The sequence below is a fragment of the Micromonospora sp. NPDC005686 genome (genome assembly GCF_042871665.1).
GTDB lineage: Bacteria > Actinomycetota > Actinomycetes > Mycobacteriales > Micromonosporaceae > Micromonospora.
The window spans coordinates 111457-222984 of record NZ_JBIAIY010000006.1; the positions used below are offsets into that span (position 1 = coordinate 111457).

The following is a 111528-nucleotide window of genomic DNA, read 5'->3' on the forward strand; positions in this document are numbered from 1 at the left end:
GGTCGCCCAGCACCAGCGTGCCCGCCGCGCCCGCGCCGGTGGCGACGCCGGTGAGCAGGATCAGCGGGAGCAGGAACGCGATGAAGCTCGTCCCGTCCAGGTAGGCGCTGCCGACGGAGTCGAGCTGGCCGGCGTAGACGAGCAGGAAGAACAGGGACTGCGCGACCGGGGCGATCAGCAGCGCGGGCGTACGGAGCACGGCCCGGGTCGAGCGTCTGATCGCCGCGAGGACGACAGGGGCCGGCGAGCGGCGAGGCGGGGTGACTGCGAGCGGGAGCACGGATTCGGGCCTTTCGGGGTTCCGGTGGGGCACGCCTCAGCGGGCGGCGAGGGCGACGAAGACGTCGTCGAGGGAGGGCTCGGCGAGGTGGAGCCGGGTGATGTCGGCGGCGGCGTCGCCGGCCTCGGCCAGGGCCTTCGCCAGGGCCCGCGGATCGTCGGGCACGCTGAGGCGTACCCGGTCCGGGTGATCGGGGTCGGCGCGGAACCCGGCCTCGGACGCGGCGGCCAGCGCGTTCGCGGCGTCCGCGCCGGACATGTCGAGCGTCAGCGTACGAGCGCCGACGCGCTGCTTGAGCGACGCCGGTGACCCCTGGGCGACCACCCGGCCGTCCCGGAGCACAGCGATCTCGGTGGCCAGCACGTCCGCCTCGTGCAGGTCCTGGGTCGAGATGAGCAGCGACGTTCCGCCCTGGTTGAGACGGGTCAGCTCGGTCCAGAAGTCGATGCGCGCGAGCGGGTCCAGGCCGGTGGTCGGCTCGTCCAGGATCACCACGGCGGGCTCGGCGACGAGCGCCACGGCCAGGTCCAGCTTGCGGCGGGTGCCGCCGGAGAGCTTGGCGACCCGGGTCGAGCGGTGCTCGCCCAGGCCGAACAGGTCGACCAGCTCCCGGGTACGGCGGGCCCGGTCGCGGCGTCCCAGCCCGAGCGCGACGCCGTGGAAGTCGAGCACCTCCGTCGGGGAGGCGAGCGGGTCCAGGGCGTTCGTCTGCGGCGTGAGACCGATCAGGCGCCGCGCCTCCCGTGCCTGCGTCACGGTGTCGAACCCGCCGACGCGTACCGAGCCGGACGTCGGGGTGCGCAGCGTCGCGACGATCTCCAGCAGCGTGGACTTGCCCGCGCCGTTGTGGCCGAGCACGACGAACCGGCTGCCGGGCGCGACGGTCAGGTCGAGCGCGCGCAGGGCGTCCCGGTTCCCATAGGTCTTGGTCAGGGCGGTGGCGAGCACGAGCGGGGTCATGGCCGCCACCCTACCGACCGGTCGGTAGGCACGCCAAATCCGGTTGTCGGCCCCTCCACCGGCCGTTAGCGTCGCGGCATGTTCGCCACCGACCGGGTCCGCCTGCGCCCGCCCACTCCCGACGACGCGCCGGACCTGTTCCGCCTGCACGCCGATCCGGAACTGCACCTCCTGACCGACGACGACCCGTTCCTGCCGCACCACGTCGACCAGGTCCGGACTCGGCTGGAGAAGCGCGCCGCCGAGCAGCCGGACGTCGGCGCTCCGGTGTCGCTGCTGGCCGAGACCGTGTCCGACGGCACGTTCCTCGGCACCGGCGTGCTGTGGGGCATCAACACCTTCAACGGATACGCCCACCTCGGCATCATGCTGCTGTCGGAGGCGCGTGGCCAGGGCTACGGGACCGAGGTGATCCGGCTGCTCTGCCGGTACGGCTTCCGCAACCGCAACCTGCGGCGCCTGGAGATCGAGACGCTCGCCGGCAACACGGCCATGCGGCGTACCGCCGAGAAGTGCGGTTTCGTCCACGAGGGCACCCAGCGGGAGCGCGGGTACGACGGCGACGGCTTCGGAGACATGGTGATCTACGGCCTGCTGCGGCGCGACTGGACGCCGTAGCCGGCGCGGCGGGGTCATTCACCTAACCGCCTGCCTGTCGGTCGGCCGGGAGCGCTGCCGGGCGCGGCTGGGTGTTAATCGGTAACACATTTTCGTGAATATCTCCCGGCGCGAATCAGGAGAACGTCCTATTGAAACGATCTCTCCTTGATTGATGCAAGGAATTGCGCTCGGAGTGTGCCCGATTCCTTGCACGTCGATCCACCTGCGGCTCCGATCCCCCCTGGTGGGAGGTGGAGGGGGACGCGGGAAGGCTTCTCGTACGCGAGTCGCGATTTCGTGCACAGTCTTCAATGGGCGTCAATGCCACACAACGTCTGTCAAGGCATTGAACGGCGTTTATTTCGTGCTAGCGTGCCGTGCGATGTCGCGATTCGCGAACCCCTTCCCGGAACCGCACCGCCGGATCGGAGTTGCCAAATGGCCCCACACCAAGCGACGTTCCTTCTGCTCGATCTGGCCCTGATCCTGCTCATCAGCCGGGTCTTCGGCACCCTGGCCGGCCGGTTCGGGCAACCAGCAGTCATCGGTGAGGTGATCGGCGGCATCCTGGCGGGCCCGACCCTGCTCGGCAGCGACCTGTCCACCGCGCTGTTCCCCACGGACGTCCGGCCCTTCCTCACCGGCCTGGCGAACATCGGCGTCGCCATCTTCATGTTCATGGTCGGTCTCGAGGTGAACCGCAAGGCCATGCGGGGGCAGGGGCCGATCGCGGTGACGGTGTCCCTGAGCTCCATCCTGTTGCCGCTGGGCCTGGGCGTCGCGCTCGCCACGTTCCTCTGGACCCGGCATCCCGGCGAGCACCGGCTCGGCTTCCTGCTCTTCGTCGGAGCGGCCATGTCGGTGACCGCATTCCCCGTGCTGGCCCGGATCCTCACCGACCGCGGACTGAGCCGGACGCCCCTCGGCGGGCTCGCCCTCGCCTGCGCGGCGGTGGACGACGTCCTGGCCTGGACGCTGCTGGCCGGCGTCATCGCCATCGCCGGGACCGGCTCGTCCGATCAGCTGCTGCTGTTGATGGTCGTGCCGTACCTCGGGGTGATGCTCGGCGTGGTGCGCCCGCTCCTGCGGCGGATCCTCTCACCGTCGGCCGTGCTCACGCCCGGGTTGCTCGCCACCGTCTTCATCGGCGCGCTCCTGTCGGGCGCCGCGACCGAGTGGATGGGCCTGCACTTCCTCTTCGGCGCCTTCCTCTTCGGCGTACTGGTGCCGAGGGAGGGCACGGAACGCCTGCGCGGCGACATCCTCGGCAGCGTCGAGCGGTTCAACGGGACGCTGCTGCTCCCGGTCTTCTTCGTCGTCGCGGGCTTCAAGGTGAACCTGTCCGGCATCGGCGCCGGAGGGCTGGTGGAGTTCGCACTCATCCTGCTCGTCGCCATCACCGGGAAGTTCGGCGGCGCGTACGCGGCGGCCCGCCTGCACGGCCTGCCCGCGCGCAGGTCGGCCATGCTGGCGACGCTGCTGAACACGCGCGGGCTCACCGAACTCATCATCCTGAGTGTGGGGCTGCAACTGGCCCTGCTGGATCAGGAGCTCTACTCGATGATGGTGGCCATGGCGGTGATCACGACGGCGATGGCGGGACCGCTGCTGCGGATCTGGCACCGCGACGCCGACAACGCCCCGGACCCGCTGCCCGAACCACTCACCGCCGCCGGCCGGCCCGCCTGAGCGGGGACGGACTCAACCGGTCCGGTAGAACCGCTGCGCACCCGGGTGCAACGGGATCGGCCGGGTCGCCGCGGCGCTCGCCCGGTTGAAGTTCGCCGCCTCCGGGTGCACCTGGATCAGCTCCCCCTGCCAGGTGAACAGCACCCGGGTCAGGTCGTACGCGAGTTGCTCCGGCATGTCCGCCGCCACCAGGATCACGTTCGCCACGGTGATGGTCGGTGTCGGCTCGGGTGTGCCGTAGACGTCCTTCGGCAGCGTGGCGGTGGTGTAGACCGCGCCGAAGCGGGCGCTCAACGGCTCGATCAGCTCGTCCAGCGGCAGCAGCCGGAACGTGCCCGGCGAGGAGGAGAGCAGGTCCTTGACGCCCGGCGTGGGCAGGCCGCCGGAGAAGAACATCGCGTCCAGGCCCTTGGACCGCATCCGCTTGACCGTCTCCGGCAGCGACAGGTTGAACCGCTGGATGTCCCGGGTCGGATCGATGCCACCGGCGGTGAGCAGGCGCCCGGCGATGATGTCGGTGCCGGACTTCGGTGAACCGGTGGAGATGCGCTTGCCGCGCAGGTCGGCGAAGCTGCCGATCTTGCCGTCGGCGCGGACGATCACGTGGGTGTAGTTGCTGTACACCCGGGCCAGCGCCCGCACCGGCTGCGGCTGCTTGTCGAACGCCCCGCGCCCGTCGACCGCGTCCGCCGCCGTGTCGGCAAGGCTGAACGCGATCTCCATGTCCCCGCCGGCCACCCGGGTGATGTTCTCCACCGACGCGCCGGTCGGCTCCGCCCGCGCCTCGTACCCGGGCAGGTGGCGGCTGATCAGGTCGGCGTACCCGCCGCCGAGCTGGTAGTAGACGCCTGTGGTGTTGCCGGTGGCCAGGAAGATCCGGCCGCCGTGCCACGACTCCGGAGCGGAGTCCTCTGCCGCGCAGCCGGCGGTCACCAGCACCGCCGTCATCAACGCGGCCAGCAACCGCAGCGGGCGGCCGGTCATCGGCGGGCCGCCGGTTCCAGCGCCTCCGCGACCCGCTGCACCAGCGTCGCCGTCTCGTAGCCGATCTGGCCCAGGTCGCAGCCGGGTGCGGCCAGCACGCCCAGCAGCGCCCGCTCGCCCACCGCCATCACCAGCATCACGCCGCCGTCCATGTCCACGATCTGCTGGCGTACCCGGCCGGCGGACATCAGCCGGGCCGCGCCCACGGTCAGGCTCGCCAGCCCGCTGATCACCGCCGAGAGCTGGTCGACCTGATCGGGTGCGAGGTCCGGCGAGGACGCCAGCCGCAGCCCGTCCTCGGAGACCGCGAGCGCGTGCGAGACGTCCGGCACCTGCTCGGCGAAGTTCGCCAGCAGCCAGTCCAGTCCGGTGGACGGTGAGGTCATGGTCTTCTCCCGTTGGGTGTGGTGTTCGGGGCACGGCGCGTGGCGCTGGCCACCCCCTCGGCGAGGGCGGACAGCCGGGCGCGTACCACTTCGGGGTCGAGCAGGTCGGTCGCCGGCGGCGGCGCGGGGGCATCCGGCATCTGCTCGGGCAGGTGCCCGCCCACCGGCCGCCGGGGCAGCCCGGCGGCGGTGGTCGGTACGGGCGTCGGCGGCGTGCTCATCGGCCGGATCCGGGCCGCGCTCGGCGCCAGCAACGCGGCACCGGGCGTGCGGACGGCGGCGACCCCGCGCACCGGGCCGACAGCGGCCGTGGCGGTGGTGACCAGCTCACGGGAGCCGGGCGCCGACCGAGCGGCGGGCCCGGCCTTGAACCAGGCCGCGGCGCGCGGTCGCCGTTCCACGGCCGGCCGGGAGGCCACCGACTCCACCCGGGTCAGCACCGACTCCGGTACGTCGACCTGCGCCACCGTCCCGCTGCCCGGGTTGTGCAACTGCACCCGGATCCCGTGCCGCGCGGCCAGGTGGGCCACCACGTGCAGGCCCATGCTGCCCGCCGCGGCGCTGGAGAGCGTGGCCGGCGCGGCCAGCCGCTCGTTGATCTCGGCGAGCCGGCTCTCGCTGACGCCGATGCCCTGGTCACGTACGCGCAACACCAGGCCGTCGACGGTGCGCCGGCCGTCGACGAACACCCGGGCGTCGGGCGGCGAGTAGACGGTGGCGTTCTCCAGCAGCTCGGCCAGCAGGTGCACCAGGTTTCCGGCCGCCACGCCGTGCACCGCCGCGGTCGGCACGTCGATCTCCACCCGCAGGTAGTCCTCGATCTCGGAGGCCGCCGCTCGCACCACGTCGTCGAGCAGCAACGCGCCCTCGTGGCCCCGGCCGGGCTCGCCACCGGCGAGCACCAGCAGGTTCTCCCCGTTACGCCGCAGCCGGGCGGCGAGGTGGTCGAGCGCGAACAGCCGGGCCAGCGCGTCCGGGTCGGTCTCCTCACGCTCGAAGTCGTCGAGCAGCCGCAGTTGCCGGGTGATGAGCGTACGGATGCGCCGGGCCAGCGCCTCCGCCATCCGCGTCACGTCCAGCCGCAGCTCGGCCTGCTGCCCGGCCAGCCGCAACGCCGCCCGGTTCACCGTGTCGAACGCCTCGGCGACCTGCGCCACCTCGTCCTGGCCCCGCCGGATCCCGTCGGTCATCCGGGTCGCCGGACCATCGGCGGGTGTCCGCTCGCCCGCCGCGATCGCGGTGATCCGTTCCGGCAGCTCCCGGTTCGCCATGGTCAGCGCGGCCACCCGCAGCCGGCGCAGCCGCCGGCTGGTGCGTACCGCCAGCAGCACGGCGGTGACCAGCGAGCCGAGCGCGACCGTGCTCGTCGCGCCCGCGGTCAGCACCGCGCGCACCCGCGCCTCGCTGGCCAGGTCCGCCGCGTCCCGGTCCAGCACGTCGGTCAGATCCCGGCCGAGCAGGTTGTACCGGCGGATCGCGCCGCTCTGCGCCACGTACCAGGCGTCACCGTCGGTCTTCACCGTGCCCTGCGCGCCGTCGGAGTCGAGGACGGCGTCACGCATCCGCCGAGCCGTGGTCACGTCGGCGCCGTCGACCAGGCGGTACCAGGCCCTGTTCGCCGGGGCGGAGGCGATCCGCAGGAACTCGGCCTGACGCTGCTCCCGGGCGCCCCGCAGCCGGCCCAGCCGGGCCAGTTCGCCACTTTGCAGTCCACCCCGGACGAACACCGCCCGTAGCAGGTCGCGTTCCAGCGCGGACAGGTGCTCCTGGGTGGCCACCGAAGCCACCTCGCGCGCCTGGTTGGCCAGTTCGGCGTCGCGGAGCTGGCTCGGCAGCGCGTCCGCGACAGCGAGCAGCGACTCCACAAGCGACACGTACGCCGGGTCGGCGCGCTCGCCGGTCAGGGCCAGATCCCGGGTGGGCGCGAGCTGTTCCAGGCGCCCGCGCGCGTCGTCCAGCACTCCGGCCAGATTCGGGGCGGCTCGGCGCGCGTCTCCCTGGGCCGAGCGGTAGCGGTCCACGGCCGTGTCCACCCGGCGGCGCTGCGCGTCCACGAGCGGGCGGCCGGACGTGCCGCCGCGCTGGCGCAACGCGGCCGTCTCGCCCAGTTCGCGTTCCAGCTCGTGCACCAGCCGTACGGTGGCGGTGGCGGTGCCGGCCAGCACGCGTGCCCGGTCGGCGTCGACGGACGCGTCGAGCGCGGCGTCGGTCTGCGCCGCCCCCAGCACGACCAGGCCGGCGGTGGCCACCAGGATCGGGGCCAGCAGTTGGACGCGGACCGAGCGGAGGCGTCCGGTGCGGTCCGCGGAGCGGTGATGCCGGCGTACGCGGGCCGGGTGGGGCAGCGGCACGGGGGTCTCCGGATCGGGTCGGTGGGCCGGGCCCGGACGCGAGTCCGGGCCCGGCCCGTTCGGGTCAGCTCGCGCCGAGGTCGCTCAGCGCCCGCTCCGCGCCGCGGTGCAGCGGCACCGGGTCGGTCTTGCGCGCGTTGCCCAGCTCGATGCCCTTCGCCGCCGGGTTCGCCTGGGCCAGGGCGTCCTTCTTCTCGAAGACCGTCCGGGTGATCGCGCAGGCCACGTCGGCGTCCAGGTTGTCCCGAACCAGCAGCACGTTCGGCACCACGATGGTGGGCACGTCGGCCGGGGTCCGGTAGACGTCCTTGCCGATGGTGCCGGCCTGGTACGCCGGGTTCAGCTCGGCCATCTTCGGCAGCAGCGGGCTGATGTCGAGGAACTTCACCTTGTCGCCGGACGTGGTGAACAGGTCGGTGACCCCGCCGGTCGGCACGCCGCCGGACCAGAAGAAGCCGTCGATGCTGCCGTCCTTCATGCCGTCGACGGTCTTGGTGAGGTCCAGCCGCTGCGCCTGGACGTCCTTGGCCGGGTCCAGTCCGGCGGCGGTGAGCAGCCGGTTGGCGATGACCTCGGTGCCGGACTTGGGCGAGCCGGTGGAGATCTTCTTGCCCTTCATGTCGGCCACCGACGTGATCCCCGCGTCGGCGCGGACCACCACCTGGGTGTAGTTGTCGTAGATCCGGGCCAGCGCCTTGACCGGCTGCGGCGAGCTGAAGCTCCCCTTGCCCTGCACCGCGTTGACGGCGGTGTCGAACAGCGAGAACGCCACGTCGTACTGGCCGGCGACGAGCTGTTCGACGTTCTGTACCGAGGCGCCGGTCTCGGCGGCCGTCCCGGTGAGCTTGCCGTCGGTGGCCTTGCTCAGCTCACCGGCGAGCGCGTTGCCGACCACGTAGTACACGCCGGTGGCGTTGCCGGTGGCGATGCCGACCCGGGTGTCCTTGGTGACCTTGCAACTGACCTCGCGGGCGGCGTCGTCCTTCGCCGCGCCGTCCTGACGGCCCCCGCAGCCGGCGGCGCCGGCGGCGACCAGGACGAGCGTCCCGACACCCGCCACTATCCTCGCGTCGATCCGTCCCACTCTCTCTCCTCCCCATGGTCCACGGATTTCTCGACCGCCGGGCGGCCGGGGTGCCCGGCGGCGCCACGTCGGACGTACACGCCCGCGACCGCGAGCGCGGTGAGCGCCGCTCCGATCGCCATGGGCAGCGGTTCCAGCCAGAGCAGCACCAGCCCGGCGATCGCGCCGACGACCCGCTCCGGCACGCCGGCCCGGCCCACGCCGGGCAGCCAGCCGCCGGCGGCGACCGCGAGCACGGCCACGCCCAGCGCCGACACCAGGCCGGCCGTCATGATCCGCCCGGCCCCGCCGATGCCGAGGAGCCCGAGGCCGGTCGGTGTCATCACGAAGGCCAGCGGGATCAGGTACGCGGGCAGCGCGTAGCGCAGGGTCTGCCACATGGTCGGGACCAGCCGGCCGCCGGTGACGGCGGCGGCGGCGACCGCTGCCAGCGCGGTCGGCGGCGAGACTTCGGACAGCACCGCGAAGTAGAAGACGAACATGGCCGCGGCGGGCGCTTCCACGCCCAGGTTCAGCAGCGCCGGGCCGATGATCACCCAGCCGATGACGAACGAGGCGGTGACCGGCACGGCGAGGCCGAGGAGGCTCAGCGCGACCGCGGCGAGCACGGCGGTCAGCGCCAGCACCACGGCCGGCTCCGAGCTGACCGCCTGCGCGCCGCTGATCAGCAGCGAGGCGGCCTGCGGCCCGAGGCCGGTCTTCGTGGTGGTGGCGGTGATGATGCCGGCCGCGGCGCACACAGCACTCACCGCGAGCACTCCGCGTACGCCGTCGCGCAGCGCCGCCACCAGCCGGGCCGGCGTGAGCCGGTGCCGCCGGTCCAGGAAGGACAGCACCGCCGCGACCACGGTGGCGATGACGACCGCCCGCATCGCCGACGCGCCGAGCGCCAGCACCACGATGATCACGAGGAGCGAGAGGAAGTGGTAGCCGAAACGGGCCAGCAGCCGCCACGCCGAGCCGGTGTCGATGACCACCGGCCGGACGCCGGAGCGCCGGGCGTCGATCTCGACGGAGAGCAGGATGCCCAGGTAGTAGAGGATCGTCGGTACCGTCGCCCAGCCGAGCACCTGCAGGTAGGACACGCCCAGGTATTCGGCGATGATGAACGCCGCGGCGCCCAGCGTGGGCGGCGACAGGATCGCCCCGACACCGGCGGCGGCGAGCATGCCACCCGCGCGCTCGGCCGGGTAGCCGGCGCGGCGCAGGATCGGCCAGGTCACCGCGCCGATGCTGACTGTGGTGGCGGCGCCGGAGCCGGAGACCGTGCCGAGCAGGAAGCCCGAGGCCACGGCGGTGCGCCCGGCGGCCGTGCGGGAGCGGCGGAACGCGGCGGCGGACAGCTCCACGAAGAACCGGCCCGCGCCGGACAGGTCGAGCACCGCGCCGTAGATGGTGAACAGCACGATGTACGACGCGGCCACGTCCAGCGGCGTGCCGTAGAAGCCGCTGTCGGAGTTGTAGAACGCGTCGACGAGCTGTCCGAAGTCGAGTCCCGCGTGTGCCACCGGCATGGACTGCGGCAGCAGCCCGCCGTAGTAGCCGTACCCGAGGAACAGCACGCAGACCGCCGGCAGGATCCACCCGGTGGTACGCCGGCACGCCTCCAGCAGCAGGAGCAGCAGCCCGGTGCCGAACGCGATGTCCAGCGGGTCCAGCAGGCCCTGCCGGTCGAGGAAGGCGTCGTATCCGCCGCCACCGGCGCCGATGGTGACCGGCAGCACCGGGTAGAGGCAGACCACGAGCGCCGCGGCGGCCAGCAGCCAGTCCACCGGTGTCGGTCCGTGCCGGTCGTCCACCTCGACCGCCGTGCGGCGCAGCCGCACCCCTGAGGGGTACGCGAGGAAAACCATCGGCAGGATGCCGGCCAGGAAGAAGATGAGGTAGTACTTGCTGCCCTGGGCCAGCGGGAAGAACACCTGCCACAGTGTCAGCAGCCCGACCGCGACGGTGACACCGGTGAAGAGGACCCCGACCGGCCCGGCGAGCACCCGTCCCGGCTTCTCCTCCTCGAACCGGGCCGCCAGTTCACGGGCGTCCTGGGTCTGTTCCGGGGTCTGGCCAGGGGTGTAGGTGTCGCTTCCGCCGGGGCTGTGCTGCTCGGCCGCGGTGTGGTGTTCGGTCCGGCTGTGGTGGTGCGTCTCGCCCGGCCCGTCGTCGGCCCACTCGGGGCCGGCCACGCTTCCGTCGTCCGGTGGCAGCGACACCACCTCGGCGTCCACGTCGGACCCCGGTCGTCCGTCGGACGGCGGCCGGGGTTGGGGGGAAGTCGCGTCGGGGGGGCGAACGGACGGCACGAGGGGGCACGATACGCGAATAGCGCGCATGGTGGGAACATTGCCGATCATCATTGCAATGAGTGACGGAATGGAGTTCCACTCACTCGTGGTACCCATTTCCTGAAACTGTTTCGCATCGACTGGGGGTGGTCTCCCGCGGCTGACTTCCGAGGGTGGGCGGGTGGCTTCTGCAACGATGAAAACGCGGTCCTCTGGGACGGTTGCCGTCACGGAAAGTGTTCGGCAGGGCCCGGTGTCACCTCGCGTGGAGCGGTACCCGCCGTACCGGCCCGAGCCGGGCTCTCCCGCCCTCGCGCCGACCGCGTCCGCCGCGCGTGGAGCGCCGGGTGAGTCGCGCGCGGTACCGTGCGCGGCGCCGACCAACGCGACTTCGCCGAGGTGGTGGCATCGGGCCGGCCGCTTACACCGCCGCTTCGCCGAACCGGCGGTGTCGTCGTGCGCGCCCCGGCCCGCCCGCTCACCCGACCGCGCCGCCGGCCCCGCCGAGTGGAGCGCCATGGTGTCTCCGCCCGCCGTTGACACCCATGCGGTTCCACTCGTCGTGACGATCGTCGAGATCTCGCGCGAGTGGATATCTGCGGCTGCCGACAAGTTGCCGAGATCGCGAGAGGGCGCGGCGGGGCGTCGACGAGGGTGGCGCGCCCGTCCTTCCTGCTCTGCAGCCGCCGTCGCACATGATTACGGAGCGTGTCTGTTGCGCGAGTGGCCGAGGGTAGTTGTGGAGCAGCGGACAGCGACGGACCGCGCACCGGCGAGGAGAGAGCGGGCGGCGTGCGGGGCGTCGGCATGACGCGCTGGAAGCCCGGGTGTGGGGCGCGAACCGGCAGAGGGCGGGCGACGGGCGGCTGTCGGGTGGCCGGTTTTGCGGGCGCGGGTGGTTATCGCCGCCGCCGCCAGGGCATGTCGTCCGGGACGACATGACGATCAGGAGGTGCCATGGCCGCCCGCGACGTCCACGACGACGCCCGCGACGGGCGCGACGACGACGCCCTCGCTTCGCACGACCGGGTGGGGCCGGTGGGGCCGGACGACGGGCCGGACAGCCCGGCCGACCTGTCGGCCACGCGCTGGATGGCGACGCTCAAGCGGACCGTTCGGGAGTTCCAGGACGACAGCCTGACCGACTGGGCCGCCGCGCTGACCTACTACGGCGTGCTCTCCATCTTCCCGGGCGTCCTGGTGCTGATCTCGCTGCTCGGCCTGCTCGGCGAGCGGGCCACCGAGGGGGTACGGGACACCGTCGGGCAGGCGGTACCGGAGGAGAACATCCGCCGCATCATCGAGAGCGCGATCGACCAGGCAGGCCAGTCCGGCGGGCTGGCGAGCATCGCGGCGATCGTCGGTCTGGTGGCGGCCTTCTGGTCGGCCTCCGGCTACGTCGCCGCGTTCATGCGCGCCTCGAACAGCATCTACGACGTGCCGGAGGGGCGGCCGATCTGGAAGACCCTGCCGGTACGCCTCGGTGTGACCGCGGTGATCGGTGTGATGCTGCTGATCAGCGCCGTGATCGTGGTGTTCACCGGTGGCCTGGCCGAGCAGGTGGGAGACGCGATCGGGCTCGGCGGGACCGCCGTCACGGTGTGGAACATCGTCAAGTGGCCGGTGCTGCTGGTGATCGTGAGTCTGATGTTCGCGATCCTCTACTGGGCTTCGCCGAACGCCCGGCACGGCGGCTTCCGCTGGGTGAGTCCGGGTGGCGTGCTCGCGGTGGTGCTCTGGCTGGTGGTGTCCGGCCTGTTCGCGCTCTACGTCAGCAACTTCGGCTCGTACAACAAGACGTACGGCGCGGTGGCCGGCGTGATCATCTTCCTGGTGTGGCTGTGGTTGAGCAACGTCGCCATCCTGCTCGGTGCGGAGTTCGACGCCGAGTTGGAGCGCAGCCGCGCCATCGCGGCCGGGCACCCGGCCGACGAGGAGCCCTACGTCGAACTGCGCGACGACCGCAAGCTGCGCAAGAAGGGCCGGACGAACTCCCGCTGACCCGAAAACGCGCCGCCCCGCCCGGAACGAACACGGGCGGGGCGGCGCGTTTTCATGATTCGAATCCTTCTTTTGTTCTTCTAGACAAAAGTTTGCGTCGTGCGTGCCGAAGCTATGGACATGCCACCCGGAAGACTCCTACTGTGTCGGGCACGACACACATCGTCATCATCGATGTGGCGGGCTCCGATGCGGAGGTGACTGCCGGTGCGGACGGTCGACCCCCTGCACGTACGGCTTCTACGGCTGCTCCGGGACGAGGGCCCCGTGTCCCGCGCCGAACTCGGCGGCCGGCTCCAGATGCCCCGCCCACGCCTGGTCGCCGAGCTGGAACGGCTCGTCTCCCTCGGGTACGTGGCCGAGGCCGGACTGGCCGCCTCCCGGGGCGGGCGACGCTCCACACTCGTCGAGCTGAGCCCGCACCTGCGCTTCGCCGCCGTCGACCTGGGCGCCAGCTCGATCGACGTGGAGGTGGTCAACGGCCGGCTGGAGACGGTGGCCGCCTACACCGAGGCCGCCGACATCCGCTCCGGCCCGAAGGTGACGCTCCAGCGGGTCAACGAACTGCTGCACAAGGCCAGGGTGGAGGGCGCGTACGAGCGGCTCGACGCGGTGGGCATCGGCGTACCGGGGCCGGTGAGCTTCCGCGACGGCGTGCCGGTCTCCCCGCCGATCATGCCGGGCTGGGACCGGTTCCCGGTCCGCGAGGTGCTCACCCGGGAGCACGGCTGCCCGGCGGTGGTGGACAACGACGTCAACATCATGGCGATCGGGGAGCGGCACGGCGGCGTGGCCCACTCGGTCGACGACTTCCTGTTCATCAAGATCGGCACCGGCATCGGTTGCGGCATCTACCTGCACGGCGAGGTCTACCGGGGCACCGACGGCTGCGCCGGGGACATCGGCCACATCCAGGCCGACCCGAACGGTCCGATGTGCTCCTGCGGCAACGTCGGCTGCCTGGAGGCGGTGTTCGGCGGCGCCGCGCTGGCCCGGGAGGCGACCGTCGCGGCCCGCGCCGAGGTGTCCCCGGCGCTGGCCGAGCGGCTGGCCGCCCGGGGCGTGGTGACCGCGCTCGACGTGGCGCAGGGGGCGATCGAGGGGGACGCCACCTGCATCCGGCTCATCCGCGACGGCGGCCGACGGGTCGGCAGCGTGCTGGCCGGGCTGGTCAGCTTCACCAACCCGTCGATGATCGTCATCGGCGGTGGGCTCGCCCAGGTCGGCCACATCCTGCTCGCCGAGATCCGCAGCGTGGTCTACCGCCGCTCACTGCCGCTCGCCACCGGCAACCTGCCCGTCGTCCTGTCCGAGCTGGGCCCGCGCGCCGGCGTCGCCGGCGCCGCCGTGCTCGCCAGCGACCTCGCGTTCGGGGAGGCAGCGTGAGCGACGCCGTCGCGGGCGAGGTGGTGCTGCGCCTCACCGACGTGGTCAAGACGTTCCCGGGGGTACGTGCGCTCGACGGCGTGCAGCTGGAGGTGCGGGCCGGCGAGGTGCACTGCCTGCTGGGGCAGAACGGCGCCGGCAAGTCCACACTCATCAAGGTGCTGGCCGGGGTGCACCGGCCGGACTCGGGCGAGGTGCTGTGGCGGGGCGAGCCGGCCTCGTTCGCCGCCCCGCAGGCCGCCATGCGCGCCGGCATCGCCACCATCTACCAGGAACTCGATCTGGTCGACGACCTGTCGGTGGCGGAGAACGCGTTCCTCGGCCACGAGCCGCGCCGGTTCGGGTTCGTCCGGCGGGGGCACACGGCCCGGCGTACCCGGGAGATCCTGGCCCGCCTCGGCCATCCGGAGATCCCGCCGGGACGGCTGGTGCGGCACCTGCCCGCTGCGGGCAAGCAGATCGTCAGCATGGCCCGGGCGCTGTCCCACGAGGCCCGGCTGATCATCATGGACGAGCCGAGCGCCGTGCTGGCCCACGACGAGGTGGCGAACCTGTTCCGGATCATCCGGGAACTCACCGCGCAGGGCATCGCGGTCATCTACATCTCGCACCGGCTGGAGGAGATCCGCGAGATCGGCGACCGGGTCACCGTACTCAAGGACGGCCGGACCACGGCGGCGAGCCTGCCGGCCCGCGAGACACCGACCCGCGATCTGGTCGCCCGGATGACCGGACGGACCATCGAGTACGTCTTCCCGCAGCGCCCGCCCGGCCAAGGGGGCGGCGCGGAACTGCTGCGGGTGGACGGGCTGACCCGCCACGGCGAGTTCGCCGACGTCTCGCTCCGGGTCCGGGCGGGGGAGATCGTCGGCATCGCCGGGCTCGTCGGCTCCGGCCGATCGGAGTTGCTGGAGACCATCTTCGGCGCGCGCCGGGCGCAGGCCGGCACGGTCCGGGTCGACGGCCGGGCGCTGCGTCCCGGAAGTGTGGGCGCTGCGGTACGGGCCGGGATGGGCATGGCGCCGGAGGAGCGCAAGAGCCAGGCGCTGCTGCTCGGCGAGCCGATCTACCGCAACGTCACGCTCGCCACCTTCAGCCGGTACGCCCGCCTCGGCTTCACCGACACCGCCCGGGAACGCGCCGAGGCGGACCGGATCGCCGCGTCGCTGGAGCTGCGCCCCGCGGACGTACGCCGGCCGGTGCGGACGCTCTCCGGCGGCAACCAGCAGAAGGTGGTGGTCGGCCGGTGGCTGCTCGGTGACACCCGGCTGCTGCTGCTCGACGAGCCGACCCGGGGCGTGGACGTGGGCGCCCGGGCCGAGCTGTACCAGGTGATCCGCGATCTGGCCGCCCGCGGTGTGGGGGTGCTGCTGGTCTCCAGCGAGGTCCCCGAGGTGCTGGGGCTGGCCGACCGGGTGCTGGTGATGCGGGAGGGCCGCGTGGTCCGCGAGGCCCCGGCCGGCGAACTGGACGAGAACACAGTGCTCGACCTCGTCATGGCGGGGTCCCTCATGGAAGGCGCGCCGGCATGAGCGAGCGGCAGCGAGCGAATCATCGATACAGCGCCGGAGAGTCTCGTGCCGGCGCCGCGCGGAGCGGGGCGCCGGCATGAGCGACGTCGCCGAATCCGCCCTGCCTGCGCAGTCGCCTCCGGTGGAGCGGGCGGAGACCGCCAAGGTCGGCGCGTCGGCGAAGCTCTCCTGGTGGCGCGGCGACGGCGGGGAGGGCGCCAAGCGCAACCTCGGCCTGCTCGCCACGCTCGTCGTGCTGGTGGTCATCGGCATCCTGACCCGCCCCGACCTCTACGGCGACCCGAACTGGGTGTGGGGCAACACGCTCACCATCCTCAAGCTCGCCTCGGTGGTCGGCGTGGTCACGGTGGGCATGACATTCGTGATCATCGGCGGCGGCATCGACCTGTCGGTCGGCGCGATCGTCGCGCTGGCCGGGGTGTGGTGCACCACACTGGCCACGCAGAGCTACGGCGCGGGCGGCATGATCTTCACCGCGCTTACCGTCGGGCTCGCCGTCGGCGTGGTCAACGGGCTGCTCGTCTCGTACGGACGGCTGGTGCCGTTCATCGCCACGCTCGCCATGCTCGTCGCCGCCCGAGGGCTGGCGGCGGAGATCTCCGACAAGCAGACCCAGGTGTCGGGCAACACCTTCATCAACGGCATCGCCAGCACGAACGTGCTCGGCATCCCGCTGCTGGTCTACATCCTGGTGGCGGTGGTGGCGGCCGGCTGGGTGCTGTTGAACCGGACCACGTTCGGCCGCCGTACGGTGGCGGTCGGCGGCAACCCGGAGGCGGCCCGGCTCGCCGGCATCAACGTCCGCCGGCACACGGTTCTCCTCTACGCGCTGTCCGGCCTGTGCTGCGGCATCGCCGCGGTCATGCTCACCGCGCAGGCCACCTCCGCGCAGGCGGCCATGGCCAACCTCTACGAGCTGGACGCCATCGCCGCCGCGATCATCGGCGGCACGCTGCTCAGCGGCGGGCGGGGCACGATCATCGGCTCCCTGCTCGGGGTGATCATCTTTTCCACCATCACCAACCTGTTCGCCATCAACAACCTCTCCACCGAGGCCCAGAACATGGTCAAGGGCGGCATCATCGTCGCCGCCGTCCTGGTCCAGCAGGTGCAGTTCGGCAGCCTCACGCAGTTCCTCGCCCGCAACCGGGCCACCACCACCTGACCCCACCGCGCACATCCAGGCCGCCGTCGCGCCGACTGTGGTCCGGCCCGCCACACCCGGAACCACCCCACCACCTCATCCCAGGAGGCGTCATGAGAACACCGCGCCAGGACCTGTCCCGCCGCCGGCTGCTCCTCGGCGGGGCCGCCGTCTCCGCCGGGGTGCTGCTCGCCGGCTGCACCAGCAACGAGCAGAGCCCGACCGAGGCGCAGACCAAGGCGGCCGGCTCCGGCGCCGACACCGAGCCGGGCAAGAGGGTGAGCATCGGCTTCTCCGCCCCGGCCGCCGACCACGGCTGGATCGCCGCCATCACGAACAACGCCAAGGCGCAGGCCGGGGCGTACCAGGACGTGGAGCTGAAGTCGGTCGAGGCCGGCGCGGACGCGGCGGCCCAGCGCGCGGCGCTGTCCACGCTGATCTCGCAGAAGCCGGACGTGATCGTGCTGCTGCCGCACGACGGCAAGGAACTCAACGCGTTCGGCCTGGAGGCGATGAAGGCCGGCATTCCGGTGGTCAACCTGGACCGGGCCTTCCCGGACGCGCGTGCCTACCGCTGCCAGATCAAGGGCGACAACTACGGCATGGGGGTGGCCGCCGCCACCTACATCGCCGAGCAGCTGAAGGCCAAGGGCGTGAGCAACCCGGTGATCGGCGAGATCCCCGGCATCGAGTCGCTGGAGCTGACCCAGGAACGCTCGAAGGGGTTCGCCGACACGCTCGCCTCGTACGGGCTGAAGGTCGCCAACCGGCGGCCGGCCGAGTTCACGGTGGACTCCGGCCAGCAGGCCGCGACCGGCCTGTTCCAGGCGCTGCCGAAGATCGACGCGATCTGGAACCACGACGACGACCAGGGCATCGGCGTGCTCGCGGCGGTCAACCAGGCCAACCGCAAGGAGTTCCTCATGGTCGGTGGCGCCGGCTCGAAGAAGGCCATGGAGGACATCGCCGCCGACAACACGGTCCTCAAGGCCACAGTCACCTACAGCCCGTCGATGGCCTCCTCGGCCATCTCCCTGGCCCGCCTGATCGGCCAGGGGAAGGGCATGTCCGACCTGGTCGAACTCCAGGTACCGAAGGAGATCGTGCTCGCCTCCGAGACGATCACCAAGGAGAACGCGAGCGACTACCTGAAGCTCGGGTTCTGACACACGGGGGGAGACCCACCTTGTCCAGTCACGACAGCATCCTGCGCGTCGGCATGGTCGGCTACGCGTTCATGGGCGCCGCGCACTCCCAGGCGTGGCGCACCGTGAACCGGGTGTTCGACCTGCCGGCGCGGGTGCGGATGGCGCTCGTCTGCGGCCGTGACGAACCGAAGGTGGCCGAGGCCGCCGACCGGCTCGGCTGGGACGGCTACACCACCGACTGGCGGCGGCTCGTCGAGTCCGACGACATCGACGTGGTCGACATCTGCACGCCGGGGGACAGCCACCGCGAGATCGCGCTCGCCGCGCTCGCCGCGGGCAAGCACGTGCTGTGCGAGAAGCCGCTTGCCAACAGCGTCGCCGAGGCCCGCGACATGACCGAGGCCGCGGCCCGGGCACGCGAGTCCGGGGTACGCGCCATGTGCGGCTTCAACTACCGGCGGGTGCCGGCGGTCGCCCTGATGCGGCAACTGGTGGCCGACGGGCGGATCGGCGAGATCCGGCACGTCCGGGCGGTCTACCTCCAGGACTGGATCGTCGATCCGCAGTTCCCGCTGGTGTGGCGGTTGCAGAAGGACAGGGCGGGCTCCGGCGCGCTCGGTGACATCGGCGCGCACATCATCGACCTGACCCAGTACGTCACCGGTCAGCTCGTCACGGGGGTCAGCGCGCTGACCGAGACGTTCGTCCGCCAGCGGCCACTGGTCGCCGGGTCGAGCGGACTGGCCGCGCGGGCCGACGGCAACGGCACCGCGACGGGGCAGGTGACGGTGGACGACGCGGCGGTGTTCGTGGCCCGGCTCGACGGGGGAGCGCTGGCCACGTACGAGGCGACCCGGTTCGCCACCGGCCGCAAGAACGCGCTGCGGGTCGAGATCAACGGGTCACGCGGCAGTGTCGTGTTCGACCTGGAACGCCTCAACGAACTGGAGTTCCTGGACGCCAGCCGGCCCGCCGCCGAACAGGGCTTCAGCCGGATCCTGGTGACCGAGCCGGAGCATCCGTACCTGGGTGCGTGGTGGCCGCCCGGCCACATCATCGGCTACGAGCACTCCTTCACCCACCAGGCGCGCGACTTCGTCGAGGCGGTCGCCACCGGCGCCGACCCGGCCCCGTCGTTCGCCGACGCGCTTCAGGTCCAGCTCGTGCTCGACGCGGTCACCCGCTCGGCCGAGCGGGCCGCCTGGACGGAGGTGGAGCCCGCGCTGGCCGAAGCCTCCGCCTGACCCGAGGCGACCCCTCGGGGTCCGCCGACACTCACCGGCGCCGGCCGGCGAGGGCCCGCCGCGGTTGCGCCCCGCGGCGGGGACGAGGCCGGCGGCGGGGAGCGTGCCGCCGGGAATCCGCCGGCACGACCAGCACGGCCCTCCGGTGCGGCCGGACCGGGATTCCCCGGCCGCACCGGTGGACCGGCTCGATCCCGGCTGTCTCGCGAAATCGGCGGGACAAATACGCGAGGCACTCTCGGCCGGGGGTGCGTCGACCGGCGCGAATGACTGCTGGACCCTGCCGTGACGGCTGCCATAGAGTGGAGGCGGCGACCGCGAGGTGGCCGGTGACCGGCGGGAGGCGCAACCCGTCCGGGAGCAGACGCCCCGGCGTCCACCGGTGCCCACGCGCCGCCGTCTCCGGTCGTCCTCGCCCCGGTCCGCGACGGAATCCCCCATCACCACAGGGGAGAAGGACAATGGCGCGACCCATCACGCTCTTCACCGGCCAGTGGGCCGATCTGCCGTTCGACGAGGTCTGCCGGCTCGCCGCCGAGTGGGGCTACGACGGGCTGGAGATCGCCTGCTGGGGCGACCACTTCGAGGTGGGCAGGGCGCTCGCCGACGACTCGTACGTGGAGCGCAAGCTGGCCACCCTCGCCAAGCACAACCTCCAGGTGTTCGCCGTCTCCAACCATTTGGTCGGGCAGGCCGTCTGCGACCACCCGATCGACGAGCGGCACCGGGACATCCTCCCGGCCCGGATCTGGGGCGACGGCGAGCCGGAGGGGGTGCGCCGCCGCGCCGCCGAGGAGATCAAGGACACCGCGCGGGCGGCGGCGAAGCTGGGCGTACGCACCGTCGTCGGCTTCACCGGCTCGTCCATCTGGCACACGGTGGCGATGTTCCCGCCGGTGCCGCCGGCCATGATCGAGCGCGGCTACCAGGACTTCGCCGACAGGTGGAACCCGATCCTGGACGTCTTCGACGAGGTGGGCGTGCGGTTCGCGCACGAGGTGCACCCCAGCGAGATCGCCTACGACTACTGGACCACGAAGCGCACGCTGGAGGCGATCGGGCACCGGGAGGCGTTCGGCCTCAACTGGGATCCGTCGCACTTCGTGTGGCAGGAGCTGGACCCGGTGAACTTCATCTTCGACTTCGCCGACCGGATCTACCACGTCGACTGCAAGGACGCGAAGGTCCGTACCGGCGATGGGCGGCGCGGCCGGCTCTCCTCCCACCTGCCCTGGGCCGACCTGCGGCGCGGCTGGGACTTCGTCTCCACCGGCCACGGCGACGTGCCGTGGGAGGACTGCTTCCGCGCGCTGAACGCGATCGGCTACGACGGTCCGATCTCGGTCGAGTGGGAGGACGCCGGCATGGACCGCCTGGTCGGCGCGCCGGAGGCACTCCAGTTCGTCCGCCGCCTGGCGTTCGACGCCCCGTCGGCGGCCTTCGACGCCGCGTTCAGCAGCAGCCGCGAGTGACCTCGGCCGGGCACGCCCTTTCAGGCGGCTCCCGACCTGATCACGTAGGTGGATCGCCGGCGGCCTGCACCGGGCAGCGTGGCCGCCACGATCCGTCTGCGCCATCAGGTCGTCGGTGGGCCGCCGCGCCCCGGTAGCGGGAGCCGGGCCTGCGCAGCCTCGTTCGCACGAAAGCGGGCCGGTCACCCGGAGGTGACCGGCCCGCTGTCCGCTGTTGTCAGAGCGTGTTGCCGGTGCTGGACGGCTTGGTGCTCGTGCCGGTCGAGGTCGAGCCGGACGTGCTGTTCGAGGCCGTGCCGTTGGCGCTGCGGCTGCCGACCGCGGCCGGCGTGCCGGCGAACGGCTTGTCGGCTTCGGTCATGCCCTGCTTGCCGCCGTTGCCGGTGGCGAGCTTCTCACCGATCTTGGTCTGCCCCAGCTTGTCCTTGCCCTCCGAGTAGAGCCGGTTCGCCTGGGCCTGCGCGACCCCGGCCGCCTCCTGGACGGTCGGGTGGTCGAGCACCTTGCGCCCGCGGACCACCAGCTCCTCGTACTTCTCCCGGCCGGCACGGGCGCCCAGGACGAATCCCGCAGCCAGCCCGCCAAGAAACATGATCTTTCCGCGCATGGCGGCTCCTTCCGTACCTGACGCTCTCGCCGGTTTCCCGCCAGTTCGGCGGAACCACCGTCTCGCGCCTGCGTTCTCTGTCGACGGCTAACTACCCATCCTGCTCTTCGCTCATACCTCCCTGTGCCGAGATGGCGATTTGTCCGTAATTCTGGCGCGTCCGCCGGTCGGGTCCGGTCCGGTAACCCCCTGGCGCGCCACCCCCCGATGTCCTGTACTCTTGTGCCCGTCGCACGGAGCGGAGAGATCCGAACCGAGCGGTGCACGGTCCCCTGTAGCTCAATTGGCAGAGCAGCCGGCTGTTAACCGGCAGGTTATTGGTTCGAGTCCAATCGGGGGAGCCTCGCTCCACGTCACGCCCGTCGGCCCCGCCGGCGGGCGTTCGTCGTTGCTGCATCCCCTCACGGTGCCCCGGCTGCCGGGTTTCCGCCCCCGAGTCCCCGTTCGCCCGGCAGGATGGTCGGCGTCGACTTAGACTCCCGCTGCGTCGATTGATGCGTCGATTCGAGGACGGTGGAGATGGCCGCAGGACGCAGCCGCTGGACCGCGACGCTGATCGCGGTGGCGGTGGTGCTCGGCTGGCTGATCGTCGGCGGCGTCGCCGGCCCCTACTCCGGCAGGCTCGGCGAGGTCTCCACCAACGACAACGCCTCCTTCCTGCCGGCGGACGCCGAGGCCACCCGGGCGCAGGACCTGGCCGGCGGATTCGTCGACCGGGAGACCACCCCGGCACTCGTGGTCTACGAACGACCCGGCGGCCTCACCCCCGCCGACCAGCAGCGCATCCAGGCCGACGCGGCCCGCTTCGCCGAGGTACCGGGCGTGGTCGGCCCGCTGCCGCCGCCGGTCGTCAGCCAGGACAAGCAGGCCGCCCAGGTGATCGTGCCGATCGACAGCGGCGAGGGTGAACAGATCCGGTCCGTGGTGGAACGCCTGCGTGACATCGCCGGCCCGGACCGCGACGGGCTCACCGTCGACGTGGCCGGACCGGCCGGGCTGCTCGGCGACCTGATCGAGGTGTTCAGCGCGATCGACGGGCCGCTGCTGCTGGTCACGCTCACGGTGGTGCTGGTCATCCTGTTGATCGTCTACCGCAGCCCGGTCCTCTGGGTCTTCCCGCTGCTGGCCGCCGGGATGTCGTACTCGCTCGCCGCCGTCTTCGTCTACCTGCTCGCCGACCACGACATCGTCAAACTCAACGGGCAGGCGCAGGGCATCCTCACCGTGCTCGTCTTCGGCGCCGGCACCGACTACGCGCTGCTGCTCATCGCCCGCTACCGGGAGGAACTGCACCGCCACGAGCGGCCCTGGGACGCGATGCGGACCGCCTGGAAGGGCGCCGCCCCGGCCATCGTCGCCTCCGGGGCCACCGTCATCGTCAGCCTGCTCTGCCTGCTGCTGTCCAGCCTCAACTCCAACCGGGCGCTCGGCCCGGTCAGCGCCGTCGGCATCGCCGCCACGCTGCTGGTGATGCTCACCTTCCTGCCCGCGCTGCTGGTCCTCGGCGGCCGGTGGGCGTTCTGGCCCCGGCGGCCCCGATACGACCAGGCCGACCCGCGTACCGAACACGGTGTCTGGGGGCGGATCGCCGGCTTCGTGGCACGCCGCGCGCGCACCGTCTGGATCGTCACCGCCGTGGTGCTCGCCGCCCTCGCGATCGGGGTGACCCAGCTCGGCGCCACCACGCTCGGCCAGACCCAGCTGTTCACCCAGCGCACCGACTCGGTGGCCGGGCAGGAGGTCATCGACAGGCACTTCCCGGCCGGCACCGGCAGCCCCGCCACCATCTTCACCACCCAGGCCACCGCCCGGCAGGTCGCCCAGGTGGCGCAGGGCGTACCGGGAGTCGCCTCGGTGCTGCCGCTCGGCGAGCGGGGCGCGAACGCGCCGCCGGACCCGAACGCGCCCCCGAAGGTGGTCGACGGGCGGGTGCAGCTCGACGTCACGCTCGCCGACCCGCCGGACAGCAACGGCGCCGAACGCACCATCCGCGACCTGCGCGAGGCGGTGCACCGGGTACCCGGCGCCGACGCCGTCGTCGGCGGCTTCACCGCGATCAACGTGGACACCGCCGACGCCTCGGTACGCGACCGCGACGTGATCATCCCGGTGGTGCTGCTGGTCATCGCGGTCATCCTGGCCCTGCTGCTGCGTGCCCTGGTCGCCCCGCTGCTGCTGATCGCCACAGTGGTGCTGTCGTTCCTGGCCACGCTGGGCCTGTGCGCGCTGCTGTTCCGGTACGTCTTCGACTTCCCCGGCGTCGACCAGTCGTTCCCGCTGTTCGCGTTCGTGTTCCTGGTCGCGCTCGGCATCGACTACAACATCTTCCTGATGAGCCGGGTCCGCGAGGAGTCGGTGCGGCGCGGCACCCGCGCCGGTGTGCTCGCCGGACTGGCCGTCACCGGCGGCGTCATCACCTCCGCCGGCATCGTGCTCGCCGCCACGTTCTCCGCGCTCGCCGTGCTGCCGCTCGTGGTGCTCGTCGAGCTGGGCGTGGCGGTCGCCGTCGGCGTACTGCTCGACACCATCGTGGTCCGCTCGCTGCTGGTGCCCGCGCTCGCGTACGACATCGGGCCGAAGGTCTGGTGGCCGGGCCGGTTGTCGCGGTCGCACCGTGAGGGCGACCGCGCCGGGGCGGGGGTGGACCGTGCCTGACACGGACGTGGTGGTCGTCGGCGGTGGCCTGGCCGGTCTCGCCGCCGCCCGGCGGCTGCACCGCGCCGGGGTGCCGTGGCGGCTGCTGGAGGCGGGCGACCGGCTCGGCGGGCGGGTAGCCACCGACCGCGTCGACGGGTTCCTGCTGGACCGGGGCTTCCAGGTGCTCAACACCGCGTACCCGCGGCTCGGCGGCCTGGTCGACCTCGGCGCGCTCGACCTGGGCTGGTTCACCTCCGGCGTGCTGGTGCGTCGCGGCGACCGGCTGGAACGCCTCGTCAACCCGCTGCGCGAACCGACCGGAGCGCCCGGCACGCTCACCGCGGGCATCGGGTCGCTGACCGACCGGTTGCGGTTCGCCGCGCTCGCCGCCGGCTACGCCACCGTGCCGGTCGGGCGGCTGCTGGACACACCCGAGACCAGCGCCGAGAAGGCACTGCGCCGGGCCGGGCTCTCCGACGCGATCATCGAGGAACTGCTCCGGCCGTTCCTGTCCGGCGTGCTGCTCGACCGCGAGCTGGCCACCTCCAGCCACGTCCTCGCGGTCATCATGCGCTCCTTCGCCCGGGGCCGGATCGGCCTGCCCGCGGACGGCATGGCGGCGCTGCCCCGGGCGCTCGCCGCGCCGCTGCCCGCCGAGCTGATCGACCTGAACACCCCGGTCACCGAGGTCGCGCCCGGCCGCGTCCGCACCCCGTCCGGCGAGATCACCTGCCGCGCCGTCGTGGTCGCTGTCGACCCGCCGGCGGCGGCCACGCTGCTGCCCGGTCTTACCCGGGTACGCATGCACGCCTACACCACCTACTACCACAGCACCGACACGGCGCCCCTTGACGAGCCGATCCTGCTGCTCGACGGCGACCGGCGCGAACTCGTCGCCAACACGGCGGTGGTGAGCCGGGCCGCGCCCACGTACGCGCCGGACGGCCGGCACCTCGTCGCCACCTCGGTGGTCGGCCCGCAGGCACCGCCCGAACCGGTGATCCGGCGTGAGCTGGACCGCCTCTACGGCCGCTCCACCGCCGACTGGACCCACCTCACCACCGTCGCGGTGCCGGACGCGCTACCGGCCGCCCCGCCACCACAGGGCCGGCTGCGCAAGCCGGTGGCGCTCGGCGAGGGCCAGTACGTGGCCGGGGACCACCGGGACAGCCCATCCATCCAGGGCGCGCTCGCCAGCGGGTGGCGTACGGCCGGCGCCGTGGTGGCCGATCTGCGGGGCGCGTGACGCGTTGGTGGGCGGGTTGCGCGTTGTTATCCTCGCGTTGCCCATCGTGCTGTCACGGCAGAGTTTCCGCCCGGTGGGTGGTGGTCCGGGCAACGATCGGCGGGTTACGATCCGGCGCGGTCACGGGGCGGTAGCTCAGCCGGTTAGAGCAGGGGACTCATAATCCCTCGGTCGCGGGTTCGAACCCCGCCCGCCCCACCACGCAAAATCCCTGGTCAGGCATGGTGCCGGCGACCCGGGCGGACCGCATCAAGGTTCGGACGGACGCCCTCCGCCAGCGCGAGACCGACCGCCGCTGGTGCGTCTTCGGCGTGTGTGGGACTCACGGCGGAGATGGCCCTGAGGCCCAGCCGTGCGTGGCCAGGTCATGTCGAGGATCCGCCACGTCCACTGTCACGTGGCCGATATCTGATGAGAGCGAGTACGAGGACCACGAGCGCCAGGCCTACAAGCGTCAATGCTGTTGCGGGTCCGATCGCGCCGATGAGCCGTCCGAGGTACCCCGCCGCGAGTGACAAGAAGGCGAGCCCACTGCATAGGAACCACATCCCTGCGTCGACTGGCCGCCGCCACCTTTCCTGAGCAAAGGGCGGCATGCGGCCGGTCAGCAGGAGACGAACACCGTAGCTGGCTGAAGCCAAACCGCCGACGCCCAACAGGATCTGGAACACGTCTCGGGGATCCATAGACGCACCTCTACCCGAAGGGCTTGGCCGGCAACCAGTACCTGCCGCAGGCCGGCTCAAGCTTGTCGACCGCGCTCTCCAGGCCGGCGAGGGTTCCGGCGCGCGGTTCGGTGTGGCCGTCGGCGTCGTGGTCCTGCGCTACTCATCCCGTACGTCGTGGCGAACCTGATCGCGGTGAAGGACGAGACCCGCAACGGAGGGCTGCTGACGATCTGAACCGGATTGACACGCGGGGTGGTCCGCGGGGGAGAGTCGGGCATGCGCTTTCCGGTGTCCACACCACCCGCCGTTCCCGCCGGTTCGTTGACCACCGGCCCGCAACCGACGTTGCCCGCCGAGGGCGGCCTGGTCCTGCGCCCCTGGGCGGACGAGGACGCACCGGCTGTCCTGGCCGCGTACCAGGATCCGGAGATCCGCCGCTGGCACAGCCGCCGGCCCGCGTCGCCGGAGCAGGTTCTCCAGTGGTTCGCCCACCTCCGCCGTTCGTGGCAGGAGGAGACGGGCGCGAGCTGGGCGGTGACGCGCGACGGCGCGGTGGTGGGCCGCATGGCGTTGGGCGGCTTCAACCTCGACGACGGCGAGGCCGGGTGCGCGTACTGGGTGGTTCCGGCCGCCCGTGGCGCGGGCGTGGCCTCCCGCGCGTTGCGGGCGGCGAGCGCGTGGGCGCTCGGCGACGGCCGGCTGCACCGGCTCTGGCTGGACCACTCGACCGGCAACGTCGCGTCGTGCCGGGTGGCGGTCAAGGCCGGGTTCCGGCTGGAGGGCACCAAGCGCAGCGCGGCGGTGCACGACGACGGGCGGCACGACATGCACCTGCACGCCCGTGTCCGCGGGGACGCCTGACCGCCCCCAGCGTGTGCCGGGACGAGGAGAGCGCGCCGAGCAGCACCGCCGTACCGCTGGCGTTGCCCACGATCCCGCCCCGCACCCCTCGCCGACCCTCGGCGGGAAGCGGGCCCGGGGCGGGCCCGGTACGCTGCCGCGAATGCCGGTACGACCGCACCCCGACGCCCCTGACGACTCGCTGCTGTTCGGTGCCGACGACGCGCCGCTGGCCCGGTTGCGGCTGCGGGATGACGATGGCACGCGGGTCGCGGCCGACGTCCGGCCGCTGCCCGAGGCGCCGCTCACCCGGCTCGTCGCGCAGGTACGGCATGACCTCGCCGGGCACCGGCTGGAGACGCCGGACGAGGCGCTGGCGGCGGCGCTGGTGGCCGACGGGCTGGAGTTGAGCCGGGCCGCCACTGACATGCGGCACGACCTCACCGACGTACCCGAGCCGGTGACGCTGCCGGCCGGCTGGTCGCTCGGCGCCCCCGGCTGGGACGACGACCTCGCCGCAGGGCTGGACGCGGCGTACGGCCCGGACCACCCGGACGGCCGCTGGCAGCCCAGCGACACCGAACAGGTGCGGGCGATGTTCGACACCGGCGACCCGGTGCCGCCACTGGTGCCCGCCTCGGCCCGGCTGATCGACCCGGACGGCCGCAGCGCCGGGCACGTGCTGTGCGCCGGACCGGTGCCGTGGACCGACGACGACTGCGTCTGGATCCTCAACCTCGGCGTCGCGCCCCGCGCGCAGCGCCGCGGGTTCGGCCGGGCGCTGCTCGTCCACGCGTTGCGCGGCGCACGGGAGGCGGGACTGCCGTCCGTCGGCCTGTCGGTGGTCGACGGCAACCCGGCCCGCCGCATGTACGACGCCGCCGGCTTCCGCATCCTCACCCGGGTGCTCACGGTCCGGATCCCCGACGCGTAGCCCGCCGGCCCGACGCGCTCCTCTGGCGGTGAACCTTCAGGCGCCGGTGAGCAGGGGACGGTGCTCGGACCAGAGCCAGCGCAGGTAGTCGCGTAGCCGCTCCGGGGTGGCGATCCAGCCCTCGCCCGAATAGCGGAGCAGCCGGCTGACCTCGCCGGCTACCAGGTCGTATCCGGCCGCGCCGGTCTCCGGCACCGGGGCGTCCGGCGCGACAGCCACGGGCAGCGGAACCAGCGGGATCCGCAGGCCGGCGTCGTCGCAGGCCCGCAGCACTGTGAGATAGACCCGGACCAGGTGGTACGGCGAGACGACGAGCGCGACGCTGCCGACGCCCAGCGCCCGTACCTGCTCCACGACCCACGCGGCCTGCCGTCCGGTGCCGGTGACCGGCTCGGCCTGGAGCACGACCCCGTCGGTCCGGCGCAGGCCGAGCCCGCGCAGCCGGTCCAGTGTGAGCGGGCGGTAGGTCCGCTCGGCCGGGTCGGTGTTCGCCACCAGCAGGTGCCGCAGCGCCGGGCCGTTCTCCCAGGCGTGGATCGCGTCGGTGAGACGCCAGTCCTCGCCCTGGCCGGTGGGCACCACGAGCGCGTCCACCCGCTCGGCGGCGTGCTGGGGGAGCGTGAGGACCATCGTGACCGCCTCCAGCACCGCCAGGAGCCGGTCCGCGGGGACGTCCGCGAACGCCTCGGCCGGCACGAGCCGTGGCAGCGGGCGGGACACACTCGTCACCCCCGCGATCTTGCCACCGTCGGCTCGGCGGGGGATGAGAGAGTGGCATGGTGCGGGTGGGGATCCTCGGGCCGCTTGAGGTCCGCGACGGCGATCGGCTCGTCGACGTCGCCGGGGCGCGGCTGCGGGCGCTGCTGATCCGCCTCGCCCTGGACCCGGGCCGGCCGGTGAGCGTGCCCGCGCTGGCCGAGGCGCTCTGGGGCGACGAACCGCCGACCGACACCGCCAACGCGGTGCAGACGCTCGTGTCCCGGCTGCGCCGGGCGGTGCCCGGGCTCGGCGTCCTCAGCGGCCCGGCCGGCTACCGGCTGGATCTCGACCCGGACGACGTGGACGCCGGGCGGTTCGAGCGGCTGACCCGGCAGGGGCGGGCGGCGCTGCGCGACGGGGATCCGGCGACGGCGCGTACGACGTTGGGCGACGCGCTCGCCCTGTGGCGAGGGGCGGCGCTGGCCGAGGTCGCCGACGTCCGGTACGCGGCGGCAGCGGTGGCGCGGCTGGCGGAGCTGCGGCTCACCGCGCAGGAGGACCGGATCGAGGCGGAGCTGCGGACCGGGCGGCCGGAGCTGATCGTCGCCGAGCTGGAGGAGCTGACCGCCGCGCATCCGCTGCGGGAGCGGCTGGCCGAACTGCACCTGCGCACGCTCGCCGCCGCCGGGCGGCCCGCCGAGGCACTGGCCGCTTACGAGCGGATCCGGCAGCGGCTCGCCGACGAGCTGGGCGTGGACCCGTCGCCGCAGTTGCGGGCGGCGCACCTGGAACTGCTGCGCGGCGAGGCGGCCCCGCCACAACCGGCGCCCGTGGCACGGCGGGGCAACCTGCGGGCCGCGCTCACCACGTTCGTCGGGCGCGACGAGGACCTGCGCCGGCTCAGCGGGCTGCTCGCCGGCAACCGGCTCGTCACCCTGCTCGGGCCGGGCGGAGCGGGCAAGACCCGGCTGGCGAGCGTGGCGGCGGGCCGGCTCGCCGACGGCGTACCCGGCGGGGCCTGGCTGGTCGAGCTGGCGCCGATCACCGATCCGGCGGACGTGCCCCGGGCCGTGCTCGACACGCTCGGCCGGCGGGACCTGACGCTGGAACCGGCACGCCCGCCGTCCCGCGACACGCTCGGCCGCCTGGTCGAGACGATCGCCGCCGACGAGACGCTGATCGTGCTGGACAACTGCGAACACGTCGTCGAGGCCGCCGCCCGGCTCGCCGAGGAACTGCTCGGGCACTGCCCGGGACTGCGCGTGCTGGCCACCTCGCGGGAGCCGCTGGGCATCGTCGGTGAGGCGCTGGAGCCCGTACCCCCGTTGCGGCTGCCACCGGCGGACGCGGCGCCGGGCGACGCGCTCGCGTACCCGTCGGTGCAGTTGCTGCGCGACCGGGCCGCGGCCGTGCGGGCCGGGTTCGCGGTGACCGGCGACAACGTGGCGGACGTGGTGGAGATCTGCCGCCGGCTCGACGGCCTGCCGCTGGCCATCGAACTCGCCGCGGCGCGGCTGCGGACGCTGTCGCCGCGGCAGGTCGCGGCCGGCCTGGACGACCGGTTCCGGCTGCTGACCGGCGGCAGCCGCACCGCGCTGCCCCGGCACCGCACGCTCCGGGCGGTGGTGGACTGGAGCTGGGGGCTGCTCACCGACGACGAGCGCCGGCTCGCCGAACGGCTCGCGGTCTTCCCGGCGTCGGTCACCGCCGAATCGGCGGCCGGCGTCGACGGCCCGGCCGCCGCCGCGCTGCTGGACGCGCTCGTCGACAAGTCGCTGCTCCAGGTGGTCGGCGACGGGCGGTTCCGGATGCTGGAGACCATCCGGGAGTACGGGCTGGAACGGCTCGCCGCCGCCGGGGCGACGGCCGGGGCGCGGGCCGCCCACGCGGCGTACTTCCGGGACCTGGTCCGGACCGCGGAGCCGCACCTGCGGACCGCCGGTCAACTGCCATGGCTGCGCCTGCTGGAGGCGGAACGGGAGAACATCGTCGGCGCGCTGCACTACGCCTGCGATGCCGGTGACGCCGACACCGCGCTGCGGATCGGCGCGGGGCTCGCGTTGCCGCTGGTGATCTGGGGCGACACCGGCGGCATCGGCGGTGACGTGCTGGCCCGTGCGCTGGCGCTGCCCGGCCCCGCTCCGGCGGAGGAGCGCGCGGTGGTGCTCGCCATCCGCATCGGCGCGGGCCTGGCACGCGGCGAGCACGGGCCGGCACCGGAGCAGATGGCCGAGCTGACCGCGGCCCTGCGGGCGGCGGAGGGGACCAAACACCCGCTCGTGGGGCTGCTGGCGCCGATGCTGTCGATCTTCGACCAGGACACTGCGGCCGGGATCGCGGCGATCGGCCGGGCGCGCGGTCACCCCGATCCGTGGACCGACGGCACGCTGCTGGCGATACGCGGCAAGTTCAAGGAGAACGACGGCGACGCCGAGGGCATGCTGCGCGACCTGACCGACGCCGCCGCGGAGCTGCGCGCGGTCGGCGAGCGGATGAGCCTGTCGCACGTGCTCAGCGAGTATGCCGACGCGCTCACCAAACGCGGCGACTTCGACGCGGCGACCGCGGCTCTGGAGGAGTCGGTGCGGCTGGCCCGGGAACTCAACCCGGCCTCGGAGCCGGGCTTCCAGTTGATCTGGCTCGCGGCCATCCGGGCCCGCTCCGGCGACGTGGCCGGCGCCAAGGCCGAACTGCGCCGGTTCGTGACCGACCGGGACGGCCGGGACGGGACGTTCGGGCTGATGATGCTCGGCAGCATCGCCCGCTCCGACGGCTCGTTCGACGAAGCCGAGGAGTGCCTGGCCGAGGCGATGCGCCGCCAGGCCGAGACGCCGCTGGTCGCCCTGCAGTTCCGCGGCCTGATGCTGGCCGAGATGGGCCACCTGGCCCTGGCCCGCGGCGACCTGCCGGGTGCGCGCCGGTACCTCGACGAGGCGACCACGCGCAGCCTCACCGCCCGGGACATGCCGGTGGTCGCGATCATCACGGTCGGCTGGGTGGCGCTGGCCGTGGCCGAGGGCCGGTACGAGCAGGCCGCCGAACTGCTCGGCGTCTCCGACTCGCTGCGCGGCCGGCCGGACCGGTCCAACCCCGATGCGCGGCTGCTCGCCGAGCGGCTGCGCGCCGAGCTGGGCGAGGACGGCTACGCCGCCGCGTACGCCCGGGGTCACGGCCTGAGCCGGGCCGACGCCCTCGCGTTCGTGGGCGGCGACCCGGCTCGGTGATCGTCGCGCCGCCCGTCCGGGGCGGCGCGGCCGGCTCAGGCGCGGCGGCGGTAGGCGCGCACGGCGAGCGGCGCGAACACCGCGATGATCGCCACGGTCCAGAGCAGCGTCCGGGTCACCGGCCCGGCCACCGGGCCGCCGATCATCAGGCCCCGGGCCGCCTCCATCACGTCGGCCACCGGGTTGACCCCGACCCACCACTGCAGCCAGCCGGGCAGCGTGTCCGTCGGCACCATCATGTTGGTGCCGAAGGTCAGCGGGAACAGCAGCAGGAACGCGGTGCCCTGCACGGCGCCCGGGCTGCGCATCACCACGCCGAGCAGCACACCGATCCAACTGACCGCGAACGCGAACCCGATGGTCAGCAGGCAGGCGGCGAGCGCGGACAGCGGATCGGTGCCGACCCGGAAGCCGAGCGCGTACCCGAAGCCCAGCAGCACCACGATGGAGACCACGAACCGGACCAGGTCGCCGACCACGGAGCCGACGAGCGGCGCGGACCGGGCGATGGGCAGGCTGCGGAACCTGTCGAACACGCCCTTCTCGACGTCGGTGTTGAGGCTGACGCCGGTGGCGATGGATGCGAACAGCACGGTCTGCACCATGATCGCGGGAAGCAGGAACTGGAGGTAGTCGTGCGGCGAGCCGGCGACCGCGCCGCCGAGCAGGTAGACGAAGATCAGCACGAAGATGATCGGCTGGAGCGTGACGTCGAGCAGTTGCTCCGGGGTGCGGACCGTCTTGACCAGGCTGCGGCCGGCCAGCGCGAGGCTGTGCCGGAACAGCCCGAACGGGCGGCCGGCGACGTGGGACGGGCCGGTCCGGGACGGCGTCGCCGCCGCGCGGGTCGTCGTGGTCATGCCGCCACCTCCGTGGACTCCTCGGCGCCGTGGCCGGTCAACGTGAAGAACACCTCGTCGAGGCTGGGCAGCCGCAGCGCCAGCTCCGCCACCCCGATGCCGGACTCGTCGAGCCGGCGGACCACAGTGGGGAACGTGGCGTCGCTGTCCACCGGCACGGTGAGCAGGCCCGGCCGGGGCAGCTCGGGATCGGCGCCGGTGCTGACGCGCAGGATCTCGGCGACAGCGCCGATCCGGCCCGGATCGGTCGGCCGGACCACGATCGTCTGACTGCCGGCGATCCGCTTCAGCTCGGCCGGCGTACCGTGCGCGATCACCCGGCCGTGGTCGATCACCGAGATCTCGTCGGCGAGCGCGTCGGCCTCGTCCAGGTACTGCGTGGTGAGCAGCACCGTCGACCCGTCGTCGACCAGCGAGCGGACCACGCCCCACATCTCCTCCCGCTTGGCCGGGTCCAGGCCGGTCGTCGGCTCGTCCAGGTAGATCACCTCCGGCCGGCCGACCAGGCTCGCGGCCAGGTCCAGGCGGCGGCGCATGCCACCGGAGTACGTCTTGGCCGGGCGCCCGGCCGCGTCGGTCAGGCCGAAGCAGGCGAGCAGTTCCGCCGCCCGCGCCCGCGCCTCGCGGCGGTCCAGGTCGAGCAGCCGGCCGATCAGCACCAGGTTCTGGGTGCCGGTCAGGTCCTCGTCGACCGAGGCGTACTGGCCGGTCAGCCCGATCAGCCGGCGTACCCGGGCGGCGTCGGTGACCACGTCGTGGCCGCCGACGGTGGCGCGTCCCCCGTCCGGGCGCAACAGTGTGGCGAGGATCCGTACCGCTGTGGTCTTGCCGGCGCCGTTGGGCCCCAGCACCCCCAGCACGGTCCCCCGGCGTGCGGCGAGGTCGATCCCGGCCAGTGCGGTCGTCGTACCGAACCGCTTGACCAGGCCCTCCGCTTCGAATGCGTAACTCATGACGCCGACGATGACCGGGGCCGCTGGCACCTGGCGCACACGCCGCGCACACCGTCGTGTGCGGGACCGGAATCGAGTACGCGTGCTCATTCGCCCGGGTCGCCGACCGGGCAGGATCGGAGGCGTGACAAGGAGACGTACGCTGCTCGGCGGTCTGTTCCTGGCGCTGGCCACGGCCGGTGCCTGGGCGGCCTGGCTGAGCTGGGAATCAGGCTGGACCGTGGACCCGCAGACCGGCGACATGAGTGGGCCGTACGCGGTCTGGCAGGTCGCCGCCGCGGTGCTGACGCTGGGCGCGCTGGCCGCGGTCGGCGGCTGGTGGCTGAACATCTGGCTGGTGGCGACAGTGATGACAGTGGCGTTCACCGTGCCGTGGGCGGTCCACGCCGCCTCGACCGACGACACCGGCCTGTGGGCGGTCGGTGCGGCGCTGGTGGCCATCGGCACCGCCATCGGGACGATGCTGGTCGGCGGCGCCGCCGGTTGGTTGCGCCGCCGGACCGGGTGACGGCCCGCGTCAGCCGCGGTTCAGGCGCTCGGCGTACGCGTCGCGCAGTTCCGCCCAGCCGAAGTCCTTCGCCTCCGCGCCCCGGATCGGGCCGACCGGGTCGCCGTCGAGCAGATGGGCGGCGACGTCGAGGCAGAGGTGCCAGCCGGCGGCCGTCATCGGGGCGAGGTCGGGCCGGCCGACCCGGTGGCGCAGCGTGAGCGTGGTGCCGTCGCCGGTCGCGGCCAGCTCCCAGCGGAGCCTGTCGTCGCCCCAGGTGTACTCCAGCAGGTGCGGCCGGTCCGCGCGCAGCACCCGGGCCGGCGCCGGGTAACTCTGGTCGCCGTCGACGGTGCTGAGCACGGCGTCGCCGGGACGGCCCAGGTCGCGGTCGGTCAGGAACGGCGCCCATCCGGCGAGCTGATCCGGGTCGGTGAGCGCGGCCCACACCTTCTCCGGCGGGTGCCGCAGCTCGCGGACGAAGACCAGTTCGTTTTCGGGTGCCAGCTCCACTCGGGCGAGCGGGCCGGGACGGAACGTGTCGCGGTCCATCTGTCATTCCTGACTGTCGAGATGGCGTTCCAGGGCGTCGAGGTGCGCGTTCCACATCGACCGGTACGGCCCGAGCCAGTCGTCCACTGCTCGTAGCGGCGCCACGTCGACGCGGTAGATCCGCCGCTGCGCCGCCGTGCGGCAGGTGACCAGGCCGGCGTCGCGGAGCACGCGCAGGTGCTTGGAGACCGCCGGCTGGCTCATGCCCAGCGCGTCCACCAGCTCGCCCACGCTGCTCTCCGCCCGGCGCAGCCGGTCGAGGATGCGGCGCCGGGAGGGCTCGGCCAGCACGGTGAAGGCGTCGACGGTCACCCCCGCAATATGCCTCACCAGTTATATGCCTGGCAAGGAATGACAGGTCGCGCTGCCGGGGCCCGGCGGGCTCCATATGCTCGGGGGATGGAATTGCGGATCTTCACTGAACCCCAGCAGGGGGCCACCTACGACCAGCTTCTCGCGGTGGCCCGCCGCGCGGAGGAGACCGGCTTCGCCGCGTTCTTCCGCTCCGACCACTACCTGAAGATGGGTTCGGTGAGCGGTGATCCCGGCCCGACCGACGCCTGGACCACGCTCGCCGGGCTGGCCCGCGACACCACCCGGATCCGGCTCGGCACGCTGATGACCGCCGCCACGTTCCGGCTGCCAGGTCCGCTGGCGATCACCGTGGCGCAGGTCGACCAGATGAGCGGCGGCCGGGTCGAGCTGGGCATCGGCACCGCCTGGTACGCCGAGGAGCACGCCGCGTACGGCATCCCGTTCCCACCGCTGGGGGAGCGGTTCGACCGGCTGGAGGAACAGCTCGCCGTCATCACCGGGCTCTGGTCCACCCCGGCGGGCTCCACGTTCGACTTCCCCGGCACGTACTACCCGGTCAGCGACTCGCCCGCCCTGCCCAAGCCGGTGCAGCGCCCCGCCCGCCGATCCTGCTCGGCGGCATGGGACCGAAGCGCACGCCCCGCCTGGCCGCCCGGTACGCCGACGAGTTCAACCTGCCGTTCGCCTCGGTCGAGGACACCGTGGCGCAGTTCCAGCGGGTACGCGACGCCTGCGCCGAGATCGACCGCGACCCGTCCACGATGGCCTGGTCCAACGCGCTCGTGCTCTGCTGTGGCCGCGACGAGGCCGAGGTGAGGCGCCGCGCCGAGGCGATCGGCCGTGACCCCGACGAGCTGCGCGCCAACGGCGCCGCCGGCACGCCCGCCGAGGTGGTCGACGCGATCGGCCGGTACGCCGAGGCGGGCAGCTCGCGCGTCTACCTCCAGGTGCTCGACCTGACCGACCTGGACCACCTGGAGTTGGTGGCCGCCGAGGTGATGCCGCAGCTCTGACCCTTCCGCCCCGCAGCCAGGGTGGGTCAGCGTGGGGTTGCGCGGCGGACGGTGTCGAGGCGGCCGTCGCGGTCGCTGTCCAGGTACGTCACGTCGGGCACGCCGTCGCCGTCCAGGTCGACCTGCACCACGTCCGCCACACCGTCGCCGTCGAGGTCCGTCACCACCTCGACGGAACCGTCCAGGTGCCGGGTCACGATCGACCGGCCCGACGCCTGGCGCGGCGGCGGCCCCGGGTGGGGCACCGGGGCGGGCTCGGGCGTGGGCCCCGGCACCGGCGCGGTCGCGGCGGGCGTCACCCTCACAGCGGCAGGCGGCATCTCCGCAGCGTCGGGGTCCACGCCGGTCGGGTCGATCTCCTCCTCCGACGGGTACACGTCGCCACGGAGGCTCGGGTCGCGGTAGCTGCTCATCCCGCCAGGATTCCCGCCGAGTGGCCGGGGCAACCCTGCCGGCGCATGATGGCGCATGATGCAGCGCATGACGGACACCAACTGGGCCGGAAACGTCAGCTGGTCGGCGCGTACCCGATCGCGGCCGACCTCGACCGACGAGCTGCGCCGGCTGGTCGCGGAGGCCGACCTGGTCCGGGCCGTCGGCAGCGGCCACTCGTTCAACCGGCTCGGCGACACCACCGGCACGCAGGTCGCGCTGGACGGCCTGCCACCCACCGTCGCGCTGGACCCCGACCGCAACACCGTCACCGTCGCCGCCGGACTGCGCTACGGCGATCTCGCCACCGCGCTCCAGGCCCAGGGGTACGCGCTGGCGAACCTCGCGTCGCTGCCGCACATCTCGGTGGCCGGCTCGGTGGCCACCGCCACCCACGGCTCCGGCGCGCGGAACCGCAACCTGGCCGCCGCCGTCGCCGCGCTGGAACTGGTCACCGCCGACGGCGACCTGATCACCGTCGACCGGACCGATCCGCGGTTCGCCGGGCTGGTGGTCAACCTGGGCGCGCTGGGCGTGGTCACCCGGCTCACGCTCGACGTGGTGCCCACGTACGCGGTGCGCCAGCACGTGCGCCTCGGCCTGCCCCGCGCCGCGCTGGACGAGGCGCTCGACGCCGCGTACAGCGTCAGCGTCTTCACCTCGTGGCGCTCGGAGCGCCTCGACCAGGTCTGGATCAAGCAGCACGCCGACCAGGCGCCGCCGCCCGCCGACTGGCTGGACACGGTGGCCGCCGACTCGCCCCGGCACCCGGTGCCCGGCATGTCGCCGGAGCACTGCACCGCGCAGCTCGGCGAGCCGGGGCCGTGGCACGAGCGGCTGCCGCACTTCCGGCTCGGCTTCACGCCCAGCAGCGGCGACGAGTTGCAGTCCGAGTGGCACGTGGCCCGCGGTGACGCGACGGCGGCGCTCGCCGCGCTCGACCCGGTCGCCGACCGCATCGCCGCCGCGCTCCAGATCTGCGAGCTGCGGACGATCGCCGCCGACGAGCTGTGGCTGAGCCCGAACTTCCGGCGCGACTCGCTGGCGCTGCACTTCACCTGGATCGGTGACCCGGTGGCGGTGGCGCCGGTGCTGGCCGAGGTGGAGGAGCGGCTCGCCCCGTTCGCGCCGCGCCCGCACTGGGGCAAGCTGTTCGACCGCGATCCGGCCGCCGCGTACCCCCGGCACGCCGACTTCGCCGCGCTGCTGCGCGAGTTCGACCCGAAGGGCAAGTTCCGCACCGCCGAGATGGACCGTTACTTCCCCCGGGACTGATTTACCGCCCGGCGGGCGTCTGCTGGCGCAGGCTGCCGCGCTGGACCGCCCGGCTGATGTCGCTGGGCGAGACGATGCCGACAAGTTGGTCGTCGACCACCACGAGCGCCCGGCCGTCGGTGCACTCGTTGAGCCGGGGGAGCAGGTCGGTGAGCTGCTCCTCCGGGCGGGCGAGCACCAGTTCGTCGGCCCGGCAGGACACCTCGGCCAGGGTGGTCGACGCGCGGCGGTCCGCCGGGATGCCGCGTACCCGAGCGAGGGTGACCAGACCGACCGGCCTGCCGTTGACGGTCAGTGGCAGCGCCGAATGCCGGTACGCGAACAGGTAGTGGTCGACGAAGTCGGCCACCGTGAGGTCGCCGGACGCGGTCTGCGGCTGCGGCGTCATCACGTCGCCCACCCGGATGCCGCGCAGCGCGTCGCCCATCCGGGCGGCGCGTTCCTCCTGGCCTGCGGCGCCGAGCAGGAACCAGCCGATCAGCGCCAGCCAGAGCCCGCCGAACCCGGCGCCGGTGAAGAACCGCCACAACCCGAGCCCGATCAGCACGACGCCGAGCACCCAGCCCGCCCGGGCCGCCACCACCGACGCCTTGGTCCGGTCGCCGGTGAACTTCCAGACCGCCGCGCGCAGCAGCCGTCCGCCGTCCAGCGGGGCGGCGGGCAGCACGTTGAAGATCGCCAGCAGCACGTTGATGCCCGCCAGCCAGGACAGCGCGCCGAGCAGCAGCCCGTGCCCGCCCGCTGCGGCGACGGCCAGCGCGATCGCCGCGAAGAACACGCCGAGGAGCAGGCTGACCAGCGGCCCGACCCCGGCGATCCGCAGCTCGGCGCCCGGGTCCTTCGCCTCGCCCTTCAGCTCGGCGACACCGCCGAACAGCCACAGGGTGATCCCCTCGACCTCGATGCCGTTGCGCTTGGCGACCACGGCGTGCGCGACCTCGTGGGCGAGCAGGCCGACGAAGAAGACCACGGCGGCGGCCAGGCCGGCCGCGAAGTAGGCGACGGGGGAGTGACCGGGGTACGAGGCGGGGAACAGGCTCGCCGACAGCGCCCACGCGATCAGCACGAAGATGACCAGGACACTCCAGTTGACGCCGACCGGTACGCCAGCGATCCGACCCAGACGGAAACTCGCCCTCATGTTTCCGTCATACCCGGCACAGGCACCCCCACACCAGCACCCCGGGCGCACACCTGCCCTGGAAGGTGCGAGAGCTGGGACGTTCCCAAGATCAAGGTAGCTTGGTCGGATGACCCGACGAGCTTTTACCGCTGCGGCGGGCCTCTATGCGGTGGCGGTGGTGTGCTGCGCGTTGTTCTGGCCCGAGCGGGTTCCGCTGCATTTCGGCTTCGGGCTGGGCGCTGACTCGTACGGGTCGAAGTGGGCCGGCGTAGCTCTGGCCACGGCGATCGGGTGCTCCATGGTCGCGCTGTTCGCCGGATGCGCCTGGATCGCCGGGCGGATCAACCTGGACCTCGTCAACATACGGCACGCGGAGTTCTGGAAGGCGCCCGAGAACGAGCAGCGGCTACGGCGCATGCTGGCCGACGACATGTACCACGTGGGCGCGGCAACACTCGTGCTGCTCGCCGGGGTTTTCGGGCTCGTCACCGAGGCCGCCGTCACTGGGCGAGACGAGTTGTCCTGGTGGGCCGTCGTACTGTTGGCCGGCTATCTGGCCTACATCGCGGGCTGGACCGGTTGGCTGCTCACCGGCCGTTACCGCATTGACCGTCCTTAGCGCTTCCGGACGAGGCGGGGTCTGGCTCCAATGCCCGTCGCGGCAATCTCTCAGCGGCTCAGCGTCTCGTTCTTGACGGCCCGGATGAAGGCGGCCCAACTGCTCGGCGGGAAGGCGAGGGCCGGGCCGGCGGGGTCCTTGCTGTCGCGTAGCCCGACCACGCCGGGCAGGCCGTCGGCGACCTCGACGCAGTTTCCGGAGCCGTTGCTGCGGGTGCTCTTGCGCCAGGTCACCGTCGCCTGGTTGGCCTCTTCCACCCGCGCCGTCCTCTCATAGCTCGTCGATCGCCCCCAGGATGAGGTCGCGCGACTCCCGGGCGCCGGCCGCCGTGGCGACCAGGTGCTCGAAGACGCGGCTGTACTCCCTGACCTGTTGGCCTTCGAGATAGAGGCTACCCGCGCGGGTCTCGACGTAGACGACCCCCGGATCGGCCGGCTCGGGGAAGGCCAGCACGCTGAAGGCGCTGCCCATCGACCCGTACTCGCCGGCGCCGAAGGTCAGGATCTGGATGATGCGGCCGGGCCGGTCCGCCTCCTCGGCCAGCCGCCGCAACTGTGCCGCGAACAGCTCCGCGCCGCCGACCGGTCGCCGTAGAGCTGCCTCGTCCAGCACCACCCAGAGCTTCGGCGGAGTCTCGGTGCCCTGGCGGCGCATGCGCAACTCCACCCGCCGGTCCACCTCGTCGGTCGGGGCGTCCGGGTGCTCGGCGCGGATGACCGCGCGGGCGTAGTCGGCCGTCTGGAGTAGACCCGGAATCAGTTGCGGCTCGAACGCGCGGATTTCGGACGCCTGGGTGTTCTGCGACCGGTTGCTGCCCGGTGGACAGCGGTGTCTGCTCCGGCCCGGGCACGACGGTGAGTGCTCCCGGCGGTTCCGGCCGCGATGAGCACGCGCCGGAGCAGGGTGGGACGCCCGCGTGCCGGACCGGAAGCGGAGCATGCACGAGCCGGGGCCGAGAACGTCGGTTACGCGGTGACCGACGAGGACGTCGAGCGGGCCCGCCGGAGGCTGGCACAACAGCCGCCGATCATCGACGAGCAGCACGACCGGAACATGGCGTGGCTGCGCCAGTTCGGGCGACGGGGCGGCCGGCGCGTGAACGGGCTCGTCCTGGACACCTCGGCGCTGCTCGCGGCGGCCCCGCCGGTTCTGGAGGGCCGGAGCCGGTCAGTCGGCTTTTCCGGCCGGGACGACCCACGTCGTCGGCTGGCCGGTGATCGCGGTGATCAGGTCGAAGTCACCGTCGTAGTGCAGAACGGTCACGCCATGCCGTTCGGCCGTCGCGGCGATCAGCAGATCGGCCATCGAGAGCGCTCGGTGGTTGCCCTTGTGCAGCGCCTGCACCTGGACGTCGATCGCACGATCCCAGATGTCGTCGGGCATGGCGAGCCAGTCGAAACCGCGGAGCAGCCATCGAGCGCGCTTCGCGTCCTTGGCCGAGCGGGTGCTGTGTACGACCTCGATCTCGATGGCGCCGCAGACCGCCAGCAGACCGCGATCGGACAACTCGTCCAGGACCGGTGCCACGGCGGGCTTCGGCCATCGGGCCAGCGCCGACTTGTCGAGGAGGTAGGGCTCCCGCGTCATGCCGCTTCGGGCTTCGACGCCTGCCCCGGGTCGGTGAGGTCCGGCAGGCCGCCGCTCTTGAGCCAGTCGGCGAACTCCCGGCGCTTCTCCCGGTTGACCACTTCCTGCAGCGCGGCGTTGACAGTGGCCTTCTTGGTGCCCGTGCCGAGGATCTCGGCGGCCTCGGCCAGGAGGTCGTCGTCGACGTCGAGAATGGTGCGGGACATGGCATGCCTCCTCGTCCAGCAGGCGAACGAGGCGATGATATCAATTTCTCGGCTTCTTGATATACGCGCGGCGGTGTTCGGCGGGTCAGCGTCGTCGCGGGGCCTCGGCGACCACTGTCGGGGAGAACTCGTTCGCCGCCTCGACCGCCCACTCCAGCGCGAAGTCCGCCTCCTCCTCCCAGCCCGGTTCGCCGCCGACGAAGTGCGACCGGCCGGGGAACTTCCGGTAGCCGGTGAGCGCCGTCGAACTCCGGTAGAGGTTGGCGATGCTGGTGGCCAGCGACGCGGGCACCACGTGGTCCTCGCCGCCCGCGGTGATCAGCAGTGGCGCGCGGTCACTGCGCTTCTTGTCGATCTCGGTGGCCGAGTTCGGGTCCAGGTTGGCGAACGCCGCCTCGAACAGCACGTGCCCGGCGCCCGGTACGGCGTACCGCTCCCAGGCGGCGTCGGACTCCTGCTGGCTGATGGTGTTGCCGAAGGCGTACCGGAAGTCCTCCGGGGTGAACGGCACGGCGCGGTGCCGGTTGGCCGGGTTGTGCAGGATCGAATACCCGGAGCGCAGCGTGCTGGGCGGCAGCTTCAGCACGCCCCGTACCGGCGCGGGGTGCACGGCGACCACGGCGGCGCCGAGGCGCCGGTCCGCCAGCAACTGGGCGATCAGGCCGCCGAACGAGTGGCCCATGATGATCGGCGGGCGCGGCAGGCCCCGGACGATCGCGGTGTAGTGGTCGGCGATGTCGGCGATCCGCTGGGCGGCGATCGGCGCCGGGTCGGCGCGCAGCTCCTCGACCTCGCGGTCCATCCCGGGCCAGGCGGGCGTGAGCACCTGGAAGCCGCGTGCGGCGTACCGCTGCGCCCAGTGCTCCCAGCTCCGCGAGGTCATCCAGAGCCCGTGGATGAGCACGATCGTGTCGACCCGTCCCGTCGGTGCGCTCATGCCGCGGCATACCCGGCGCGGCGCGGTCCTCACTCCGCCCTGACAAATGTCACGGCCGGAAGGTGACTGCCGCTCCGGGGAACCGGACAACCAGCACCGGAACATCGTGGACATGACCGAACCCGCACCGGCCGTCGACCTGGCCGGACTCACCAAGACCTTCGGCCCGGTGACCGCCGTCGACGGGCTCGACCTGCGGATCGCGCCCGGTGAGGTGGTGGCGTTCCTCGGCCCCAACGGCGCCGGCAAGACCACCACCGTCGACATGCTGCTCGGGCTGGCCCGCCCGGACGCCGGCACGGTCCGCCTGTTCGGCGGCGAACCGGCCGACGCCGTCCGGCTCGGCCGGGTCGCCGCCGTGATGCAGACCGGCGGCCTGCTCAAGGACCTCACCGTCGCCGAGACGGTACGCATGACCGCGCACTTCTACGGCCACACCCGGCCGGTGGCGGAGGTGCTGGAGCGGGCCGGCATCGCCGGGATCGCCGACCGTGCCGTGGGTAAGTGCTCGGGCGGTCAGCAGCAGCGCCTGCGGTTCGCGCTCGCGTTGCTGCCCGACCCGGACCTGATGGTGCTGGACGAGCCGACCACCGGGATGGACGTCGAGGGCCGGCGCGACTTCTGGCAGGCGATCCGGGCCGACGCCAGCTCCGGCCGGACCGTCCTGTTCGCCACCCACTACCTGGATGAGGCCGACGCGTACGCGGACCGGATCGTGCTGATCCGCCAGGGACGCGTGGTCGCCGACGGCACCACCGCCGAGATCAAGAACCTGGCCGCCGGCCGGGTCGTGCGGGCCACGCTGCCCGGCGCCGACCAGGCCGCGCTCGCCGCGCTGCCGGGCGTCCGGTCGGTCGAGGTACGCGGCGACGTGGTGCTGGTGCACAGCGAGGACTCCGACGTGGTGGCCCGGCACCTGCTGACCCGCACCGGCGCCCGGGACCTGGAGATCACCTCACGCAACCTCGAGGACGCGTTCCTCACCCTGACCGCCGCCTGAACCGATTGCCGGGAGTCCTGCCATGACCGCCGCGACCTCGCCCACCGCCACCGACACCCGCCGGGCCGACCGCCGGCCACCCGCGCTCGGCGGCTTCTGCGCTCCGGTGCTCGCCATCGAGATCCGCCGGGTGCTGCGCAACCGCCGCACGCTGCTGTTCATCCTGGTCATGCCGGCGGTGTTCTTCCTCCTGTTCGGACTGCCCTCGCGGGGCGAGAAGCTGGACAACGGCCTGCCGGTCACCGGCTGGATCATGATCAGTCTGGCCGTGTACGCGGCGATGGTCGCCACCACCAGCGCCGGTGCGGCGGTGGCCACCGAACGCGCGCTGGGCTGGAGCCGGCAACTGCGGCTGACCCCGCTGCGCCCCGCCGCGTACGTGGCGACGAAGGTCGCCACCGCGATGGTGCTCGGCCTGGCCGGCGTGCTCGTGGAGTTCGCGGTCGGCGTCGTCTCCGGGGTCCGGCTGCCGGCGCACGTGTGGATCGTGTCCGGCCTGACCGCCTGGATCGGCTCGCTGGTCTTCGCCGCGTTCGGGCTGTTCGTCGGCTACCTGGCCCCGGCCGAGAACGTCATGCAGTTCATGGGCCCGGTGCTGGCCATCCTGGCCATGCTGGGTGGCCTGTTCCTCCCGCTGGAGCTGCTGCCCGACGTGATGCAGCAGATCGCCAAGTTCACCCCGGTGTACGGGGTCGGTCAGCTCGCCCGCGCGCCGCTGACCGGCACCGGGGTGGACTGGGCGGCGGTCGCCAACGTGGCCGCCTGGACCGCGTTCTTCGGCCTCGGTGCGGCCCGGCTGTTCCGCCGGGACACCACCCGGGTCTGAGCGGGGTCTAGCGTGGTCGGCGTGACGTCGCCGCCCGGTCCGGCCCGGCCGGTGAACCGCCACTGGCGGATCACCGGCTGGCTGCTGGCGGGGGTCTGGCTGTTCTTCCTCAACATCCCGCTCGGCACCGCACTGCACCAGCCGCACCTGTGGCGGCGGCTGGTCGGGATCGGCACGCTCGTCGCGTTCGGTGTGGCGTACGTGCTGATCTTCGAATGGGCCCGGGCCCGGCGGCAGCGCAACCTGTCGGTCCCGCCCGGCCGGGCCCGGCTGCTCGTCGCCGTGCTGCTCGCGCTCGGGCTGGCCGGCATCCCGGGCACCGGCGGCGACTGGTTGACCACGCTCGTGTTCGTGGCCGCCGCCGCGGTGTTCCTGCTGCCCTCGGTGGAGGCGCTGGTCGTGGTGGTGCCGGCCGCGGCGGCCGGGCCGGTGACCGCCCGCCTGGTGCCCGGCTGGGAGTCGGAGAGCACTGTGGTGTTCGCGGTGCTGCTCGCCTCGTTCGCGATGTTCGGGGTGAGCCGGCTGGCGCAGCGCAACGGCGAACTCCAGGCCGCCCAGCAGGAGATCCGCCGGTTGGCGGTGGCCGAGGAACGCGCCCGGGCCGCCCGGGACCTGCACGACATCCTCGGGCACTCGCTCACTGTGGTGGCGGTCAAGGCGGAGCTGGCCGGCCGGCTGCTGGAACTGGATCCGGCCCGCGCCGCCACCGAGATCGCCGACATCGAGCGGCTGGCCCGGGAGGCGCTGGCCGACGTGCGGGGCACCGTCGGGGCGTACCGCGGGGTGGATCTGGCCTCCGAACTGGCCGGCGCGCGGTCGGCGCTGACGGCCGCGGGCGTCGTCGCGGAGCTGCCGGAGTCGGTGCCGCCGCTGCCGGCGGACCGGGACGAGTTGTTCGGCTGGACGGTCCGCGAGGGGGTGACCAACGTGGTGCGGCACAGCGGTGCCCACCGGTGCGTCATCCGGGTGGAGCCGTCGGCGGTGGAGGTACGCGACGACGGCCGGGGCCCGGCGGATCAGCGGGGTACGGGCGGGCACGGGCTGGCCGGGCTGCGCGAGCGGGCCCGGCGGCTGGACGCGACGGTGACCGTGGCGCGGCCGGAGGACGGGCGTGGTCTTCTGCTCCGGGTGGCGGTGCCCGCAGCGGTTCCGGACGGAGGGGCGCACCGGTGACCGAGCCGATCAGACTGCTGCTCGCCGACGACCAGGCGCTGGTCCGGGGCGCGCTGGCCGCGCTGCTGTCGCTGGAGCCGGACCTGACCGTGGTGGCCGAGGTGAGCCGGGGCGACGAGGTGGTGCCGGAGGCGCTGCGCATCGGCCCGGACGTGGCGCTGCTCGACGTGGAGATGCCGGGCCTGGACGGAGTGGCCGCGACCGCCGCGCTGCGGGCCGCGCTGCCGTCCTGCCGGGTGCTGGTGGTGACCACGTTCGGCCGCCCCGGCTACCTGCGCCGGGCGATGGAGGCGGGCGCGAACGGCTTCGTGGTGAAGGACACCCCGGCCCGGCAGCTCGCCGACGCGGTCCGCCGGGTGCACGCCGGGCTGCGGGTGGTCGACCCGGCGCTCGCCGCCGAGACGCTCGCCACCGGGCCGAGCCCGCTCACCGGGCGGGAGACCGAGGTGTTGCGTACGGCGCGCGGCGGCGGCACGGTGGCCGAGCTGGCGGCCACGTTGCACCTGTCCGAGGGGACCGTTCGCAATCATCTCTCCGCCGCGATCGGCAAGACCGGCGCCCGTAACCGGGCCGACGCGGTGCGGGTGGCGGAGGCGAACGGCTGGCTGCTGGGCTGAGCCCGGTCAGGGAAGCCCCCGTACCCGGTACCACGGGTGCGAGGGCTTCCTGGCCCGGGTGGCTCAGCTCAGCTTCGCGCCGATGTGGATGGCGATCGCGTCGTGCGCGGGGACGTTCGCGGCGAACCAGCCGGCCGAGTCCACGGTGATCACCGGGCCGCTGCACGAGCCGTTGCTGAACGTGCCGTGGACGACGTCGCAGTAGCGGCCCGCCGGCAGCCCGGTCTGGTACGACCGGCCGTTCACCGCGGTGTCCTCGTCGTTGATCGTCAGGTAACCCTTGCCGGTACGGCTGAACGCGATGTGCTGGTAGCCGTTGTCGTACCAGTTGGAGACCCCGGCGCCCTCGGTGGCGTTGCGGAAGCCGACCATGTTCGCGACGACCGGCCAGCGGTGCTCGCACTCCCAGCCCGAATAGCAGGTGACGTTGGTGATCCGGTTGCTGCCGTCGGAGGGCGGGCCCTGGTCCCGGCCGCTGTAGGTGAAGCTCGACATCACCGCCGGGGTGCCGTACGGCCAGGCCAGCATGAACGCGTTCGCGAGCGCGTACGTGCCACGGTTGCGGTAGGTGAGCACGCCGCCTTCGCGCTGGGTGTCGTGGTTGTCGGTGAAGACCACCGCCTTCGCGCTCGACAGGTAGCCCCAGGACTCGCCGAAGTTCCTCAGGTACGCCAGCCGCTCGTTGTTGAACATCCGGGCCAGGTCCTTGCCGTACCGGAACTCGTGCACGTCGCCGTTGCCGGTGTACTCGGTCGGCTGGATCGGCTCACCCGCGCCGTAGATGACCTCCTGCACCAGATACGCGCTGCGGTTCAGCTTCGCCTTGATCGCGGCGATGTCGGCGGCCGGCATGTGCTTGCTGCCGTCGAGGCGGAAGCCGTCGACGCCGAGCGAGAGCAGGTCGTTGAGGTACGCGGCCAGCCGGCTACGGACGTACTCCGACTCGGTCTTGAGGTCGGCGAGGTTGACCAGCTCGCAGTTCTGCACCTCGTACCGGTCGTTGTAGTTGGCGATGTCGTTGTTGCCGTTGCGGCCGCAGTAGTGGAAGTCCTGCGCCGAGTAGACGCCCGGGTAGTTGTAGTGGCCGTACGACGAGGCGGCCCAGCCGGTGCCGCCGTTCTCCTGGCCGGACATGTGGTTGACCACGGCGTCGACGATCACCTTGACGCCCGCGGCATGGCAGGTGTTCACCATGGACTGGAACTGCGCGCGGGTGCCCTTGCGGGACTCGATCCGGTAGCTGACCGGCTGGTACGACACCCACCAGGGGCTGCTGTTGACGTGCTCCTGCGGTGGGGACACCTGCACGTAGCCGTAGCCCTTCGGGCCCAGCGTGCTGGTGCACTCGGCGGCCACCGAGGTCCAGTTCCACTCGAAGAGCTGGACGATGACCTTCTTGGTGCCCGGGGTTGCGGCGGCGGCCGGGGGCGCCGCCGCGGTGAGGGGAACGAGCAGGCTCGCGGCCAGGCCCAGGGCGAGCGCCGCGGCGCGGCATCGGCGTCGATGCATCAGGACTCCTGCGGGGTGCGGGGATGCGGGGGAGTGGAGCCTGTATCAGTGCCGGATTCTTGCAGCCGGCCTGAAATTTTGCGGCAAGGTTACGAGAATGTTGCAAGGACTGTCAACGTATGGGCATCCGTCGTTGCGCTGGGCGCTACACGCGCGTCCGGTGCGGACGGTTCGAGAATCCGGCCGAGAAATTCGCCACCGGAGGTGATCCGTGCGCGCCGTCCCTCCGTACCTGAGGTGGGAGCAGGGTCGGCCGGTGGGGCGCCGCCGCGAGACGATCGAGGAGCAGATGGTCCGGGCACAGCAGAACGAGAAGGCGACGACCGTCCGGACCACCACCACCAGCCGTGGTGCCCGGACGATGTCGAAGTCCGCGATGGTGGCGCTGACCGCCTCCGCCCTCGGCCTCGCATGGGCCGGTGTGGAGCTGGCCGGCGCCGGCGGCGTCATGTACTCGTACGGATTCTTCTTCACCGAGTTCTTCGCCGGGGTGGTCGCCCTGGTCTCGCTCAGCATCACAGTGATGCTGGGCCTGCTCGCCACCGACCGCTTGGTGCTGCTCATCCGGCACCGCGTGCTGCTCCAGTCGGCGCACCGCGCCACCGGCGTGCTCGGCGTGGCCGGGCTGGTCTTCCACGTCATCACCAAGGTCGCGATCGGCCGGGCCGGGCCGACCGACGCGGTGGTGCCGTTCCTCAGCGGCAGCGGCCTCTACATCGGGCTCGGCACCGTCGCCGCGCTGCTGATGGTGGGCGTGCTCTGGACCGGCCTGATCCGGGCCCGGTTCGCCGGGGTCGGTCCGAAGTGGTTCTGGCGCGCGCTGCACTCGATGGCGTACGTGTCCTGGCCGTTCGCGCTGGTGCACGGGCTCAACGCCGGCCGGCCGGCCGCCGCCTGGGTGGTGCTGAGCTACCTCGGCTGCGTGTTGCTGGTGGTGATGGCGCTCCTGGTGCGCGTCTCGGTCCACCTCGGCAAGCGCAGCCGCGAGCAGCACCAGGCCGTCGCGTTGAACAAGGCGATGGCCGGCAGGGCCGAGGAGCGTACCGGCGTGTTCGCCGCGCTCACCCGCAAGAAGGCAGCCGACAAGGGGGACAGCGGCGCCGGCCGGGGCCGCTGGGCCGAGGCGACCGCCACCTGGACCGCGCCGGCCGGCACCGCCCGGCGGCGCGATCCGGAGCGGTTCGCCGTACCCGTGGTGCCGGAACCCGGATCACTGCGCGAGCCGGTCCGCGCGGCCGCCGCCTGGCGGCGCGAGGCCGAACCGGACGCGCCCACCCGGCGCGCCCGCACCCAGGAGGCGCCCGCTCGCCGCCGGGACGACGGGGAACGCGTGACCCGCCGCTCTCGGACCGAGGAGCGGGTGAGTCGCCGGTCCCGGGACGACGAGGACCTGGTCGCCCGGTACTCGGCGCCACCGGAGAGCGGCGGCCGGCACTCGGCGCCGCCAGACACCGGTGGCCGCCACTCCGCGCCCCCGGACAGCGGCCGGTTCGCCACGGCGTCCGAGGTGGCCCGCTACTCCGCGCCGCCGCGCGCCACCGGGGAGCCGGAGGAGCCGTGGGACAGCCCGCTCCGCTGGGAGAGCCGCCCGGTGTCCGGTGAGCCGATCTCGGCCGGCCCGATCTCCGGCACCCCGCTCTCGGCCGAGCCGCTCAGCGGATCCGGCCGGCGCTACCGGGACGAGGAGGACGTGCCGGAGGAGCCGGACTACTGGCGTCCACCAGCCCGCTACGCCGCCGACGAGGCGTTCGTCGACGACACCCCGACGCTCGTCGACCTGGCCTCCCGCCGCGCCATGCGCGCGGGCAAGGAGAGCCGGTCCGGCCGCCGGAAGCGGGCCGACGCGGACGCGGTCGACGGCGCGTACTGGGCCGGACTGCGGGGTGAGGCCCGGTGAAGCGCGCGACCATCCCGCCGGTCGCCTGTGTCGGCGAGCCCCGCCTGACCGCCGGGTTCGCCGAGTTCGGCCGGCTCGACCTGCTGGCCCACGAAGAGGTGCACGGCCCGATCGGCCCGATGGAACCGGCGGCGCTGCTGCGGCTCGCCGAGGCGATCGACCTCAAGGGCAAGGGCGGCGCGGGCTTCCCGTTCGCCCGCAAACTGCGCGCCGTGCTGGAGTCCTGCGAGCGGCAGGACCTCGGTGCCGTGGTGGTGGTGAACGCCACCGAGGGGGAGCCGGCGAGCTGGAAGGACAAGGTGCTGCTCACCCGCGCCCCGCACCTCATCCTCGACGGCGCCGCGCTCGCCGCGTTCGCGCTCGGCGCCGAGGAGATCGTGATCGGGGTGGCCGACGACGACGTGGGCCGCCCGTCGCTGGCCGAGGCGTTGCAGGAACGGCGCATGCCGGTGCCGACCACGATCGTCACGGTGCCGCACCGGTTCATCTCCGGTGAGGGCGGCGCGCTCGTCAACGGCATCAACGGGCTGCCGCACATCCCGCCCGGCACGAAGAAGCGCTCCAGCGACTCCGGCGTCGGCGGGCTGCCCACGCTGCTGTCGAACGCCGAGACGTACTCCCAGCTCGCCGTCGCCGCCCGGATCGGCCCGTACGAGTACGCCGCGCTCGGCACCGACGACGAGCCGGGCACCGTGCTGCTCACCGTCACCGGGTCCGCGAAGCGCCCCGCCGTGGTGGAGTGCGCCGCGGGCACCCCGCTGCGCGAGATCCTCGACCTGTGCGAGGTGCCGCCCGGGCCGGGCATCCTGATGGGCGGCTACCACGGCAAGTGGATCACCGCGGCGGCGGCGGACCGGGCCGAGGTGTCCCGCAAGGGGCTCACCGCCGTGGGCGGCACGCTCGGCGCCGGCATCATCGTGCCGCTGGGCGCGGACACCTGCCCGCTGGGCGAGGCGGCGCAGGTGGTGCGGTACCTCGCGGGCGAGTCCGCCGGGCAGTGCGGCCCGTGCAAGATGGGCCTGCCCGACCTGGCCCGCTCGGTCGACCTCGCGGTCTCCGGCAGCGCCCCGGTCGAGCTGGTCCGGGCCGCGGCCGGCGACGTCAAGGGACGCGGCGCGTGCAGCCACCCGGACGGCACCGCCCGGTTCGCGCTGTCCGCCATGGAGGTGTTCGCCGACGACCTGCGGCTGCACGCCACCGGCGAGGGCTGCGGCAAGCGGGTCAAGGGCACGATGGGGCTGCCCGGCGCGCCGGATGCCAACCCGCAGAAGCTCACCCTGGACTGGTCGCGTTGCGACGGGCACGGGCTGTGCGCGCACGTGGTGCCGGACTTCATCCGGCTCGACGGCAACGGCTACCCCGCGTTCCCGCCCACCCCGGTGCCGACGTGGCTGCGCGAGGGCGCGCTCAAGGCGGTAAAGGTCTGTCCCGAACTCGCGCTCCGGCTCGTCCGGGCCGAATAGCCAGGAGCCGCCGATGCGTACCGCCGTCCGTGTCACCGCCGCCGCCGTACTGGCCGCCGTGTTCGCCGCCGCGACCGGCTGCGCCGCCGGACCGGGGCCCGACGCGGCAGCGGGCGCGGTGCCCCCCGCGTCCGCCGCCGCGTCACCGGCCACCGCGACGCCGTCCGCGTCACCGGCCCCGGCGCCGGCCGCGCTGTCGTTCACCGGCAAGACCCTCGACGGTACGGCGTTCGACGCCGCCGCCCTGGCCGGGCGGCCGGTCGTGCTGTGGTTCTGGGCGCCCTGGTGCGCCACCTGCGCCAGCCAGGCGTGGACGGTGGCCGAGATCGCCCCGGCCTACCGCGACACGGTCCCGATCGTCGGCGTCGCCGGGCTCGGCGAGCAGAAGGCGATGAAGTCGTTCGTCACCGAGTTCGACCTGGGCGGCACGACGCAGATCGACGACCGGGCGGGCGCGCTGTGGCGCCGGTTCAAGGTGGCCGAGCAGAGCACCTTCGTCGTCCTGGACCGCACCGGCCGGGTCGTCCACAAGGGATTCCTGGACGGCGAGGCGCTGACCCGGCAGGTCGAGACGCTGGCCCGGGGATGACCGGCGCGCTGCTGCTCGCGCTCACCGCCGGCATGCTCGGCGCGGTCAACCCGTGCGGCTTCGCGATGCTGCCCGCGTACCTGTCGCTGCTGGTCGCCGGCCCCGACGGCGGGCGCGGCGCGGTCGGCCGCGCGCTCACCGCGACGGCCGGGCTGACCCTCGGGTACGTGCTGGTGTTCGGCGCGTTCGGGCTGGCCCTGGCGCCGGCCGCCGACTGGCTGCGGCCCCGGCTGCCGTGGCTCACGGTGACGCTCGGCGTGCTGCTGGCGCTGGCCGGGTGCTGGCTGCTCGCCGGCCGGCGGCTGCCCGCACCGCGCCCGCTGCGCGTCGCCCCCCGGCTCACCCGTACCTGGCCGTCCATGGCGCTGTTCGGCGCGGCGTACGCGCTCACGTCGCTGACTTGCGCCATCGCGCCGTTCTTGGCGATCGTGGTGACCAGCCTGCGGGCCGGATCGCCGCTGCGCGGGCTGGCGTTGTTCGGGGCGTACGCGCTGGGGATGGCGCTCGTGGTCGGGGTGGCCGCGCTCGCCGTGGCTCTGCTGCGCGGCCGGGTGGTGGCGCGGCTGCGCGGCGCGGGCGCGTGGGCGCCGCGGCTGAGCGGCCTGGTGCTGCTGGTCGCGGGCGGCTACGTCGCCTGGTACGGCTGGTACGAGGTGCGCCTCGCCGAGGGCCGATACGACGCCTTCACCGACCCGGTCATCCGCACCGCCGCCCGAGCCCAGCAGGCCCTGGTCGGCGCCGTCGACACGCTGGGTCCCGCCGTCCTCGCGGCCTTCCTGACGGCGCTCCTCCTCGCCCTCCTCGCCCGCCGCCTCCGCCCTCGCTCCCGCGATCTTGCACTTGAGGCCCGGGCGGAAGGGGTGAAACGGACTTCTCGCGGGCCGGAAGTGCAAGATCGCGGGGTTGAGGCGGGGGTGTCGGCGGCGGGTGAGCGGGTCAGCGCGGGGTGAGGCGGTCGGTGCCGAGCTTGTCGCGGAGGACCTCCGGGACCACCACCGAGCCGTCGGGCTGCTGGCACTGCTCCAGGATGGCCGGGAACAGGCGGCTGGTGGCCAGTGCCGAACCGTTGAGCGTGTGCACGAAGCGGGTCTGCTTCGCGCCCGGCTCGCGGTAGCGGATCGCCGCCCGCCGCGCCTGGTAGTCGCCCGCCCAGGAGACCGACGACACCTCCTTGTACTTGCCGGTGCTCGGCATCCACACCTCGACGTCGAGCGTCTTCTTCATCGACGCGCTCGCGTCACCGGCGGCGAGCAGGCTGGTCTGGAAGTGCAGGCCGAGCTTGCCGACCAGGCCCTCGACGTGCCCGACCATCGCCTCCAGCGCCTCGCCCGCCTGCTCCGGCAGCGTGAACTGGAAGATCTCCACCTTGTTGAACTGGTGGCCGCGTACGGTGCCGCGCTCGTCGGAGTGCGAGCCGGCTGCCTCACGCCGATAGCACGGCGTGTACGCGAACGCCTTCACCGGCAGCTTCGGCGTCTCCAGGATCTCGTCCTGGTAGGCGCCGAGGATCGCCGTCTCCGCCGTCGGCAGCAGGAACTGGCCGCGCGAGGACGACTGCTTGTCGATGTGGTAGACGTCGTCGTGGAACTTCGGGAACTGCCCGGCGGCGAAGCCGGCGCTGTCCAGCAGCAGGTGCGGCGGGAGCAGGAACTCGTACCCGGCCTGGATGTTCTGCTCGATCAGCCAGTTCACCAGCGCCCACTCCAGCCGGGCGCCCAGACCGGTGTACATCCAGAAGCCCGAGCCGCCGAGCTTCACGCCCCGCTCGTGGTCGACCAGGCCGAGCGCGCGGCTCAGCTCCACGTGGTCGCGTACCTTCTCGGTGGCCGGCGCCTCGCCGAACGTGCGCACCACCCGGTTGGCCTCCTTGCCGCCGGGGACCACGTCGTCGGCGGGCAGGTTCGGCAGCTCACTCATCGCCGAGCGGAGCCGGGACTGCACCTCGTCGAGCTGGGACTCCAGCTCCGCGAGCTGCTTGCGCTCGGCCTCCGGGGCGACCGGCTGCGGCGTGCCGCCGGACCGTTTCGCCTCCGCGTACGCGCGCGCCTCGGCCTTGCGGCGCTGCCGCTCGGCGTCGATCTCCGTGATCAGGGCGCGTCGTTCCTGGTCGAGCCGCTGGATGTCGTCCAGCGCCCGGGTGACCTCGGCGGGATCCAGACGCTTCGCCAGCGCGGTCGCCACCGCCTCGCGATCCTTCCGGATCAACTCCATGTCGAGCATGCTGCTCGTACGCCTCCGTCCAGGCAGTCAGGTGGGACCTCCAGATGCTACCGTCGCGCCCCCGCCGCCCCGGCCCGGCCCGCGCAGCCCGCCGCCGCGACGCCCTCTCCGGTGACGGCGTGTAGTGGTGGTGCGGTCGGTCGGTCGCGCTCACAGTCCGTGATGGTGCTCCGGTGCCCGTGCCGCACAGTTGCCGCTCGCCATGCCGTTGACCTGGTCAATCTCGCGGATCCGCCCTCCGGCCTACATGCCCCTCTGGCGACTTTGCTCTGCAGCCACCGAGGCAGCGTTCGACGGAGCGTCAAGGTTGCGCGGATGGCTGCAGAGCAAAGTCGGCAAGGTGTGAAGGGTTGGGGACGACGGCGGCATCACGCATGGTCACTGATTCCTGCCGTGGTGCGGTGCCGGGACCGGCGAGCGGCCTGAAGCCGGAGCGTCAGAGGCGTACCGGCATCAGGACCGAGAAGGCGTGCGCGTCGTCGGCCCGCCGCACGGCCAGCGGGGCGATCGGGCCGTCCAGTTCCAGCACGAGCTGGCCGTCGCCGGACCCCAGCGCGTCCAGCAGGTACTCCCGGTTCACCGCCACCCGAAGCGCATCCGGGCCGCCCGTGCCGCCCGCGCCCGCCACGCCGCTCACGCCCGCCACGCCGCCCGCGTCGACCACAGCGTTCGGGTCGACCAGGCGCAGCTCACCCCGGCCGTCCAGGCCGAGCGCCACCACCTCGTGCTCCACGCCCTCGTGCGCGCGGTGGCAGACCGGCACGCCGTCGGCCGTGAGCGCCGCGCGCAGTGCCGCGGCGTCGAACGGGATCCGGTACGTGGGCACGTCACCGAGCTGCGCCCGCAGCAACCTCCGGTAGTCCGGGAAGTCGTACGGCAGCGGCACGGCGGTCACCGGCCGGCCCGCCACCGTGACCGTCACGCGGTCGGTGGCCACGACGACCTCGGTGACGTCGGCGCCGTCGAGGTCCAGCAGCGCGCGGAGTTCGTCCACCGATGCCACCGGCAGCAGCGCGCTCACCGGCGGGCCGTCGACAGTGCCGTCGACAGTGCCGCCTACCCGGGCCACGGCGAGCCGGTGCCGGTCGGTGGCGACCAGCCGGACCCCGTCCGGCTCGACCTCCACCAGCACGGCGGACAGGACCGGCAGGCCGGGGTCGGCGCCGACGGCGAAACGTACGGCGTCCACGGCGGCGGCGAGGTCGGTGCGGGACAGCACGAGGCGGGTGGTCACGATGATCTCCTCCGGGTCGATCAGGCTGCGGATCCGGGAGAGTTCGCGGCGCGCGTCGGCCAGGCCGTCCTCCAGGCGGCGCAGGTGCGCGTCCAGCAGCCGGTGCACCTCGGCCGGCCGGTGCCGGTGCCGGAGCGCCTCGGCGATGCCGGCCAGCGGCATGCCCACCCGGCGCAGCCCGGCCACCAGGCGGGCCGGTCCCACCTGCTCCTCGGTGTACCAGCGGTAGCCGGTCACCGGGTCCACCCGGGCCGGGGCCAGCACGCCGGAGCGGTCGTAGAACCGCAGCGCGCTGACCGTCAACCCGCTGGCCCGGGCCAGTTCGCCGATGCTGCGAAGCTCGCTCTCCACGGCCGTCATCCTGTGACCTCAACCGGGTCGAGGGTCAACCTCACGCAGACAGCGTGCGGAACGTGATGCCGGCGCGTACCAGCCGATCGAGCAGCGCGTCGCCCATCGCCGCGACCGGCGTGACCTGCCCGGCGGTCTCCGGCAGGTCGTCGAAGGCCAGGCACAGCGCCGACTCGGCGAGCATCTTGGCCGTCTCGTCGTAACCCGGGTCGCCGCCGGCCACCTCGGTCACCACCCGCCGGCCGCCGCCGGCGCCCACGAACCGGACCTGGAACCACGACCTGGCCCGCTGCTCGGCGGTCGGCCCCTGCCCGGAGGCGAGCCGCCCGAGCAGCCAGCGCCGCGTCGGCGCCACCTTCACCAGCCCCACCACACCGGCCAGCCCGACACCCGCCGCGAGCACAGTGGGTAGCCGCTTCATCGCCGCGAAGTGCCGGTAGCGGAAGTCCGGGCCGTACTCCGGGCGGGCCGCCGCGGACCGGCGGACCACCTGCGGGTCGATGGTGGGCAGCGGCACCGCCCACTGACCGAACTCGCGTACCCGGCCGACCTTGCCCGGCACCGCGCGGACCCGGCGTCCGTCCGGGCCGGGCTCCATCGCCCGGCGGGCCCGCGCCGCCCGGCTCATCTCACCGGTACGGGAGAACGCGGTGAGCGCCGAGTGGTACGTCCCGGCGGAGAACCGGCCACCGGCCCGGACGTAGCCGTCCACGGCGACCGGCCCGTCGGCCGGCAGTTGCTTGACCGTGTACCAGACGCCCAGGTCGTGCGGGATCGAGTCGAAGCCGCACGCGTGCACCAGGCGTGCCCCGGTGCGCACCGCCTCGGCGTGGTGCCGCACGTACATCCGGTCCACGAACTCCGGCTCGCCGGTGATGTCGAGGTAGTCGGTGCCGGCCGCGGCGCAGGCGGCCACCAGCGGCTCGCCGTGGTGCACGTACGGGCCGACGGTGGTGGCCACCACCCGGGCGCACTCCGCCACCGCGCGCAGCGACGCCGTGTCGGTCACGTCGGCGGTCAGCAGCGGCAGCTCGGCCAGGGCCGGGTCGATCGCGGCCAGCCGGTCCCGCACCGCGGCGAGCTTGCCCGGATTGCGTCCGGCCAGCGCCCAGCGCAGCCGGTCCGGGGCGTGCCGGGCCAGGTACTCGGCGGTCAACCCGCCGGTGAAGCCGGTGGCGCCGAACAGGACGAGGTCGTACGGACGGTCTGCGCGCATCAGGCGAGTGTGCCCCCGATCATGGGGTGAAGACCACCCGGACGCAGCCGTCGGCCCGGTCCCGGAACAACGCGTACCCCTCGGCGCCGCGCTCCAGCGGCATCCGGTGCGTGGCCAGGTGCTCGGTGACCAGCTCGTCGCGGGCCATCCGCTCCAGCAGCGCCGGGATCGCGGCCCCGCCCCGGCGGCGGGCGGCGCGGACGGCGAGCCCCTTGTCCGCGAGCGCGCCGAGCGGGAACCGGTCCACGAATCCGGGTCGGGCGTCGAGCACCACCACCACGCCGCCCTTGCGGCAGGCGTGCACCGCCTCGCGCAGCGCCGCACCGCCGTCCGGCTCGGCCACCGGCCACCGGCCCGGCGCGGCCGGCACGCCGGAGGCGTCGACGCACACGTCCGGGCCCCGGCCGCCGCTGCGCTCGCGCAGTTCGGCGAGCACGTCCACGTACCTGTGGTTGAGCGCCTCCACGCCGTCGCGCCCGGCGACCATCCGCAGCCGGTCGTCCCGGTCGTCGACCACCACCACCCGGTCCGCGCCCCGGGCCACCGCCGCGTCGGCGGTGAGCTGGCCGACCGCGCCCGCGCCCCACACCGCCACCACGTCGCCGGAGGCGACCTCGCCCAGCTCGGCGCCGTACCAGCCGGCCGGCGCGGCATCGGCGGCGAACACCGCCCGGTCGTCGCTCACCGACTCCGGCACGGCGAAGGCGCCCATGTCGGCGTACGGCACCCGCACGTACTCGGCGTGGCCACCGGCGAAGCCACCGAGCCGGGCCGGCCGTCCGTAGCCGCCGGCGGACGGCTGCCCCCACTCCGGCTCGGCCGTCACGCCGCTCGTGCCGTTGTCGCAGCAGGCGAGCAGCCCCCGCCGGCAGAACCAGCACGCCCCGCACGCCACCGCCGCGCTCACCACCACCCGGTCGGCGACCCGGTGCCGGCGTACCTCCGGGCCGACCTCGACCACGTCACCGAGGAACTCGCGTCCGAGCACCTCACCGGCGGACGCCTCGGGCACCCGCCCGGCCAGAAGCGGCAGGTCCGCGCCGCAGGTGGTGCTCCGCCGGACCCGCACGATCATGTCCTGGGCGTTGCGCAGCTCCGGATCCGGGACGCGGCACACCTCCAGCAGGTCGGCTCCGGCCCAGCACAGCGCCCTCATGTCACGGTCCCCGGCCGGTCCGGCGGCGAAGGGTCCGCCCGCAGCACCTCGCCGGTCTCCAGGAGCTGCTTGGTCTGCCGCAGCACGTGGCGCAGGAACCGGCCCGGGTCGTCGCCGACCAGGTGCGCGGCGAACCCCGGGAGCGTGCACTCCCCGCCCAGCGGGCGTACCGCCAGCTCGGTGCCGCGCCCGCCGGGAGCCGGGCGGGCCCACACCTCGACCGCACCGTCGAGGCGGCGCAGCGGCTCGGGCCACCGTCCGGCCGGGAGTGCCTGTTCGGGCGGCGCGGCCACCGTCACCACCTGCCACCGGCCCGGCCGTGGATCGACGCCGGCCCGCCGCGCCCGGCGGCGTGCCAGCATCCGCGCTCCCGCCGGTGCCAGCATCCGCGCTCCCGCGAGCGCCAGCGCGCCGACCGCCAGCCGTCCGCTCCGCGCCACCCGACCTCCCGCCGTCCCCGGGCGGCCGGCGCCGTCCGGCCGGCCGCCCCGCGTGCCTACAGGGTGCGGGGCGGCCGGGTGAGCCGGGTTCGCCCGGAAGGGGTGAACCGGCCCGGTCCGGGTAACCGCTGCCCGCACCGACGGGGGAGGGACGCATGCCGGAGGAGGCAGGCCAGGTCGTCGCGCCGAGCGACACGAGCGACATCACCGGTACGCCCCATCTGCTCACCGCCGGCGTCGACTCACCCGGTATCGCCGGTGCCACGCTGCCGGGTGGCCCGCCGTTGCTGTCGTCCCGGTTGGCGCCGCCCGCGTCGCCCGCCCCGGTCCTGCTGCGTCCCCGGCTGCTCGACCAGCTGGAACAGGGCGCTTCCGGGCCGGTGACGCTCGTCTGCGCGCCGGCCGGCTGGGGCAAGACCACGGCGCTGTCGACCTGGGCGCAGGGAGAACGGGACGGGCCGTCGCCGGCCTGGGTGACGGTGGCCGACGGCGAGACCACCGGGCGACTCTGGGGCTACCTCGCGGCGGCCCTGCGCACCGCCGCCGCCGACGACCCGGACGACGGACCGCCACCGGTGCCGGACGGCCCGCCCCGGCCCGAGCAGCTCGAAGCGCTCGCCGCCGCGCTCGCCGCCCGGGAACGGCATGTGCTGCTGGTCCTGGACGACCTGCACCGGGTCACCGACCCGGACGCGTTGGCCGGGCTGGAGTTCCTGCTCCGGCACGCCGACGGCCGGCTGCGGCTGGTGGCCGGGGCGCGCAGCGAACCACCGCTGGCCCTGCACCACTGGCGGCTGTCCGGCGAGCTGACCGTGATCGGCCCCGACGACCTGGCGTTCACCGCCGACGAGGTGGCCGACCTGCTCGTCGCGCACGGCGTGTCGGTGCCCGCGCCGGCCGTGACCCGCCTGGCCGAGCGCACCACCGGCTGGCCGGCCGGGCTGCGCCTCGCCGCGCTCGTGCTCGGCGACGACGCCGATCCGGCGCGCGCGGTGGACCGGTTCGCCGGTGACCAGCCGGACGTCGCCGCGTACCTGCGCGACGAGGTGCTCGCCCCGCTGCAACCGGCGACCCGCGACGTCCTGCGCCGGGTGGTGGTGGCCGGCGCGGTCCACGCCGACCTGGCCGTCGCGCTGACCGGGCGGTCCGACGCCGGTCACCTGCTCGCCGAGGCGGCCCGGGAGGGCGGCTTCCTCCACCGGGACGGCGGCGACCCGCAGTGGTTCCGGCCGCACCCGCTGCTGGCCGACGTGCTGCGCGACGAGCTGGACCGGCTGCCCGCCGACGAGGTGCGTGAGCTGCACCGGCGGGCGGCCGGCTGGTACGGCGCCCACGACCGCCCGGCCGAGGCGCTGCGGCACGCGCTCCTGGCCGGCGAATGGACCGACGCCACCGAACTGTTCGTCACCCGCTGGCCCGAGCTGGCGCCGGACGAACCGGCCGCCGTGCCGGCCCCACCCGAGCCGCCCGCCGAGGCGGTCCGCCGGGATCCGGAGCTGGCGCTGGCCGCGGCGGCCGAGCGCGCGTACGCCGGGGACCGGGTCGCCGCCGACGCGCAGTTACGGCGGGCGCTCGCCCAGGCCGACGACCTGCCCGCGCCGCGCCGCGACCGGTTCGGCCGGCTGGCCGCCGCCGTGGAGCTCAGCCTGGCCCGGATCGGCGGCGACCACGAGGAGGTACGCCGGGCCGCCGACCGCCTGCTGTCCACCGGCCCGGCGCAGGCGTCCCCGACCGGCCCGGACGCGGGCGCCGGTGACCCGCGCGCCGGGACGGCCGAGCGGTACGACGTGCGCGCGGTGGCCGGCGCCGCGGACGGGCTGGCCGCGCTGGCCGAGGGGGAGCTGTCCACCGCCCGGGACCGGTTCGCCGCGGCGCGGGAGGCGGCGCGGCGGGCCGGGCGACCGCGTACCGAACTGCTCTGCGTCAGCCGCTCGGCGCTGCTGGAGGCGGCCCGGGGCGCGCTGCGCAGCGCCGAGGACCTGGCCCGGGAGGCGCTGGTGATGCCGCAGTGCCAGGGCTGGTCGTCACGGTCCGACTGCGGCTACGCGTACCTGGCGCTGGCGTTCGTGGACTGGCAGCGGGACCGGCCGGCGGAGGCCACCGCCCACCTGGCGCTCGCCGGGCCGGCCGGCGCGGAGCCGGGCGGCGCCGCCCTCACCGCGCTCTGCCGCGCCGGGCTGCTGGCCGACGGCGGCGATCCGGGCGGCGCATTGCGCACGCTCACCGAGGCGCGGACGGCCGCGCCCGGCCCGGAGCTAGCCGGACGGCTCGCCGCCGACGAGGCACAGGTACGCGCCGCCGTCGGCGACCTCGACGGTGCCCGGGCGTTGCTCGACGCGGCGGGCCACGGGCCGGCGCCGGCGCTCGCGTCGGCGCGGCTGCGGCTGCGCGCCGGTGACGCCCAGGCGGCCGAGCGGACGTTGCCCGACTGGACCGCGCCCGGGGCGGCGGACTGGCCGCTGCCGGTGCGGCTGGGCGCCGGGCTGCTCGACGCGGCGCTGGCCGACGCCGGCGGTGACGCCCGGCGGGCCGGCCGGTTGCTGGAGGAGGTGCTGGCGCTCGCCGAGCCGGACGGCCTCCGGCGCGTCTTCACCCGGGCCGACCCGGGGGTACGCGATCTGCTCGCCGCGCGCCTGGACTCCGGCACCGCGTACTGGGCCACGGTGAGCGAGCTGGTCCGGGGCGTGGACGCGCGACCGGCCACCGCGACGCCGGCCGCTCCGGCCCGCACGCTCGACGAGCCGCTCACCGAGCGGGAGCTGACCGTCCTGCGTTACCTGCAGAGCATCCTGTCCAACGTGGAGATCGCCGCCGAGCTGTCACTGTCGGTGAACACCGTGAAGACGCACGTGCGCAACATCTATCGCAAGCTCGACGCGACCCGCCGGCGGGACGCCGTCCGGCGGGCGCGCGAGCTGCGGCTGATCTGACCGGCGCTCAGGCGTCGGCGGCGGCGTCCACCATCGCGAGCAACTCGGCCAGGTCGTAGCCGCCGTCGTGGCGCACGTCGTTGACGAACAGCGTCGGCGTGCCGCTGACGCCGCTGCGGATGCCGCCGACGAAGTCCTGCCGGACCCGGTCGGCGTGCTCCTGGCGGCCGACCTCCGCGACGACCTCCTCCGGCGGCAGGCCGACCTGCTCGACGCCGAGCGACAGGTGTACCGGGTCGAGCTGGTCCTGGTGCTGGTAGAGCCAGTCGTACATCTCCCAGAACCGGCCCCGCGCGGCGGCGGCCTCGGCGGTCTCCGCGGCGTTCTCCGCGTACGGGTGGACGTTCGTGATCGGGAAGTGCCGGTACACCAGCCGCACCACGTCGGCCCGCTGACGCAGCACCTCGGTCAGGTTCGGGTACGCGACGCCGCAGAACCGGCACTGGAAGTCGCCGTACTCGACGACAGTGACCGGCGCGTCCACCGGCCCGCGGACGTGGTCGCGTTCGGTCACCGGGACCCGTAGCCGCGCGGTGGTGACCTGAAGTGGCGTGGTCATCCGGCACTCACCCGCCCGCTCGTGGTCAGCCGGTTCGGATCACTCATGCCTCCCACGGTGGCCGGGGCCCGGGTGAGCCGGGCTCACCCGGGCCGGGTGGTTCCGTCTCACCGCACGGCGAGGTGGTTGCGTACCTCCCGGATGCCGGGGGCGTTCCACACCACCCGCTCGATCTCCTCGCGTTCGCCGGTCGAGTGGACCTGCCCGTCCAGCAGCACCGTGTCGCCGTGCACCCGCACGTCGATCTCCTCGCCCCCGGTGGCGCGGTTGCGGGCCAGCGCGTCCACGATCCGCTCGGCCAGGTCGTGTCCGTCCGGGTGGACGGTGGGACGCACCGCGATGCCGTTGCTCACCCCGCGTACGCCGGTGAGCCGGGCGACAGCGCGTTCGGCGGCCCGCCGCTGGTACTCCCACTCGACCTCGCCGTGCAGTGTGACCCAGCCGTCGGCCACCGTCACCTGCAACGCCTCGATCGGCACGAACGCGTCCCACTCCAGCGCCCGGACGGCGGCGACGGCGATCTCCGGATCCTCCCGTCCGGCAGCGGTGTCGATCCGGACGGCGAGGTCGTTGGCGACCGCGCGGACCCGGGTGACCCGGTGCGCGGCCCGCTCGGCGGCCCACTTCTTGGCGTAGCTGTCCACCCGGCCGGTGAGCGTCACCACGCCCTCGGTGACCGTCACCCCGATCTCGTCCGGGCCGACCCGGGGCTCCCAGGTCAGCTCGTCGAGCACGGCGGACTGGATGTCCCGGTCGGTACGCGTGATCGTGTCGGTGGCCATCCGGCTCTCCCTCCCGTCGATCGCGGCGCGGGCACGTGGTCCCGCACCCGCGATCCTGCGCGTGTCCCGGGTGAGCCGCCCTCACCCGGTCCGGGTGAGGCAGCACGACGGCCGCCCCGGGAGTCCCGGGGCGGCCGTCGTCGTGTCGTACGGGTGGGTCAGCCGTCCAGGCCGGCCGGGGAGTTCGGCCGGTCCACGTCCACGAACTCGATCTCGTCCGCGGCGCGGTCCCGGCTGCCGGCGGCGCGTGCCGCGGTGCCGGCGGCCCAGCCGATCGCCGCGCCGGCGAGCGCCGCCGCGATCAGCAGCGTCCAGGGCAACGCGGGACGGCGGCCGGCGAGCGCGTCGAACGCGCGACCGGCCCGGCGGCGTGCCTCCTCGGCGGCGGAACCGACCAGGCCGGTGGCGTCGTCGGCCAGGCCGGACGAGCTGCGGCGGGCGGTCCGGGTGGCGTCGCGCACGCTGTCACCGGCGGAACCGGCGGCGGAGAGCAGGTGCTGCCACGCCTGGTCGGCGACCCGCTCGGCCTTGCCCCGGCGGTCCAGCAGGTTGGATCCGAACATCGTTCTACCTCCTCGGGTGCCGAAGGCCGGCGGCCACTTCGGACTCCGGTGTCCATCCGGCGGGTTCACTGTCTCGGGCAGTGCCCCGCCGGACGCCGCGGCAAACCACGCCCGGGTGACGGCGGTGAGCGGTGAACGGGACGAACCTCTCGAACGCGCCGGGGCGGGTGCGGACGGGACGGGCGGGCGCCAGCTACCCTGGTCGGCGGATCGGCGGGCCCGCCCGGTCGCACGGTTGGCCGGGGCCCGCCGAAGAGGAGAAACTGGAACCCGGTGTTCCGGATTGGGTAGGCCCAGGTGTGCCCAGTTCGTGAATTGCTCATCCCGGGGGGTGGCGACCGGGGCGTGGGAGGAATACGCTCGGTCGCGGCCCGCGTACTGATGAGGCGCCCGTCATGGGCGAGTGGAGGTGCTCGCGTGAGCCTGTCGATCGTGAAGTCTGTGCGGCCGGGTGGTGTCGTCGAGATCGCGCCCCGTGGGGAGATCGACGTCGACACCGCGTACGAGGTGCGGGAAGCGATCGCCGAGGTGCTCGCGAAGGCCCGCCCCGCCCGGATCGAGCTGAACATGCGGCTTGTCACGTTCATCGACTCGGTCGGCATCAGCGCCATGGTGGCCGGCTTCCAGACCTGCGAGGTCAGTGGCGTCAAGCTCGTGGTCACCGAGCCGAGCCGGTTCGTGCACCGGCAGCTCTGGGTGACCGGCCTGCTCGGCCTCTTCGGCGCGCCTGAGCCGTGGTTCGCCGACGACACCCCCGAGGTGCTGCCCGGCGCCTGAGCGTCGCTCGCACCCCCTGCGGCCAGGGGACCTTCTACCCGTTGCCAGTCCGGCGTCGGTACGGGACGATCGTCGCGACGCACGACGGCGAGGGGGCCCGCTTGCAGAGCAGCGACAGCTTCAGCTACACCGTTCAGGCCCGGTGCAGCCGGGCCGGAGCGGTCGCCCTGCTAGGCGACCTGAGTCGCCAGGGTGAGCTGCATCCGCTGATCGTCCGGGTCCGGAGGCTGCCGGCCCGGCCCGGCGCGCTGTCCAGCTACGCGATCACCGACCGGCTGCAACTCGGCCCGCTGCACTTCCCGGTGACCTACCAGGCGGACGTGTTGATCGCGAGCGAGGACGAGGTGGTCACCGTCGCGCGGCAGCAGCCCGCGACGACCGTACGCAACTACACCCGGCTGTGCGACGAGCCCGACGGCACGGTACGCATCGAGGTGGAGATCACGCTCACCGCGCCGGCGCCGCTCTTCGGGTACGCGTTCCGCCAGGCCCGGGCGGCTCACCTGGGCCTGGCGGCGCGTCTCGGACCGACCCTGGAGGGCCGGCCGGCCTGACCCGGCCGGCCCCTTGCGGGCGCTCAGTACACCGACAGGTGCACGTGGTTGGTGTGGTCGCTGGACGGGTCGCCGTTGCCGCCGCTGTACGACTTCCACCCGCTGCTGGGCAGCCAGATCTGCTTGAACCAGATCACGTAGAGCACGGCGAGCGGGTCGGCGTTGCGCACGAAGTACGCGGCCAGGTTGTTGCCGTACGTCCGGTCGCCGCCGGAGGCCACGCCGCCGAAGCCGTTCTTCTGCGCGGCGAAGTCGCAGGCCCGCCCCTTCGGGTGCTCGCCCGAGCCGCTGGGCCGGTGGCACGAGACGTACCTGGTGAACCCGGCCGCCTTCGCCTGTTGCAGCGCGTGCAGCGTGCGCGGGGTGATGCAGCCGTCGGCCGGGGTGGGGTCGTTGACGCTGCACGACTCCGACGGCCAGGAGCCGTCCGAGTTGCGCGGCGCCGGCTTCGCGTTCTTGTTGGAGGTGCCCTGGACGCTGCCACCGCCGCTGCTGCTGCTGCGCGAGGCGCGGTCGTTGGCCACCTCCAGGGCGCGCTCGGCCTGCTCCTTGCGCTTGGCCATCACCGTCACCTGCTTGCGCTGCTCGCGGATCTCGCCGTCGAGCTGGGCGCGGGTGCGGGTGGCCTCGTCCCGGGTGGTGATCAGGTCGCGCAGCGTACGGTCCTCGTGCGCGGCGACCTGCTCCAGCGCGGCGGCCCGGTCCATGAGGCCCTCCGGGCTGCTGCTGCCGAGCAGCGCCCCGGCGGTGCCCAGGCGGCCGTTGCGGTACGCCACCACGGCGATCTCGCCGACCTTCGCGTCGCGTACGGCCAGCTCGGCGCCGACCGTCTTGAGCTGTTCGTTCAGTTGCTTCTGGCGCTTCTCCGACCGGTTCAGCGCGGCTTTCGCCTCCAGCCAGCCCTTGCTGGCGGCGTCGAGCTGGGCACGCAGTTCGGGCGTGCCGCCCTCGTCGTCGCCGGGCGCGGCGGCGAGCAGGCCGGTCGCCGGCGCCGCCGAGGCGGGGGAGACCGGAACGGTCGCGACGCCGAGGGTCAGCGTCGCGACGAGCAGGGCCGCCAACCGGGCGGCCGTCCGTCGTACAGGTGCCACGTCGGGCATTCACACGTCCTTCCGTCAACGCCGACCGGGTTAGCTGACGGGTTCGGGACGGAAGATCCCTACCGCTGACGCGGATGCACCCCACGTACGTGGTTCCCCGGCTCGTCCCTGCGGACGATTAGGCGACGGCCGCCCCACCGGGGCCGGTGGCGCCCGCGGGTGCGGCCGCGACCGAGACTACCGGCGCTGCCCGGGTACGGCTCCGTGGAGCAATACCACTAGGCGGGGCAAAACCGGCATAAGACTACAACAGCCACAGTGATTTAAGTCTGCCCTAATCACCACTCGGTCTTGCCGCACACTCCGGCCGACGCTCCGGGTTCGACCTGCAACGTGGCGTGATCGATGGAGAAGTCCTCGTGCAGGGCGGCCCGCGCGGCGGCCAGCACTGCGCCCGGGTCCACGCCCGGGTCGGTGGTCAGGTGCGCCGAGGCCACCTCCATGCCCGAGGTGAGCGTCCAGACGTGCAGGTCGTGCACCTCGGCCACGCCGGGCACCGCGGCCAGCCGGTCGTGCACGGCGGTCACCTGGAGGTGCTCCGGCGCGGCCTGCACCAGGATGCGCAGCGCGGCGCGGCCGAGCCGCCAGGTGCGCGGCAGGATGAACAGGCCGATCCCGACGGCGACCAGCGGGTCGGCCCACCACCAGTCGGTCACGGCGATGACCAGCGCGGCGGCGATCACGCCGAGCGAGCCGAGTAGATCGCCGAGCACCTCCAGGTAGGCCCCGCGCAGGTTGATGCTCTCCTTCGCCCCGGCGCGCAGCAGCGCGAACGCGACGATGTTGGCGAGCAGGCCGAGCACCGCCACCACGAGCATCGGACCGGCCAGCACCTCGGGCGGCTCGTCGAACCGGCGTACCGCCTCGACCAGGACGTAGAGCGCGACGGCGCCGAGCAGCACGGCGTTGGCCAGGGCGGCGAGCACCTCCAGCCGGTAGAGCCCGAACGTGCGCTGCGGGTCGGTGCCGGCGCGGCGGGCAGCGGTGATCGCGGCCAGGGCCATGCCGATGCCGAGGACGTCGGTGAACATGTGTCCGGCGTCGGAGAGCAGGGCGAGCGAGCCGGTGGTGAAGGCGGCCACCGTCTCGACCACCATCAGGACGGCGAGCAGCGCGAAGGCGGCCCAGAGGCGGCCCCGGTGGCGGTGTGCCGCGTTGGCCACCGCGCCGCTGTGGTCATGACCTGCGCCCACGCCAACACCCTCCCTGCCCCGTACCGGCCAGGCTCAATGTATGTTCACATCGCTATGTATGCAACTAAACAATGGGTGGCGGCGGGGCCACGGACGGGTGTCCTCAGAGCGGGTCGAGCGTGGTGAGGCGCTGGGTCGCCCGGGACAAGGCCACGTAGAGCGTGCGTACGCCCGAACCGGGGTCGGCCCGGATCTCACTCGGCGCCACCAGCACCACGCCGTCGTACTCCATGCCCTTCGCCTGCAGGCTGGTGACCACCTGGAGCCGGCCCGCGCCGAGCGCGCCCAGCCAGCCGGCCACCTCCTCGCGGCGCGGCACCGGAGTGATCACACCGACAGTGCCCTCCACCTGCGCGAGGAGCGCCTCGGCCGCCTCGACGGTGGCCGCCGGCAGGTCGGCGGCGGGCACCGTGCGCTCGACCGGCGGCACGCCGGTGGACCGGACCGCGTCGGGCAGCGGCAGGTCCGGGTAGAGCCGGCGGATCTCCGCCGCCGCCACCGCGAAGATCTCCGCCGAGTTGCGGTAGTTGGTGGTCAGCTCGTAGCGGTGCCGCTCGCGCCGGCCCAGCGCCTGGTCCCGGGCCCGGTCCAGCTCCTGCGGGTCGCCGGTCCAGGCCGTCTGCGCCGGGTCGCCGACCACGGTCCAGGAGGCCAGCCGTCCGCGCCGGCCGACCATCCGCCACTGCATCGGCGAGACGTCCTGCGCCTCGTCCACCACCACGTGCGCGTAGTCGCGGTAGTCGTCCGGACGCTCCCGCGCCGCCGCGCGGGCGGCGCGCTGCCGGTCGGCGTACGTGCTCAGCTCGCGCACGCCACCGGCGAGCTGGTACGGGTCCCGCTTGGGCCGGGCCCGCCGCACCGGCTTGCCGAGCAGCGCGTCCAGCTCGTCGAGCAGCGCGATGTCGGCCACCGTCAGCCCCTCGGTCGCGAGCGACCGGTACGCGTCGCCGAGCAGCCGGATCTCGGCCGAGGAGAGGATCCCCCCGGCGTAGCGGCGCAGCCGGTCCGGGCGGGCCAGCCAGTCCAGCACGTGCCGCGGGTGCAGCCGGGGCCACCACGCCTTGAGGAACTCGCGGAACTCCGGCCGTTCGATGATCTCGTCCTCGAACGCCGGCTGCTCCGGCAGCCGGCCCACCCGCAGCGTGCGCGCCTGCGCGTAGAGCGCGGCGAGCACCGCGTCGAACGCCGCCCGGCGCACCTCGTTGCGGCGCGCGCCCCGGGCCAGCGTCCGGTCCCGGATCGCGTCCAGTGCGGCGCGTTCCAGGCGCAGCAGCTCGCCCCGGTAGAGCAGGCGCAACTCGCCCGGGGAGTCCGGCACCGCGTCGCGTACCGCGCGTTCCAGCACCCGGCGCATCCGCAGCGACCCCTTCACCGCCGCCACGTCCGGCGGGTCGGTACGGGACGCGGACAGGCCGGGGAAAAGCGAGCCGAGCGAGTGCAGCGTGGCCGTCTCCTCGCCCAGCGAGGGCAGCACGGAGGCGATGTACTCGACGAACACGCCGGACGGGCCGACCACCAGGATCCCGCCGCCCGCGTACCGGGCCCGCTCGGAGTAGAGCAGGTACGCGGCCCGGTGCAGCGCCACCGCCGTCTTGCCGGTGCCCGGACCGCCGGAGACGATCGTGACGCCGTTGCCGGGGGAGCGGATCGCCTCGTCCTGCTCGCGCTGGATGGTGGCCACGATGTCCCGCATGCCCCGGCCGGTGGCCCGGGACAGCGTGGCCAGCAGCGCCCCGTCACCGACCACCGCCATGTCCGGCGGCGCGGCCTCCGGGTCCAGTAGGTCGTCCTCGATCCGGGTGACCTTCTCCGCCGCCGACTGGATGGTGCGCCGGCGCACCACGCCGCGCGGCTCGGCGGGGGTGGCCTGGTAGAACGCGGCCGCGGCGGGCGCCCGCCAGTCCACCACAAGCGTCTCCGCGTCCACGCCCCGCACGCCCAGGCGGCCGACGTGCAGCACCTGCCCGGTCCGCAGGTCCAGCCGGCCGAACACCAGACCCTCGTGCTCGGCGTCCAGCACGTGCCGGCGCTGGGCGGCGTGGAAGACCATCGCGTCCCGCTCGACCAGCGCGCCGAAGTTGCCGACCCGGGCCAGCTGGTAGCCCTCCCGCTCGGCGTCGGCCGCCGACCGGCGCAGTTCGGCCAGCCGGGCGTACACCCGGTCGAGGTGACGCTGCTCGGCGGCGATCTCCCGGTCCAGCGTGGTCTGGTCGGTCAACGCGGATGCTCCTGTGTTCGGAGGGCACGACGGGCTGAATGAGGGTACGGGCCGTCGGCAACCGGCACACCGGGGCATGCCGCGCACGTGGCGTACGTCAGGTGCCGCCCGCGGGCGGGGACGCTCAGCGGCGGGCCGCGGGGCGGCCGGCCAGTACCCGGTCCAGCACGCCGGCCAGGGCGGCGTTGACCTCGTCGGGGCGCTCCATCATCAGCATGTGCCCGGCACCCGGGCAGACGGTCAGCTCGGTGCTGGGCAGCGTCGCCGCGATGGACTCGGCGCAGGGCGGCGGGGTGAGCCGGTCCCGGTCCCCGACCAGCGCGGCGGCCGGCAGCCCGCCGAGCGCGGCGAGCGTCTCCAGCCGGTGCTGGGCCCCGATCGAGGCGCGGAAACCGCCGATCGAGCGCAGCGTGGCCCGGGCCACCGCCGAGGTGACCAGCCGGATGTCCGCCGGGTCGCAGCGGTCGCCGAACAGCATCCAGCGGATGCTCGGGCGCAGCGCGCGCAGCAGCGCGTGCGGGGGTCGCCAGCCGCCGCAACGGGCCAGCACCCCGGCGCCGGTGGTCTCGGCCAGGCGGATCAGCCGGGTGATCCGGGGGGAGAGGCCGTACGCGGTGTGCGTGTGCCCCTCGGCGGTGGTCGAGACGAAGACCAGCCCGGCGGTACGCGCGGCGAACCGGTCGGGGTGGCGGTGGGCGTACTCCATCACCGTCATCCCGCCCATCGAGTGCCCGACCAGGACGATCGGCCCGGACGGGACGATCTCGTCGACCACCGCGGCGAGGTCGTCGCCGAGCTGGGCGAGGGTGGCGTCGCGCAGCGCCCGGCAGCTCGACCGGCCGTGGCCGCGCGCGTCGTAGGTGACCACGCGGACCCGGCCCGCGTAGCGTTCCCGCAGCTCGGCGACCTGGCGGTGCCAGCTGCGCCCGTCCAGCGTCCAGCCGTGCAGCAGGACGGCGGTGACCTCGGCGTCCACCGGCCCGGTGACGGACACGTGCAGCCGCACGTCGTCGGGGAGCCGCAGTTCCAGGTCCGGCATCGTCCACCTCCCGGGCCCGCCGATATGTGTCCACCGGACGACCCGGCGGTGACACCGGCGTTACCCGCCATGAGACCACGGCAACCGGCCCGAAGAGAAGATTCCCGTCCGGCCCCACGGCGTCGGATCGGTGACCAGGCTGGAGGCATGCCATCCACTGTCCGCGGTCCTCGGGCCGCGCTGGCCGAGCTGCTCGCCGGAAACCGCCGCTTCGTCAGCGGGCAGCCGGTGCACGGGCACGACGTCACCGCCGCGGCGGCGGTGGCCTCCGGTGACCAGCAGCCGTACGCGGTGGTGCTGGGCTGTATCGACTCCCGGGTCCCGTTGGAGGCGATCTTCGACCAGACGTTCGGTTCGATCTGCGTGATCCGTACCGGCGGGCACGTGCTGGACCGGGCCGTACGCGGCTCGATCGAGTACGTGGTGGAGCAGCTCGGCGTACGCCTGGTGATGGTGCTGGGCCACGAGCGCTGCGGCGCGGTCGGCTCGACGGTCGAGGTGCTGCGCACCGGGCGGCGACCCGGCGGCGACCTGGCGTACGTGGTCGACCGGATCGCCCCGGCGGTGACCGACGTCGGGGTGGACGACCCGCAGGCGCACCCGCTGGCAATCCGCCGCCACGTCCGGCGCACGGTGGCCGCGTTGCGCTGCGACGACCGGCTGGCCGGTCCGGTGGACGCCGGTGAGCTGGCAGTGGAGGGCGCGCTCTACGACCTGGCCACGGGCGAGGTGACGCTGCTGCCGCAGGAGCAGACGCGAGACCGCCCGCCGGGATGATCCCGGCGGGCGGTCTCGGTGGTGCGGGTGAGGGCGCTCAGCCCTCGAAGACGCCGGCCTCGACCAGGCGCTTCTCGGTGGCCTCCCAGCCGTGGCCCGGGTAGGAGGCGGCCAAGCCGTTGATCTCGGTGCGGATCTTGGCGGCGTGGCCGGCGGCGGCCAGCACGCGGATCTCCTCGACGAAGGCGTCGGAGTCGGTGCGCAGGTGCACGGTCTTGCCGTTGGTCAGGTTGCGCACGTAGGCGTGCTTGCCGCCGTTGAGCGGGATCAGGTACTTGAACTCGCCCAGCACGCTGAGGGCGCCACCCTGGCCAGCCTGGCCGGCCCGGACGGACGCGCGCGCGGTCTTAGAGGTGTTGCTCGCCACGGAGGTACTCCTTGCAGACGTACGGTGGGGACGGAAGGCCGTCCGGGGGCTGTGCGAGTGACGCCCGGGGTGAGCGCCGGCCCGCGAAGATGTACGGCGGCACAGAGAACCGCCCAGAGAACTGTACACGACCACGACACCTGGCTGGTCATCGCGGCGTCAGAGGGCACAACCAGGTCCGCCGCCCGGGTATTTCCCGCCCCCGGGGGTCCGGCGAATTTTCCGATTCGCTGGCGCACCACCAGTCACAAGAGTCATCATGTGTGCCAGGGACCACTCGGCAGGACGAGGTCGTAGGGGAAGACGCACCTCGGCTCACCGGGAGGTCACCGTGCCAACGCGTGGCGTCGTATACGTCCACTCGACCCCGCTCGCCGTGTGCTCGCACGTCGAGTGGGCGATCGCGCGCGTCCTCGACGCGCCGGTCAACCTGCACTGGACGGCGCAGCCCGTCGATCCGGCCGCCCGCCGCGCCGAGTGCGGCTGGACCGGCAGTCCGGGGACCGGCGCGGAGCTGGCCGCTGCCCTCCGGCAGTGGCCCATGATCCGTTTCGAGGTCACCGAGGAACCCGGTCCCGGCGTCGACGGCGAGCGCTTCATGTACGTACCGGGCCGTGGCCTGTTCCGGGCCACTGTCGGCGCGGCCGGCGACATCCAGCTCGGCGAGGACCGGCTGCGCAGCCTGATGGCCGCCGCGCGTGGACCGGAGGCGCTGGCCCACGCCCTGGACAAGGCGCTCGGCACCACCTGGGACGCCGAGCTGGAGCCCTACCGGTACGCCGGGGACGGGGCGCCGGTGACGCTGCTCACCCGGGTCGGGTGACGAAGGTCGAGTTGCCCCGATACGGTGGGCCGCGTGTCGATTTCCCCGCGGCGCTCTGCCGTCGCGCTCGCCGCACTGACCGCGCTGCTCGTCTCCGGGTGCTCGGACGGGCCGGACCGGCCCCGGCCCGCCCCGTCGAGCCCGGCGCCGTCGTCGGCCGCGCCGGCGCCGAGTGAGCCGCCGGCCGCCGATCCGGCCGCCCGGGCCGCCGCGCTCGTCCGCACGCTGAGCGACGAGGACCTGGTCGGGCAGGTGCTGATGCCGTACGCGTACGGCAGCTCCGCCACCCGGGTCTCGCCCGCCTCGGCGGCCGGGAACCGGGCGCTCGCCGGGGTCGACACCCCCGCCGAGATGGTGGCCAGGTACCGGCTCGGCGGGGTGATCCTGGTCGGCTTCAGCGCCGACGACCCGACCTCGGGCAACCAGGCCACCACGAACGTCGACAACCCCAGGCAGGTCCGGGCGCTCACCGACGGGCTGCGCGCCGCCGCCGGCAAGCTGCCCGCCGGCGCCGCGCCCTTCCTGATCGGCACCGACCAGGAGTACGGCGTGGTCACCCGGATCACCGACGGGGTGACGCTGCTGCCCAGCCCGCTCGCCGCCGGCGCCGCCGGTAACCCGGCCCTGACCGAGGCCGCCTGGCGAGCCGCCGGGGCCGAGCTGGCCGCGATGGGCGTCAACCTCGACTTCGCCCCGGTCGCCGACGTGCTGGCGACCCGCAGCACGGTGATCGGCTCCCGCTCCTTCGGCGCCGACCCGGCGACCGCCTCCCCTCAGGTGGCGGGCGCGGTACGCGGCCTGCAGGCCGAGGGCGTCGGCGCGGTCGTCAAGCACTTCCCCGGGCACGGCCTGAGCGCCGAGGACTCGCACACCGAACTGCCCGTGATCAAGCAGTCCCGCGCCGAGCTGGACCGCCTCGCGTTCCCGCCGTTCCGGGCCGGGATCGGCGCCGGCGCCATGGCGGTGATGTCGGCCCACCTGGATGTCAGGGCCGTCGACCCGGGCACCGCTGCCACGTTCTCCCACAAGCTGCTCACCGACGTGCTGCGCGGCCGGCTCGGCTTCCAGGGGGTGGTGATCACCGACGGGATGAACATGGAACCGGCGAAGAAGTGGTCCCCGGGCGAGGCCGCCGTACGCGCGCTCAACGCCGGCAACGACCTCATCCTGATGACCCCGAACGTCACGAAGGCGTACGACGGCCTGCGCGCCGCGCTCAAGGACGGCTCGCTGCCCCGGGCCCGCCTGATCGAGGCGGTCACCCGGGTGCTGACCATGAAGTTCCGGCTGGCCGGGCGCGATACGCCCCCGCTGTCCACGCTCAACGGCGCCGCCCACCGCAAGGCCGCCGACGCCCTGGCCACCGCCGCGGTGACGGTGCTGCGCGGAAAGTGCGGCGGCGCGGTGAACGGACCGGTGAGCGTGACCTCCTCCGGGGGCCGGGAACGCACCCGCAAGCTGCTGACCGAGGCGCTCACCGCGGCCGGGGTCAAGGTGGTGCCCTCCGGCGGCACCGTGGTGCACCTGGTCGGGTACGGCGACGGCGCGAAGGACCTGCGCGGGGACGCCGCCGTGACGGTGGCGATGGACACGCCGTACGTGCTGTCCGGGGCGAAGTCGCCGACGCTGATGGCGACCTACTCGTCCACCCGGGCCTCGATGAACGGGCTCGCCGCGGTGCTCGCCGGCAAGGCCCGCCCGGCAGGCCGCTCCCCGGTGCCGGTCTCCGGCCTGCCGGCCACCACCTGCCGCACCTGACGCAACCGCCCGCCCGGTCGCGCCGAAACGCGGATGCGACCGGGCGGCCGGGATGACAGGGTGGCGGCCATGGGCGAGGCAGCACAGGGATTCCGGTACGTCGAGCGCGCCGACGGCACGGTGGTCATCACGCATCACGGCCGGGTCGCCGGCACGTTGCGCGGCGGCCGGGCGGCGCAGTTCCTGGCCGAGGTCGACGACGACCCGCAGTTGACCATGGCCCGGTGGACCGGCAACTACCGGCACGGCAACGAGCGGACCGCCAAGCAGCACCCCCGCAACCGCGGCTGAGGTGCGCGGAAGGGCCCCTTGTCAACAGCCGACTGTCGACAAGGGGCCCTTCCTCGCATCCGCTCAGGGTTGGGTGAAGACCAGCGCCACGTTGTGCCCGCCGAAGCCGAACGCGTTGTTCAGCGCCGCCGGGATCTCCATGTGACGCGGCTTGTGCGCGGCCACGTCCAGCGTCAGGCCCTCGTCCGGGTCGTCCAGATTGATCGTCGGCGGGATGACGCCGTCCCGGATGGCCAGGATGGTGGCGATCGACTCCAGCGCGCCGGCCGCGCCGAGCAGATGCCCGGTCATCGACTTGGTTGCGGTGAGCACCGGGTGGTCACCGATCGCCTGGCGCAGCGCGCCGATCTCCAGCATGTCGCCGACCGGGGTGGAGGTGGCGTGCGCGTTGACGTGCACGATGTCGGTGCGGGCCACATCCGCGTCGGCGACCGCCCGGGCGATGGCCCGGATGGCGCCCTCGCCCTCGGCGTGCGGCTGCACGATGTCGTACGCGTCCGAGGTGATCCCCGCGCCGGCCAGGCGCGCGTACACCCGGGCGCCCCGGGCGGCGGCGTGCTCGGCCCGTTCCAGGATCACCACGCCCGCGCCCTCGCCGAGCACGAAGCCGTCGCGGCCCGAGTCCCACGGCCGGGAGGCCCGCTCCGGGTCGTCGTTGCGGGTCGACATGGCCCGCATCGAGCTGAAGCCGGCGATCGGCAGCGGGTGGATGACCGCCTCGGTGCCGCCGGCCACCACCACGTCGGCCCGGCCGGCGCGGATGATGTCCAGCCCCAGCGCGATCGCCTCCGCGCCGGTGGCGCAGGCGCTGGCCACCGTGTGCACGCCGGCCTTGGCACCCAGCTCCAGACCGACCCAGGCGGCCGGGCCGTTGGGCATCAGCATCGGGATGGTGTGCGGGGAGACCCGCCGCGGCCCGGACGCCTCCAGGATGTCGTCCTGGGCGAGCAGGGTGGTGGCGCCGCCGATGCCGGAGCCCACGCTGACCGCCAGCCGCTCCGGGTCCGGCGCGGCGTCGGTCAGGCCGGCGTCGGCCCACGCCTGCCTGGCGGCGATGATGGCGATCGCCTCCGAGCGGTCCAGCCGGCGCAGCTTCACCCGGTCGAGCACCTCGGACGGGTCGACCGCCAGCTCGGCGGCGATCCGGACGGGCAGTTGCGCCGCCCACTCCTGGGTGAGCGCACTCACCCCGGAGCGGCCGGCGAGCATGGCGTCCCAGGTCGACGCGACGTCCCCGCCGAGCGGGGTCGTCGCGCCGAGCCCGGTGACGACGACGTCGGGGCGACTCATGGTCAGGACTGCGCCTCGATGTAGCTGACCGCGTCCCCGACGGTCTTGAGGTTCTGCACCTCGTTGTCCGGGATCTTGACGCCGAACTTCTCCTCGGCCGCCACCACGACCTCGACCATGGAGAGCGAGTCGACGTCGAGGTCGTCGGTGAAGGACTTCCCCTCGGCCACGTCGTCCGGGTTCACCCCGGCAACCTCTTCGAGAATCTCGGCGAGGCCGGCGGTGATCTCGTCACGGGTCATTACGGTTGGTTCCTCTCATCGGGGGTTACCGGTGGCCGGCGTCGCCGGCCACACGCCTCGGCGCGTTCGCGCCCGAGGGGGTCTCAGGGGCAGCGCACGACCTGACCGGCGTAGGTCAGACCGCCGCCGAAGCCGAACAGCAGCACCGGAGCGCCCGAGGGCACCTCGCGCCGCTCGACCAGCTTCGACAGGGCGAGCGGGATGCTCGCCGCCGACGTGTTGCCGGACTCGACGATGTCCTTGGCGACGATCGCGTTCGGGATGTTCAGCCGCTTGGTGATGCCGTCGATGATCCGGGCATTGGCCTGGTGCGGTACGAACGCGGCCAGCTCCGACGGGTCCACCCCGGCGCGCTCGCACGCCTGCAGCGCGAGCGGGGCCAGCGCGGTGGTGGCCCAGCGGAACACCGACTGCCCCTCCTGGGCGATGTACGGCTGCCAGCCCTCGATCCGTACCGCGTCGCTCTTCTCCGGCGCGGAACCCCAGACCACCGGCCCGATACCGGCCGGCTCGTCGTCGGCGGTCGCGGTGACCACCGCGGCCCCGGCGCCGTCAGCGAAGATGATGCAGGTCGAGCGGTCGGTCCAGTCGGTGATGTCGGAGAGCTTCTCCGCGCCGACCACGATCGCGTTGCGCGCCGCGCCGGCCCGGATCGCGTGGTCCACCGTGCCCAGCGCGTACGCGAAGCCGGAGCAGGCGGTGTTGAGGTCGTACGCCGCGGGCGCGGTGATGCCCAGCTTGACCGCGACCCGGCAGGCCACGTTGGGGCTGCGGTCCGCGGACGAGCAGGTGGCCACCACGACCAGGTCGATGTCGGCGGCGGTCAGGCCGGCGTTGGCGAGCGCCTTGCCGGCGGCGGCGGCAGCCATGTCGGCCACCGTCTCGTCGCCCGCGACCCGCCGGGTGGCGATGCCGACCCGGTCCCGGATCCACTCGTCGCTGGTGTCGACCATCTGCGCGATCTCGTCGTTCGTGACGACGCGGGAGGGCTGGTAGTGCCCCATCGCGACGATCCGGCTGCCGGCCATTTAGTGCGTTCCTCCGATGCGGACGAGGGGCTGGCCCGGGGCGACCGGGTCCTCGTGGTGCGCGAGCCACTCGGTGAGCAGCCCGTTGTCGTGCGCGGTCACCTCGGCCGGCCCGTGCGGTCCGACGACGTGGCCGAGGAGCTGACCGGCGCGCACCTCGGCGCCCTCGGCGGGCCCGGCCGACCGGTCGAGGCGGCCGGCGGCGGGGGAGACCACCACCCGGAACCACGGCGCGGGCGGGCGGGCGGCGGGGCCGGCGTGCCGGGCGATCAGCCGCCGTGCGGCGGGCAGGTCGGCCGGGGTGTTGAGGGTGACGATCTCCGGTGCGCCCTCGCCCTTGAGTTCCCGCTTGACCAGCCCGGCCAGCGTGCCGGCCGGCGGCAGCTCGATCACGCCGGTGACGCCGAGGCCGGCAAGCGTACGCATGCACAGGTCCCACCGGACCGGGGCGGTGACCTGCCGGACCAGCCGCCGCATCGTCTCCGGGCCGTGCCCGACCGCTGCGCCGTCGAGGTTGGACAGCAGGATCCGGGTCGGGGCGGTGGCCGGGACACCGGCGGCCACCGCGGCGAGGGCGGTCTCGGCCGGGGCCATGTACGGCGTGTGGAACGCGCCCGCCACCTGAAGCCGGATGATGCGGGCCCGGGCCGGCGGCTCGGCGGCCAGCTTGTCCAGGCCGTCGAGCGCGCCGGCGGCCACGATCTGACCGGCGCTGTTGCGGTTGGCCGGGTGCAGCCCGTGCGCGGTCAGCGCGGCGAGCACCTCCTCCGGGTCGCCGCCGAGCACGGCGGCCATCCCGGTCGGCTCCAGCGCGCAGGCGGCGGCCATCTCCCGTCCGCGTATGCCGGCGAGCGTCACGGCGGCCTCGGCCGGCAGCACCCCGGCCAGCGCGGCGGCGCCCAGCTCACCGACGCTGTGCCCGGCGACCAGCCCGGCTTCGTGCATCGGCAGGTGCTCGGCGGCGAGCAGCGCGGCGGCGACCAGCAGCGGCTGCGTGCGGGCGGTGTCCTTGATCTCGTCCGCGTCCGCCTGGGTGCCCAGGTGGATCAGATCCACCCCGGCCAGCGCCGACCACCAGCGCAGACGCGCCTCGGCGCCGGGAAGGTCGAGCCACGGCGCGAGGAAACCGGGCTTCTGCGAACCCTGTCCAGGGGAGAGTACGGCGAGCACGTGTACGACTCTGACGGATCGCGGCGTGCCGCGCTGTAACGTACGGCACGAAACCGCACTAGAACCTTTGGAGGAAACCTACAAAGGTCGTCGGAGATCATCGCCGGTCGGAGGCCGTCGGCACCGCCGGGTCGAGCCGCCCCACCGTCAGGGCGACCTGCAACGCGAACGCGTCACGCGGGGCCAGCGGCGAGAAGCCGGTCACCTCGGCGATCCGCTTCAGCCGGTAGCGCACGGTGTTCGGGTGCACGAACAGCGCCCGCGCCGCGCTCTCCAGCGTGCCGCCGGCGGCGAAGAACGCGTCGAGCGTCTCCAGCAGCTCACCGCCGGAGCGGGCCAGTGCCGTGTACACGTCGTGGCGCAACCGGCGGCGCGCCTCGGTGTCCCCGGCCAGCGCCCGCTCCGGGAGCAGCTCGTCGGCGGCGACCGGGCAGGGCGCGGTCGGCCAGGCCGGCGCGGCCCGGAACCCGGCCAGCGCCGCCCGCGCCGACTCGGTGGCCTCGTCCAGGCTGGGCACCGCCGGGCCGACCACCACCGGCCCGTCCCCGAAGGCGGTACGCAGCTTCTCCGTGGCCGCCACCGGATCGGCCGCCCCGCCCAGCACGATCACCAGGCGGTCGCCGTGCACGCCGCCGATCACCTCGACGCCGATCCGCCGGGCCTGCCGGTAGACGGTGTGCAGCACGGCGGCCACCTCGCCGCCGGGGGAGCGGCCCACCGCCACCGCCACCGGTGGCGCGTCCGTCCAGCCCAGCGCGGCGGCCCGGCTGGCCAGCACGTCCGGGGAGTCGCCGCGCAGCAGTGCGTCGACCAGCAGCGCCTGCAGCCGGGCGTCCCAGGAGCCGCGGCTCTCCGCGGCCCGGGCGTACACCCGCGCGGCGGCGAACGCGATCTCCCGGGAGAAGCGCAGCACCGCCTCCCGCAGTGACTGCTCCTCGCCCGGCACGGCCAGGTCCGACACCTGCTCCTCGACCACGTCGATGGTCACCTTGATCAGTGCCACGGTCTGCTGGAGGCTGATCGTGCGGGCCAGCGCCTGCGGCGCGGCGGCGAAGACCTCGTCCGACACCTCCTGGGTGCGGTCGGTCGCGCCGCCGCCCTGGCGCAGCCACTGCACCAGGGAGCGCACACCGGCCTGGGCGACGAGCATGACCCACGAGCGCTGGTCGGCCGGCAGCTCACGGAACCACGGCAGCGTCTCGTCCATCCGGGCCACGCTGGCGGTGGCCAGCCCGCCCGCTGCCCGTTCGATGCGACGCAGCGTCGCCGACGTCTCCGTTCCGCCCGGTTCGCTCACCGCACCAGCCTGACACGGCGTGACCAGCGGATCCACTCCGAGGTGAGGTGCCCGCCGCCGCGTGACGATCTCCACCGGTACGCGCTGACGATCTTGTTCGACCGGGCCAGTACGGTGTCAGGGCACGCCGGGCCAGACTCCGGCCGGGCGGGCGAGGGCGACGCGTGAGGGGGGCCGGGATGCCGCAGGGGGAGGCCGAGCACGGTTGCGCCCAGGGGGATGCCTGCCGGCGGGGCCACGACCAGATGCACCCGCGCCGGCCGTGCCTGCAACACCAGGGGGAGCAGCCGGCCGGCCGGTCGCCGGAGCGCCCCGAGGACGAGCCGGGCGTGCCCCGGCAGCGGTCGGCGGAGCCGGTGCACCTGGCCGACGAGGAACCTGCCGACCCGAGTTGCCGCAGCGAGTTGGCGGGCTGGGCGGGCGCCCACCGGCACGGCCCGGTACGCCCGCGTAACCGCACGATCCGCCGCGAACGTCCGCCGCGCCGCTGGTGCTGATCCGGCCCTCGCCGGACGGAACCCTGGGCCGCTCAGCGGGTGCGGCGGCGGACCAGCAGCGCGATGCCGGCCAGCCCGGCGGTGATCACCAGCACGACGCCCACGTTGAGCAGCAGCAGCCGCTGGAGTTCGCCGAGCGCGGTGTCGAGATCCCGCACCGGGTCGAGCGCCTCCTCCGGCAGAACACGCTCCCCGCCGCCGATGCCGCCGGTGAGCGTGTCGAACTGCGCCGGCATCGGCACGCCGACCGAGCGCAGCGTCTCGGGCATGTTGAGCCGCCCGAAGAACCAGCCGGCCCGGGTGCTGCTCGCATCCGGCTGCTTGCCCGGCCGGTAGATCCGCGGACCGCCCTTGGCCAGCGGGAACAGGTCGTAGGTGCGCTGCGGGCCGGCGGCGGCGAGCACCAGCACCGTGTACTTCGGACCGAGATCCTTCGCGGCCGGGCCGCGCAGCTGGCCGGTCGTACCCAGCCACTTGACCTGGTCGATCACCAGGTTGACCTCGGTGGGGCTGACGTCGGTACGCAGTTTCAGCGGCGCGTCGAGCCGTTCGCCGGTGATGTCCACGCCGGTCGGGGCGGCGGGCTTGGGTTTGGGCGCGGCCTGTGCCGCGGCCGTGCCGGCCAGGGCCAGCGAGCACGCCAGGGCCGCTACGCTCCCGGTTACGGCGACCAGCAGCCGTCTCACCCTCCGGATCATCGCCGCCTCCTCGCCCCGTTCGATGGCTGGCTTCCGCTGCAGGTCACACTGGACCGGTGTCCACCACAAGACTCCGCATAACGGCGCTCGGTCGCAGCAGGTGGAAGAGTATTTGGAACTATCTGCGAGCTGAGACCGACCAACACAGGGTCGATGATCATCGGCCGGATCCTACCCGGACGGAGGGAACCATGGGGGGCAGGGTCGCCCGTGCGACGCGTACCTGGGCGGTGGTGATCGGGGTGGTGGCGGCGTCGGCGCTGCTGCCGGCCGCGCCGGCCGCGGCGCACAATTCATTGACCGGTAGTGACCCGCGCGACGGGGCCCGGCTGGCCGCCGCACCCGAGCGGATCGAGCTGCGGTTCCTCGCCACGCCGAAGGAGGCCACCACCGAGGTCACCGTCACCGGCCCGGACGACGCGGCGGCGACCGGCGGGGCGCCGACCTTCTCCGGCAAGCGGGTGAGCGTGCCGTTCCGGCCGGGCCCGGCCGGGCTCTACGTCGTGACCTACCGGCTCGCCTCGGACGACGGGCATCCGATCAAGGGGGAGGTCCGCTTCACCCTGACCACCGGCGCCCCGCCCTCGGCGAGCGCGCCATCCACCAGCGCCGCCCCGACCGCCAGTGCGGTCCCGACCAGCGCCGCGCCGTCCCCGGCGAGCCCGACCCCGGCCGCCGCCGGGGCGGACGACGGCGGGGGTACGGGCTGGCTCTGGGCGGCCGGGGCCGTGGTGGTGCTCGTCGCGCTCGGGGGCGGGTTGCTGTTGCGCCGCCGCGCGACCCGCAGCTGAACGGCTGCGAACACTCTCGGTTACCTGCGCGGAGTGATGACCGCTGAGCACGGATATGCCTCTGAGTCATGAAGATGACTCAGAGGCATGTCGCTCACGCGGGCCGGTGGCTCAGACCAGGCGTACGCGGGCGGCGCGCAGCCGGGTCAGCGTACGGTCGCGGCCGAGCACCTCCAGCGACTCGAACAGCGGCAGGCCGACGGTGCGCCCGGTGACCGCGACGCGTACCGGCGCCTGCGCCTTGCCGAGCTTCAGCCCGCGCGCGGTGCCGACCACCTCCAGCGTGGCCTTCAGCGACTCGGCGTCCCAGGACTCCAGCGCCTCGAACGCGACGATCGCCGCGTCCAGCAGTTCGGCGGCGCCCTCCTTCATCGCCTTGGCCCAGGCCGCCTCGTCGATCAGCGGGTCGGCCAGGAACAGGAAGTCGACGTTCGGCACGATCTCGCTGAGCACCGCGATCCGGGTCTGGGCCAGCGGGGCCACCGCCGCGAACGCGGCCGGGTCGAACTCGTCCGGCTGCCACGGCGGCGGGGCGATCGTGTCGGTGCCGGTGAGCCACGGCCGGCACGCCTCGACGAAGTCCGCCACCGGCAGCGCCCTGATGTAGTCGCCGTTGAACGCGCGCAGCTTCTTCTCGTCGAAGAACGCCGGGGACGGGTTGACCTCGTCCAGCCGGAACTCCTCCTCGATGACCGACCAGGGCACGATCTCCCGGTCGCCCGAGGGCGCCCAGCCCAGCAGCATCAGGTAGTTGCGCATCGCGTCGGCGAGGTAGCCCTCGTCCCGGTACGCCTCCAGCGCGACCTTGTCCCGCCGCTTGGACAGCTTCTGCCGCTTCTCGTTGACGACCACCGGCACGTGGGCCCAGACCGGCGGCTTCACGCCGAGCGCGTTCCACAGCAGTTGCTGCTTCGGGGTGTTCGGCAGGTGCTCCTCGGCCCGGATCACGTGGGTGATCCCCATCGACATGTCGTCGACCACGTTCGCCAGCAGGAACACCGGGGATCCGTCGCCGCGGGCGATGACGAAGTCCTCGATCAGCTTGTTCTCGAACGTCGGCTCGCCGCGGACCAGGTCGACCACCACCGTCTCGCCCTCGTCCGGCGTACGGAAGCGCAGGGCTCGGCCCTCGCCCGGCCCCAGGCCGCGGTCGCGGCAGAAGCCGTCGTAGCCGCGCTGCTGCGGTCCGGTACGGGCCTGCACGGCCTCGCGGGTGCAGTCGCAGTAGTAGGCCCGGCCGCCCTCGTACAGCCGCTGCGCGGCGGCCCGGTGCTCGCCCGCGTACGAGGACTGGAAGTAGGGGCCCTCGTAGCTGTCCCGGGCGATGCCGATCCAGTCGAGCGCGGACAGGATGCCCTCGGTCCACTCGGGCCGGTTGCGTGCCGCGTCGGTGTCCTCGATGCGCAGCACGAACACCCCGCCCTGCTGCTTGGCGAAGATCCAGTTCTGCAGCGCCGACCGGGCGCCGCCGACGTGGAACATACCGGTCGGGGAAGGGGCGAAGCGTACACGTACCGTCACGCCCCCAGCCTACGGCGGACCGCCACGGGTTTCCGGCAGGGGGCCGGTCAGGGCACCGACTTGATCTTCACCACCAGGGCGCTGCCGAGCACAGTGACGGCCGCGGTGACCGCGTACAGCGTCGGATAGCCGCCGAGGTGCACCACGATCGGCGCGGACAGTGCCGGCCCGAGCACCTGCGGCGCCGAGTTGGCGATGTTGATCACGCCCAGGTCCTTGGCCCGGTCGGTGGCGGCGGGCAGCACCTGCGTGATCAGCGCGGCGTCCACCGCCAGGTAGACGCCGTAGCCCGCGCCGAGCAGCAGCGCCGCCACCATCGCCATCGGCCAGACCGGCGCCACCGCGAGCAGCAGCGCCGCCACCGCCATGATCAGCCCAGAGGCGATCACGAAGACCTTGCGCCGGCCGGAGCGGTCGGACAGGCGTCCGGCGACCACCGCGGTCAGCATCATGCCGACCGTGTAGAGCAGGATCAGGATCAGCAGCGAGCCCTCGGGGTCGGCCACCCGTACCCCGTCGGTGAGGAAGTAGAGCAGGTAGAGCGTGCCCAGCGCGTTGCCGGTCTGCACCAGGAACCGGGTGAACCAGGCCCAGGCGAAGTCGGGGTGGCGACGCGGGCTGATCCACATCGAGGCGAACAGGGACCGCAGGCGCAGCGGCGAGCGGTGCTCCCGGGGCAGGTGGTCGTCCTGGGTCAGCAGCGCGAACGGCAGCGACAGCAGCAGCACGGCGACCGCCATCGCCGCGTACCCGGCCGCGTTGCCGGTGACCACGGCGGTCACCAGCACCGCGCCCAGCACCAGGCCCAGCGCCTGCGGGATGCCCACCCAACCGGACACGCCGCCACGCTGGGCGACCGGGACCCGGTCGGGGATCGCGGCGGTGAGGCTGGCCAGCATCGCGTTGAAGCAGACCTGCGCGGCGACCCAGGCCACCGCCACCCCGGCGATGGTGTTCTGCCGGGCCAGCAACACCAGGGCGAGCGCGCCGATCACCGCGCCGACCGCGGTCCAGACGTGCCGGCGGCCGAAGTGCCGGTTGGCCAGCCGCAGCGAGGTGCGGTCCGACAGCGCCCCGGCGAGCGGGTTCGCCAGCACCGCGGCGAGCGCGCCGATGCCGGTGACCACCGCCAGCATGGCCTCCTTGTCGGCCGGGGCGATCCGTTCCACCTGCTGCGGCAGCAGCACCTGGATCGGGGTGAAGAACGCCATCCAGACGCCCAGGTTGGCCGCGAAGATCAGCGCGATCCAGCTCCGCCGCACCGGCACTGTGGGCTCGGCGAGCGCCGCCGGCAGCGAGGCCGGCGTCGGGTTCACCGTGGTCATCGCCGGACCAGGTCCCGCAACCAGGTGTACGACGACTTCGGCGTCCGCCGCTGCGTGTCGAAGTCGACGTGCACCAGGCCGAACCGCTTGGTGAAGCCCTCGGCCCACTCCCAGTTGTCCAGCAGCGACCAGACGAAGTACCCGGTCACCGGCACGCCCTCGGCCATCGCGTCGCGCACCGCGCGGATGTGCCCGTCCAGGTACGCGATCCGCTCCGGGTCGTGCACCCGGCCGTCGGCGTCCGGCGCGTCGTCGTACGCGCAGCCGCTCTCGGTGATCTGGATCGGCGGCAGCGCGTCGCCGTACCGCTCGTGCAGCTGGAGCAGCAGTTCCCGCAGCCCGTCCGGGGCGACCGGCCAGTCGAACGCGGTGCGCGGGTAGCCGTCCAGCGGCACGATGTCGAACGGCAGCGGCGAGTCCGCCTCGGGCGCCCGGATGCCGGTCGGGTTGTAGTAGTTGACGCCGAGCACGTCGATCGGGGCGGCCAGCACGTCCAGGTCCCCGTCGCGGACCAGCGCCGGGTCCACACCCGGCGCGTCCGGGTAGCCGCGTCCGAGCAGCGGATCGGTGAACAGGAGGTTGTGCAGCGCGTCGTACGCCGCCGCGGCGGCCCGGTCCGCGTCGGTGTCGCCGGCGAGCCGCACCGGGGAGTAGTTGTTGGCGATCGCCACCGGTGACGTGGTGCGGGCGCGCAGCGCGGAGACCGCGAGACCGTGCCCGAGGAGTTGGTGGTGGGCCACCGGGAAGGCGTCGAACAGCAGCATCCGGCCGGGGGCGTGCACACCCATGCCGTAGCCCATGCTCATGTGGATGAACGGCTCGTTGAGCGTGATCCAGAGCTTCACCCGGTCGCCGAGGCGGGCCGCGGCCAGGTCGGCGTACTCGGCGAAGCGGGCCGAGGTGTCCCGGTTCAGCCAGCCGCCGGCGTCCTCGAGCGGCTGCGGCAGGTCCCAGTGGAACAGCGTGGCGACCGGGTCCACCCCGGCGGCGAGCAGGCCGTCGACCAGCCGGTCGTAGAAGTCCAGCCCGGCGGCGTTGGCCGGGCCCGAGCCGACCGGCTGGATCCGGGGCCAGGCGAGCGAGAACCGGTACGCGGACACCCCCAGCCCGGCCAGCAGCGTGGTGTCCTCGGCGTACCTGTGGAAGTGGTCGCACGCCGGGTCGCCGGTGCTGGCGTCGGCGACCCGGCCCGGCTCGCGGGCGAAGGTATCCCAGATGGACGGACCGCGACCGTCGGCTGTGGTCGCGCCCTCGATCTGGTACGCGGAGGTGGAGACCCCCCAGCGGAAGCCGGCGGGGAACTCGGGCATCGCGGTCGTCAAGATCACCCTCCCAGCACGTGAGGCGTGCTCGCGACTCTAGGGCTCCGCGAGTCGCCGCGCCATAGGCAGAGATGACTGGGTGGCGCAAGGGAGTTCGGCGTGTCTTTTCCGAACCCGTCCGCTTAAGTCCGATTTACACATAGAGTGCCGAATATCGCGGATGTGATTTAAGTGGGGGAAAGATATTCATGATCCTCGTGGAACGCAGCGCACACGTGGCGGCGCCGGTGGAAGTGGTCTGGGACGTCGTGCAGCGCGCCGAGCAGTTGCCGGCCTGGCTGGCGGGGGTCCGCGCGGCCGAGGTCCTGTCCGGGGAGGGATTCGGGCGGCGGCAGTTGGTCCAGGCTGGACGCGGGGCCGCGCACGAGGCCGAGGTGATCGCCTTCCAGGAGCCGACCCTGATCGGCTGGCGCGAACGCGCGAAGGGCGCCGGCGCCCGGGCCGAGGCACGCACCGAGATCTACGTCCAACTGACCCCGGACGAGGAGGACGGCGGCACCGTCGTACGGCTGATCGTCGTGCGGTGGCCGGCCGGACCCGTCAAGGCGGCCCTGCTCCGGCTCGGCCTGCGCCGGGTCGGCGCCGACCTGGAGGACTCGCTGGCCCGGCTGACCGACCTGGCCGCCGTCGGCTGACCGAGCCCGTCCCGGCGTCGCCCGCGATGGTGACGGCCCGGCGTCCCCGCCAGGGACGCCGGGCCGTCGTCGCATCGGGGGACGAGAAGGGCCCGGCGCACCTGGCACCTGGCGCCGGGCCCTTCTCGTGTGACGGGTACTAGCTGTCGCCGCCGGTCTCGCCGACCGGGGCGGCGTTGACGTCGTCCAGCGCGTACTTGCGGGCGGCGTCGGCCGGCACGTGGGCCGGCACCACGCCGCGCAGCGCGAGCTGGCGCAGCGTGGCGACCGCCACCGACTCGGCGTCCACGTGGAAGTGCCGGCGCAGCGCGTGCCGGGTGTCCGACATGCCGAAGCCGTCGGTGCCGAGCGAGGTGTAGTCCCCGGGTACCCAGCGGGCGATCAGGTCCGGTACCGCGCGCATCCAGTCGCTGACCGCGACCTTCGGCCCGTCGGCGTCGGCCAGCTTCCGCGCGATGTACGGCACCCGCGGCTCCTCGCCCGGGTTGAGCAGGTTGTGCTCCTCGCACTGGACCGCGTCGCGGCGCAGCTCGGTCCAGGACGTCACCGACCACACGTCGGCGGAGACGCCCCAGTCCTCGGCGAGGAGCTGCTGGGCCTTGAGCGCCCACTGCATGCCGGTGCCGGAGGCGAGGATGTTCGCCTTCGGCGCGTCGTCGCCGACCTGCGGCGCGGGGGAGTAGCGGTGGATGCCCTTGAGGATGCCCTCGACGTCCACCCCCTCCGGCTCGGCCGGCTGGAAGATCGGCTCGTTGTAGACGGTGAGGTAGTAGAAGATGTTCTCCTGCGCCTCGCCGTACATCCGGTGCAGGCCGTTCTCCATGATGTGCGCCAGCTCGAAGGCGAACGCCGCGTCGTAGGAGACCACCGCCGGGTTGGTGGCGGCGAGCAGCAGCGAGTGCCCGTCCTCGTGCTGGAGGCCCTCACCGTTGAGCGTGGTCCGGCCGGCGGTCGCGCCGATCACGAAGCCCCGCGCCATCTGGTCCGCCGCCGCCCAGAACCCGTCGCCGGTGCGCTGGAAGCCGAACATCGAGTAGAAGATGTACAGCGGGATCATCGGCTCGCCGTGGGTGGCGTACGCCGTGCCCGCGGCCGTGAAGGAGGCCACCGACCCGGCCTCGTTGATCCCCTCGTGCAGGATCTGGCCGGTGGTCGACTCCTTGTAGGACAGGAACAGCTCCCGGTCCACCGAGGTGTAGCGCTGGCCGTGCGGCGAGTAGATCTTCTGGGTCGGGAAGAGCGAGTCCATCCCGAAGGTACGGGCCTCGTCCGGGATGATCGGCACCCAGCGCTTGCCGAACTCCTTGTCCTTCATGATGTCCTTGAGCAGGCGGACGAACGCCATGGTGGTGGCGACCTTCTGCTTGCCCGATCCGCGCTTGACGTCGGAGAACCGCTCGGTGCCCGGGACGGCGAGCGTCTTGCGCGCGGTGTTGCGCGTGGGCAGGTAGCCGCCGAGCTGCTGACGCCGGTCCTTCAGGTACGTGATCTCGTCCGACTTCTCACCCGGCGTGTAGTACGGCGGGAGGTACGGGTTCTCCTCCAGCTGCTTGTCCGGGATGTCCAGGTAGAGGCGGTCGCGGAAGAGCTTCAGGTCGTCCAGCGTCAGCTTCTTCATCTGGTGCGTGGCGTTGCGGCCCTCGAAGTGCGAGCCGAGCGTCCAGCCCTTGATCGTCTTGGCGAGGATCACCGTCGGCTGGCCGGTGTGCTCCATCGCCGCCTTGTAGGCCGCGTAGAGCTTGCGGTAGTCGTGGCCACCCCGCTTGAGGTTCCAGATCTCCTCGTCGCTGAGGTCCTCGACCATCTTGCGGGTCCGCGGGTCGCGGCCGAAGAAGTGCTCCCGCACGTACGCCCCGGACTCCGCCTTGTAGGTCTGGTAGTCGCCGTCGGGCGTGGTGTTCATCAGGTTGACCAGCGCGCCGTCGGTGTCCGCGGCGAGCAGCGGGTCCCACTCCCGGCCCCAGACGACCTTGATGACGTTCCAGCCGGCGCCCCGGAAGAACGCCTCCAGCTCCTGCATGACCTTGCCGTTGCCGCGGACCGGTCCGTCCAGGCGCTGGAGGTTGCAGTTGATCACAAAGGTGAGATTGTCCAGCTCCTCGCGGGCGGCCACGCCGATCGCGCCGAGCGACTCGACCTCGTCCATCTCACCGTCGCCGAGGAACGCCCAGACGTGCTGCTGGGAGGTGTCCTTGATGCCGCGGTGCTGCAGGTAGCGGTTGAACCGCGCTTGGTAGATCGCGTTCAGCGGCCCGAGGCCCATGGAGACGGTGGGGAACTCCCAGAAGTCCGGCATCAGGCGCGGGTGCGGGTACGACGGCAGCCCGCCGCCGGGGTGCGACAGCTCCTGCCGGAAGCCGTCGAGCTGGGTCTCGCTGAGCCGGCCCTCCAGGAACGCCCGCGCGTACATGCCGGGCGAGGCGTGACCCTGGTAGAAGATCTGGTCCCCGCCGCCGGGGTGGTTCTTGCCCCGGAAGAAGTGGTTGAAGCCCACCTCGTAGAGGGACGCCGAGCTGGCGAAGGTGGAGATGTGGCCACCGACGCCGATCTCCGGGCGCTGCGCCCGGTGCACCAGCATCGCGGCGTTCCACCTGATGTACGCCCGCAGCCGCCGCTCGACGTGCTCGTCACCCGGGAACCACGGTTCGTGCTCCGGCGGGATGGTGTTGATGTAGTCGGTGGTCGTCAGGGACGGCACCCCGACCTGCCGCTCGCGGGCCCGCTCCAGCAGGCGCAGCATGACGTACCGGGCTCGCTTTGTCCCGCGCTCGTCGATGACACCGTCGAGTGACTCGACCCATTCGCTGGTCTCTTCAGGGTCGATGTCCGGAAGCTGGCTCGGCAGACCAGCGGTGATCACCGGGCGCTTGCGTTCCGTAGCCACAGGCGTTCCCTCGGTTTCGTGTGGGATAGGTCTCTAGCGCCATCCTGCCCCCTGGTGGCGCGTGCCGTCATCTCTCCCACCCCCAGAGGCGACGCTGAACACAGGTACCCATCAGTAACTTTGCGCGATCACCGGATGCGCTATCGGCGGGCGCGGCGGAGAACAGGGCACTGCGGCAGAATGCGCCCTATGCGTAGTGAGGTGATCACCGTCCGGACCGGCTCCCGGCCGACCGTCCGGGACATCACGAGCGAGGCCGAGCGGTTCGTGTCCGGGGCCGGCGACGGCCTGCTGCACGTCTTCGTCCCGCACGCCACCGCCGGGCTGGCGATCATCGAGACCGGCGCCGGGTCCGACGACGACCTGTTGCGGGCACTCGACGACCTGCTCCCCACCGACGACAGGTGGCGGCACCGGCACGGCTCACCCGGGCACGGCCGCGACCACGTACTGCCGGCGTTCGTGCCGCCGTACGCGACCCTGCCGGTGCTCGGCGGGCGGCTCCAGCTCGGCACCTGGCAGTCGATCTGCCTGGTCGACACCAACGGCGACAATCCCGACCGTCAGGTGCGCTTCTCGTTCCTGGCCGGCTGACCGTCTCCGCCGTCGTTTCCTCCCCGGAGTCCGTCATGATCGGCAGTCGATTGCATGAGGTGCCTCACCGTTCGGCTGATGGAAGATCCACTTGGCAATAACATGAACGGATGGCGCACTCCACCGTTTCCGCCGCCCGCGACCGGGCCGAACTGGCCGGGGAGACGGTGCGCCGGATCCTGCACGTCGCCGCCGCGATGCGGCACCACCAGGGCGTGGGGATCGCCGCGTTGGGACTGACCCCGGCCACCGCCCGCGCGCTGCACGAACTCGACCCGGACCGCCCGCTGCCCGCCCGCGACCTCGCCGAGCAGCTCGGCTGCGACAGGTCCAACGTCACCGGCCTGGCCGACAAGCTGGAGCGGGCCGGGCTGGTGGAACGCCGTACCGACTCGGCCGACCGGCGGCAGAAGGCGCTGGTGGTCACCCGGCGCGGCCGGGAGGTCCGCGAGCGGGTCGGGCAGGTCATGTCGGACTCCCGGCTGCTCGACGGCCTGAGCACCGCCGAGCTGGCCGCGCTGCGTGACCTGGTCTTCAAGGTCTCCGACGGCGGCTGCCCGGAGGGCTGCGGCGAGGTTTGAGCCACGCCGGGCGGAACGTGTCCGACTGGGCGCGGCGGCCCGGAGTCGGTAATGCTGTCCGCGTGAGTACCCCGCAAGATCTCGACGACCGCCTCCGAGCCGAACTGGCCGCGCTCGGTGCGCCCGACCAGCGGCGCGACCTGGGCGAACCGCTGCCCGAAGGCGGGCCGCTGACCGGGGCGCAGGCGCTGGCGCTGTTCGACGCGCAGTCGACCAGCCGGCTGCTCGACCTGGCCGGTCGGTGGCTGTCCGGCTTCGGTGAGGGGTATTTCACGATCGAGTCGGCCGGGCACGAGGGCGACGCCGCGGTGGCCGCCGCGCTGCGGCCGACCGACCCCGCGCTGCTGCACGCCCGCTCCGGCGCGTTCTACTGCCTGCGCGCCGCCCAGGCCGCCGGCGCCTTCCCCGCCGCCCCGCCGCACCTCATCCCCACCGCGCCGGACCTGCCGGCTGCGACCGGTGCCGACGCCGACCCTCAGGACCCCGGGACATCCTGGAGCGAAAGTGCCCCGGTGAGGGCCGTTCCGCACCAGGATCTCGACGCCGAGCCGGGGGAGAGGGAGGCGGACAGCCTTCCCGTGGGAGCCGGGGTGGTCGTGGACGCGGACGGGGACGCGACTGTCGGCGTACCCGATCTGCCGCAGCCCGCGCCCGACGACGCGTTCGCGGCGGCGGCGCGCGACGTGCTGCGCGGCATCGTCGCCTCCGCCGAGGAACCGGCCGCCGGCGGACGGGCGAAGGTGTTCGGCCGCGCGGACCTGGCGGTCGTGCCGACCACCTCGACCGCCGGTTCGCACCTGCCCCGCGCCGTCGGCCTGGGGTTGGCGCTGGAGCGGCTGCGCCGCGGCGCGCGACCCGCCGACGGCGCGGCGGAGGCGGCGTCCTGGCCGGCGGACGCGGTGGTGGTCTGCTCCTTCGACGACGGCGCGATCAATCAGGCCACGGCCACCGCCGCGCTCAACACGACCGGCTGGTACGACCACACCGGCCTGCGCATCCCGGTGCTGTTCGTCTGCGCGGACGGCGACGCCTCCGAGGGCTGGGTGGCCGCCGCGCTGCGGTCCCGGCCCGGTATCCGGTACTTCGGCGCCGACGGCACGGACGTGGCCGCGACGTACCGGGTCGCGGCCGAGGCGGCGGACTGGGTACGCCGGCAGCGCCGTCCCGCCGTGCTGCACCTGAGCGCGGTCCGGCTGACGGAGCCGGGTGACGGGGACGCGGCCCGCGACCCGCTGCTGGCCACCGCGCGGCTGCTGGTGACCTCCGGGTACGCCAGTGGCGAGGAACTGCTGGCCCGGTACGACGAACGGGGCTGGCAGCTGCGCCGCGTCGCCGAGGAGGTGCTGGACGAGCCGAAGCTCGCGTCCCCGGTCGAGATCGTGCGGGAGCTGGCGCCGCGCCGGCCGGTCCGGGTGTCCCGGGCGGTCGCCGAGGCGGGGGCACGGGCGGCCGGTCCGGCCGCCGGCGCGCGGGCCGAGGCGTTCGGCGGCAAGCCGCCGGAGCTGACCGGCCGGCTGACGCTGGCGCAGAGCATCACCGCCGCGCTCGCCGACGGGATGCTCGACCATCCCGGGATGGCGGTGTTCGGCCAGGAGGTGGCCGCCCGGGGCGGGGCGCACGGGGTGACCGGGGGACTGCGGGACCGGTTCGGGGCAGCGCGGGTGTTCGACACGCTGCCCGACGAGACCTCGATCCTCGGGCTCGGGCTGGGTGCCGGCCTGGCCGGACTGCTGCCGGTGCCCGAGATCCGCCACCTCGCGTCGCTGCACGGCGCCGAGGACCAGCTCCGCGGCGAGGCGGCCACCATGCGGTTCCTGTCCCGGGGCGCGTTCCGCAACCCGATGGTGGTGCGGGTGGCCGGCCTGGCGGCTCCGGAGGGGCTCGGCGGGCACGACCACAACGACAACTCGCTGGGAGCGCTGCGCGACGTGCCGGGGCTGGTGGTGGCCGTGCCGGCCCGGCCGGACGACGCCGCGCCGATGCTGCGTACCTGCCTGGCGGCGGCCCGGGTGGACGGCAGCGTCTGCGTCTTCGTGGAGCCGGTCGCGCTCTACCACGTCCGTGACCTGCACACCGAGGGTGACGAGGGGTGGACCGCCGAATACGCCGAGCCGGGCGCCTGGGGGGACCGCCACGTGCCGATCGGGCGGGCCCGCGTCTACGGGGTCGGCTCCGCCGAGGACCTCACCATCATCACCTTCGGTAACGGGGTGCGGATGTCGCTGCGTGCCGCCGCCACGCTGGCCGAGGAGGGTGTGGGCAGCCGGGTGGTGGACCTGCGCTGGCTCGCCCCGCTGCCGACGGCCGACATCATCAGGGAGGCCTCGGCGACCGGCCGGGTGCTGGTGGTGGACGAGACGCGGCGGTCCGGCGGGGTGGGCGAGGGCGTGCTGTCCGCGCTGGTCGACACCGGGTACGTCGGCGCCGCGCGGCGGGTAGCCGGACTTGACTCGTTTGTACCATTAGGTCCGGCCGCTCGTCAGGTTCTGGTCTCAGCGGAAGCCATCACCCAGGGTGCCCGTACGCTGCTGGCACGGTAAATTCCGTTCCACCCGGTGCGCCACTTGCGCGGCGAGCCGCAACTGTGTGGACTGAGCCCGACGGTGTCACCGGACGCCACGAGCAGTGATGAGATGAGGAGGCACTCGACAGTGAGCGCGACCGCTGGCCAGGCCGACGGGGTACGCAGCCTGGCGGACCGGTTCGGTATCGAGCCGGGCATGGTCGTCATGGAGATGGGCTACGACGACGACGTAGACACCGATCTCCGGGACGCCCTGACCGACCGCTGTGGGGAACTCGTCGACGAGGACACCGACGAGGTTGTCGACGCGGTTCTGGTCTGGCACCGAGACGGCGACGGTGATCTGTTCGAGCTCCTCGTCGATGCCCTCGGGCCGCTCGCGGACAACGGCGTGGTGTGGCTCCTGACCCCGAAGGCCGGCCGGGACGGACACGTCGAGCCGAGCGAGGTCGCCGAGAGCGCACAGACTGCCGGGTTGCAGCAGACCTCCACCATCAACGCCGGCCGCGACTGGAGCGGCGCCCGCCTCGTCATGCGGCGCGGGTCGAAGAGCAAGAAGTAGGGGCCGCGCCGCACACCCGGCGACCACGGTCGCCGGGTGTGGCAGGCTGATCACCTCCAGACCCGATCCCCGAGGGAGCACGCATGCCCACCGAGGTTGGCGCCGAGGCGCCCGACTTCCTGCTCAAGGACCAGAACAACCAGGAGGTCCGGCTCTCCGACTTCCGCGGTCGCAAGACCGTGCTGCTGGTCTTCTACCCGCTCGCCTTCACCGGCATCTGCCAGGGCGAGCTGTGCGAGGTGCGGGACAACCTCAACGAGTACGTGAACGACGACGTCCAGGTGCTGACCGTCAGCGTCGACTCCGTGTACGCCCACAAGATCTGGGCCGACCGGGAGGGCTACCAGTTCCCGCTGCTGGCCGACTTCTGGCCGCACGGCGCTGTCGCGCAGGCGTACGGCGTCTTCAACGACGTCGCCGGCATCGCCAACCGGGGCACCTTCGTCATCGACAAGGCCGGCGTGGTCCGGTTCGCCGAGATGAACATGCCCGGCGAGGCGCGCGACCAGCAGGGCTGGCGCAAGGCGCTGGCCGAGGCCGTCGCCGCCTGAGTCCCACACCCCAGGCACGTCGTTGCGCGGGGCCGGAGGCGGGCAGGTAAGCTGTCCGCTCCGGCCCGCCGTACGGGGCGTTCCGGGCGCGTAGCTCAGTGGGAGAGCACTCGCCTTACAAGCGAGGGGTCGCAGGTTCGAAACCTGCCGCGCCCACCCTCCACCACCAGCGGAACCGCCCCGGGAAGATCATTCCTTGGGACGGTGACAGCAACGCTGACAGCAACAGGGTCTATGAGAGACGCCCGTCGAGCTTGCCGAGCGCCTGACGCATGGCGTCGAGGTTGGCATGCGAGTAGACCTTCAGCGTGATCTTCACATCAGCGTGCCGGGCGATGGCCTGGACGACGTGCGGCGGGACGCCCAACTCCATCAGCAGCGAGACGACGGTGTGCCGCAGGTCGTGCAGCCGGATGTCCGGGCAGCCGGCTTTCTCTCGGAGGCCGGCGAAGTGTCGGTTGAGGTTGCGCGGCTCCATCGGGGTACCGACCTCGGAGGGGAACACCAGACCGTAATCCTGCCAGACCTCGGCGAGGCGGTCGCGTTCCCGGCGCTGGCGCTCCTGGTGGTCGAGCAGCGCCAGCCAGGTCCAGTCGGGGAGCGGGAGGATGCTGTCCGAGTCCTCGGTCTTGGTGTCCTGTAGGCGCAGTTCGCCGCCGGCACGTTGCACCGTCTGCCCGATGGTGGCGGTGCCGTTGTCGAGGTCAAGGTCCGACCAGCGGAGCCCGAGCAGTTCTCCCCGCCGCAGTCCGAGAGTCGCGGCCACCACGTACAGCGCGTGGAGCCGGTGCCCCTCCGTGGCGGCGAGGAGCCTCCGGACCTGCTCGACCGACAGGCCCTTACCGACTCGGTAGCGGGGCGACGGTACGCGGACCAGCTTGGCGACGTTGCGCGACACCAACTCTTCCCGCATGGCGTGTTGCAGGGCGTTGCGCAGCACTGCATGCACGAATTGGATCTGCCGAGCGCTCGGGTAGCGCTGGCAGCAGCGGCCAACCGAGCAGCAGCGCCGATCCGGCCGACGACTGGTGTCGAGGCCAGCCGTGCAGCAGAGGCACTTGCGGCGGAAGTGGTCCATGAACGCCTTGACGTGTTGGACTTGGAGGCCGTCGAGTCGCTTGGTGCCGAGTGCCGGGATCAGGTGTAGCCGGACGGCGCTTTCGTAGCCGCGTGCGGTGGTGGGTTTGAGGTCGGTGACGTAGGCGGCGAGCCAGTAGGGCAGGTAGTCGGCGAGTTTCCAGGCTCGGTCGGGCACGGGTATGCCGCGTTGGGATCGGGACTTCAGTTCGACGAGTTTGGCGTGGGCTTCTTCCCAGGTGGCTCCGTAGACGAACTTGCGTTTGCGGGTGCCGTCGGTGGTGAGGACGTATGCCTGTCCGACCCAGCGGCCGTCGCTGGCGCGTTGGTAGATGGAGCCTTCCCCGTTGGGGTTGCGGCGGGCGGGTTGGCGGGGCGTGGGTTGTCTGGGCATCAGGCGGCTTCCTCGGTGAGTGTGGTGATGACTTCGTCGATGGCGGCGGCGGGGATGAGGCGGCGGCTGCCGACCTTGAAGGAGCGCAGCCGGCCGGAGCGGATGAGGTCGTAGACGAGCGAGCGGCCGATGCCGAGCGCTCGGGCGGCTTCCTCGACGCGCAGCACGCGAGGAGTGATCGGAGTCGGGGTGTCCAACGGGTGGCCTTCCTCGTGTGCCGGGCGGTGGTCACGCGGCGACCGGCGCGACGCCAGCCGGGGCGGAGAGTTCGTGGGCGAGTTCTTCGCGGCCGGTGGTTCGTCGCTCGCGCGCCATGGCGGCGGCGGTGTTGGCGAGCAGTGCGTCACCGGTGGTGTGCCAGCCGACTCCGGCGAAGGTGAGGGTGCCGACGATGAGCGTGGTGTCCTCGTCGACGTGGTCGACGGGTGGGCCGCTGGCGGCGGTGTGTTCGTGGTCCTGGTGCTCGTGTCGCCGGTAGGCGATGCGGGTGTCGCGCAGGAGCCGGAAGGTCACGGAGTAGCGGCGGGCTTTGGTGAGGAAGTGGCCGCCGTAGCCGAGCATGTGCGCCCACCGCCGCAGCCGGGCGTACGGGTTGGCCGTCGCCGGTTTCGTCGGTTCGGTGTCAAGGGCGGCTTGACGCGCGGCAGTGCAGGCGGGGCAGGCGGCGTAGCGGGTGTGGGTGCCGCAGTCGGGGCACTCCCAGCGGTCGACGAAGCCGGGCCGTGGCCGGGGTTCCCGGGGCCGTTGGGAGAGTGGGGCCGGGGTGTGGACCGGTCGGCCGATGCGCCAGCAGGCGTCGATGAGGCGGGCGGTGTGGTCGCCGTCGGGGTCGGCGTAGTCCCCGATCGAATCGGCGGTCAGGCGGGTGCTGGTGTGCCCGGTGGCCTCGGTGCTTTTGGTGGCGTACTTGGCAAGGTAGCCCGCGACCATCCCATCGGTGACCTCGCCCGAGCCGTCGGTGGCAATCGGTTCCAGGTCGACCTGCTCGCCCCAGGCGATCGGCCAGCCCTCGGGCCGGTCCGGGTGGGGCGGGGTGTGGAAGGCGATCTGTCGGGCGGCGTGTCGGAGCGCGTCGACGAGGTCGTCGACGGTGAACCCGGCCGGTGGGGGCACGATCGCTTGCGGGTCGGTGGGGTCGACGCCGTCGAGGCGGGCGATGGCGTGGAAGTGCACCGCTCCCCGCGCCTGGAGTTCGGCGACCTTCCCGGGTGACAGCCGGACCGGCGGGACTTTGCGGGTCTTGCCCGAGGCGGTGGGGATCTCGACGCGGGGGATGCCGCGGCGTTGGGCGAGTTTGGCGAGCCAGCGTTCGGCGGCTTGTTTGGTGCGGTGCCAGAGTTCGCCGGAGAAGATGTTCCAGACGACCTGGTGGTCGTGGTCGTAGCAGTCCAGGCACAGCGGATGCCCGAGCACCGCGTCACCTTGCTCGTGCCTCGCCCAGCAGACGGCGGGTCGGTCGTGGGGGCAGAGTCCGGTGTCGCGGCGGGCGTGGCAGGGCTCGGCGCGGCAGTCGCAGCGTCGTCGGTTGCGGCAGGTGTGCCGCTTCACCTTCCGGGCGTGGACGGTGCCGAACGACGGTGCGGTGAAGGTGGCGAACACCGCCGGATGCGATGCCACCGATTCCGGTACGCCTTTGCCGCCGACCAGGCCCGCGCGGAGGAGCTGGAAGGCGTCGCGTTGGTAGGTCTGGGCGCAGGCGGGGCAGACCGTGGCGCGGCGGTTGCCGCAGGCGGTGTAGATCGCGGCATCAGGCATGGCGTCGGTGTGCCGGGAGTCCAGGACCCGACCGGTGGTGGTGTCGACGGTGTGGAGGCTGCCGGACAGGCGGATGGGGCGGGTGCAGCCGGCGGCGGCGCGGACGTGTTCGAGCCAGCCGTAGTAGTCCGGGCGGGCGGCACGTTGGAACGCGGCTCCGGCGGCGGTGTAGCCGTAGACGATGGTGTCGGCGTTCGAGCCCACCCCCCGGGCCGAGGCTCGGGGGGTGAGGTCCAGCGTCGAGGCCATCAGGCGGCGTCCTTGGCGGGACGCATGTGCTCAGGGCCGTGGTAGCCGACGACGGTGTCGGTGATGGTCCGTTCCACGACGGTGATGCGGCAGGCGCTGCACTGGCGTTTGGTCGGTTCGTGCTGGCCGCAGCGGATCTGGGTGACGGTGGTGCCGCAGCGGATGGTGACCGGGTTGCGGCAGGGCCCGCCGTCGACGACGTCGATGACGGTCCGGCGGGTGTCGTAGGGGTGAGGCTCCGGCTCGGCCGGGCAGGTGTGCACGAGCTGCACGACGTCGACGGTGTGGATGCTCATCGGGCACCACCGCCGATAGTGGCCAACAGTTGGCCGGCGACGGGTGGGGTGACGTCGAGGCGGTCGGCCAGCTCTGCCGGGGTGATGGGTTGGCCGTTGGCCTGTTCGTGCTGCACGGCGGCGAAGCGGGCCATGGGCAGCAGGTGGGTGGGGACGTCGACCTGTTCCGGTGCCGGCGTGGTGACGGGTTCCGGCTCGACGGCCGGGGTGGGCGTGATGGCAGCCGGCGGCTCCGGCTCGGTGGTGACCTGCTCGGCCACCTGGACGTGGATGGGTTCGACCGGGGTAGCCGGCGGTGTGGTGGGCTGCTCCGGCGCAGGTGCCGGGGCGAGGACGAGTTTGACCAGGGCCATGAACGCAAGCGCGGGGACGGCGGACAGCAGCCACCCGGAGATGCCCGGCTTGGCGACCGCCAACTGGGCGGCGAGGGAGAGGCTGGCGGCGGCGATGAGCAGGAACAGCGGGTAGCCGATGGATGCGCCGCTGCGGCGGCGTCGGCGGATGGTCAGCAGACAGGCGATAGGAACCAGTTCGGAGATGACGGCGTTGGCCCAGCCGAACCACGCACCCGTCCCGTCAGGGGAGTTGGCGAGGGTCCAGTCTTTGACGTGGGTGAAGGAGGCGGCACCGGCGAAGCCGGCGACGGCGATGAGGATGAGGACCAGGACGAGGCCCTCGATACGGCCGCCCTGTTTAGTGGTGGTGGTCATCAGTGGCCTCCGTGGCAGTCGAGGCAGCAGCCGTAGCGGCGGGGGATGTAGTAGGGCTTCACCTGGCCGCAATAGCGGCAGGTGCGCCGGGCGAGCAGGGCTTTGGCGATGGCCTCCCGCTGCGCGGGGGTGGCGATGCGTTTGGGCTTGGCCCAGTCGAGGCGGTAGAGGTAGGCGACGCGCTTACCGCGACGCCAGAGGATCTGCGCGACCGCGTCGTGTCCTCCCGGTCGGAGGCCGGCGGCGCGGAGCTGTCGGCGGGTGGCCAGCCCGTCGGGGGCGAGCCGGTAGGGGTAGGTGGGGAATTCGTCGGCGGGGTTGGCCGGGTCGTAGGTGTAGGTGGTCATGGCCGGTCTCCCCAGCGCTGCTGGGCGGCTTGGCGGGAGATGCCGAGCCGGGAGCCGATTTCGGCCCAGGAGTAGCCGAACTGGCGTAGGCCGATGACGGCGTCGGTGATGGCCTGGTCGAGGTCGGTGGAGAGGGTGACGAGGTCGCGCAGGGCTTCGACGTCGCCGTCAGCGACGCGGCGGCCGTGGGCGCGGATGATGCGCCGGGCGAAGGCGGCGAAGGCGTCGTTCTCGACGACGTCCCGACGCCGCTGCTGCCGGGGCAGATGCGGTGTCAAGGTCTTCTTGACGGTGTTCATCGCGTCTGGCCTCCGTGGGTGTGGAGGCGGTCCCACTCGTCGGCAGCCGCCTGGAGGGCGGTGATGACTTGCTCGGCGGTGCGGGCGGGGTCGTCGTTCCAGGAGTAGGGGGAGGTGTGCTCGTCGAGCAGGTAGCCGTCTTCGTCGATGTGGAAGACCGGGGCGTGGTCGTCGAGGTAGACGGTGAGGACACCGACGGTCTGGCGGAAGGTGACCTGGGTGTCGGGGTCGAGGCCGTAGAAGTGTTCGACCCGGCGGCCGGTGCAGGCCATGCCGATGGCCCCGACGACGCAGGCCGGCGGGGTCGGGTTGTCGGTGTTGTGGGGGTAGTAGGTGCCCTGGTGCCAGCCGTGCCGGCGGAGGTAGAGGGCAGCCATCCGCAGCAGGTCAGCGGGCGTGACCTGAACTCCGGTGGTCGGGTTGTGGGTAGCCTTCATGGCAGCCACGTCCTTTCGGGGCTGTTGGTGGAGGTCGGCAGGACCAGATCTGCTGCCAGGCGGTGTCCTGGTCCTGTCGGCCGATTTATCGGGTGCGTAGCCGCAGGTAGCGGCGTTGGCGGGTGTCGCCACCACCCATTGCTTGGGGTGGGCCGAGGTAGACGAGTCGGCCGCTGGCCGAGGCGACCTGGACCATCGAGGCGATCTCGCCCGGTTGGGCGACGATCCAGATCTCGACGTACTGGGCGGCGCGCTGTTGGTTGGCCTTGGCGTAGGTGTGCTGGCGGGTGGTCATGCCGCCACCTCGAAATCGGTCCGGGTCAGGTCCGGGATCAGGGCCGGTAACCGGCGGGGCCGACGAATCCAGGCCGCGTAGTCCGCGATCCCGGCGATCTGCGAGTCGGTGAGGTAGGCGACCTTGATGCGCTTGGGGGTGCCGCCTTCGGCGATGAGGTAGGCCGCGCCCTGGTTGGTGGGGGCGATGTCGGTGGCGGTGTAGCCCTGCTCGGCCCAGCCGTGCCCGAGCACGATGTTGGAGGTGTTCGGCGTGGTGCACCGGAACGCGGCCCGGTAGCCGAACAGATCCCGCAGCGAGGTGGGGATGATGTCGAACGACGGCCGCTGAGTCGCGGCAACCACCGGGATACCAGCAGCACGGCCACGGGCGACCAGGTCACGCAGGAGAGCCACGAACTCTTCCTGCTCCTGCTTGGAGCCGACTGTCGCGCTGTAGTAGGCGATTTCGTCGACGAGGACGGTGATGACGGACAGGCCGTCGGCGGCGGTGAGCTTGCGGCGGCCGTGGGCGCGCAGCCAGGCGTAGCGGTTGTTCATCACCAGTTGGAGGCGGCGGAGGATGTCGAGGGCGGCGGTGATGTCGGGGCCGATGAACGCGTCGGCGCAGTCTTCCCACTGGCCGAGTTCGACGAGTTTGCCGTCCAGCAGCACCAGGCGGCTGTCGACGGACAGGGCGGCGTGGGCGGCGATCGTGTTGAGCAGACCGGATTTGCCTCCGCCGGGTTCGCCTCCGGCCAGGAGGTTGCGGTAGGCGAGGGTGATGTAGACCGGGTGACCGAACTCGTCGATGCCGACGAAGATGGGGTCGAACATCGACAGGCCAGGCCCCACCGGAACCCCGGTATCCGGGGCGGTTGTGGTGGTCATGGGTTGCCCTCCTTGGGCGAGGTGTGGACGCGGAGAGCCACACGAACGAACCCCGCAGGGCTCTCCGCGACCGGGTTGGGTGAAGGTCAGATCCAGTCGGAGACGTCGTCGACGTCGCTGGCGGTGGAAGCCGCGGGCTTGCTGCCGTTGGCGGTCGTGGCCGGTTTCTTGCCGGCCGGCTTGCCCTGCTGGGTGGGCAGGGTGACGGTGGGCATGTCGACGTCGGGCAGGTCCAGGGCGGTCGGCACGGTGGCCGGGATCCGCTCGGTTGCCGGGGTGTCGGGGTCGATGACGTCGACGAGCGGGGAGCCGACCTGCGCGGTCAGCACCTCGCGGCGCTTGATGTCGAACCGCAGGTAGGCGGCGTTACGGTCGGAAGCCCGCTCGATCAGAGCGGTGGAGGCGTGGCAGGCCACGGCGATGCGGTCGAGGCGGCCTTCCAGGTCGGCCAGGGACAGGCCGGGGCGCAGGTAGACCCAGACCCGTTCGCCGACGGGCGTGGGCTTGGCCCAGAGGATGAGCGGCAGGCTGCCGGACTGGTTGGCGATGATGAACTGCGCGAAGCACACGCGCAGCCGGTGCCTGACGATCAGGCACCACGTCCAGGCGACTACGAACCGGCGAGAGGCCGGCAGGGCGGCGGGGACGCCCACGAGCAGGGCGACCACGACGAGCGTGACCAGGGTCGGGGTGTGGTTGGCCAACTGCACCCAGGCAGCACCGACAACCGTGGTGATCCCGATTTCCGGGGTCCACCACCACAGCAGTCGCAGCACCGGCCAGACCCTGACGAGCAGCCAGGCCAGGCCGCCAAGCGGGACCCCGATCAGCGCGCCGACGAAAACGGCGAGGATGGGGTGGATGTAGGAAGCGGCCACCACGGCCGACAGAAGGCCGACGATGACCGCCGTGAGGATGAACGCCAACCGGGCGTTGCGTGCCGAGGAACGGTGGACCTTGGCCTCGATCACGGTGATGGTGCCGCTGGACTTCCGTCCGAAGGAGCGGCGAGGGCTAGACTTGGACACGACGAGTCCTCCCATACGTGGGTGGATGAGTTGGAGGGCACGGGGTCGGGTGATGTAGGAGTCAGACCGACCCCGCGCCGCTTGCTTTCGATCAGTCCTGGCGGTTGACGATCCAGGCGGCCGGCAGATGGCCACCGTTGGACAACCAGGTGTCGAGCGCTTCCACGCGCTCGATCAGGCGAATGGTGTCGAGCCCACCGAACCCTTCCGGGCTGTCCTGGCGGGCGAGCAGTTCCCGAATTTCCGTCAGTGTGGTGTCGGGGTCCATAGGTGCCTCCAAGCGGTGGGAGGACACGGGGCCGGCAGACATCAACGTCAGTACCGACCCCGCGCCAGAGGAGACGAGGCGAATCGCCTCGCATTGATCAGCAGGCCGGGAATGTAGGAGTCAGAACCACTCCCGAATGCCTTCGGTTGATCTTCAGCGGACCTTTAGGCCGCTTCACGCGCGGGTGCGCGTCAGACACCAGAAGCTCACGCAGCACAGGTGGAACGAGGGACTCACTTCGCCGAGGTGCCAGCCTTCGGCTTCAGCGTGATCGCACGGAACGCGACGCCGTTACGCCCGTTGGTCGCCCACGGAATAGCCTCCAACTGCTCGACAGCGACGAGCTGCCCCACCGTCACGCTCGGCTTCTCACCCGCCGTGGTGATGGTGATGATCTCGCCGCCAGTCTCGTCGAGCACGAAGACCTGGGTCGACCACATGAGCCGGCCAGTGTTCTTCTCCGACCGCTGATTGCCGTTCTGGTCGTTCTTCGGCTCCGGGTCCTTCGTCACCTGGACCTGCTTGCTCGCGGTGTCCACGTACAGCTTCACAACAAACCTCCGAGTGTCGTTGAGCGCGTCCCCTATGGACGAGTGCTCGGTGCTGCACCCAAGGTAGGGCCAGGTTATGGGCCGAACCCGGAATACTTTTCCGGGGGACCAAGGCCGTCGCCATGAGACACTGGACCCATGCGAGGAATCGGTCAGGATCTAACGGTCGGCGAACGAATCGCGTGGTATCGCCGCCGTCGGGGCATGTCGCAAGAAGTGCTGGCGGGCATCGTCGGGCGCACTGTCGACTGGCTGAGTAAGGTCGAGAACAACCGAATTGATCTCGATCGGTTGTCCGTCATCCGCTCGGTAGCTGGTGCGTTGGACGTCAGCATCGGCGATCTCGTCGGGGAGCCTGCCCTCCTTGATTGGAACGCCGACAGCGGGACGAAGACCGTCTCTGCTCTGCGGGATGCCCTGCTGAACTACCGGCAGCTCTCGCCGTTCATCCCGGGGCCCGTCGCGGAGGCACCTGACGTAGCCCAACTGCGTAGTGAAGTCACTCAGGTATGGGATGCGTACCAAGCCTCGCGGTACGGGTACGTCGTCGCGCGATTGCCGCAGACACTCGCAGCCGGACAGGCCGCGACCCAAACTCACGAGGGCGAAGACCAAGAGCAGTCGTTTGCACTGCTGGCGCTCACCTACCAGGCCTCCGCCGTCCTGCTCACGAAGCTCGGGGAGGCGGACCTCGCATGGATTGCCGCCGAGAGGGGCTTCACAGCGGCCCAACGGGGCGGCGATGTGGTTGTCATTGGGTCGCTCTTCCGCTCAGTCACTCACACGCTGCTCTCAACAGGCCGATACCGTGAGGCGAAGCAGCTCACCGCCGACGCAGCGGCGTACATGCAGCCGGGCTTGGCCGAGGCCACGCCGGAGTACCTGTCCGTCTATGGCACCTTGTTCCTGGCAGGTTCCGTGGCCGCAGCACGCGACGAGGACCGTGCCGCCGTCAGATCGTTCCTCAACGAAGCAGACGAAACTGCGCGGCGGCTTGGCCACGACGCGAACCACCTCTGGACCGCTTTCGGGCCAACCAACGTGGCTATCCACCGCGTGACAACCGCGATGGACCTGGATGACGTACAAGTCGCGATTGACCTCGGTCCCCGCATCGACACGACCGGCCTACCTGTCGAACGGCAGGCGCGGCATTCTCTTGAAACAGCGCGGGCGCTCAGCGCGTGGAACAGAACGGATGAGGCTATGGCGGTGGTGCTCGCTGCTGAGCAGAAGGCACCCGAGCAGATTCGCCACCACGCGATTAGCAGGCAGCTCGTCCAGAACTGGATGCGCCGCGGGCGAGGCCGACCCAGCTACCAACTCGCCAGCCTGGCACAGCGCGTGCACGTCACGGCCTAGATCCGTAGAGTCCGAGGATGTGACCAGCCAAGCCAGCAACGCGCGTCCGCAAGCCACTCCCAAGGTGGCGGCGGGCGCGCTGTTCATTGACGAGCAAGAGCGGCTGATGCTTGTCCGGCCGACCTACAAGTCACACTGGGACATCCCCGGCGGCTACGTCGAGGAAGGCGAGAGCCCGCTGTCGGCCTGCGGCAGAGAGGTCTACGAAGAACTGGGCCTCCGAGTTGCGATCGGCGCTCTCCTGACGGTCGACTGGGCTCCAAGGCCAGACGAAGGCGACAAGATGCTATTTGTCTTCGATGGCGGCACGCTCACGGGTGACCAGCTCGCCGCCGTCGCCTTCCGAGATGGCGAGATCGCAGAGTGGGCGTTCGTGGAGGACAACCAGCTTGACGAGCTGACCATCCCCAGACTCGCTCGACGGCTACGCGCGAGCATGCAGGCGCGGAAGCAGACCCGCACCGTCTACCTCGAAGAGGGCGTCTTGCCCCTCGCCAACTGAGCCACCGAGCGTCGCCCGTCAGCGCCATCGCACCGGGACGCGATCGTTCGAATGCAGTTCGATCCGACCGGCTGCCGTCGATGTGGTTCAAAGTTTCTGTACGTCTTCAAGGCGGCCCGCAACGGGCCGCACGCGCCGCCGCCTGGGCGCGCGTCCGTCGCTGCGCTGGCGCTCCGACTCCGGCCACGCAACACGCCCAGCGGCTGGCGCGGAGAGCGGGGAGCCGTGGGCCGCCGCAGACGGTAGCGCCGAGAATGGTTGAGGTTCGCGGCCGGCAGCCGGCCGCGCCGCCGCCCGAGCAGCGCGGCGTAGGAAAGGGCACGCCGGGTCTGCGCGGCGGGGTCGCGGCGGCGGCCCGGTCGCGGTCACTGCGCCTCCGGCGGGGGCGCAACGACTCCGGGATGGCCGGGGCTCCGCGGCGCGTTGCGGTCCGTGGGTGGTTGCGCAGGACCATCCCGCCAGCCGCCGACCCGGGCAAGCCGAGCAGACCACCGCCCGGCCCGCCAGCGTCCGTACGTGCGTCAAGCTCCGCTTGACGTGGCGGGCCGGGCGGCAGCCCGCTCCCCGGAGGGCGGGTCGGCGGCAGACGGGATGGCGGACTTCGATTAAGCTGGTCGGCGTGACTGGCGCAGAGATTGCAGCTGCCGGTAAGGCTGTCGAGATCATCGGCCGAAAAGCCCTCGACCAAGACAAAGAGACCCGAGATGAGCTGCTGCAGGCCGCTCAGGGGACCCCAGAGTTCAAGGCAGCAGCCCGTACGGCTGCAGCACGGATAGCAGTGAAGGAGCGCATCAAGCTCAAGCTCTATCAGCCGTTTGCGCGCATGATCGGCGTTAGTCAAGCGTACTTTGAGGACGTTTTCCCGGAAGAAATGGCGGCCAAGACGGCCCATATTCCGGACGAGCACCTGATCACGCCAGCGGCGAGCGTTGCCGTCCCGGCAATGCAGGGCTTGAGCTACAGCTTTGATGAGCCTGATCTGCGAGAGCTGTACTTAAACCTGCTCACCACTGCCACAGACGACCGCCGAACCGATGACGCTCACCCAGCCTTCGCCGAAGTAATCAAACAGCTAAGCGCCCGAGAGACGACGCTCCTTAATGCTGTACTGACGCAGGCAAGCGTGTCGATTGTCAAGCTGGTCAACACAAAAGAGGACGGTGGTCGTCAGAACGTAATAAAGCATCTCATGGGTATTCATGATGACGCCAATAGGCCTCTTGAGGTTCCTCAGGTGCCCTCGTGGGTCGACAACTGGAACCGGCTTGGCCTGGTCAATGTCAGCTATATGGAATGGTTTTCAGATGACAGGCGTTACGACTGGGTCACTGCCCGACCGGAGTACGTCCGAAGCAAGCAAGATCCGACGATCGAACACCTCGACATCGATAAAGGAACCCTGACGCGTACAGCGTTCGGGGAGAGGTTTTTCCGGGCCGTCTCTCCGCCCTCAACCATTGATGGCATCAGCACCAACTCCTGACACCGGGATGGCTTACGGTTGAGGCGTGACATGGTTGAGACTGATCAGGCGGATGCATCAGCATGGTTACTGACCGCAGCCAGTTTCAATAGGATCTCTTCAGCCGTGGTGACGTATTCCACCGCACGTGCCGGAGTCACAACCGCACCCTCCATGTGGAGTACTTCGTTTCCCACGTTCCTTAAGCTGTGAAGCACTTTTACGGTGCCCTCACTAACCAAGGCGCGGGAATGCACTGCCCCGATCATCTGGTAAATTCCCCAATGGGGGGGAGTTATGCCGTTGTTCTTGAGCGCACGAGCCAAACCATGCTCCAGCTTCTGCCTGGCGAGAACCACGGCAGCAGTTGGGTGCTGCTCCGCTAAAGCCAGAAGGTCTGCCAACCGACCTGGAGAAGTCTTAGGTGCCGGCTGTGGCGGCTCATCAGCCTTCTCGGCTGCCGCCTCGGATCGAGCCTCCTCCAGCGAGCCCCATTCGACTTCAACCGGTCCTACCTTGGCCCTTCGCAATGACCGACGCCGGGGATCGTGAATAGCGAGGTCTTTGATGGGCTTCCGGAAGACGATCACCAGAAAGACAACAACCATGGGCCACGCCAATGACGCCAGCAGCGTGGCAGTGATCTCGAAAGCCTTCACCCTGCGCAACTTAGTCGAGCGGCGCAAGCGCGGAACGTTCCTGTGGGGCACACAGGGGGCACAAGACACCGTGAAACGTCGTCAACCAGCGAACAACCATGAGAGCCCGAGACGCCGGGTGAGCAGGTACCGGACGGTGTCACCGCTGGCAGGGGGATCGCGGCTCTTAGTTCCGCTTCAACGTCTGACGGTTTCGCGCGACGAGAACCGGGGGCATACGTGTCAGACGGAGACCCAGCAGTACAGGCGTTCGTGACGTGCTGTCGCTAGACGTGCCAAGGCTGCCAGCTCGATCAGAATCTCTGCCAGGTCTGAGGGCTCTCCCTGCCCCCAGAACTCCTCGATCTGCGACCACGGCAACGCCACTCCACGCAGCTCGGCTTCCGACGCGGTAGCCAGCGCCGCCTGGACCTCATCCGTTAGCGAGACGACAAGTAGCTCGCCGTCATGACGAACAGCGACGGCGTGACCCCACCTCAGGTTCTCTGTTACCGAGTCGTAGTCGAGGCCGGTCAGCAACTCCTCCAGCTTCCCCAGCACCACGAAGGGCTCGATACCCTTCAGCTCGACAACCTCGGATCCGGTATCTGAGGCGGCACGCGGACCGCCAAGGACATCGATCACGGCGGCGGCTGCATCATCAGAGGCGGCCGAGAAGTAATCGCAGAGAAGTCCCACGGCATGATCATGGCAGTCGCGCCCCTCCGGTGCAGTCCCTGCTGCGCCCGATGCGTTTAGGGCTCATCTGTCGACAGCAACGGTGACAGCAACTGGCGCGAACGGAGCCACGCTCTCCCGAGCAGTGCTGGACAGGTGCCCGAGGCCAGGGACGCGGACGGACCCCACCGGTCGACGCGCCCAGAACTTACAAGCGAGGGGTCGCAGGTTCGAAACCTGCCGCGCCCACCTCCACGAGCAGCGAAACCGCCCCGAGAAGATCGTTCTTCGGGGCGGTGACAGCAACAGGGTCTATGACAGCCGTCCGTCCGAGCGCCTGACGCATCTCGTCGAGGTTGGCATGCGAGTAGACCTTCAGCGTGATCTTCACGTCGGCGTGCCGGGCGATGGCCTGGACGACGTGCGGCGGGACGCCCAACTCCATCAGCAGCGAGACGACGGTGTGCCGCAGGTCGTGCAGCCGGACCTCGGGGCCGTCGAGGCGTTTGGTGCCGAGTGCCGGGATCAGGTGTAGCCGGACGGCGCTTCATAGCCGCGTGCGATGGTGGGTTTGAGGTCGGGTGACGTAGGCGGCGAGCCAGTAGGGCAGGTACTCGGCGAGTTTCCAGGCTAGCCACCCTTGACCCACGTCAGCATCTCTCGCCAGTGGGCAGGAGACGGTGTGTTAGCGGCGTCCTCACCGATGCGGACCTCAGCGTCGGGCATCCGTGCGGCGATCAGTGGCGCGTCGGCAACAGCTCTGCCGGGGTCGTGTCGACCAGCCCAGACGAGGACGCGGCAGGGCACGTCTCGAAGGTGAAACCCTCCCACTTCGCCAACGCCTGCCGAGCATGGTCTGCATCGATCGGCACGTCGGTCAGCGTAGCGCCCTAGCGCTCGGCCGAGCGTCACGCACGTCCTGAGACTGATTCTGCCACGCAGGTCCCGAGACCGGACAATTGTCGGGTCTCAGGACCTCCGTGACAGATCAGTCCCGGGACGTCGGTGACACGTTCGGCTAGACGATCTTCGTCGGATGCGTGCTCGGTGGGTCCCTCATCGGTGCTGGACCTTTCCCTTGGGGTAGGGCCCAGCATCGGCCGTGCCAGCTACAACCGGCATGAGCCGACCGGGGGTTATGGGTATGGGAGCGCCGACGACGGCAGATGGAACCAGCAGCGCCGATAGCGCAACCGGCAGTGCCGGAGGGGGCGCCGGTGGACGCAGGCTGGGTGCATATCTGATGGACCGGCGCCCGCTGGCGATCCCCGCGTATCGGCGGCTGTGGGTCGCGTCGCTGATCGCTGCGGTGGGTGGTTCGTTCGGCGTGGTTGCCATTCCCACGCAACTGTTTACGTTGACCGGCTCGTCCGCGGCTGTGGGGGTCTCGGCGGCGGTGTCGCTGGTCGCGCTGGTGGTCTCGGCATTGTGGGGTGGTGCCCTCGCTGACGCGATGGACCGGCGTCGGCTGCTACTGGTCGCACATGGTTGCCTGGCGCTCGCGTACGCGGGGCTGTGGGTACAGGCGGCACTGGACCTGCGATCGGTACTGGTGCTGCTGGCACTGGTCGCTTGCCAAGGCCTCAGCTACGGAGCTGTCATGGCGGCGATGGGGGCGGTGGTGCCGCGAGTGGTGCCGGCGGATCTGTTGGCCGCCGCAAACGGATTAAGCTCGCTGGTCCGGTATACCGGGTCGATCGTGGGTCCGCTGCTGGCCGGGGTGTTGATCCCGGTGGTAGGACTTGGTGCGTTGTACCTGTTGGACACTCTGGCGCTGCTGCTCGTCATGTGGTCGGTGTTCCGGCTGCCCCGGCTCCCACCGCAACAACCCGTGCCTGCACCGGTGCTGGTGCCGCGCCCTGGGACGCCTTCCTCGGTTGGCGGGAGTCCGACGGCCCGCCGGCCGATGGTCTACCAACTGCTGGATGGCTTCCGCTATCTCTTCTCCCGGCCGCTGCTGGTGGCGCTGATCGGGGTGGATTTGGCCGCGATGGTGTTTGGGGCACCGTGGGCGCTCTACCCGGAGATGGCCCAGCGGGAGTTCGGCGGCGCGGCCGGAGGTGGTTTCGAGCTTGGCGTGCTCTACGCCAGCTACCCGGCAGGCGTGTTCGCGGTCGGGATGGTGTCGGGCGTGTTCACCCGTGCCCGGCGGCACGGTGTGCTGATGGTGTCCGCCGCTGCCGTCTGGGGTGTGACGGTCGTACTGCTGGGGCTGGCACCCCAGCTGTGGCTCGCCGCTGCGGCGCTTCTGGTCGGCGGCGGTGTGAACTTCGTGCTCAGCACGTTCCGTCGAGCCATCAGCCAGGCGAGTACCGACGACGCACTGCGCGGCAGGATCGAGGGCTCGATGATCGTCGTCACAATGGGCGGCCCACAAATCGGCAACCTATTGCACGGCGTAACCGGCGCGGCATGGGGACCGCGCTGGGCAATCTCAATGGGTGGGGTGCTGGCCATCCTCGCCGTGGCAGGCATCATCCGGGCGGTGCCGCAGCTGTGGCAGTACGACGCATCGCAGCGGGCCGAGCAGCCGTCCCGGTAACGCTGCGCTTGGGAATGTCGGCTAGTCACGATGTGTCGGTGGGCTGGTCGGGAACTGATTTAGGGGCCGCTCAAGGGCCAGAACTACGCCCCAAGGTGGGGTGCATCGGCTCACGTACTCGCGAGCACGGGGGAGCGGGTCCTGCCAGTACTGGTGCGGCATGCGGGAGTGGTGTCAGGAACTCCAGCCGCCCACGCCGCCGCTGCCGGTGTTGCTGCCGTCCGTACGATTCCGGTGGTCGTCGAGCCTGCGGCGGGCCTCTGCGGATGCCTGGAGGTTACGTACCTGGCGGCCGTCCACGCCTGCCTGCCGGCGACGGCGCAACAGTCCGGCGACAAGCACGGCCGCCGCGACGACGAGTATGAGGATCACCCAGCGCATGTCGACCTCCCGGGTCATCTGCCTGCCTCCAGTGTGCGCGGCCGGTCAAGGGCTCGCTTCCTCGTGGTCGTTGCAGCTCACGGGCCTGGCGGGAGCGTGGCTGGACGGCAATCTCTCACGCCGGATGGTCGCGCAGGAACGACTGCGCGGCTGCCCTCGTGGCCGCGATCGCCTTCTCCGTCTGGTCGTAAGCCGGGCCCCAACCGGCGTAGAGCTCGAGGAAGCGGTCCGCCACGGGCCGCAGCTCCGGCAACTGGGATTCGACCGCCTGGCAGTAGATCTCGTAGGCCAGGTCCTCGGCGTCGCCCTCTCCCGCGACGATGTCCGCCGCCGCCTGGCGCATGAGGTGCAGCCGAGCGTCACCCTCGTCCGGGACCGGCGAGCCGAGCTCGTCCATCGCCTGCCGGAACAGGTCGACGGACTCCCGCGGCTGACCCTTCGGCAAGCCGGCGAGCTCACGCAAGCTGGGCGAGTCGACGCCCCGGGCCAGCGCGTGCGCAGCCGCCATCGGCAGGTCGTCGCCGACCGGCTCGCCCATCACCAGCCGGACGGCGAGGTCGCGTAGTTGTTCCACGCCCGAGAGACTAGGTGGTGTGTGAACGCGGCTTCGGTCGTCGCCGTGCGGCGCAGCGGCGGGTCAGCGGATGCCCGCGGCGTAGAGGCGCCCTGACGACTGCCGCTACCGGCGGAGGCGGGCGTGGGCCTCGGCGTCGAGCAGGTCGTTGACCGCCAGCGCCGAGTTGATCAGGGCGAGGTGGCTGAACGCCTGCGGGTAGTTGCCGATCTGCTCGCCGGTGGAGGCGATCTCCTCGGCGTAGAGGCCGAGGTGGTTGCTGAAGGTGAACATCTTCTCCAGCGTGAGCCGGGCGTCGTCGAGCCGGCCGGAACGGGCCAGCGCCTCGACGTACCAGAACGTGCACATGTTGAACGTGCCCTCGTGGCCGGGCAGCCCGTCGGGGGAGTGCAGCGGGTCGTAGCGGTGGACCAGGCTGTCCGAGACCAGGTCCCGCTCGATCGACTCCAGCGTGGACAGCCACAGCGGGTCGCTGGGCGTGACGAAGCCGACCGCCGGCATGTAGAGCAGGGCGGCGTCGAGCACGTTCTCGTCGTACGCCTGCACGAAGCTGCCGCGTTCCCGGTGGAAACCGCGGGCCATGACCTGGTTGTAGATCCGGTTGCGCTGCTCGATCCAGCAGCTCATGTCCCCGGGCCGGCCGGTGCGGCTGGCCAGCCGGATGGCCCGGTCCAGCGCGACCCAGGACATCACCCGGCCGAACGTGTAGTTGCGGGGGTGGTGCCGGCTCTCCCAGATCCCGGCGTCGCGCTTGTCCCAGTTGTGGCAGAGCCAGTCGACCAGCCGCACGGTGCTCTTCCACACCTGGTGCGACACGCGGATGCCCTGCTCGTCGGCGAGGTGCATGGCGTAGAGCGCCTCGCCGTGGATGTCGAGCTGGAGCTGGTCGGCGGCGCCGTTGCCGATGCGCACGGGTTGGGAGCCCCGGTATCCCTCCAGGTGGTCGAGCACCTCCTCGTGCAGGTCCGAGGAGCCGTCCACCCGGTACATGATCTTCAGTGGGTCCTGCTGGTCGCCGGCTTCGCGGATGCGCTCGTCCAGCCAGTTCATGTACCGGCTTACCTCCTCGGTGAACCCGAGGCCGAGCAGCGCGTGCACCGAGAACGAGGTGTCGCGTACCCAGGTGTAGCGGTAGTCCCAGTTGCGGGCGCCGCCGACCAGCTCGGGCAGCGCGGCGGTCGGCGCGGCGATCATCGCGCCGGTCGGCGCGTACGTCATGAGCTTGAGCGTGATGGCCGACCGCTCGACCATCTCCCGCCAGCGTCCGGTGTAGCGGGAGCGTTCGACCCAGCGCCGCCAGTAGTTCCGGGTCCACTCGAACATGCCCTGGACCTCTTCCGGCGGGATGGTCCGGGGTTCCTCGCTGCTGGTCTCCAGGACCACCCCGCCGGTGTCGCCCTCCTTCAGCGTGCCGTACGCGATCAGGTCGCCGTTCTCCATGCGGATCTCGCCGGTCTGGGCCCAGAGTTGCCGCACCGGGTCGATCGGGTTGAAGGCGAGCGTCGCCGAAGGGCTGCGGAACAGGTAGCCGTTGCGGTGCCGCTCCACCTCGTGGCTCTCGCGGGCGTAGTCGAACCGGGGCCGGCACTCCACTCGGAACCGCATGCTCCCGCGCACCATGTTGACCATGCGGACCAGGCGGTGCGAGTCGGTGACCCGCTCGCCGGTGACCGGCATGAAGTCGATCACCTCGGCGACGCCGTCCGCGCTGATGAACCGGGTGATCAGTATCGGCGTGCCGGGCAGGTAGAGCTGCTTGGTGACGTACCGGACCTCGTGCGGGGCGATCTGGAAGAAGCCGCCCTTGTCCTTGTCCAGCAGCGCGGCGAAGATGCTCGGCGAGTCGAAGCGCGGCGCGCAGAACCAGTCGATCGTGCCGTCACAGGTCACCAGCGCGGCGGTCTGCAGGTCGCCGATGAGCCCGTGATCTTCGATCGCCGGATAGCCCTTCACATCGCCCCCCGGTTCCCGACTGCCCCTGCGCTTCAACCTAGGGGAAGAATTGTCAGGTTAGGGGTGATTCCTCGGCACCCGCTCTCGCGTCGCGCCACGCCTCGACCGCCCGCCGGGTCTCCTCCTGCACCAGGTCCGCGTTGATCATCGCCGCCCCGACTCGTCGGCCGGCA

General features: G+C 72.5%; 106 protein-coding genes, 3 tRNA genes, 2 pseudogenes and 1 riboswitch (1 of these 112 only partly in view). Of the genes and pseudogenes, 48 read left to right on the top strand and 63 right to left on the bottom strand.

Going from position 1 to position 111528, the window contains the following annotated elements; all coding sequences use genetic code 11:
* A protein-coding gene (locus ACFYON_RS15840) for an ABC transporter permease (protein ID WP_387320850.1) crosses the window boundary here: on the bottom strand, window positions 1-313 show its 5' end (the start). 512 nt of this gene lie to the left of the window's left edge; only the first 313 of its 825 coding nucleotides appear in the window; the start codon lies at window positions 311-313; its stop codon lies off the left edge, out of view.
* 3 nt (window positions 314-316) lie between these two features.
* Entirely contained in the window at window positions 317-1240 is a 924-nt protein-coding gene (locus ACFYON_RS15845; protein ID WP_354872442.1) for an ABC transporter ATP-binding protein, read from the bottom strand.
* 78 nt (window positions 1241-1318) lie between these two features.
* On the opposite strand from ACFYON_RS15845, the gene ACFYON_RS15850 reads away from it, so the two are divergent.
* On the top strand, window positions 1319-1858 hold the full coding sequence (locus ACFYON_RS15850) for a GNAT family protein (RefSeq protein WP_355047449.1): 540 nt from the start codon (window positions 1319-1321) through the stop codon (window positions 1856-1858).
* Between the two features lie 420 nt (window positions 1859-2278).
* Entirely contained in the window at window positions 2279-3529 is a 1251-nt protein-coding gene (locus ACFYON_RS15855; protein WP_355047450.1) for a cation:proton antiporter, read from the top strand.
* 12 nt (window positions 3530-3541) lie between these two features.
* On the opposite strand, the gene ACFYON_RS15860 is transcribed toward ACFYON_RS15855, so the two are convergent.
* From ACFYON_RS15860 to ACFYON_RS15880, 5 genes are all read right to left on the bottom strand, one after another.
* Window positions 3542-4513: a TAXI family TRAP transporter solute-binding subunit gene (locus tag ACFYON_RS15860; RefSeq protein WP_355047451.1), complete on the bottom strand. Its 972-nt coding sequence runs from the start codon at window positions 4511-4513 to the stop codon at window positions 3542-3544.
* Window positions 4510-4899, bottom strand: coding sequence for a roadblock/LC7 domain-containing protein (locus tag ACFYON_RS15865; protein WP_354872434.1), 390 nt, complete (start codon window positions 4897-4899; stop codon window positions 4510-4512). The genes ACFYON_RS15860 and ACFYON_RS15865 overlap by 4 nt, the downstream gene beginning before the upstream one ends.
* On the bottom strand, window positions 4896-7250 hold the full coding sequence (locus ACFYON_RS15870; RefSeq protein ID WP_354872431.1) for a sensor histidine kinase: 2355 nt from the start codon (window positions 7248-7250) through the stop codon (window positions 4896-4898). Before ACFYON_RS15870 ends, ACFYON_RS15865 begins: the two co-directional genes overlap by 4 nt.
* Window positions 7251-7314: 64 nt before the next feature.
* Window positions 7315-8334: a TAXI family TRAP transporter solute-binding subunit gene (locus tag ACFYON_RS15875; protein WP_354872429.1), complete on the bottom strand. Its 1020-nt coding sequence runs from the start codon at window positions 8332-8334 to the stop codon at window positions 7315-7317.
* Window positions 8310-10556 carry a TRAP transporter fused permease subunit gene (locus tag ACFYON_RS15880; RefSeq protein WP_354872427.1) on the bottom strand — a complete coding sequence of 749 codons (2247 nt, stop codon included), beginning with the start codon at window positions 10554-10556 and terminating at the stop codon, window positions 8310-8312. Before ACFYON_RS15880 ends, ACFYON_RS15875 begins: the two co-directional genes overlap by 25 nt.
* A gap of 1014 nt (window positions 10557-11570) precedes the next feature.
* On the opposite strand from ACFYON_RS15880, the gene ACFYON_RS15885 reads away from it, so the two are divergent.
* The 7 genes from ACFYON_RS15885 to ACFYON_RS15915 all read left to right on the top strand — a co-directional run bounded on the left by ACFYON_RS15885 (window position 11571) and on the right by ACFYON_RS15915 (window position 20540).
* The gene (locus ACFYON_RS15885) at window positions 11571-12614 is read left to right on the top strand and encodes a YihY/virulence factor BrkB family protein (RefSeq protein WP_354872424.1); all 1044 of its coding nucleotides are present in this window, start codon (window positions 11571-11573) and stop codon (window positions 12612-12614) included.
* Between the two features lie 207 nt (window positions 12615-12821).
* Complete coding sequence (locus ACFYON_RS15890) at window positions 12822-14000, top strand: ROK family protein (RefSeq protein ID WP_354872421.1); 1179 nt, start codon at window positions 12822-12824, stop codon at window positions 13998-14000.
* The gene (locus tag ACFYON_RS15895; protein ID WP_354872419.1) at window positions 13997-15532 is read left to right on the top strand and encodes a sugar ABC transporter ATP-binding protein; all 1536 of its coding nucleotides are present in this window, start codon (window positions 13997-13999) and stop codon (window positions 15530-15532) included. The genes ACFYON_RS15890 and ACFYON_RS15895 overlap by 4 nt, the downstream gene beginning before the upstream one ends.
* Before the next feature lie 76 nt (window positions 15533-15608).
* Window positions 15609-16697 carry an ABC transporter permease gene (locus ACFYON_RS15900; RefSeq protein WP_354872417.1) on the top strand — a complete coding sequence of 363 codons (1089 nt, stop codon included), beginning with the start codon at window positions 15609-15611 and terminating at the stop codon, window positions 16695-16697.
* Between the two features lie 92 nt (window positions 16698-16789).
* Window positions 16790-17842, top strand: coding sequence for a substrate-binding domain-containing protein (locus tag ACFYON_RS15905; RefSeq protein WP_354872414.1), 1053 nt, complete (start codon window positions 16790-16792; stop codon window positions 17840-17842).
* A 53-nt stretch (window positions 17843-17895) separates the two neighbouring features.
* Window positions 17896-19068, top strand: coding sequence for a Gfo/Idh/MocA family protein (locus tag ACFYON_RS15910; protein ID WP_387188851.1), 1173 nt, complete (start codon window positions 17896-17898; stop codon window positions 19066-19068).
* Window positions 19069-19529: 461 nt separating this feature from the next.
* Window positions 19530-20540, top strand: a complete 1011-nt coding sequence (locus ACFYON_RS15915; RefSeq protein WP_354872408.1) for a sugar phosphate isomerase/epimerase family protein — start codon at window positions 19530-19532, stop codon at window positions 20538-20540.
* A 217-nt stretch (window positions 20541-20757) separates the two neighbouring features.
* Here the strand turns inward: ACFYON_RS15915 and ACFYON_RS15920 are convergent, their stop codons facing one another.
* Window positions 20758-21147 (bottom strand): hypothetical protein, encoded by a 390-nt coding sequence (locus ACFYON_RS15920; protein ID WP_354872406.1) that lies wholly within the window; start codon window positions 21145-21147, stop codon window positions 20758-20760.
* Between the two features lie 268 nt (window positions 21148-21415).
* Between ACFYON_RS15920 and ACFYON_RS15925 the strand changes: the two genes are divergently transcribed.
* The 6 genes from ACFYON_RS15925 (at window position 21416) to ACFYON_RS15950 (ending at window position 27472) form a co-directional block, all read left to right on the top strand.
* A tRNA-Asn gene (locus tag ACFYON_RS15925) sits at window positions 21416-21488 on the top strand.
* 178 nt (window positions 21489-21666) lie between these two features.
* Window positions 21667-23802, top strand: a complete 2136-nt coding sequence (locus tag ACFYON_RS15930) for an MMPL family transporter (RefSeq protein ID WP_354872404.1) — start codon at window positions 21667-21669, stop codon at window positions 23800-23802.
* On the top strand, window positions 23795-25030 hold the full coding sequence (locus ACFYON_RS15935) for an NAD(P)/FAD-dependent oxidoreductase (protein WP_354872401.1): 1236 nt from the start codon (window positions 23795-23797) through the stop codon (window positions 25028-25030). The genes ACFYON_RS15930 and ACFYON_RS15935 overlap by 8 nt, the downstream gene beginning before the upstream one ends.
* Before the next feature lie 124 nt (window positions 25031-25154).
* Window positions 25155-25231: transfer RNA gene (locus ACFYON_RS15940), tRNA-Ile, on the top strand.
* 743 nt (window positions 25232-25974) lie between these two features.
* On the top strand, window positions 25975-26559 hold the full coding sequence (locus tag ACFYON_RS15945; protein ID WP_354872399.1) for a GNAT family N-acetyltransferase: 585 nt from the start codon (window positions 25975-25977) through the stop codon (window positions 26557-26559).
* Between the two features lie 142 nt (window positions 26560-26701).
* Window positions 26702-27472: a GNAT family N-acetyltransferase gene (locus ACFYON_RS15950; protein ID WP_354872397.1), complete on the top strand. Its 771-nt coding sequence runs from the start codon at window positions 26702-26704 to the stop codon at window positions 27470-27472.
* Window positions 27473-27508: 36 nt separating this feature from the next.
* Here ACFYON_RS15950 and ACFYON_RS15955 read toward each other — a convergent pair whose 3' ends face one another.
* On the bottom strand, window positions 27509-28201 hold the full coding sequence (locus tag ACFYON_RS15955; RefSeq protein WP_387188849.1) for a hypothetical protein: 693 nt from the start codon (window positions 28199-28201) through the stop codon (window positions 27509-27511).
* Window positions 28202-28251: 50 nt separating this feature from the next.
* On the opposite strand from ACFYON_RS15955, the gene ACFYON_RS15960 reads away from it, so the two are divergent.
* Window positions 28252-31395, top strand: a complete 3144-nt coding sequence (locus ACFYON_RS15960) for a BTAD domain-containing putative transcriptional regulator (RefSeq protein WP_354872395.1) — start codon at window positions 28252-28254, stop codon at window positions 31393-31395.
* Window positions 31396-31430: 35 nt separating this feature from the next.
* Here the strand turns inward: ACFYON_RS15960 and ACFYON_RS15965 are convergent, their stop codons facing one another.
* Together ACFYON_RS15965 and ACFYON_RS15970 are read right to left on the bottom strand one after the other, a co-directional pair.
* Window positions 31431-32255, bottom strand: coding sequence for an ABC transporter permease (locus tag ACFYON_RS15965; protein WP_354872393.1), 825 nt, complete (start codon window positions 32253-32255; stop codon window positions 31431-31433).
* A complete protein-coding gene (locus tag ACFYON_RS15970) occupies window positions 32252-33208 on the bottom strand; it encodes an ATP-binding cassette domain-containing protein (RefSeq protein ID WP_354872391.1) in 957 nt (318 codons plus the stop codon). Before ACFYON_RS15970 ends, ACFYON_RS15965 begins: the two co-directional genes overlap by 4 nt.
* Window positions 33209-33332: 124 nt before the next feature.
* Here ACFYON_RS15970 and ACFYON_RS15975 point away from each other — a divergent pair, with 124 nt between their 5' ends.
* The gene (locus ACFYON_RS15975) at window positions 33333-33716 is read left to right on the top strand and encodes a hypothetical protein (RefSeq protein ID WP_354872389.1); all 384 of its coding nucleotides are present in this window, start codon (window positions 33333-33335) and stop codon (window positions 33714-33716) included.
* Window positions 33717-33725: 9 nt separating this feature from the next.
* Here the strand turns inward: ACFYON_RS15975 and ACFYON_RS15980 are convergent, their stop codons facing one another.
* Window positions 33726-34247 (bottom strand): SRPBCC family protein, encoded by a 522-nt coding sequence (locus tag ACFYON_RS15980; protein ID WP_354872386.1) that lies wholly within the window; start codon window positions 34245-34247, stop codon window positions 33726-33728.
* Between the two features lie 3 nt (window positions 34248-34250).
* Window positions 34251-34559 carry a metalloregulator ArsR/SmtB family transcription factor gene (locus ACFYON_RS15985; RefSeq protein WP_354872383.1) on the bottom strand — a complete coding sequence of 103 codons (309 nt, stop codon included), beginning with the start codon at window positions 34557-34559 and terminating at the stop codon, window positions 34251-34253.
* Window positions 34560-34646: 87 nt separating this feature from the next.
* On the opposite strand from ACFYON_RS15985, the pseudogene ACFYON_RS15990 reads away from it, so the two are divergent.
* Window positions 34647-35575 (top strand): annotated as a pseudogene (locus tag ACFYON_RS15990) (LLM class F420-dependent oxidoreductase).
* A gap of 26 nt (window positions 35576-35601) precedes the next feature.
* Here ACFYON_RS15990 and ACFYON_RS15995 read toward each other — a convergent pair.
* Window positions 35602-35988: a hypothetical protein gene (locus ACFYON_RS15995; protein WP_354872377.1), complete on the bottom strand. Its 387-nt coding sequence runs from the start codon at window positions 35986-35988 to the stop codon at window positions 35602-35604.
* 67 nt (window positions 35989-36055) lie between these two features.
* Here ACFYON_RS15995 and ACFYON_RS16000 point away from each other — a divergent pair, with 67 nt between their 5' ends.
* Complete coding sequence (locus tag ACFYON_RS16000; RefSeq protein WP_355015162.1) at window positions 36056-37282, top strand: FAD-binding protein; 1227 nt, start codon at window positions 36056-36058, stop codon at window positions 37280-37282.
* Window position 37283: 1 nt separating this feature from the next.
* Here ACFYON_RS16000 and ACFYON_RS16005 read toward each other — a convergent pair whose 3' ends face one another.
* Window positions 37284-38423: a site-2 protease family protein gene (locus tag ACFYON_RS16005; protein WP_355015163.1), complete on the bottom strand. Its 1140-nt coding sequence runs from the start codon at window positions 38421-38423 to the stop codon at window positions 37284-37286.
* 109 nt (window positions 38424-38532) lie between these two features.
* Here ACFYON_RS16005 and ACFYON_RS16010 point away from each other — a divergent pair, with 109 nt between their 5' ends.
* Window positions 38533-39024, top strand: coding sequence for a DUF1648 domain-containing protein (locus ACFYON_RS16010; protein ID WP_354872370.1), 492 nt, complete (start codon window positions 38533-38535; stop codon window positions 39022-39024).
* 50 nt (window positions 39025-39074) lie between these two features.
* Here the strand turns inward: ACFYON_RS16010 and ACFYON_RS16015 are convergent, their stop codons facing one another.
* The 5 genes and pseudogenes from ACFYON_RS16015 to ACFYON_RS16035 form a co-directional block, all read right to left on the bottom strand.
* The gene (locus ACFYON_RS16015; RefSeq protein ID WP_354872368.1) at window positions 39075-39281 is read right to left on the bottom strand and encodes a DUF397 domain-containing protein; all 207 of its coding nucleotides are present in this window, start codon (window positions 39279-39281) and stop codon (window positions 39075-39077) included.
* A gap of 13 nt (window positions 39282-39294) precedes the next feature.
* Window positions 39295-39816, bottom strand: a pseudogene (locus ACFYON_RS16020) (DUF5753 domain-containing protein); the annotation flags it as partial.
* Window positions 39817-40191: 375 nt separating this feature from the next.
* Window positions 40192-40611, bottom strand: a complete 420-nt coding sequence (locus tag ACFYON_RS16025) for a PIN domain nuclease (RefSeq protein ID WP_354872365.1) — start codon at window positions 40609-40611, stop codon at window positions 40192-40194.
* The gene (locus ACFYON_RS16030) at window positions 40608-40817 is read right to left on the bottom strand and encodes a type II toxin-antitoxin system VapB family antitoxin (protein ID WP_013475596.1); all 210 of its coding nucleotides are present in this window, start codon (window positions 40815-40817) and stop codon (window positions 40608-40610) included. Before ACFYON_RS16030 ends, ACFYON_RS16025 begins: the two co-directional genes overlap by 4 nt.
* 85 nt (window positions 40818-40902) lie before the next feature.
* The gene (locus ACFYON_RS16035) at window positions 40903-41754 is read right to left on the bottom strand and encodes an alpha/beta fold hydrolase (RefSeq protein WP_354872362.1); all 852 of its coding nucleotides are present in this window, start codon (window positions 41752-41754) and stop codon (window positions 40903-40905) included.
* A gap of 112 nt (window positions 41755-41866) precedes the next feature.
* Here ACFYON_RS16035 and ACFYON_RS16040 point away from each other — a divergent pair, with 112 nt between their 5' ends.
* Genes ACFYON_RS16040 through ACFYON_RS16055 form a run of 4 tightly spaced genes read left to right on the top strand, consistent with a single transcriptional unit; the run spans window position 41867 to window position 45370 of the window.
* Window positions 41867-42754: an ABC transporter ATP-binding protein gene (locus ACFYON_RS16040; RefSeq protein WP_354872359.1), complete on the top strand. Its 888-nt coding sequence runs from the start codon at window positions 41867-41869 to the stop codon at window positions 42752-42754.
* Between the two features lie 22 nt (window positions 42755-42776).
* A complete protein-coding gene (locus ACFYON_RS16045) occupies window positions 42777-43580 on the top strand; it encodes an ABC transporter permease (protein ID WP_354872357.1) in 804 nt (267 codons plus the stop codon).
* Between the two features lie 21 nt (window positions 43581-43601).
* On the top strand, window positions 43602-44753 hold the full coding sequence (locus ACFYON_RS16050) for a histidine kinase (protein ID WP_354872354.1): 1152 nt from the start codon (window positions 43602-43604) through the stop codon (window positions 44751-44753).
* Window positions 44750-45370 carry a response regulator transcription factor gene (locus ACFYON_RS16055; RefSeq protein ID WP_354872351.1) on the top strand — a complete coding sequence of 207 codons (621 nt, stop codon included), beginning with the start codon at window positions 44750-44752 and terminating at the stop codon, window positions 45368-45370. The genes ACFYON_RS16050 and ACFYON_RS16055 overlap by 4 nt, the downstream gene beginning before the upstream one ends.
* Before the next feature lie 63 nt (window positions 45371-45433).
* On the opposite strand, the gene ACFYON_RS16060 is transcribed toward ACFYON_RS16055, so the two are convergent.
* A complete protein-coding gene (locus ACFYON_RS16060) occupies window positions 45434-46879 on the bottom strand; it encodes an alpha-amylase family protein (protein ID WP_354872349.1) in 1446 nt (481 codons plus the stop codon).
* A 211-nt stretch (window positions 46880-47090) separates the two neighbouring features.
* Here ACFYON_RS16060 and ACFYON_RS16065 point away from each other — a divergent pair, with 211 nt between their 5' ends.
* The 4 genes from ACFYON_RS16065 to ACFYON_RS16080 are packed head-to-tail and all read left to right on the top strand — an operon-like array spanning window position 47091 to window position 51778.
* Complete coding sequence (locus ACFYON_RS16065) at window positions 47091-48776, top strand: hypothetical protein (RefSeq protein WP_357710739.1); 1686 nt, start codon at window positions 47091-47093, stop codon at window positions 48774-48776.
* Entirely contained in the window at window positions 48773-50239 is a 1467-nt protein-coding gene (locus tag ACFYON_RS16070; protein ID WP_354872343.1) for an NADH-ubiquinone oxidoreductase-F iron-sulfur binding region domain-containing protein, read from the top strand. The genes ACFYON_RS16065 and ACFYON_RS16070 overlap by 4 nt, the downstream gene beginning before the upstream one ends.
* 13 nt (window positions 50240-50252) lie before the next feature.
* Window positions 50253-50828 carry a redoxin family protein gene (locus ACFYON_RS16075; RefSeq protein ID WP_354872340.1) on the top strand — a complete coding sequence of 192 codons (576 nt, stop codon included), beginning with the start codon at window positions 50253-50255 and terminating at the stop codon, window positions 50826-50828.
* On the top strand, window positions 50825-51778 hold the full coding sequence (locus ACFYON_RS16080; RefSeq protein ID WP_354872338.1) for a cytochrome c biogenesis CcdA family protein: 954 nt from the start codon (window positions 50825-50827) through the stop codon (window positions 51776-51778). Before ACFYON_RS16075 ends, ACFYON_RS16080 begins: the two co-directional genes overlap by 4 nt.
* On the opposite strand, the gene serS is transcribed toward ACFYON_RS16080, so the two are convergent.
* The 5 genes from serS to ACFYON_RS16105 all read right to left on the bottom strand — a co-directional run bounded on the left by serS (window position 51765) and on the right by ACFYON_RS16105 (window position 57391).
* A complete protein-coding gene (gene serS / locus ACFYON_RS16085) occupies window positions 51765-53048 on the bottom strand; it encodes a serine--tRNA ligase (protein ID WP_387189258.1) in 1284 nt (427 codons plus the stop codon). The genes ACFYON_RS16080 and serS overlap by 14 nt on opposite strands.
* Before the next feature lie 436 nt (window positions 53049-53484).
* Window positions 53485-54642, bottom strand: a complete 1158-nt coding sequence (locus ACFYON_RS16090) for a MerR family transcriptional regulator (protein ID WP_357710734.1) — start codon at window positions 54640-54642, stop codon at window positions 53485-53487.
* A gap of 31 nt (window positions 54643-54673) precedes the next feature.
* Window positions 54674-55849 carry a saccharopine dehydrogenase NADP-binding domain-containing protein gene (locus ACFYON_RS16095; RefSeq protein WP_354872331.1) on the bottom strand — a complete coding sequence of 392 codons (1176 nt, stop codon included), beginning with the start codon at window positions 55847-55849 and terminating at the stop codon, window positions 54674-54676.
* A gap of 19 nt (window positions 55850-55868) precedes the next feature.
* On the bottom strand, window positions 55869-57005 hold the full coding sequence (locus ACFYON_RS16100) for an alcohol dehydrogenase catalytic domain-containing protein (RefSeq protein WP_354872329.1): 1137 nt from the start codon (window positions 57003-57005) through the stop codon (window positions 55869-55871).
* Complete coding sequence (locus tag ACFYON_RS16105; RefSeq protein WP_355097801.1) at window positions 57002-57391, bottom strand: hypothetical protein; 390 nt, start codon at window positions 57389-57391, stop codon at window positions 57002-57004. Before ACFYON_RS16105 ends, ACFYON_RS16100 begins: the two co-directional genes overlap by 4 nt.
* A gap of 209 nt (window positions 57392-57600) precedes the next feature.
* Here ACFYON_RS16105 and ACFYON_RS16110 point away from each other — a divergent pair, with 209 nt between their 5' ends.
* Entirely contained in the window at window positions 57601-60375 is a 2775-nt protein-coding gene (locus ACFYON_RS16110) for a LuxR C-terminal-related transcriptional regulator (RefSeq protein WP_354872323.1), read from the top strand.
* 7 nt (window positions 60376-60382) lie between these two features.
* On the opposite strand, the gene ACFYON_RS16115 is transcribed toward ACFYON_RS16110, so the two are convergent.
* The 3 genes from ACFYON_RS16115 to ACFYON_RS16125 all read right to left on the bottom strand — a co-directional run bounded on the left by ACFYON_RS16115 (window position 60383) and on the right by ACFYON_RS16125 (window position 62279).
* Window positions 60383-60934, bottom strand: coding sequence for a DsbA family protein (locus tag ACFYON_RS16115; RefSeq protein ID WP_354872320.1), 552 nt, complete (start codon window positions 60932-60934; stop codon window positions 60383-60385).
* Window positions 60935-61041: 107 nt separating this feature from the next.
* Window positions 61042-61716 (bottom strand): BON domain-containing protein, encoded by a 675-nt coding sequence (locus ACFYON_RS16120; RefSeq protein ID WP_354872317.1) that lies wholly within the window; start codon window positions 61714-61716, stop codon window positions 61042-61044.
* A gap of 158 nt (window positions 61717-61874) precedes the next feature.
* Window positions 61875-62279: a hypothetical protein gene (locus ACFYON_RS16125; protein ID WP_354872314.1), complete on the bottom strand. Its 405-nt coding sequence runs from the start codon at window positions 62277-62279 to the stop codon at window positions 61875-61877.
* A gap of 417 nt (window positions 62280-62696) precedes the next feature.
* Here ACFYON_RS16125 and ACFYON_RS16130 point away from each other — a divergent pair, with 417 nt between their 5' ends.
* Window positions 62697-63056 (top strand): STAS domain-containing protein, encoded by a 360-nt coding sequence (locus ACFYON_RS16130; protein ID WP_354872311.1) that lies wholly within the window; start codon window positions 62697-62699, stop codon window positions 63054-63056.
* 101 nt (window positions 63057-63157) lie between these two features.
* Window positions 63158-63610 (top strand): SRPBCC family protein, encoded by a 453-nt coding sequence (locus ACFYON_RS16135; protein ID WP_354872309.1) that lies wholly within the window; start codon window positions 63158-63160, stop codon window positions 63608-63610.
* 23 nt (window positions 63611-63633) lie between these two features.
* Here ACFYON_RS16135 and ACFYON_RS16140 read toward each other — a convergent pair whose 3' ends face one another.
* The 4 genes from ACFYON_RS16140 to ACFYON_RS16155 all read right to left on the bottom strand — a co-directional run bounded on the left by ACFYON_RS16140 (window position 63634) and on the right by ACFYON_RS16155 (window position 69160).
* On the bottom strand, window positions 63634-64710 hold the full coding sequence (locus ACFYON_RS16140) for a hypothetical protein (RefSeq protein WP_354872306.1): 1077 nt from the start codon (window positions 64708-64710) through the stop codon (window positions 63634-63636).
* 4 nt (window positions 64711-64714) lie between these two features.
* A riboswitch (cyclic di-AMP (ydaO/yuaA leader) is annotated at window positions 64715-64845 on the bottom strand.
* 143 nt (window positions 64846-64988) lie between these two features.
* Complete coding sequence (locus tag ACFYON_RS16145) at window positions 64989-65903, bottom strand: cation diffusion facilitator family transporter (protein WP_355015169.1); 915 nt, start codon at window positions 65901-65903, stop codon at window positions 64989-64991.
* 103 nt (window positions 65904-66006) lie between these two features.
* Window positions 66007-68121 carry an AAA family ATPase gene (locus ACFYON_RS16150; protein WP_354872301.1) on the bottom strand — a complete coding sequence of 705 codons (2115 nt, stop codon included), beginning with the start codon at window positions 68119-68121 and terminating at the stop codon, window positions 66007-66009.
* A gap of 124 nt (window positions 68122-68245) precedes the next feature.
* Window positions 68246-69160 (bottom strand): alpha/beta hydrolase, encoded by a 915-nt coding sequence (locus tag ACFYON_RS16155; RefSeq protein ID WP_354872298.1) that lies wholly within the window; start codon window positions 69158-69160, stop codon window positions 68246-68248.
* A gap of 147 nt (window positions 69161-69307) precedes the next feature.
* Here ACFYON_RS16155 and ACFYON_RS16160 point away from each other — a divergent pair, with 147 nt between their 5' ends.
* Window positions 69308-69937 (top strand): carbonic anhydrase, encoded by a 630-nt coding sequence (locus tag ACFYON_RS16160; RefSeq protein WP_354872296.1) that lies wholly within the window; start codon window positions 69308-69310, stop codon window positions 69935-69937.
* Window positions 69938-69974: 37 nt separating this feature from the next.
* Here the strand turns inward: ACFYON_RS16160 and ACFYON_RS16165 are convergent, their stop codons facing one another.
* Window positions 69975-70304, bottom strand: a complete 330-nt coding sequence (locus ACFYON_RS16165; protein ID WP_354872293.1) for a hypothetical protein — start codon at window positions 70302-70304, stop codon at window positions 69975-69977.
* 331 nt (window positions 70305-70635) lie between these two features.
* On the opposite strand from ACFYON_RS16165, the gene ACFYON_RS16170 reads away from it, so the two are divergent.
* The 3 genes from ACFYON_RS16170 (at window position 70636) to ACFYON_RS16180 (ending at window position 73176) form a co-directional block, all read left to right on the top strand.
* Window positions 70636-71127 carry a DUF3145 domain-containing protein gene (locus ACFYON_RS16170; RefSeq protein WP_354872291.1) on the top strand — a complete coding sequence of 164 codons (492 nt, stop codon included), beginning with the start codon at window positions 70636-70638 and terminating at the stop codon, window positions 71125-71127.
* 33 nt (window positions 71128-71160) lie between these two features.
* The gene (locus ACFYON_RS16175) at window positions 71161-72885 is read left to right on the top strand and encodes a glycoside hydrolase family 3 protein (protein WP_354872289.1); all 1725 of its coding nucleotides are present in this window, start codon (window positions 71161-71163) and stop codon (window positions 72883-72885) included.
* Between the two features lie 69 nt (window positions 72886-72954).
* Window positions 72955-73176 carry a hypothetical protein gene (locus ACFYON_RS16180; protein WP_354872286.1) on the top strand — a complete coding sequence of 74 codons (222 nt, stop codon included), beginning with the start codon at window positions 72955-72957 and terminating at the stop codon, window positions 73174-73176.
* A gap of 63 nt (window positions 73177-73239) precedes the next feature.
* On the opposite strand, the gene fabF is transcribed toward ACFYON_RS16180, so the two are convergent.
* From fabF to ACFYON_RS16205, 5 genes are all read right to left on the bottom strand, one after another.
* Window positions 73240-74466: a beta-ketoacyl-ACP synthase II gene (gene fabF, locus ACFYON_RS16185; protein ID WP_355015170.1), complete on the bottom strand. Its 1227-nt coding sequence runs from the start codon at window positions 74464-74466 to the stop codon at window positions 73240-73242.
* 2 nt (window positions 74467-74468) lie between these two features.
* Window positions 74469-74708, bottom strand: a complete 240-nt coding sequence (locus ACFYON_RS16190; RefSeq protein WP_007072348.1) for an acyl carrier protein — start codon at window positions 74706-74708, stop codon at window positions 74469-74471.
* An 83-nt stretch (window positions 74709-74791) separates the two neighbouring features.
* Window positions 74792-75736: a beta-ketoacyl-ACP synthase III gene (locus ACFYON_RS16195; RefSeq protein ID WP_355094922.1), complete on the bottom strand. Its 945-nt coding sequence runs from the start codon at window positions 75734-75736 to the stop codon at window positions 74792-74794.
* Window positions 75737-76906: an acyltransferase domain-containing protein gene (locus ACFYON_RS16200; RefSeq protein ID WP_387257665.1), complete on the bottom strand. Its 1170-nt coding sequence runs from the start codon at window positions 76904-76906 to the stop codon at window positions 75737-75739.
* Window positions 76907-77003: 97 nt separating this feature from the next.
* A complete protein-coding gene (locus tag ACFYON_RS16205) occupies window positions 77004-78278 on the bottom strand; it encodes a helix-turn-helix domain-containing protein (protein WP_354872270.1) in 1275 nt (424 codons plus the stop codon).
* A 104-nt stretch (window positions 78279-78382) separates the two neighbouring features.
* Between ACFYON_RS16205 and ACFYON_RS16210 the strand changes: the two genes are divergently transcribed.
* A complete protein-coding gene (locus tag ACFYON_RS16210) occupies window positions 78383-78700 on the top strand; it encodes a hypothetical protein (protein WP_355095045.1) in 318 nt (105 codons plus the stop codon).
* Between the two features lie 32 nt (window positions 78701-78732).
* Here the strand turns inward: ACFYON_RS16210 and ACFYON_RS16215 are convergent, their stop codons facing one another.
* Window positions 78733-79398, bottom strand: a complete 666-nt coding sequence (locus ACFYON_RS16215) for a hypothetical protein (RefSeq protein ID WP_355095047.1) — start codon at window positions 79396-79398, stop codon at window positions 78733-78735.
* 191 nt (window positions 79399-79589) lie between these two features.
* Between ACFYON_RS16215 and ACFYON_RS16220 the strand changes: the two genes are divergently transcribed.
* Window positions 79590-80189 (top strand): copper resistance CopC family protein, encoded by a 600-nt coding sequence (locus tag ACFYON_RS16220; protein ID WP_355095049.1) that lies wholly within the window; start codon window positions 79590-79592, stop codon window positions 80187-80189.
* A gap of 111 nt (window positions 80190-80300) precedes the next feature.
* Here the strand turns inward: ACFYON_RS16220 and gltX are convergent, their stop codons facing one another.
* The 3 genes from gltX to ACFYON_RS16235 are packed head-to-tail and all read right to left on the bottom strand — an operon-like array spanning window position 80301 to window position 84345.
* Entirely contained in the window at window positions 80301-81710 is a 1410-nt protein-coding gene (gltX, locus tag ACFYON_RS16225) for a glutamate--tRNA ligase (protein ID WP_355095051.1), read from the bottom strand.
* 47 nt (window positions 81711-81757) lie between these two features.
* A complete protein-coding gene (locus ACFYON_RS16230; protein ID WP_354872257.1) occupies window positions 81758-83035 on the bottom strand; it encodes an MFS transporter in 1278 nt (425 codons plus the stop codon).
* Complete coding sequence (locus ACFYON_RS16235; protein WP_387320911.1) at window positions 83032-84345, bottom strand: GH1 family beta-glucosidase; 1314 nt, start codon at window positions 84343-84345, stop codon at window positions 83032-83034. The genes ACFYON_RS16230 and ACFYON_RS16235 overlap by 4 nt, the downstream gene beginning before the upstream one ends.
* A 200-nt stretch (window positions 84346-84545) precedes the next feature.
* Between ACFYON_RS16235 and ACFYON_RS16240 the strand changes: the two genes are divergently transcribed.
* Window positions 84546-84992: an SRPBCC domain-containing protein gene (locus tag ACFYON_RS16240; protein ID WP_349880980.1), complete on the top strand. Its 447-nt coding sequence runs from the start codon at window positions 84546-84548 to the stop codon at window positions 84990-84992.
* A gap of 139 nt (window positions 84993-85131) precedes the next feature.
* On the opposite strand, the gene aceE is transcribed toward ACFYON_RS16240, so the two are convergent.
* Window positions 85132-87876, bottom strand: coding sequence for a pyruvate dehydrogenase (acetyl-transferring), homodimeric type (aceE, locus tag ACFYON_RS16245; protein ID WP_387320856.1), 2745 nt, complete (start codon window positions 87874-87876; stop codon window positions 85132-85134).
* Between the two features lie 189 nt (window positions 87877-88065).
* Between aceE and ACFYON_RS16250 the strand changes: the two genes are divergently transcribed.
* From ACFYON_RS16250 to ACFYON_RS16275, 6 genes are all read left to right on the top strand, one after another.
* Window positions 88066-88470 carry a secondary thiamine-phosphate synthase enzyme YjbQ gene (locus ACFYON_RS16250; protein WP_030271630.1) on the top strand — a complete coding sequence of 135 codons (405 nt, stop codon included), beginning with the start codon at window positions 88066-88068 and terminating at the stop codon, window positions 88468-88470.
* 110 nt (window positions 88471-88580) lie between these two features.
* The gene (locus ACFYON_RS16255) at window positions 88581-89051 is read left to right on the top strand and encodes a MarR family transcriptional regulator (protein ID WP_354872249.1); all 471 of its coding nucleotides are present in this window, start codon (window positions 88581-88583) and stop codon (window positions 89049-89051) included.
* Between the two features lie 62 nt (window positions 89052-89113).
* Entirely contained in the window at window positions 89114-91591 is a 2478-nt protein-coding gene (locus ACFYON_RS16260) for a transketolase C-terminal domain-containing protein (protein WP_387320858.1), read from the top strand.
* Between the two features lie 111 nt (window positions 91592-91702).
* Window positions 91703-92137 (top strand): DUF3052 domain-containing protein, encoded by a 435-nt coding sequence (locus ACFYON_RS16265; RefSeq protein ID WP_013287823.1) that lies wholly within the window; start codon window positions 91703-91705, stop codon window positions 92135-92137.
* A gap of 83 nt (window positions 92138-92220) precedes the next feature.
* Window positions 92221-92688 (top strand): peroxiredoxin, encoded by a 468-nt coding sequence (locus ACFYON_RS16270; RefSeq protein ID WP_387320860.1) that lies wholly within the window; start codon window positions 92221-92223, stop codon window positions 92686-92688.
* 84 nt (window positions 92689-92772) lie between these two features.
* Window positions 92773-92844 (top strand) — tRNA-Val (locus ACFYON_RS16275).
* Between the two features lie 76 nt (window positions 92845-92920).
* On the opposite strand, the gene ACFYON_RS16280 is transcribed toward ACFYON_RS16275, so the two are convergent.
* The 13 genes from ACFYON_RS16280 to ACFYON_RS16340 form a co-directional block, all read right to left on the bottom strand.
* Window positions 92921-94159, bottom strand: coding sequence for a tyrosine-type recombinase/integrase (locus tag ACFYON_RS16280; protein ID WP_387320862.1), 1239 nt, complete (start codon window positions 94157-94159; stop codon window positions 92921-92923).
* A complete protein-coding gene (locus ACFYON_RS16285) occupies window positions 94159-94326 on the bottom strand; it encodes a helix-turn-helix domain-containing protein (RefSeq protein ID WP_225853851.1) in 168 nt (55 codons plus the stop codon). Before ACFYON_RS16285 ends, ACFYON_RS16280 begins: the two co-directional genes overlap by 1 nt.
* Before the next feature lie 61 nt (window positions 94327-94387).
* Window positions 94388-96163: a replication initiator gene (locus tag ACFYON_RS16290; protein WP_387320864.1), complete on the bottom strand. Its 1776-nt coding sequence runs from the start codon at window positions 96161-96163 to the stop codon at window positions 94388-94390.
* Window positions 96163-96459 (bottom strand): hypothetical protein, encoded by a 297-nt coding sequence (locus tag ACFYON_RS16295; RefSeq protein WP_387320866.1) that lies wholly within the window; start codon window positions 96457-96459, stop codon window positions 96163-96165. Before ACFYON_RS16295 ends, ACFYON_RS16290 begins: the two co-directional genes overlap by 1 nt.
* On the bottom strand, window positions 96456-97169 hold the full coding sequence (locus ACFYON_RS16300; RefSeq protein ID WP_387320868.1) for a hypothetical protein: 714 nt from the start codon (window positions 97167-97169) through the stop codon (window positions 96456-96458). The genes ACFYON_RS16295 and ACFYON_RS16300 overlap by 4 nt, the downstream gene beginning before the upstream one ends.
* Complete coding sequence (locus ACFYON_RS16305) at window positions 97169-97516, bottom strand: RRQRL motif-containing zinc-binding protein (RefSeq protein WP_387320870.1); 348 nt, start codon at window positions 97514-97516, stop codon at window positions 97169-97171. Before ACFYON_RS16305 ends, ACFYON_RS16300 begins: the two co-directional genes overlap by 1 nt.
* Complete coding sequence (locus ACFYON_RS16310) at window positions 97513-97815, bottom strand: hypothetical protein (RefSeq protein WP_387320872.1); 303 nt, start codon at window positions 97813-97815, stop codon at window positions 97513-97515. The genes ACFYON_RS16305 and ACFYON_RS16310 overlap by 4 nt, the downstream gene beginning before the upstream one ends.
* Complete coding sequence (locus ACFYON_RS16315) at window positions 97812-98252, bottom strand: hypothetical protein (protein WP_387320874.1); 441 nt, start codon at window positions 98250-98252, stop codon at window positions 97812-97814. Before ACFYON_RS16315 ends, ACFYON_RS16310 begins: the two co-directional genes overlap by 4 nt.
* Before the next feature lie 85 nt (window positions 98253-98337).
* Window positions 98338-98547, bottom strand: coding sequence for a hypothetical protein (locus tag ACFYON_RS16320; protein ID WP_387320876.1), 210 nt, complete (start codon window positions 98545-98547; stop codon window positions 98338-98340).
* Window positions 98544-99416: an FtsK/SpoIIIE domain-containing protein gene (locus ACFYON_RS16325; protein ID WP_387320878.1), complete on the bottom strand. Its 873-nt coding sequence runs from the start codon at window positions 99414-99416 to the stop codon at window positions 98544-98546. The genes ACFYON_RS16320 and ACFYON_RS16325 overlap by 4 nt, the downstream gene beginning before the upstream one ends.
* Before the next feature lie 86 nt (window positions 99417-99502).
* The gene (locus tag ACFYON_RS16330) at window positions 99503-100444 is read right to left on the bottom strand and encodes a hypothetical protein (protein ID WP_387320880.1); all 942 of its coding nucleotides are present in this window, start codon (window positions 100442-100444) and stop codon (window positions 99503-99505) included.
* A gap of 91 nt (window positions 100445-100535) precedes the next feature.
* Window positions 100536-100712, bottom strand: a complete 177-nt coding sequence (locus ACFYON_RS16335; protein ID WP_387320882.1) for a hypothetical protein — start codon at window positions 100710-100712, stop codon at window positions 100536-100538.
* A gap of 233 nt (window positions 100713-100945) precedes the next feature.
* On the bottom strand, window positions 100946-101263 hold the full coding sequence (locus ACFYON_RS16340; protein ID WP_387320884.1) for a hypothetical protein: 318 nt from the start codon (window positions 101261-101263) through the stop codon (window positions 100946-100948).
* A gap of 138 nt (window positions 101264-101401) precedes the next feature.
* On the opposite strand from ACFYON_RS16340, the gene ACFYON_RS16345 reads away from it, so the two are divergent.
* The 3 genes from ACFYON_RS16345 (at window position 101402) to ACFYON_RS16355 (ending at window position 104610) form a co-directional block, all read left to right on the top strand.
* The gene (locus ACFYON_RS16345) at window positions 101402-102625 is read left to right on the top strand and encodes a helix-turn-helix domain-containing protein (RefSeq protein WP_387320886.1); all 1224 of its coding nucleotides are present in this window, start codon (window positions 101402-101404) and stop codon (window positions 102623-102625) included.
* A gap of 19 nt (window positions 102626-102644) precedes the next feature.
* The gene (locus ACFYON_RS16350; RefSeq protein WP_387320888.1) at window positions 102645-103127 is read left to right on the top strand and encodes an NUDIX domain-containing protein; all 483 of its coding nucleotides are present in this window, start codon (window positions 102645-102647) and stop codon (window positions 103125-103127) included.
* 619 nt (window positions 103128-103746) lie between these two features.
* The gene (locus ACFYON_RS16355; protein ID WP_387320890.1) at window positions 103747-104610 is read left to right on the top strand and encodes a DUF4393 domain-containing protein; all 864 of its coding nucleotides are present in this window, start codon (window positions 103747-103749) and stop codon (window positions 104608-104610) included.
* Between the two features lie 44 nt (window positions 104611-104654).
* On the opposite strand, the gene ACFYON_RS16360 is transcribed toward ACFYON_RS16355, so the two are convergent.
* From ACFYON_RS16360 to ACFYON_RS16370, 3 genes are all read right to left on the bottom strand, one after another.
* Window positions 104655-105248, bottom strand: a complete 594-nt coding sequence (locus tag ACFYON_RS16360; RefSeq protein WP_387320892.1) for a hypothetical protein — start codon at window positions 105246-105248, stop codon at window positions 104655-104657.
* Window positions 105249-105470: 222 nt separating this feature from the next.
* Complete coding sequence (locus tag ACFYON_RS16365) at window positions 105471-105926, bottom strand: hypothetical protein (RefSeq protein ID WP_349878173.1); 456 nt, start codon at window positions 105924-105926, stop codon at window positions 105471-105473.
* A gap of 187 nt (window positions 105927-106113) precedes the next feature.
* On the bottom strand, window positions 106114-106434 hold the full coding sequence (locus tag ACFYON_RS16370) for a tyrosine-type recombinase/integrase (RefSeq protein ID WP_387320913.1): 321 nt from the start codon (window positions 106432-106434) through the stop codon (window positions 106114-106116).
* A 714-nt stretch (window positions 106435-107148) separates the two neighbouring features.
* On the opposite strand from ACFYON_RS16370, the gene ACFYON_RS16375 reads away from it, so the two are divergent.
* Window positions 107149-108447, top strand: coding sequence for an MFS transporter (locus tag ACFYON_RS16375; protein ID WP_387257663.1), 1299 nt, complete (start codon window positions 107149-107151; stop codon window positions 108445-108447).
* 174 nt (window positions 108448-108621) lie between these two features.
* Here the strand turns inward: ACFYON_RS16375 and ACFYON_RS16380 are convergent, their stop codons facing one another.
* The 3 genes from ACFYON_RS16380 to ACFYON_RS16390 all read right to left on the bottom strand — a co-directional run bounded on the left by ACFYON_RS16380 (window position 108622) and on the right by ACFYON_RS16390 (window position 111355).
* The gene (locus tag ACFYON_RS16380; RefSeq protein WP_354872241.1) at window positions 108622-108846 is read right to left on the bottom strand and encodes a hypothetical protein; all 225 of its coding nucleotides are present in this window, start codon (window positions 108844-108846) and stop codon (window positions 108622-108624) included.
* Between the two features lie 97 nt (window positions 108847-108943).
* Window positions 108944-109402, bottom strand: a complete 459-nt coding sequence (locus ACFYON_RS16385) for a hypothetical protein (protein WP_354872239.1) — start codon at window positions 109400-109402, stop codon at window positions 108944-108946.
* A 105-nt stretch (window positions 109403-109507) separates the two neighbouring features.
* A complete protein-coding gene (locus ACFYON_RS16390; RefSeq protein WP_354872237.1) occupies window positions 109508-111355 on the bottom strand; it encodes a glycoside hydrolase family 15 protein in 1848 nt (615 codons plus the stop codon).
* Window positions 111356-111528 lie beyond the last annotated feature (173 nt).

Excerpts from the sequence above, each read along its gene's own strand:
- ACFYON_RS15845 (WP_354872442.1), bottom strand. The coding sequence starts at position 1,240 with ATGACCCCGCTCGTGCTCGCCACCGCCCTGACCAAGACCTATGGGAAC.
- ACFYON_RS15850 (WP_355047449.1), top strand. The coding sequence starts at position 1,319 with ATGTTCGCCACCGACCGGGTCCGCCTGCGCCCGCCCACTCCCGACGAC.
- ACFYON_RS15855 (WP_355047450.1), top strand. The coding sequence starts at position 2,279 with ATGGCCCCACACCAAGCGACGTTCCTTCTGCTCGATCTGGCCCTGATC.
- ACFYON_RS15860 (WP_355047451.1), bottom strand. The coding sequence starts at position 4,513 with ATGACCGGCCGCCCGCTGCGGTTGCTGGCCGCGTTGATGACGGCGGTG.
- ACFYON_RS15865 (WP_354872434.1), bottom strand. The coding sequence starts at position 4,899 with ATGACCTCACCGTCCACCGGACTGGACTGGCTGCTGGCGAACTTCGCC.
- ACFYON_RS15885 (WP_354872424.1), top strand. The coding sequence starts at position 11,571 with ATGGCCGCCCGCGACGTCCACGACGACGCCCGCGACGGGCGCGACGAC.
- ACFYON_RS15900 (WP_354872417.1), top strand. The coding sequence starts at position 15,609 with ATGAGCGACGTCGCCGAATCCGCCCTGCCTGCGCAGTCGCCTCCGGTG.
- ACFYON_RS15905 (WP_354872414.1), top strand. The coding sequence starts at position 16,790 with ATGAGAACACCGCGCCAGGACCTGTCCCGCCGCCGGCTGCTCCTCGGC.
- ACFYON_RS15910 (WP_387188851.1), top strand. The coding sequence starts at position 17,896 with ATGGTCGGCTACGCGTTCATGGGCGCCGCGCACTCCCAGGCGTGGCGC.
- ACFYON_RS15915 (WP_354872408.1), top strand. The coding sequence starts at position 19,530 with ATGGCGCGACCCATCACGCTCTTCACCGGCCAGTGGGCCGATCTGCCG.
- ACFYON_RS15920 (WP_354872406.1), bottom strand. The coding sequence starts at position 21,147 with ATGCGCGGAAAGATCATGTTTCTTGGCGGGCTGGCTGCGGGATTCGTC.
- ACFYON_RS15930 (WP_354872404.1), top strand. The coding sequence starts at position 21,667 with ATGGCCGCAGGACGCAGCCGCTGGACCGCGACGCTGATCGCGGTGGCG.
- ACFYON_RS15945 (WP_354872399.1), top strand. The coding sequence starts at position 25,975 with ATGCGCTTTCCGGTGTCCACACCACCCGCCGTTCCCGCCGGTTCGTTG.
- ACFYON_RS15950 (WP_354872397.1), top strand. The coding sequence starts at position 26,702 with ATGCCGGTACGACCGCACCCCGACGCCCCTGACGACTCGCTGCTGTTC.
- ACFYON_RS15965 (WP_354872393.1), bottom strand. The coding sequence starts at position 32,255 with ATGACCACGACGACCCGCGCGGCGGCGACGCCGTCCCGGACCGGCCCG.
- ACFYON_RS15970 (WP_354872391.1), bottom strand. The coding sequence starts at position 33,208 with ATGAGTTACGCATTCGAAGCGGAGGGCCTGGTCAAGCGGTTCGGTACG.
- ACFYON_RS15980 (WP_354872386.1), bottom strand. The coding sequence starts at position 34,247 with ATGGACCGCGACACGTTCCGTCCCGGCCCGCTCGCCCGAGTGGAGCTG.
- ACFYON_RS15995 (WP_354872377.1), bottom strand. The coding sequence starts at position 35,988 with ATGAGCAGCTACCGCGACCCGAGCCTCCGTGGCGACGTGTACCCGTCG.
- ACFYON_RS16000 (WP_355015162.1), top strand. The coding sequence starts at position 36,056 with ATGACGGACACCAACTGGGCCGGAAACGTCAGCTGGTCGGCGCGTACC.
- ACFYON_RS16005 (WP_355015163.1), bottom strand. The coding sequence starts at position 38,423 with ATGAGGGCGAGTTTCCGTCTGGGTCGGATCGCTGGCGTACCGGTCGGC.
- ACFYON_RS16010 (WP_354872370.1), top strand. The coding sequence starts at position 38,533 with ATGACCCGACGAGCTTTTACCGCTGCGGCGGGCCTCTATGCGGTGGCG.
- ACFYON_RS16025 (WP_354872365.1), bottom strand. The coding sequence starts at position 40,611 with ATGACGCGGGAGCCCTACCTCCTCGACAAGTCGGCGCTGGCCCGATGG.
- ACFYON_RS16030 (WP_013475596.1), bottom strand. The coding sequence starts at position 40,817 with ATGTCCCGCACCATTCTCGACGTCGACGACGACCTCCTGGCCGAGGCC.
- ACFYON_RS16035 (WP_354872362.1), bottom strand. The coding sequence starts at position 41,754 with ATGAGCGCACCGACGGGACGGGTCGACACGATCGTGCTCATCCACGGG.
- ACFYON_RS16040 (WP_354872359.1), top strand. The coding sequence starts at position 41,867 with ATGACCGAACCCGCACCGGCCGTCGACCTGGCCGGACTCACCAAGACC.
- ACFYON_RS16045 (WP_354872357.1), top strand. The coding sequence starts at position 42,777 with ATGACCGCCGCGACCTCGCCCACCGCCACCGACACCCGCCGGGCCGAC.
- ACFYON_RS16060 (WP_354872349.1), bottom strand. The coding sequence starts at position 46,879 with ATGCATCGACGCCGATGCCGCGCCGCGGCGCTCGCCCTGGGCCTGGCC.
- ACFYON_RS16075 (WP_354872340.1), top strand. The coding sequence starts at position 50,253 with ATGCGTACCGCCGTCCGTGTCACCGCCGCCGCCGTACTGGCCGCCGTG.
- ACFYON_RS16080 (WP_354872338.1), top strand. The coding sequence starts at position 50,825 with ATGACCGGCGCGCTGCTGCTCGCGCTCACCGCCGGCATGCTCGGCGCG.
- serS (WP_387189258.1), bottom strand. The coding sequence starts at position 53,048 with ATGCTCGACATGGAGTTGATCCGGAAGGATCGCGAGGCGGTGGCGACC.
- ACFYON_RS16090 (WP_357710734.1), bottom strand. The coding sequence starts at position 54,642 with ATGACGGCCGTGGAGAGCGAGCTTCGCAGCATCGGCGAACTGGCCCGG.
- ACFYON_RS16095 (WP_354872331.1), bottom strand. The coding sequence starts at position 55,849 with ATGCGCGCAGACCGTCCGTACGACCTCGTCCTGTTCGGCGCCACCGGC.
- ACFYON_RS16100 (WP_354872329.1), bottom strand. The coding sequence starts at position 57,005 with ATGAGGGCGCTGTGCTGGGCCGGAGCCGACCTGCTGGAGGTGTGCCGC.
- ACFYON_RS16105 (WP_355097801.1), bottom strand. The coding sequence starts at position 57,391 with ATGCTGGCACCGGCGGGAGCGCGGATGCTGGCACGCCGCCGGGCGCGG.
- ACFYON_RS16110 (WP_354872323.1), top strand. The coding sequence starts at position 57,601 with ATGCCGGAGGAGGCAGGCCAGGTCGTCGCGCCGAGCGACACGAGCGAC.
- ACFYON_RS16115 (WP_354872320.1), bottom strand. The coding sequence starts at position 60,934 with ATGACCACGCCACTTCAGGTCACCACCGCGCGGCTACGGGTCCCGGTG.
- ACFYON_RS16120 (WP_354872317.1), bottom strand. The coding sequence starts at position 61,716 with ATGGCCACCGACACGATCACGCGTACCGACCGGGACATCCAGTCCGCC.
- ACFYON_RS16125 (WP_354872314.1), bottom strand. The coding sequence starts at position 62,279 with ATGTTCGGATCCAACCTGCTGGACCGCCGGGGCAAGGCCGAGCGGGTC.
- ACFYON_RS16140 (WP_354872306.1), bottom strand. The coding sequence starts at position 64,710 with ATGCCCGACGTGGCACCTGTACGACGGACGGCCGCCCGGTTGGCGGCC.
- ACFYON_RS16155 (WP_354872298.1), bottom strand. The coding sequence starts at position 69,160 with ATGCCGGACCTGGAACTGCGGCTCCCCGACGACGTGCGGCTGCACGTG.
- ACFYON_RS16160 (WP_354872296.1), top strand. The coding sequence starts at position 69,308 with ATGCCATCCACTGTCCGCGGTCCTCGGGCCGCGCTGGCCGAGCTGCTC.
- ACFYON_RS16180 (WP_354872286.1), top strand. The coding sequence starts at position 72,955 with ATGGGCGAGGCAGCACAGGGATTCCGGTACGTCGAGCGCGCCGACGGC.
- fabF (WP_355015170.1), bottom strand. The coding sequence starts at position 74,466 with ATGAGTCGCCCCGACGTCGTCGTCACCGGGCTCGGCGCGACGACCCCG.
- ACFYON_RS16190 (WP_007072348.1), bottom strand. The coding sequence starts at position 74,708 with ATGACCCGTGACGAGATCACCGCCGGCCTCGCCGAGATTCTCGAAGAG.
- ACFYON_RS16195 (WP_355094922.1), bottom strand. The coding sequence starts at position 75,736 with ATGGCCGGCAGCCGGATCGTCGCGATGGGGCACTACCAGCCCTCCCGC.
- ACFYON_RS16210 (WP_355095045.1), top strand. The coding sequence starts at position 78,383 with ATGCCGCAGGGGGAGGCCGAGCACGGTTGCGCCCAGGGGGATGCCTGC.
- ACFYON_RS16215 (WP_355095047.1), bottom strand. The coding sequence starts at position 79,398 with ATGATCCGGAGGGTGAGACGGCTGCTGGTCGCCGTAACCGGGAGCGTA.
- ACFYON_RS16220 (WP_355095049.1), top strand. The coding sequence starts at position 79,590 with ATGGGGGGCAGGGTCGCCCGTGCGACGCGTACCTGGGCGGTGGTGATC.
- ACFYON_RS16230 (WP_354872257.1), bottom strand. The coding sequence starts at position 83,035 with ATGACCACGGTGAACCCGACGCCGGCCTCGCTGCCGGCGGCGCTCGCC.
- ACFYON_RS16235 (WP_387320911.1), bottom strand. The coding sequence starts at position 84,345 with ATGCCCGAGTTCCCCGCCGGCTTCCGCTGGGGGGTCTCCACCTCCGCG.
- ACFYON_RS16240 (WP_349880980.1), top strand. The coding sequence starts at position 84,546 with ATGATCCTCGTGGAACGCAGCGCACACGTGGCGGCGCCGGTGGAAGTG.
- ACFYON_RS16250 (WP_030271630.1), top strand. The coding sequence starts at position 88,066 with ATGCGTAGTGAGGTGATCACCGTCCGGACCGGCTCCCGGCCGACCGTC.
- ACFYON_RS16255 (WP_354872249.1), top strand. The coding sequence starts at position 88,581 with ATGGCGCACTCCACCGTTTCCGCCGCCCGCGACCGGGCCGAACTGGCC.
- ACFYON_RS16270 (WP_387320860.1), top strand. The coding sequence starts at position 92,221 with ATGCCCACCGAGGTTGGCGCCGAGGCGCCCGACTTCCTGCTCAAGGAC.
- ACFYON_RS16280 (WP_387320862.1), bottom strand. The coding sequence starts at position 94,159 with ATGCCCAGACAACCCACGCCCCGCCAACCCGCCCGCCGCAACCCCAAC.
- ACFYON_RS16290 (WP_387320864.1), bottom strand. The coding sequence starts at position 96,163 with ATGGCCTCGACGCTGGACCTCACCCCCCGAGCCTCGGCCCGGGGGGTG.
- ACFYON_RS16295 (WP_387320866.1), bottom strand. The coding sequence starts at position 96,459 with ATGAGCATCCACACCGTCGACGTCGTGCAGCTCGTGCACACCTGCCCG.
- ACFYON_RS16300 (WP_387320868.1), bottom strand. The coding sequence starts at position 97,169 with ATGACCACCACCACTAAACAGGGCGGCCGTATCGAGGGCCTCGTCCTG.
- ACFYON_RS16305 (WP_387320870.1), bottom strand. The coding sequence starts at position 97,516 with ATGACCACCTACACCTACGACCCGGCCAACCCCGCCGACGAATTCCCC.
- ACFYON_RS16310 (WP_387320872.1), bottom strand. The coding sequence starts at position 97,815 with ATGAACACCGTCAAGAAGACCTTGACACCGCATCTGCCCCGGCAGCAG.
- ACFYON_RS16315 (WP_387320874.1), bottom strand. The coding sequence starts at position 98,252 with ATGAAGGCTACCCACAACCCGACCACCGGAGTTCAGGTCACGCCCGCT.
- ACFYON_RS16320 (WP_387320876.1), bottom strand. The coding sequence starts at position 98,547 with ATGACCACCCGCCAGCACACCTACGCCAAGGCCAACCAACAGCGCGCC.
- ACFYON_RS16325 (WP_387320878.1), bottom strand. The coding sequence starts at position 99,416 with ATGACCACCACAACCGCCCCGGATACCGGGGTTCCGGTGGGGCCTGGC.
- ACFYON_RS16335 (WP_387320882.1), bottom strand. The coding sequence starts at position 100,712 with ATGGACCCCGACACCACACTGACGGAAATTCGGGAACTGCTCGCCCGC.
- ACFYON_RS16345 (WP_387320886.1), top strand. The coding sequence starts at position 101,402 with ATGCGAGGAATCGGTCAGGATCTAACGGTCGGCGAACGAATCGCGTGG.
- ACFYON_RS16375 (WP_387257663.1), top strand. The coding sequence starts at position 107,149 with ATGGACCGGCGCCCGCTGGCGATCCCCGCGTATCGGCGGCTGTGGGTC.
- ACFYON_RS16380 (WP_354872241.1), bottom strand. The coding sequence starts at position 108,846 with ATGACCCGGGAGGTCGACATGCGCTGGGTGATCCTCATACTCGTCGTC.